Annotated in this window: 86 protein-coding genes (1 of these 86 running past the window's edge); 32 read left to right on the top strand and 54 right to left on the bottom strand. The window is 70.5% G+C overall.

Annotated elements, in window-relative coordinates; translation table 11 throughout:
- Positions 1-185: 185 nt before the first annotated feature.
- Together ACFOYY_RS38115 and ACFOYY_RS38110 are read right to left on the bottom strand one after the other, a co-directional pair.
- Complete coding sequence (locus ACFOYY_RS38115; protein WP_352016271.1) at positions 186-803, bottom strand: MarC family protein; 618 nt, start codon at positions 801-803, stop codon at positions 186-188.
- Positions 804-1,509: 706 nt separating this feature from the next.
- Complete coding sequence (locus tag ACFOYY_RS38110) at positions 1,510-2,139, bottom strand: DUF6758 family protein (protein ID WP_352016561.1); 630 nt, start codon at positions 2,137-2,139, stop codon at positions 1,510-1,512.
- A gap of 89 nt (positions 2,140-2,228) precedes the next feature.
- On the opposite strand from ACFOYY_RS38110, the gene ACFOYY_RS38105 reads away from it, so the two are divergent.
- A complete protein-coding gene (locus ACFOYY_RS38105; RefSeq protein ID WP_352016560.1) occupies positions 2,229-2,633 on the top strand; it encodes an NUDIX hydrolase in 405 nt (134 codons plus the stop codon).
- On the opposite strand, the gene ACFOYY_RS38100 is transcribed toward ACFOYY_RS38105, so the two are convergent.
- A complete protein-coding gene (locus ACFOYY_RS38100) occupies positions 2,596-5,883 on the bottom strand; it encodes a hypothetical protein (protein WP_386196113.1) in 3,288 nt (1,095 codons plus the stop codon). The two genes, ACFOYY_RS38105 and ACFOYY_RS38100, sit on opposite strands and share 38 nt — an antisense overlap.
- A gap of 316 nt (positions 5,884-6,199) precedes the next feature.
- Positions 6,200-7,141, bottom strand: a complete 942-nt coding sequence (locus tag ACFOYY_RS38095; RefSeq protein ID WP_352016558.1) for an HpcH/HpaI aldolase/citrate lyase family protein — start codon at positions 7,139-7,141, stop codon at positions 6,200-6,202.
- 63 nt (positions 7,142-7,204) lie between these two features.
- Between ACFOYY_RS38095 and ACFOYY_RS38090 the strand changes: the two genes are divergently transcribed.
- Complete coding sequence (locus ACFOYY_RS38090; RefSeq protein WP_352016557.1) at positions 7,205-7,567, top strand: hypothetical protein; 363 nt, start codon at positions 7,205-7,207, stop codon at positions 7,565-7,567.
- A 22-nt stretch (positions 7,568-7,589) separates the two neighbouring features.
- Here the strand turns inward: ACFOYY_RS38090 and ACFOYY_RS38085 are convergent, their stop codons facing one another.
- Entirely contained in the window at positions 7,590-8,546 is a 957-nt protein-coding gene (locus ACFOYY_RS38085) for an EamA family transporter (protein WP_386196110.1), read from the bottom strand.
- A 118-nt stretch (positions 8,547-8,664) separates the two neighbouring features.
- Between ACFOYY_RS38085 and ACFOYY_RS38080 the strand changes: the two genes are divergently transcribed.
- Positions 8,665-9,906: a magnesium transporter MgtE N-terminal domain-containing protein gene (locus ACFOYY_RS38080; protein WP_386196108.1), complete on the top strand. Its 1,242-nt coding sequence runs from the start codon at positions 8,665-8,667 to the stop codon at positions 9,904-9,906.
- Complete coding sequence (locus tag ACFOYY_RS38075) at positions 9,899-10,384, top strand: DUF1003 domain-containing protein (protein WP_352016554.1); 486 nt, start codon at positions 9,899-9,901, stop codon at positions 10,382-10,384. The genes ACFOYY_RS38080 and ACFOYY_RS38075 overlap by 8 nt, the downstream gene beginning before the upstream one ends.
- Positions 10,385-10,388: 4 nt before the next feature.
- On the opposite strand, the gene ACFOYY_RS38070 is transcribed toward ACFOYY_RS38075, so the two are convergent.
- Complete coding sequence (locus ACFOYY_RS38070) at positions 10,389-10,856, bottom strand: MarR family winged helix-turn-helix transcriptional regulator (RefSeq protein WP_352016553.1); 468 nt, start codon at positions 10,854-10,856, stop codon at positions 10,389-10,391.
- A gap of 222 nt (positions 10,857-11,078) precedes the next feature.
- Here ACFOYY_RS38070 and ACFOYY_RS38065 point away from each other — a divergent pair, with 222 nt between their 5' ends.
- A complete protein-coding gene (locus tag ACFOYY_RS38065; protein WP_352016552.1) occupies positions 11,079-12,221 on the top strand; it encodes an Mrp/NBP35 family ATP-binding protein in 1,143 nt (380 codons plus the stop codon).
- Between the two features lie 50 nt (positions 12,222-12,271).
- Here ACFOYY_RS38065 and ACFOYY_RS38060 read toward each other — a convergent pair whose 3' ends face one another.
- The 5 genes from ACFOYY_RS38060 to sigE form a co-directional block, all read right to left on the bottom strand.
- Positions 12,272-12,649 (bottom strand): sec-independent translocase, encoded by a 378-nt coding sequence (locus ACFOYY_RS38060; RefSeq protein ID WP_362914241.1) that lies wholly within the window; start codon positions 12,647-12,649, stop codon positions 12,272-12,274.
- A gap of 106 nt (positions 12,650-12,755) precedes the next feature.
- Positions 12,756-14,387, bottom strand: coding sequence for a S1C family serine protease (locus ACFOYY_RS38055; protein ID WP_362776505.1), 1,632 nt, complete (start codon positions 14,385-14,387; stop codon positions 12,756-12,758).
- Positions 14,388-14,483: 96 nt separating this feature from the next.
- Positions 14,484-15,509, bottom strand: coding sequence for a sigma-E factor regulatory protein RseB domain-containing protein (locus tag ACFOYY_RS38050; RefSeq protein WP_386196105.1), 1,026 nt, complete (start codon positions 15,507-15,509; stop codon positions 14,484-14,486).
- The gene (locus ACFOYY_RS38045; RefSeq protein ID WP_352016548.1) at positions 15,506-16,036 is read right to left on the bottom strand and encodes an anti-sigma factor family protein; all 531 of its coding nucleotides are present in this window, start codon (positions 16,034-16,036) and stop codon (positions 15,506-15,508) included. Before ACFOYY_RS38045 ends, ACFOYY_RS38050 begins: the two co-directional genes overlap by 4 nt.
- 52 nt (positions 16,037-16,088) lie before the next feature.
- Entirely contained in the window at positions 16,089-16,721 is a 633-nt protein-coding gene (gene sigE, locus ACFOYY_RS38040) for an RNA polymerase sigma factor SigE (RefSeq protein WP_352016547.1), read from the bottom strand.
- A gap of 172 nt (positions 16,722-16,893) precedes the next feature.
- Between sigE and ACFOYY_RS38035 the strand changes: the two genes are divergently transcribed.
- Positions 16,894-17,544, top strand: a complete 651-nt coding sequence (locus tag ACFOYY_RS38035; protein WP_362776510.1) for an O-methyltransferase — start codon at positions 16,894-16,896, stop codon at positions 17,542-17,544.
- Between the two features lie 9 nt (positions 17,545-17,553).
- Here ACFOYY_RS38035 and ACFOYY_RS38030 read toward each other — a convergent pair whose 3' ends face one another.
- From ACFOYY_RS38030 to ACFOYY_RS38015, 4 genes are all read right to left on the bottom strand, one after another.
- Positions 17,554-19,011, bottom strand: a complete 1,458-nt coding sequence (locus tag ACFOYY_RS38030) for a leucyl aminopeptidase (protein WP_386196102.1) — start codon at positions 19,009-19,011, stop codon at positions 17,554-17,556.
- A 175-nt stretch (positions 19,012-19,186) separates the two neighbouring features.
- A complete protein-coding gene (locus tag ACFOYY_RS38025; RefSeq protein ID WP_012894793.1) occupies positions 19,187-19,354 on the bottom strand; it encodes a DUF3117 domain-containing protein in 168 nt (55 codons plus the stop codon).
- A gap of 378 nt (positions 19,355-19,732) precedes the next feature.
- A complete protein-coding gene (locus ACFOYY_RS38020; RefSeq protein WP_386196100.1) occupies positions 19,733-20,278 on the bottom strand; it encodes a DNA-3-methyladenine glycosylase I in 546 nt (181 codons plus the stop codon).
- A complete protein-coding gene (locus tag ACFOYY_RS38015; RefSeq protein ID WP_386196098.1) occupies positions 20,275-21,078 on the bottom strand; it encodes a hypothetical protein in 804 nt (267 codons plus the stop codon). Before ACFOYY_RS38015 ends, ACFOYY_RS38020 begins: the two co-directional genes overlap by 4 nt.
- A gap of 42 nt (positions 21,079-21,120) precedes the next feature.
- Between ACFOYY_RS38015 and ACFOYY_RS38010 the strand changes: the two genes are divergently transcribed.
- Complete coding sequence (locus ACFOYY_RS38010) at positions 21,121-21,420, top strand: hypothetical protein (RefSeq protein WP_352016542.1); 300 nt, start codon at positions 21,121-21,123, stop codon at positions 21,418-21,420.
- Here the strand turns inward: ACFOYY_RS38010 and ACFOYY_RS38005 are convergent.
- The 3 genes from ACFOYY_RS38005 to dapE all read right to left on the bottom strand — a co-directional run bounded on the left by ACFOYY_RS38005 (position 21,397) and on the right by dapE (position 24,066).
- Positions 21,397-21,984: an LOG family protein gene (locus tag ACFOYY_RS38005; RefSeq protein WP_386196096.1), complete on the bottom strand. Its 588-nt coding sequence runs from the start codon at positions 21,982-21,984 to the stop codon at positions 21,397-21,399. The genes ACFOYY_RS38010 and ACFOYY_RS38005 overlap by 24 nt on opposite strands.
- A 40-nt stretch (positions 21,985-22,024) precedes the next feature.
- A complete protein-coding gene (locus tag ACFOYY_RS38000) occupies positions 22,025-22,819 on the bottom strand; it encodes an LOG family protein (protein WP_352016540.1) in 795 nt (264 codons plus the stop codon).
- A gap of 182 nt (positions 22,820-23,001) precedes the next feature.
- Positions 23,002-24,066 carry a succinyl-diaminopimelate desuccinylase gene (gene dapE / locus ACFOYY_RS37995; protein ID WP_362776521.1) on the bottom strand — a complete coding sequence of 355 codons (1,065 nt, stop codon included), beginning with the start codon at positions 24,064-24,066 and terminating at the stop codon, positions 23,002-23,004.
- A 176-nt stretch (positions 24,067-24,242) separates the two neighbouring features.
- Here dapE and ACFOYY_RS37990 point away from each other — a divergent pair, with 176 nt between their 5' ends.
- Positions 24,243-25,094, top strand: a complete 852-nt coding sequence (locus tag ACFOYY_RS37990; RefSeq protein WP_352016538.1) for a hypothetical protein — start codon at positions 24,243-24,245, stop codon at positions 25,092-25,094.
- On the opposite strand, the gene ACFOYY_RS37985 is transcribed toward ACFOYY_RS37990, so the two are convergent.
- From ACFOYY_RS37985 to fdxA, 3 genes are all read right to left on the bottom strand, one after another.
- The gene (locus tag ACFOYY_RS37985) at positions 25,091-25,756 is read right to left on the bottom strand and encodes a DUF4178 domain-containing protein (RefSeq protein WP_352016537.1); all 666 of its coding nucleotides are present in this window, start codon (positions 25,754-25,756) and stop codon (positions 25,091-25,093) included. The two genes, ACFOYY_RS37990 and ACFOYY_RS37985, sit on opposite strands and share 4 nt — an antisense overlap.
- Before the next feature lie 11 nt (positions 25,757-25,767).
- Entirely contained in the window at positions 25,768-26,847 is a 1,080-nt protein-coding gene (gene dapC, locus ACFOYY_RS37980; protein ID WP_386196094.1) for a succinyldiaminopimelate transaminase, read from the bottom strand.
- A gap of 126 nt (positions 26,848-26,973) precedes the next feature.
- Positions 26,974-27,300 carry a ferredoxin gene (gene fdxA / locus ACFOYY_RS37975; protein ID WP_352016535.1) on the bottom strand — a complete coding sequence of 109 codons (327 nt, stop codon included), beginning with the start codon at positions 27,298-27,300 and terminating at the stop codon, positions 26,974-26,976.
- Positions 27,301-27,460: 160 nt separating this feature from the next.
- On the opposite strand from fdxA, the gene ACFOYY_RS37970 reads away from it, so the two are divergent.
- The 9 genes from ACFOYY_RS37970 (at position 27,461) to ACFOYY_RS37930 (ending at position 40,724) form a co-directional block, all read left to right on the top strand.
- A complete protein-coding gene (locus tag ACFOYY_RS37970; protein ID WP_362776525.1) occupies positions 27,461-27,646 on the top strand; it encodes a putative acetyltransferase in 186 nt (61 codons plus the stop codon).
- A 75-nt stretch (positions 27,647-27,721) separates the two neighbouring features.
- Positions 27,722-28,786, top strand: a complete 1,065-nt coding sequence (locus ACFOYY_RS37965) for an ABC transporter substrate-binding protein (RefSeq protein ID WP_352016533.1) — start codon at positions 27,722-27,724, stop codon at positions 28,784-28,786.
- 129 nt (positions 28,787-28,915) lie between these two features.
- The gene (locus ACFOYY_RS37960) at positions 28,916-29,668 is read left to right on the top strand and encodes a class I SAM-dependent methyltransferase (RefSeq protein ID WP_352016532.1); all 753 of its coding nucleotides are present in this window, start codon (positions 28,916-28,918) and stop codon (positions 29,666-29,668) included.
- A gap of 177 nt (positions 29,669-29,845) precedes the next feature.
- On the top strand, positions 29,846-32,152 hold the full coding sequence (locus ACFOYY_RS37955) for a hypothetical protein (protein ID WP_386196091.1): 2,307 nt from the start codon (positions 29,846-29,848) through the stop codon (positions 32,150-32,152).
- A 3-nt stretch (positions 32,153-32,155) separates the two neighbouring features.
- Positions 32,156-34,213 (top strand): UvrD-helicase domain-containing protein, encoded by a 2,058-nt coding sequence (locus ACFOYY_RS37950; protein WP_352016530.1) that lies wholly within the window; start codon positions 32,156-32,158, stop codon positions 34,211-34,213.
- A gap of 49 nt (positions 34,214-34,262) precedes the next feature.
- On the top strand, positions 34,263-36,110 hold the full coding sequence (locus ACFOYY_RS37945) for a sigma factor-like helix-turn-helix DNA-binding protein (protein WP_352016529.1): 1,848 nt from the start codon (positions 34,263-34,265) through the stop codon (positions 36,108-36,110).
- 21 nt (positions 36,111-36,131) lie between these two features.
- Entirely contained in the window at positions 36,132-37,454 is a 1,323-nt protein-coding gene (locus ACFOYY_RS37940; RefSeq protein WP_386196088.1) for a CysS/YqeB C-terminal domain-containing protein, read from the top strand.
- 37 nt (positions 37,455-37,491) lie between these two features.
- Positions 37,492-37,968: a GNAT family N-acetyltransferase gene (locus tag ACFOYY_RS37935; RefSeq protein ID WP_352016527.1), complete on the top strand. Its 477-nt coding sequence runs from the start codon at positions 37,492-37,494 to the stop codon at positions 37,966-37,968.
- Between the two features lie 221 nt (positions 37,969-38,189).
- Positions 38,190-40,724, top strand: a complete 2,535-nt coding sequence (locus tag ACFOYY_RS37930) for a penicillin acylase family protein (RefSeq protein WP_352016526.1) — start codon at positions 38,190-38,192, stop codon at positions 40,722-40,724.
- A 6-nt stretch (positions 40,725-40,730) separates the two neighbouring features.
- Here ACFOYY_RS37930 and ACFOYY_RS37925 read toward each other — a convergent pair whose 3' ends face one another.
- The 6 genes from ACFOYY_RS37925 to ACFOYY_RS37900 form a co-directional block, all read right to left on the bottom strand.
- Positions 40,731-41,699 carry an MBL fold metallo-hydrolase gene (locus ACFOYY_RS37925; RefSeq protein ID WP_352016525.1) on the bottom strand — a complete coding sequence of 323 codons (969 nt, stop codon included), beginning with the start codon at positions 41,697-41,699 and terminating at the stop codon, positions 40,731-40,733.
- Positions 41,700-42,115: 416 nt separating this feature from the next.
- Positions 42,116-42,274 carry a DUF6355 family natural product biosynthesis protein gene (locus ACFOYY_RS37920; RefSeq protein WP_386196085.1) on the bottom strand — a complete coding sequence of 53 codons (159 nt, stop codon included), beginning with the start codon at positions 42,272-42,274 and terminating at the stop codon, positions 42,116-42,118.
- A 123-nt stretch (positions 42,275-42,397) separates the two neighbouring features.
- Positions 42,398-42,820, bottom strand: a complete 423-nt coding sequence (locus tag ACFOYY_RS37915; protein ID WP_352013731.1) for a hypothetical protein — start codon at positions 42,818-42,820, stop codon at positions 42,398-42,400.
- 153 nt (positions 42,821-42,973) lie between these two features.
- Positions 42,974-43,396 (bottom strand): DUF6113 family protein, encoded by a 423-nt coding sequence (locus ACFOYY_RS37910; protein WP_352013732.1) that lies wholly within the window; start codon positions 43,394-43,396, stop codon positions 42,974-42,976.
- 5 nt (positions 43,397-43,401) lie between these two features.
- Positions 43,402-44,307 carry an N-acetyl-1-D-myo-inositol-2-amino-2-deoxy-alpha-D-glucopyranoside deacetylase gene (gene mshB, locus ACFOYY_RS37905; RefSeq protein ID WP_386196082.1) on the bottom strand — a complete coding sequence of 302 codons (906 nt, stop codon included), beginning with the start codon at positions 44,305-44,307 and terminating at the stop codon, positions 43,402-43,404.
- Entirely contained in the window at positions 44,264-45,676 is a 1,413-nt protein-coding gene (locus ACFOYY_RS37900) for a hypothetical protein (protein ID WP_386196080.1), read from the bottom strand. Before ACFOYY_RS37900 ends, mshB begins: the two co-directional genes overlap by 44 nt.
- Before the next feature lie 84 nt (positions 45,677-45,760).
- Here ACFOYY_RS37900 and ACFOYY_RS37895 point away from each other — a divergent pair, with 84 nt between their 5' ends.
- Complete coding sequence (locus tag ACFOYY_RS37895; RefSeq protein WP_386196078.1) at positions 45,761-47,821, top strand: S9 family peptidase; 2,061 nt, start codon at positions 45,761-45,763, stop codon at positions 47,819-47,821.
- A gap of 62 nt (positions 47,822-47,883) precedes the next feature.
- Here ACFOYY_RS37895 and ACFOYY_RS37890 read toward each other — a convergent pair whose 3' ends face one another.
- From ACFOYY_RS37890 to ACFOYY_RS37880, 3 genes are read right to left on the bottom strand one after another with little or no spacing between them, the layout of a single operon-like run.
- Positions 47,884-48,360 carry a hypothetical protein gene (locus ACFOYY_RS37890; RefSeq protein WP_362776548.1) on the bottom strand — a complete coding sequence of 159 codons (477 nt, stop codon included), beginning with the start codon at positions 48,358-48,360 and terminating at the stop codon, positions 47,884-47,886.
- A 45-nt stretch (positions 48,361-48,405) separates the two neighbouring features.
- Entirely contained in the window at positions 48,406-50,247 is a 1,842-nt protein-coding gene (locus ACFOYY_RS37885) for an ABC transporter ATP-binding protein (RefSeq protein WP_362776550.1), read from the bottom strand.
- Complete coding sequence (locus ACFOYY_RS37880; RefSeq protein WP_362776552.1) at positions 50,244-51,995, bottom strand: ABC transporter ATP-binding protein; 1,752 nt, start codon at positions 51,993-51,995, stop codon at positions 50,244-50,246. Before ACFOYY_RS37880 ends, ACFOYY_RS37885 begins: the two co-directional genes overlap by 4 nt.
- Before the next feature lie 114 nt (positions 51,996-52,109).
- On the opposite strand from ACFOYY_RS37880, the gene ACFOYY_RS37875 reads away from it, so the two are divergent.
- Together ACFOYY_RS37875 and ACFOYY_RS37870 are read left to right on the top strand one after the other, a co-directional pair.
- Entirely contained in the window at positions 52,110-52,343 is a 234-nt protein-coding gene (locus tag ACFOYY_RS37875; protein WP_352013739.1) for an RNA polymerase subunit sigma-70, read from the top strand.
- Between the two features lie 2 nt (positions 52,344-52,345).
- The gene (locus ACFOYY_RS37870) at positions 52,346-52,930 is read left to right on the top strand and encodes a Clp protease N-terminal domain-containing protein (protein WP_386196076.1); all 585 of its coding nucleotides are present in this window, start codon (positions 52,346-52,348) and stop codon (positions 52,928-52,930) included.
- A gap of 36 nt (positions 52,931-52,966) precedes the next feature.
- Here ACFOYY_RS37870 and ACFOYY_RS37865 read toward each other — a convergent pair whose 3' ends face one another.
- The 5 genes from ACFOYY_RS37865 to ACFOYY_RS37845 all read right to left on the bottom strand — a co-directional run bounded on the left by ACFOYY_RS37865 (position 52,967) and on the right by ACFOYY_RS37845 (position 58,609).
- Positions 52,967-54,259, bottom strand: coding sequence for a phospholipid carrier-dependent glycosyltransferase (locus ACFOYY_RS37865; protein ID WP_362776557.1), 1,293 nt, complete (start codon positions 54,257-54,259; stop codon positions 52,967-52,969).
- Between the two features lie 603 nt (positions 54,260-54,862).
- A complete protein-coding gene (locus ACFOYY_RS37860) occupies positions 54,863-55,567 on the bottom strand; it encodes a S26 family signal peptidase (RefSeq protein ID WP_362776559.1) in 705 nt (234 codons plus the stop codon).
- Entirely contained in the window at positions 55,564-57,483 is a 1,920-nt protein-coding gene (locus tag ACFOYY_RS37855; protein ID WP_386196073.1) for an ABC transporter ATP-binding protein, read from the bottom strand. Before ACFOYY_RS37855 ends, ACFOYY_RS37860 begins: the two co-directional genes overlap by 4 nt.
- A complete protein-coding gene (locus ACFOYY_RS37850; protein WP_362776563.1) occupies positions 57,480-58,028 on the bottom strand; it encodes a TlpA family protein disulfide reductase in 549 nt (182 codons plus the stop codon). Before ACFOYY_RS37850 ends, ACFOYY_RS37855 begins: the two co-directional genes overlap by 4 nt.
- A gap of 11 nt (positions 58,029-58,039) precedes the next feature.
- Entirely contained in the window at positions 58,040-58,609 is a 570-nt protein-coding gene (locus ACFOYY_RS37845) for a MauE/DoxX family redox-associated membrane protein (protein ID WP_386196071.1), read from the bottom strand.
- Between the two features lie 211 nt (positions 58,610-58,820).
- On the opposite strand from ACFOYY_RS37845, the gene ACFOYY_RS37840 reads away from it, so the two are divergent.
- Positions 58,821-59,009 carry a hypothetical protein gene (locus ACFOYY_RS37840; protein ID WP_362776567.1) on the top strand — a complete coding sequence of 63 codons (189 nt, stop codon included), beginning with the start codon at positions 58,821-58,823 and terminating at the stop codon, positions 59,007-59,009.
- A 458-nt stretch (positions 59,010-59,467) separates the two neighbouring features.
- Here ACFOYY_RS37840 and ACFOYY_RS37835 read toward each other — a convergent pair whose 3' ends face one another.
- From ACFOYY_RS37835 to ACFOYY_RS37805, 7 genes are all read right to left on the bottom strand, one after another.
- Positions 59,468-61,069: an MFS transporter gene (locus tag ACFOYY_RS37835; protein ID WP_352013746.1), complete on the bottom strand. Its 1,602-nt coding sequence runs from the start codon at positions 61,067-61,069 to the stop codon at positions 59,468-59,470.
- 160 nt (positions 61,070-61,229) lie between these two features.
- Complete coding sequence (locus tag ACFOYY_RS37830) at positions 61,230-61,670, bottom strand: hypothetical protein (RefSeq protein WP_362776570.1); 441 nt, start codon at positions 61,668-61,670, stop codon at positions 61,230-61,232.
- 12 nt (positions 61,671-61,682) lie between these two features.
- Positions 61,683-63,209: a hypothetical protein gene (locus tag ACFOYY_RS37825; protein WP_362776573.1), complete on the bottom strand. Its 1,527-nt coding sequence runs from the start codon at positions 63,207-63,209 to the stop codon at positions 61,683-61,685.
- Between the two features lie 90 nt (positions 63,210-63,299).
- Positions 63,300-63,989: a DUF4097 family beta strand repeat-containing protein gene (locus ACFOYY_RS37820; RefSeq protein WP_386196068.1), complete on the bottom strand. Its 690-nt coding sequence runs from the start codon at positions 63,987-63,989 to the stop codon at positions 63,300-63,302.
- Between the two features lie 165 nt (positions 63,990-64,154).
- Positions 64,155-64,892: a succinate dehydrogenase/fumarate reductase iron-sulfur subunit gene (locus tag ACFOYY_RS37815; protein WP_352013750.1), complete on the bottom strand. Its 738-nt coding sequence runs from the start codon at positions 64,890-64,892 to the stop codon at positions 64,155-64,157.
- Positions 64,893-64,964: 72 nt separating this feature from the next.
- Positions 64,965-66,890 (bottom strand): fumarate reductase/succinate dehydrogenase flavoprotein subunit, encoded by a 1,926-nt coding sequence (locus ACFOYY_RS37810; RefSeq protein ID WP_352013751.1) that lies wholly within the window; start codon positions 66,888-66,890, stop codon positions 64,965-64,967.
- The gene (locus ACFOYY_RS37805) at positions 66,887-67,645 is read right to left on the bottom strand and encodes a succinate dehydrogenase cytochrome b subunit (protein WP_352013752.1); all 759 of its coding nucleotides are present in this window, start codon (positions 67,643-67,645) and stop codon (positions 66,887-66,889) included. The genes ACFOYY_RS37810 and ACFOYY_RS37805 overlap by 4 nt, the downstream gene beginning before the upstream one ends.
- Positions 67,646-67,854: 209 nt before the next feature.
- Between ACFOYY_RS37805 and ACFOYY_RS37800 the strand changes: the two genes are divergently transcribed.
- From ACFOYY_RS37800 to ACFOYY_RS37770, 7 genes are all read left to right on the top strand, one after another.
- Positions 67,855-68,787, top strand: a complete 933-nt coding sequence (locus ACFOYY_RS37800) for a LysR family transcriptional regulator (protein WP_352013753.1) — start codon at positions 67,855-67,857, stop codon at positions 68,785-68,787.
- 114 nt (positions 68,788-68,901) lie between these two features.
- Complete coding sequence (locus tag ACFOYY_RS37795; protein WP_386196065.1) at positions 68,902-70,068, top strand: PP2C family protein-serine/threonine phosphatase; 1,167 nt, start codon at positions 68,902-68,904, stop codon at positions 70,066-70,068.
- Positions 70,065-71,648 carry a sensor histidine kinase gene (locus ACFOYY_RS37790; protein WP_352013755.1) on the top strand — a complete coding sequence of 528 codons (1,584 nt, stop codon included), beginning with the start codon at positions 70,065-70,067 and terminating at the stop codon, positions 71,646-71,648. Before ACFOYY_RS37795 ends, ACFOYY_RS37790 begins: the two co-directional genes overlap by 4 nt.
- On the top strand, positions 71,641-72,090 hold the full coding sequence (locus tag ACFOYY_RS37785) for a response regulator (RefSeq protein WP_352013756.1): 450 nt from the start codon (positions 71,641-71,643) through the stop codon (positions 72,088-72,090). The genes ACFOYY_RS37790 and ACFOYY_RS37785 overlap by 8 nt, the downstream gene beginning before the upstream one ends.
- 294 nt (positions 72,091-72,384) lie before the next feature.
- On the top strand, positions 72,385-73,170 hold the full coding sequence (locus ACFOYY_RS37780) for a hypothetical protein (protein WP_352013757.1): 786 nt from the start codon (positions 72,385-72,387) through the stop codon (positions 73,168-73,170).
- A 9-nt stretch (positions 73,171-73,179) separates the two neighbouring features.
- Positions 73,180-75,072 carry a fumarate reductase/succinate dehydrogenase flavoprotein subunit gene (locus ACFOYY_RS37775; protein WP_386196062.1) on the top strand — a complete coding sequence of 631 codons (1,893 nt, stop codon included), beginning with the start codon at positions 73,180-73,182 and terminating at the stop codon, positions 75,070-75,072.
- A 2-nt stretch (positions 75,073-75,074) separates the two neighbouring features.
- Complete coding sequence (locus ACFOYY_RS37770) at positions 75,075-75,836, top strand: succinate dehydrogenase/fumarate reductase iron-sulfur subunit (RefSeq protein WP_352013759.1); 762 nt, start codon at positions 75,075-75,077, stop codon at positions 75,834-75,836.
- Positions 75,837-76,233: 397 nt separating this feature from the next.
- Here the strand turns inward: ACFOYY_RS37770 and ACFOYY_RS37765 are convergent, their stop codons facing one another.
- Positions 76,234-77,901, bottom strand: a complete 1,668-nt coding sequence (locus tag ACFOYY_RS37765; protein ID WP_386196061.1) for a hypothetical protein — start codon at positions 77,899-77,901, stop codon at positions 76,234-76,236.
- A 92-nt stretch (positions 77,902-77,993) separates the two neighbouring features.
- The gene (locus ACFOYY_RS37760) at positions 77,994-78,539 is read right to left on the bottom strand and encodes a hypothetical protein (protein ID WP_386196059.1); all 546 of its coding nucleotides are present in this window, start codon (positions 78,537-78,539) and stop codon (positions 77,994-77,996) included.
- A gap of 475 nt (positions 78,540-79,014) precedes the next feature.
- Between ACFOYY_RS37760 and ACFOYY_RS37755 the strand changes: the two genes are divergently transcribed.
- A complete protein-coding gene (locus ACFOYY_RS37755) occupies positions 79,015-79,737 on the top strand; it encodes a hypothetical protein (RefSeq protein ID WP_386196057.1) in 723 nt (240 codons plus the stop codon).
- Between the two features lie 8 nt (positions 79,738-79,745).
- Here ACFOYY_RS37755 and ACFOYY_RS37750 read toward each other — a convergent pair whose 3' ends face one another.
- From ACFOYY_RS37750 to ychF, 9 genes are all read right to left on the bottom strand, one after another.
- A complete protein-coding gene (locus ACFOYY_RS37750; RefSeq protein WP_386196055.1) occupies positions 79,746-80,138 on the bottom strand; it encodes a (deoxy)nucleoside triphosphate pyrophosphohydrolase in 393 nt (130 codons plus the stop codon).
- Positions 80,139-80,151: 13 nt separating this feature from the next.
- Positions 80,152-81,240, bottom strand: a complete 1,089-nt coding sequence (locus ACFOYY_RS37745; RefSeq protein WP_352013764.1) for a C40 family peptidase — start codon at positions 81,238-81,240, stop codon at positions 80,152-80,154.
- A 58-nt stretch (positions 81,241-81,298) separates the two neighbouring features.
- A complete protein-coding gene (locus ACFOYY_RS37740) occupies positions 81,299-81,946 on the bottom strand; it encodes a conjugal transfer protein (protein WP_352013765.1) in 648 nt (215 codons plus the stop codon).
- Between the two features lie 2 nt (positions 81,947-81,948).
- Positions 81,949-84,330, bottom strand: a complete 2,382-nt coding sequence (locus ACFOYY_RS37735) for a type IV secretion system protein (protein WP_386196052.1) — start codon at positions 84,328-84,330, stop codon at positions 81,949-81,951.
- On the bottom strand, positions 84,327-86,819 hold the full coding sequence (locus ACFOYY_RS37730; protein ID WP_386196050.1) for an ATP-binding protein: 2,493 nt from the start codon (positions 86,817-86,819) through the stop codon (positions 84,327-84,329). The genes ACFOYY_RS37735 and ACFOYY_RS37730 overlap by 4 nt, the downstream gene beginning before the upstream one ends.
- 72 nt (positions 86,820-86,891) lie before the next feature.
- Complete coding sequence (locus tag ACFOYY_RS37725) at positions 86,892-89,702, bottom strand: TcpE family conjugal transfer membrane protein (RefSeq protein WP_386196048.1); 2,811 nt, start codon at positions 89,700-89,702, stop codon at positions 86,892-86,894.
- 47 nt (positions 89,703-89,749) lie between these two features.
- The gene (locus ACFOYY_RS37720; RefSeq protein WP_352013769.1) at positions 89,750-90,040 is read right to left on the bottom strand and encodes a hypothetical protein; all 291 of its coding nucleotides are present in this window, start codon (positions 90,038-90,040) and stop codon (positions 89,750-89,752) included.
- A 134-nt stretch (positions 90,041-90,174) separates the two neighbouring features.
- Positions 90,175-90,999 carry a conjugal transfer protein gene (locus ACFOYY_RS37715; RefSeq protein WP_362914170.1) on the bottom strand — a complete coding sequence of 275 codons (825 nt, stop codon included), beginning with the start codon at positions 90,997-90,999 and terminating at the stop codon, positions 90,175-90,177.
- Between the two features lie 1,084 nt (positions 91,000-92,083).
- Positions 92,084-93,172, bottom strand: a complete 1,089-nt coding sequence (gene ychF, locus ACFOYY_RS37710) for a redox-regulated ATPase YchF (RefSeq protein WP_352013771.1) — start codon at positions 93,170-93,172, stop codon at positions 92,084-92,086.
- Between the two features lie 98 nt (positions 93,173-93,270).
- Here ychF and ACFOYY_RS37705 point away from each other — a divergent pair, with 98 nt between their 5' ends.
- A complete protein-coding gene (locus ACFOYY_RS37705) occupies positions 93,271-94,575 on the top strand; it encodes a DNA recombination protein RmuC (RefSeq protein WP_352013935.1) in 1,305 nt (434 codons plus the stop codon).
- An 88-nt stretch (positions 94,576-94,663) separates the two neighbouring features.
- The gene (locus tag ACFOYY_RS37700) at positions 94,664-95,371 is read left to right on the top strand and encodes a DUF6542 domain-containing protein (RefSeq protein ID WP_352013772.1); all 708 of its coding nucleotides are present in this window, start codon (positions 94,664-94,666) and stop codon (positions 95,369-95,371) included.
- A 46-nt stretch (positions 95,372-95,417) separates the two neighbouring features.
- Here the strand turns inward: ACFOYY_RS37700 and ACFOYY_RS37695 are convergent, their stop codons facing one another.
- Positions 95,418-96,386 (bottom strand): 4-hydroxy-3-methylbut-2-enyl diphosphate reductase, encoded by a 969-nt coding sequence (locus ACFOYY_RS37695; RefSeq protein WP_352013773.1) that lies wholly within the window; start codon positions 96,384-96,386, stop codon positions 95,418-95,420.
- 108 nt (positions 96,387-96,494) lie between these two features.
- Between ACFOYY_RS37695 and ACFOYY_RS37690 the strand changes: the two genes are divergently transcribed.
- Positions 96,495-96,573 carry the 5' end (the start) of a hypothetical protein gene (locus ACFOYY_RS37690; protein ID WP_386196044.1) on the top strand. 980 nt of this gene lie beyond the right edge of the window, so only the first 79 of its 1,059 coding nucleotides appear in the window; its start codon is at positions 96,495-96,497; its stop codon lies beyond the right edge, outside the window.

Genomic DNA, 96,573 nt, shown 5'->3' with positions numbered 1-96,573 from the left:
CTTCGAGCCGACGCTTTCCCTCGTCGCTCATCCGCTTCGCTCCTTCGCTCCTCAGTCCAAGCGTCGGCGCGCCCGAACCGAAACCCCTCACACACGACACCGGTAAGACACCGGTAAGGCAAAGACCAAGCCCTCACACGTGGCGCCGGAAGACCTGGGCCGAAAAGGCGAAGAGAAGAAGGGTCTCAGGTGGGGGTGTTCAGGAGGGTGCGGATGGCGGTGATGATCAGTTGTACGGCCAGGGCGGACAGGAGGAGGCCGGAGACCCGGGTGATGAGTTCCACGCCGTTCTCCTTGATCACCCTTATGACGGTGACCGAGAAACGCATGAACACCCACAGCAGGATGTGCACGACGGCGATGGCCAGGGCCAGGGCCAGGATGCCGCCGTCCTTGTGGCCGGCCTGCTGGGCGAAGACGATCGTGGCGACGATCGCGCCCGGCCCGGCGAGCAGTGGGGTGCCGAGCGGGACGAGCGCCACGTTGACGTTGGACCGTACGGCGTTGGCGGGAGGCTCGGTGTCTCCGGTGAGCAGTTGCAGGGCGACCAGCAGAAGCAGGAGGCCACCGGCGATCTGCATGGCCGCCACCTCGACGTGCAGGTATCCCAGGATGGCCTGACCGAAAACGGCGAAGATCACGATGAGGCAGAACGCGACGATGGGGGCCTGCCAGGCGATCCTGCGACGTTCGAGGGCCGTACGACCACCCGTGTAGGCGAGGAAGAGCGGGATGATCCCGGGCGGGTCCATGATCACGAACATCGTGACGAACGCCTCGACGAAGAACTGGACGTCGAACACCCGTTTCCCCTGACCCTCGGTAAGGAACACGCCATGACAGACCAGACGTTCCCGACCCGCAGGGTAGCAAGCATCCCCGTTCCCCTCACTCCAAGTAGCCCTCCCGGAATTCATTCCCCTCAGACCACCCGGTAACGGCCCCACCGCCCTCGGGCGGACACGCCTCACCACCTGCCCGAAGAACGACGAGGAGTTCTCCCGGCTCACACAGACGAGCCGCACCGGCCCTCAGCCCCCCGGCCCCCACACGGAAAGAAGAGCGCACGGCCAACCACAAGCCCGAAGCGAAGACTTTAATCTTGGCCCTACCGGTGCCGTGCGCGAGGGGTTTCGGCTTGGGCGCGTCGGTGCTTGGACTGAGGAACGCAGGAGCGAAGCGACGGAGTGACGAGGGAAAGCACCGACCCGAAGCGCACAAGCCCGCGACGCCGAAGGCGGAGCAAAGAGACACAGCGACGAGGGAAGACACCGACCCGAAGCGCACAAGCCCGCGACGCCGAAGGCGGAGCAAAGAGACACAGCGACGAGGGAAGACACCGACCCGAAGCGCCCAAGCCCGCGACGCCGCCAGGCGGAGCAAAGAGACACAGCGACGAGGGAAGACACCGACCCGAAGCGCCCAAGCCCGCGACGCCGCCAGGCGGAGCAAGGAGACACAGCAAAGGGACACAACCCGCGACGCCGAAGGCGTCGCAGAAAGACACAACTAGTTTTCCAGGCGCGGAGAGAAAGCTCCCAGAGGGAGGTCGAGGGTTTGGTCGTGTTCCCTGAGGTCTCTCAGGGAGAGTTCGGCGAGGGTCACCAGGTAGCCCGCCTCACCTGGCCAGACGACCGCCCACAGCCAGTTTCCCAGGGCCTCGCCCGCGTAGACCGCCCGGTCGGGGGCCGCTTCGACGCACCACATGGGCGTGGGATGGCCCATGATCTCGACCTTGGCGTGCGGCGGCCCTTCGCCGAAGCCCTCTCCCGGGTCGGTTCCCGCGATTCCGGCGAACCCGGCGCCGAGTCCCACTCCGGGTTCCTCGGCGATGATCAGCATGTCGGCGGGGCCGTGGGTCAGTGAGGGGCCGGAGATCGCGACCACGGTGCCTCTGACGCCGCTGCGTTCGTCGCCCGCCTCCGCGAAGCCCGTCACCAGCCATCCCTGCGGCAGCGGCCACGGAAGCCAGGCCGGGACCCTGGAGTTTCCGAGGACCTCGATCGCAGCCTGAGAGGGGCGTTTCGGCGACTGCAACGGCAGGACGTCACCGTGCGGTCCACACCGCCAGGCGCTCGACCAGGCACTGGGCGGGCGGAGGGGGCCGAAACAACGCGGACAAATGGGCTCGGCTCTCACGCCTACCCACGGTGCTTTGTCCACACCCGGTTCGTCAAGGGCGCTTCTCGTTGCGCAGCCGTAATCTTGTTCATGTGCGCGTAAATTGTGTGGGAGCGATCATCCGTGACGCGGAGGACCGGTTGCTCCTCGTACGGCGAGGCCGTCCCCCGGGGAAGGGCCTGTGGTCCATCCCCGGAGGGCGAGTCGAGCCGGGCGAGTCCGACGCCGAGGCGCTGGCCCGTGAGCTGCGTGAGGAGACGGGCCTGACGGTCAGGGCCGTCGGCCTGGCGGGCACGGTCGACCGTCCGGGCCCCGGCGGCGTCGTCTACGAGATCCACGACTATCTCGCCGAGGCCTCCGGCGGCACGCTCCGCGCCGGGGACGACGCGGAGGACGTCGGCTGGTTCACCGAGGACGACCTGGCCCGGCTGCCTCTCTCGCCGGGCCTGCTCGACGACCTCATCGGCTGGAAGATCATCGAGAGGCCGTCAGGGTCGAGCGCCACAGGGTGAGGTGGTCGCTGTCGTAGGTGGTCGAACGCCCCAGGGCGACGACCTGGTCGCCGGCGACGGTGACGGCACCGAGCCGTTGCGCGCCCTCCCCGGCGAGGCCGTCCTCCGTCTGGGTGTGCGGCTGCCACTTCAGGCCGTCCTCCGAGGTCCACGCGACGCCGTCCCCCTCGCCCGGCGCTCCCTGCCAGCCGACCGCGACCACGCCGTCGGCCGTCGCCGCCATGTCCAGTACGGCGGCCGCCCCTTCGGCGGGCAGCCAGGAGAACTCCCATGAGATGCCGTTGTCCTCCGACATCGCCCCGAAGGCCCGTTGCCCGTCGCCCGTGACGGCGGTTCCGGTGGCGACGATGGTCGTGCCGTGCTGGACCACGTGTCTCAGGCCCGCCGCCGTCGCGCCCTCGGGCAGCACGGGTTTACGCGCGACCCAGTTGATCCCGTCGGCGGACACCCAGACCACACCGGTCTCGTGGCCGTCGGTTCCCATGCCGCCGACGGCGACGTACCCGGAGGAGGTGACGGAGACGTCGTACAGGCGCACGCCGACACCGCCTGCGGGCAGACGCGCCGCCCGGGTGAAGCGTTTGAGGTCGGCGGTGAACCACAGCACCGGGACGGTCGCGGACGGCCCCCGGTCCTCTCCGGCCAGCACGTAGCCCGAGGGACCCGCGGCCACCGCGTGGGGGGCGAGGAAGTCGTGTTCCGCGGCGGGGGCGAGGGGGCCGGTCGCGGGAAGCCTGCGCCAGGTCGCGCCGTCGGCCGAGGCGACCAGGAGCGGCCCCGTCGAGGAGGCGTCGGTCATCGTGCCGCCGACGGCGAGCCAGCCCTGCCTGCCCCGGGTGACGTCGCTGAGGGCCTGGCGCCACGAGCCGCCGAGAGCCTGTGCCGGGCCCGCGCCCTTCCAGGTGTGGCCGTCCCTGCTGGTCCATATGCCCGCGTCTCCGGCGACCGCGCCGACGGCGACGAATGCGCCGTTCCCGGCGGCGATCCTGGCGGTGTCGCGGGAGGCCCTGGTCAGGCCGTCGATCCGGTCGAGGGCGACGGGACGCGCCTGGCCTCCCTCGGGGGCCGTGATGAGGACCAGGCGGTTGTCCACGTCGGCGGCGCGTTCGTCTCCGCCGACGACGAGGGTGCCCTCCTCCGAGATGGCCAGGGCCCGTAGCGAGCCGGGCACGTCGCCCAGGTCGGTGGACCTGCGCCAGTCACGGCCGTCCCTGCTGGTGTAGACGGCGTACCGTTCGAAGCCGGATTCGGCGACCGCGGCGATTCCGGCGTCCGAGGAGGCAAGGCGCCTGACCCCGGAGCCCTCCCGGGCCAGGCCGGTGATGCCGCCGCACCGCTCCCAGTCGTCGCCCCTCGCCGAGCAGTAGACGACGACGTCGCCCTTCGCGTCGCGCCGCTGGATCGGGACGAGTACGAACCCCGAGGAGGAGGCCGCGAGCGCGCCCGCCTCAGGGGTGACGCCCGAGGGCGCGGAACCGGCCCGCGTCCAGGTCTTCCCTCCGTCCGCCGAGCGCAGGACGGCCGGGGAGCCGCTCCGTCCCGGGTCGCCGAGCGCGACCACCGAGTCGCCTCTGGCCACGACCGCCTTGAGTCCTCTGACCCGGTCCGGGGTGCCGAGTTCACCGGCTTCGACCCTGCTCCACCCCTGCCCGTCGGGGGAGGTCCAGGCCACGGCCCCCGATGAGCCGTCCTGGAGCACTCTCGTGCCGACCGCGACGAACCCGGAGGAGGTCCTGGCCAGGTCCATGATCTTGTCGCCGGTCATGAACGCGCCCAGTTTCGCCGAGGCCACGGCGGTCCAGGTGGTGCCGTCCTCGCTGGTCCACAGGCCCCGGCCCGCACCCAAGAGGTCGTTGCCCGCGGCCAGCCAGAGGCCGTCGCCGCCCGCGACCCTGCCCACGGTCGTGGGGCCGTTCTCGTAACCGGCCGGGCCGGTCACCTTGCCCAGCTGCCAGGTCACCCCTCCGTCGGGGGAGACGAGGAACAGCGGCCTGGGCACGGGGCTGGTCGTGTCGCTGCCCACGGCGACCATGACGGAGCCCGCCGAGGCCACGGCGTTGAGCACCTGGCTCGATCCGGTGCCGCCCGCGTCCGCTGGCGGGGCGAAGTCGGTGTCACCGGGACTCACCTCGGCTCCGACGAGTTGCAGGCCGGTGGTGAACGGCCCGCCGTTCCAGCTCCACAGCACCGCTCCCCCGCCGACCGCGGCGGCCAGTACGGCGGCGACCACGACGGGCACGACCAGGCCTCTGCGCCCGCGTCCGGCCGGGCTCGAACGGCGCAGCGCGGAGGGGGCGGTCGTGGAGCGGTGGTGCCGTCCGCCGGACCCTCTCCTGCCCGGCGGCCCCTCGGCGACCAGCAGGTCGGGCCTGGCGGGCCTGCCTCCGGGGGGACGTCCGAGCCGGTGCACCGGCTCAAGGTCGTCGTCCTCCCCCGGTACGGCGGGCTCGTCCTCGTCCGGTTCCCACGGCTGGGCCGGCGCCTCCTCCTGGAGGTCGTGCCACACGTCGTACGGGCCGGTCCGGTCCTCCTGGGCGGGCTCGGCGGGTCTGCGCGGCGGCCCCGAGGCCACCAGCAGGTCGGGCCGGTCGCCACGGCGGCGTCTGACCGGTTCACGAGGGACGTCCGGCTCCTCGGTCTCCTCCCAGGACGCGTCGGGACCGGGGGCCGAGAAGACCGCGTGGGCGTCGTCGCGCCCCGAGTGGCCGAGAAGGTCCCCGTAGTCGCCCTCTCCGGTCCTCCTGGGCGTCTCGGCCGCCGGGCCGAGAGGGTCGGAGTCGTCGAACCAGGAGGGGCTCAGGAGGTCTCCGTAGTCGCCGTCACCGGGGGCGTCGTCCCGCTCGCGGGACGGCCCGGAGGCCACCAGCAGGTCGGGGCGTTCGCCGTCCCGCCTGCCGTGCCTGCGCTCGGGCGGGCGGTCCGGCCACAGCTCGGGGCCGGAACGCTGGTCGGGGTCCGGCGGGCTGCCCGCCGGGGAGGCGTACGGCTGGGTGTGGGCGCGACGGCGCTCACCGCCCAGGCCCTCGGGGCGGGCCCTGGGGGGCTCGTCCTCCGGGGTGGGCGCGGCGAACGGCGGCAGCCTCCACGGGGAGGCGAGCGGAAGTCCTCGGGGGTCGTCGTCAGAGGGGCCTGGGGGGGAGTGCTGGATCGTCGGAGGCGAGTCCGGATGCCGCCGGCGTCCGCCTCCGTGCGTCCCTTCGTCGTCCGCCGGCCACTCTCGTGAGCGCGGTTCGTGGGGGCCCGGGGCCACGCTCAGCACCTCCTCGCAGGAAGCCCGTCCAGCCCGGGGTTGGGCACTCCGGACCGTTCCATTCATCTCCGTGACACTCCGTCGCGTCACCGTACGGCCACGGCGAAGCGCAGGAGACCTTACTACTACCCCGTTCCGCGGAAACGATCACCTCCGTGGGGCGGCGGGGGTTCCAACCGTGCACATCAAGAGCAACACGCCGGAGCCCCGATGACGAGACCTCTCTAGTCAGATTTATCGGCGCGGCGCCGGAATTATCACTATCTGTGGCTTTAATTCCGAGATTTCATGACGGGAAAAACCCTCGGGCCGGGAGTCAGGGGGCCGGTGGGGTGAAGGCGGTGGTCCGGGTCATCCCCGCCGCCCTCCCCTTGGCCGTCACGACCAACGCCATCTTGCGGGACGCCTCGTCGATCATCTCGTCACCGAGCATGACCGCGCCGCGCCCCTCGACCGTCGTGTAGTGGTCGTAGGCGTCCAGGATCAATTCGGCCCGGTCGTAGTCCTCCTGGGACGGCGAGAACACCTCGTTCGCCGCCTCGATCTGCGTGGGGTGGAGCACCCACTTTCCGTCGAAGCCGAGGGCCGCGGAGCGCCCCGCGACCCGGCGGAAGCCGTCCAGGTCCCTGATCGCCAGGTAGGGGCCGTCGACGGCCTGCAGGCCGTGCGTGCGGGCGGCCATCAGGATGCGCATCAGGATGTAGTGGTAGGCGTCGCCCTCGGTGTAGCCGGGAGGCTGTTCCCCCACGACCAGCGTCCGCATGTTGATCGAGGCCATGAAGTCGGCGGGGCCGAAGACCAGCGTCTCAAGCCGCCTGGAGGCTCCGCCGACCGCGTCCACGTTGACCAGGCCCCTGGCGCTCTCGATCTGGGCCTCGATGCCGATCCGGCCGACCGGCAGGCCGTTGGCCTTCTCGATCTGGGTCAGCAGCGTGTCGAGCCAGACCACCTGGGCCGGGTCCTCGACCTTGGGCAGCATCAGGCAGTCGAGGAACTCCCCGGCACCCTCGACGACCTCGATGACGTCCCGGTAGGTCCACTGCGTGCTCAGGTCGTTGACCCGCACGACCCGGGTCCTGCCCGACCAGTCGCCCTCCCGCAGGGCCGCCACGACGTTCTTGCGCGCGCCCTCCTTGGCCGACGGCGCCACGGAGTCCTCAAGGTCGAGGAAGACCTCGTCCGCGGGCAGCCCCTGGGCCTTCTCCAGGAAGCGGGGATTGCTGCCGGGCACCGCCAGGCACGAACGTCGTGAGCGCATGACCCAACGCTAGCGGCAGCCCGCCCCGCCGGGGACGACGGGCGAAGGCCGTACATTCGTGCCATGGGAGTGATCGAGGAGGGCGCCAGGAAGTCCGGGGTCCTGTGGCTGTCGCTGGACCGGCAGCGGCTCGCCTGGCACGTGTGGCACGACGGCGCGATCTATCTCGTCACCGGCGGGGACGAGCAGGACCTGCCCCGCCTCGCCGAGGCGGAGCGGGTCCAGGTGACGCTCAGGAGCAAGGACAACGGGGCCCGCCTGGTCGTCTTCGACGCGGCCGTCGAGGTGGTCGACCAGGCCGCCTCCCCCGAGGCGGTCGCCGTGCTGGCCAAGGAGCGGCTCAACGCCCCCGACGCCGCGGGTCTGCCCGAGCGCTGGGCCGCCGCCTGCACGGTGGTACGGCTGACGCCCCAGGAACCCGCCTGAGGCCTGCCTGGGACCCGCGGCCTCAGCCGACCCTGGCCGGTTCCCCGGCCTCGACGGGGACGGGCAGGGCCGCGGTGGCGCGCTGGGCCAGGTAGGCGCCGAACAGGACGATGAGACCGCCGACGATCTGGAAGTGGCCGAGCGCCTCGCCGACCAGCACCCAGGCGATGATCGCCCCGGCGATGACCTCAAGCGAGGCGACCGTCGAACCGACGGCGGCCGACAGGCGGCGTACCGCGGTGACACCGAGGATGTAGGCGGCGACGGTCGCGATGAGGATCATCCACAGCGCCGCGGCCAGCACGGGCAGGGGATGGCCTCCTGCGGGGGCGACGACCTGGCCGAAGGCCCGCCACGGGATGTTCCACGGCTGGGAGACCGGCACGAGCACGATCGCCGCGCCGACCAGGCCCCAGGCGATCAGGCCGAGCGGGTCGACGTCCCCGCCGAAGCCGTCGCTGAGCAGGAAGTAGCCCGTGCAGCAGGCGGCGGCGCCGAAGGCGAGCAGCAGTCCGAACGGGTCCAGGGCCATGCCCGACCACACCTCGACCACGATGCCGAGACCGACGACCGCGACCACGGCGCCGACGAAGGCGGCGCGCGGCAGCCGTACCCGGCGGACGAAGCGCACCCAGAGCACGACCAGCACCGGGGCGGTGAACTCGATGAGCAGGGTGACGCCGACCGGCAGCCTGGTGATCGCCGCGAAGTACAGCGCCTGCACCCCGGCCACCGCGACGACCGCGTAGGCCACGAAGAGCGGCAGCCGGGAGCGCGGGATGCGCAGCGCGGCGGGCCGCAGGAGCGCCAGTACCCCGGTGAGCAGCAGCCCGGCCCCGGCCATCCGCACCCAGACGGCCTCAAGAGGGGACAGCCCGGCCGCGCCGAGATATTTGGCCATCGGCCCGGAGAACGCGAAACACCAGGACGACGCGAAGGCGATCAGCAGACCGTCACGCCGCACGGATTCACCACCCATGTAACTACCGTTCGCATGCTTTGATGCTGACATATCGGATATGCGCACAGCAAGGGGACGTCCGAAATGTGAGCGAGCCTTGAACCGCCCCGGCGAGAAGGCGACCTACCCTGCAAATGTGAAGATCTTCATCGCGCGACTCGCGGGAACCCCGGTCTTCGACCCGGTGGGTGACCAGATCGGGCGGGTGAGGGACGTCGTGGTGGCGTTCGCGGGCGCCGCTCCCCCACGCGTGCACGGCCTCGTCGTCGAGGTGCAGCCCAGGCGGCGGGTCTTCCTGCCGATCACCAGGGTCCGCGGCATCGAGGCGGGCTCCGTCGTCTTCAGCGGCCAGATCAACGTGCGGCGCTTCGAGCAGCGGGCCACGGAGAGCCTGGTCATCGGCCAGATGCTCGACCTGGAGGTGCAGGTCGAGGGCGAACGCGTGACCGTCCTGGACCTGGCCATGGAGCAGGTCAGACGCGCCGAGTGGCTCATCACCAAGGTCGCCGTCGTCAGGGTGGGCCAGGGCCTCGGCCTGCGGCGGCGCGGCCCGGCCAGGATCGTCGATTGGGCCGAGGTCAGCGGTTTCAGCGCGGTGCAGAAGGACCAGGGCGCGGCCGGCCTGCTGGTCGCCTTCGAGACGATGCGCGCCGCCGACCTGGCCGGCGCGCTGCACGAGCTGCCCGCCAAACGCCGCACCGAGGTCGCCACCGCCCTCGACGACGTACGGCTCGCCGACGTGCTCGAAGAGCTCCCGGAACGGGACCAGATCGGCATCCTGGGCAGGCTCACCCCCCGGCGCGCCGCGGACGTCCTTGAGGAGATGAACCCCGACGACGCGGCCGACCTGCTCCAGGACCTCCCGGCCGAACAGGCCGAGGCCCTGATGGCGCTGATGGAGCCCGAGGAGGCCGCCCCCATCCGGCGGCTGCTGATCTACCCGGAGGACACCGCGGGCGGCATGATGACCAGCGAACCCGTGGTGCTCCCGCCGAGCGCGACCGTCGCCGAGGCGCTCGCCCACATCCGCCAGCGGGAGGTCACACCCTCCGTGGCCGCGCAGGTCTACGTGGCCAGGCCGCCCATCGAGACCCCGACCGGCCGCTTCCTCGGGCTGGCGCACTTCCAGCGGCTGCTGCGCGAGCCTCCCTCGACGCTGCTCGGCGGGGTCGTGGACAGCTCGCTCGACCCGATCAGGCCCGAGTTCACGCTCAACCAGGTGGCCTCCTACATGGCCACCTACAACCTGATGGCGGTGCCCGTGGTCGACGAGCTCGGCCGTCTGGTCGGCGCCGTCACCGTGGACGACGTTCTCGACCACCTGCTGCCCGAGGACTGGCGGGAGCGCAACCACGAACCGGGAGCCGAACATGGTTGACCGTCTCGACCAGCCGAGACAGCAGGGCCTGCGTCTGCGCGCGCACTACGACCCCGAGGCCTTCGGGAAGCTGTCCGAACGCATCGCGCGTTTCCTCGGCACCGCCAGGTTCCTCGTCTACATGACCGTCTTCGTCGGGGTCTGGGTGGTGTGGAACGCCCTGGTGCCGGGCGAGGGGAGGTTCGACCCCTACCCGTTCATCTTCCTCACCCTGATGCTCTCGCTCCAGGCCTCCTACGCGGCGCCGCTGATCCTGCTCGCCCAGAACCGGCAGGACGACCGGGACCGCGTCCAGACCGACATAGACCGGGCCGCGGCCGAACGCAACCAGGCAGACCTGGAGTACCTGACCCGGGAGATCGCGGCTCTGAGGATCGCCCTTGGCGACGTGGCCACCCGCGACTACGTCCGCTCCGAACTCCAGCGCCTGCTGGAGGACCTCCAGCAGCCCCGGCCCCCGGCGAACGACCTCCTCTGAGGGGTCAGTCGTCCGCGGGGAAGAGCTCGGTCAGGATCGAGGCGCACCGGCGCAGTTCCTCAGGGCCCAGGGTGTCGAGGAGCTGGGCGCGGATGCCCCGCAGATAGGTGGGCCGTGCCTGCGCCAGCCGTACGGCACCGGCCTCGGTGAGCACCGCGAACAGGCCACGCGCGTCGCTGGGACAGGCCTCGCGGTCGACCAGGCCGTCACGCTGGAGGCGGTCGATCAGCCGGGTCAGGCCGCTGCGGGAGAGCAGGACCCGCTCGGCCAGGTCGTTCATGCGCAGTCTGCCCTCCGGCGCCTCCGCCAGATGGGAGAGCACGTCGTAGGAGGCCAGGGCGAGGTCGTGACCGACGAGCAGGTCGGTCTCCAGTGCCCGGGTGACACGCGCCTGGACGCGTTGCAGCACCCTCCAGACCACCAGCTCCTCTGAACTGACGGCCTCCTTCGGCTCGTCTGCCGTAACGGTCACGCAGTAACCTTAGACTGTTGCACGCGCACCTACATAGGGGATCACCCGGGTGCGGGAGCCCGGAATTCCCGGCGTCAACTCCCGGTTCATACCATGGGTCCGTGACCCCTCCCACTCTCAGCCGGGAGCGGCACGAACTGTCCGTGAAACGCCTGGACGACAATAGACAAGGAGGGACGGCAGCCCCGCCGCCTCATCGCGACGCCCGTTGCCGACACTTCGATGGCACCTACCCCGGAACTGGTCACGGCCGCGCTGGCGACCGTCAACGACCCTGAGATCCGTCGGCCGATCACCGAACTCGACATGGTCAAGAGCGTCGACATCTCCCCCGAGGGGGTGGTGCGCGTCGGAATCTACCTCACCGTGTCCGGCTGTCCCATGCGTGACACCATCACACGCGACGTCACCACGGCCGTCTCCAAGGTCGAAGGGGTGACCGGCGTCCAGGTCGAGATGGACGTCATGAGCACCGAGCAGCGCAAGTCGCTCCAGACGAAGCTGCGCGGCAACCGGGGGCCGGAGAAGGAGATCCCCTTCGCCCAGGCCGGTTCCCTGACCCGGGTGTTCGCGGTCGCCTCGGGCAAGGGCGGAGTCGGCAAGTCCTCGGTGACCGTCAACCTCGCCGCCGCGATGGCCGCCGGCGGCCTGAAGGTCGGTGTCGTGGACGCCGACATCTACGGCCACAGCGTGCCCCGCATGCTCGGCGTCTCCGACCGTCCGACCAAGGTCGAAGACATGATCATGCCGCCGGTCGCGCATGACATCAAGGTCATCTCGGTCGGCATGTTCAAGCCGGAGGGCAACACCCCGGTGGTGTGGCGCGGCCCGATGCTGGACAGGGCGCTGCACCAGTTCCTCGCCGACGTCTTCTGGGGCGACCTCGACGTCCTGCTGATGGACCTGCCCCCCGGCACCGGTGACATCGCGATCTCGGTGGCGCAGCGGATGCCCTCTGCCGAGATCCTCGTGGTGACGACCCCGCAGCAGGCCGCCGCCGAGGTGGCCGAGCGCGCCGGTTCGATCGCCGTGCAGACCCACCAGCAGATCGCGGGCGTCATCGAGAACATGGCCTGGCTGCCGTGCCCGCACTGTGACGAGCGGATCGCCGTCTTCGGCGAGGGCGGTGGCCAGACGGTCGCCGACGCGCTCACCCGCACCCTCGGCGCCCGTGTGCCGCTGCTCGGCCAGGTGCCGATCGACATGCGGCTTCGCGAGGGCGGCGACGAGGGCAAGCCGCTCGTGCTGACCGACCCCGACGCCCCGGCCGCCGCCGAGCTGATCAAGATCGCCTCGGGCCTGAGCAGGAGGTCGAACAGCCTCAAGGGCATGCAGCTCGGCATCTCCCCGACCAGGGGCCGCTAGAGCGGGACGTACGGCGGGCCCCAAGAGGCCACTGCGGGGTCACCGAGAGGTCAGGTGGCCTCGGAGTCGTAGGGCGGGAGCTCGCCGTACCCCAGTTCGTCGAAGTCGTCCAGGACGTCGGTCCCCGTGCGGCCGGAGACGGCGGCCCCTCCGGCGACGCCCGCCGTGGCGCTGCGCCACTCGTCCTCCAGGTCACCGGTGAGGTGCTTGCGGACGAAGTTCTTCGGGTTCAGGTCGGTCGGGTCGAAGTTGGCGAACTCCGGCCCGAGACCGTCCTGCAGATCCTGCTTGGCGTTGTTGGCCATCTGCCGCAGGGAACGCAGCGTCTTGCCCGCCTGCGCGGCCGCCTGGGGCAGCTTGTCCGGCCCGAAGACGAGGAGCGCGATGACCACAAGCGCCAAGATCTCAGGCCAGCCGAGTCCGAACACCGTGATCTCCTAGCGGGATGACACCAAGGCGGCGCTCCGGGCACACGCCCGGAGCCTTTTCCAGACTAATGCCCACGACCCGTGCCCGCACCAGCCCCTCCATCGATCATGAGGGACTGGGCGTGGGCTGCGGGGACGCGGCACCGACGGTCACGACGACCGTCTTCTCCTGGCCGCCGCGCTGGAACTTCACCGTCAGCCTCTCCCCCGGCGCCTTGTTGCGGATCAGCGCGATCAGCTCGTAGCCGTCCTGCAGCACGATGCCGTTGACCTCGGTGATGATGTCCCCGGGCTTGAGTCCGGCCTTGTCGGCCGGCCCCTCGGGCTCGACGGGCTTGGTGGCACCTCTGACCTCGGTGTCGATGCGGACGCCCGCGCCCTGGTAGGACTGGTCGATGGTGACGCCGATCCGGGACTTCTTCGCGGTGCCGGTGGTGATCAGCTCCTCGGCGACCCTGCGGGCGTGGTTGACCGGGATGGCGAAGCCGAGGCCGATGCTGCCGCTCTGGCCGCCGACCGACCTGCCGAGGGTGGCGATCGCCGAGTTGACGCCGACCACCTCACCCGCCGAGTTGACCAGCGGGCCGCCCGAGTTACCGGGGTTGATGGCCGCGTCGGTCTGGATGGCGCTCAGCCAGGTCGTGTCGGTGCTGTTCTCCTCACCGGCCTGGACGGGACGGTTGAGGGCGCTGACGATGCCCGAGGTGACGGTCCCGGTCAGGCCGAGCGGGGAGCCGATGGCGACGACCGGGTCGCCCACGACCACGTTGTCGGAGTTGCCGAGGGCGATCTCCGGGGCGCCGAAGGTCTCGTCCGGCTTGACCACCGCGAGGTCGGACTCCGGGTCACGGCCCACGACGTGGGCGGAGGTCGACTTGCGGTTGCTGAACTGGATCTGGATCTGGCTGTTGTTCGGCTCGGCCCCGGCGACCACGTGGTTGTTGGTCACCACGTAACCGCCCTTGATCAGGAAGCCGGAGCCGGTGCTCGCGCTCGTGCCCGCGTTGACCGACAGCGAGACCACGCTGGGCAGGACCTTGGAGGCCACGCCCGCGATCGACTCGGGGGCCCTGGAGTTGGAGCCGCTCGGCGCCGTCCCCAGCCGGTAGGACGGGTCGAGGTCGGAGTTGGCCGGGCGGGTGAGCAGGTAGGTGCCGAAGCTGCCCGCCGCGGAGGCCAGCAGCGCGATCACCACGGCCAGTACGGCCAGCGTGCCGGTGCGCGGGCCACGCCGCTCGGTGACGGCCGACCCGCCGAAGGTCCCGTCGTACGGCCCCGGCCCACCGGGGACCGGAGGCGCGGGCGGCGGTGCCCAGCCCAGCCCGAGGCCGTGCGCCCGCGACGGCGGGGGCGGCTGGTTCCCCGGAAAGCCCCCGGGGGCGGCGAAGACCGCGGTGTCGCGGTAGGTCCTGCCCGACGGGTCTCCCCAGCCGCCGTTGGCGGGAGGCGCGGCCTGACGCCCGGTCCAGTCCTCGTATCCGGGCCCCTCGGGCTCCCGGGCGCCCCAGCGGGCACGCCCCGGGGGCTCACCGAGCTGGCTCCAGCCCTCGCCGTACCCCTGGGAGCCCTGGACTCCGTGGGACCGGTCCACCGGCGAGGGAGGCGTCTGCCCTGCGGGCAGGAACTCCGGCCTGGAGAACTCCGAGGTCGCGCCTGCACCGCCTCTGTCGTCGGTGAGGCCCGACTGCGTACGCCCCTCGGCGTCGTCCGCCTCGTGGGTACGGTTCTCGTCGGTCATCGAATGTTCACCACTCCTCGCCTCGCATGAGGCAACTCACCGGGGGGCACCCGGCAATCTTCCCCTGAACGGCATACGAGAGACGTAAAACGCGCCCTATCCGAAGGGATTGACCCAGGAAAGCAGGCGGTGGGCTCCTCTGCCCAGCCGGTTCCACAGGTTCGGGGCGGGTTCGTGGGGCAGTGCCGCGACCGCGGCGTCGACCGTGTCGGCCGGAGCGTCCGCGAAGACGGTGTAGACATGGTCCCCACTGGCCCAGATCGTCCCCTGCTCGGCTGAGTTCCGCATCCAGATCGTATGCCCGTCATGACGCTGGGCATGCCACCCACGGAGCTTTTCCCCATCAAGCACACCAGAGTCCACGAAAACCGACACGACCGACAACCCATCCGAATATCCCAGATACAAGTATCCGGCAGGTGCGGTGTGCGCCGCGAACAGCTCAAGGCGACCGGGCAACTCGGCGGGGAAACGCCACCCCCGGTCCAGGAGCTCGGGCACCTCGCCCAGGTCGAGCCCGCCCGGAGGCGGCACGGGGACGACGCTCCCACGCGCAACCGGATCGAGGGTCAGGTCGAGGAAGCCGCCCACGTGGACGGTCCGGCCCCGGCCGTCGAACAACTCACGGCGCAGCGCCAGGCCCCCCGACTCGTCCAGCCAGTAACGCGCCACGGGCGTGCCGTCCGTGCGCAGGACGTCCACCAGGTGAGCGGCACGTCCGCCGGTACGGGTCCTGCCCGCGTCGACCACCCGGTAGTTGCGGGCCAGCACCTCAAGCATCGTCTCCGAGGGGGCGGCCATGCTCCCCGCGGGGGTGCCGGGGTCGACCCAGCCCGCCGTACCCGAGGGGCGTGAGCTCACCGACAGGCCGCGCCCGGGGACGTTGCGGACCTCGACCATGGAGGAGAAGGACCCGGAACGGCCCCAGGTCGTGACGTACTGGGTGCCCGAGTAACCGCGCCCCCTGGCCGCGGCGGCCGCCTCACGCAGCAGCCGCAGGCCCGTGTCCTCGTCGCGCTCGCCCTGCTGCACAGACTGCTGTACGGCTCGCGCCGGGCTGCCCGCCACCAGGCCCAGCACCATGGCGACCACCACGGCCAGGCAGGCGGGCAGCCGGATCACGGAGTCGGCGAGAAGCTCGGAGTCGCCGAGCCTCCGTACGGGGCGGTGTTCCTGTGCTGGTTGGCGAACATGTCGACCGGAGGCACACGCGGGCCGGGGTCGGGACCGCCGACGACGAACAGCGTGCCGATGGCGACCGCCGCGGAGGCGACGCCGACCGCGACGTAGCCGACCCTGCGGGCACGGCGCGTCGACGCGGCCCGCCCGCGCGGCCGGTTGTCCGGCGGCGCGACGGTGTGCATGCCGGGGATCGGCGCCCCGCCGAAGGTCCGCGAACCGCTGGGAAAAGGCCGCTCACGCGGCGGTAGCGGGTCGCCGGGGTCGGCCATCCGCAGCAGGGACATCGTCAGGTCGGCGGGCATCGCGGGCCCGTCGAGCGACCTCAGGCGGCTCTTCAGCGCCCGCATGGCCTCCACCTCGGCCCTGCAGGAGGCGCAGAAGGCGAGGTGGGACAGCGCCCGGTCACGCTCGTGGTGGTTCAGCTCGCCGTCGACCAGCGCGGAAACACGTTCTCCAAGATGACTCATGACCACTCCTTGCCAAGCGGCTCGTCGTGACATTCGTCATAACTGCGGCTTCTCATGCGAGTTCCTCCCCGCGGGTGATGGTCGGGGGGAGTTGATCTCCGCGGGGCGCGCGGTGTTCCAGCGCGTCACGCAGCTGAGCCCGGCCACGGTGGATACGACTGCGGACCGTGCCGAGCTTCACGCCGAGTGTCGCGGCGATCTCCTCGTAGGACAGCCCCTCGATGTCACACAGAACGACGGCCGCGCGGAACTCGGGCGCGAGCGCGTCGAGTGCCGCCTGGATGTCGGGTTCGAGATGGGTGTCGTCGTACACCTGGGCGGGGGACGGCTCACGGCCACGCAGCCGTTCCGCCGCGTCGTCCGCCAGGCCCTCGAACCTGATGCGCTGCTTGCGCCGCGCCATGTCGAGGAACAGGTTGGTGGTGATGCGGTGCAGCCAGCCCTCGAAGGTCCCCGGAGTGTAGTTCGACAGGGACCTGAAGACCCGGACGAAGACCTCCTGTGTGAGGTCCTCGGCGTCGTGGACGTTACCGGTCAGCCGATAGGCCAGCCTGTAGACACGCGCCGAATGGGTCCGAACCACCTCCTCCCAGGTGGGAGGTGTCCATTCAGACACGGGAGTATCCGTCTGGTGGTCGAACTCGTCCACCAGCACTCCTCTCTCCGGGACCACCGCTATCGCCATAGTGCCTGGTTTCGTCCCTTCGTGCGCACTCACTACCCTCAGGACCGGCAAAGGCCGCTTAAACCGTGCAACGCACCAGGCATGACATGAGTTCCCGATCGGGCTTGGCTCCCCTAGGCTGCGACCCAGTCCCTATATGGCTCTGTACGGAGAAAGCGGGAAGGAGAGGCCGATGGCAGAGACGCCGACAAGTCCGTTGGAGGCCGCTCTGGCCTATGCCGAGGAATTCCACCGGGAGGACGAGATCCTCTGGGAGGCGCGCCGACGCGCCGCGGAGGTCGGGGTCACCCCCATCCCGCCCGGCACCGGCGCCGCGCTCTGTTTCCTCGCCTCGGCCACCAACGCCAAGGCCGTCGTGGAGGTCGGCACGGGATGCGGTGTGTCCGGGCTGTGGCTGCTGCGCGGCATGCGCCAGGACGGCACGCTGACCAGCGTGGACGTCGAGCCGGAGTACCAGCGCCTCGCCCGGCAGGGTTTCGCCCAGGCGGGCTTCCCCGGCGGCAGGACCCGCCTCATCACGGGACGGGCCCTGGACGTGCTGCCTCGTCTGTCCGACGGCGGCTACGACCTGGTCTTCTGCGACGGAGCCAAGCAGGAGTACGCCGACTACCTGGCCGAGGCGGTCCGCCTGCTGCGTGTCGGCGGCATCGTGATCTTCGACAGCGCGCTGTGGCAGCACAGGGCGACCGACCCCACCCGGCGTGACCCGGACGTCGTCGCCCTGCGGGAGCTGGGCAAGCTGGTCCGCGGTGACGAACGACTGCGCCCCCTGATGATCCCTCTCGGCGACGGCGTCCTGGCCGCCGTCAAACTCGGCTCCTAGCCGCCCGGCTCAGCTCCTGGTCAGCCAGTCGAGCAGCAGGCGCACGCCGTAGCCGGTGGCGCCCTTGCTGAGGAAGCCCTCGTCCGCGGTGCTCCTGCCGACGCCCGCGATGTCCAGGTGCGCCCACGGCCGCCCGCCGGTGAACTCGCGCAGGAACAGCGCCGCCGTGATGGAACCGGCGCCGTAGGTCGATCCGGCCTCGATGTTGGCCAGGTCCGCCACGCTCGACTCCAGCGCCGGAGAGTAGTCCTCGATGAGCGGCATCCGCCACAGCCGCTCCCCCGCCTGCGTGCCCGCCTCGGTCAGCTCGGCCGCCAGGGCGTCGTCGGAGGCGAAGACGGCCCCCACGTCCTTGCCCAGGGCCACACTGATCGCGCCGGTGAGCGTCGCGACGTCCACCATGACGTCCGGGTCGAGCTCGGCGTCGGCGTAGGCCAGCGCGTCGGCCATCACCAGCCGGCCCTCCGCGTCGGTGTTGAGCACCTCGACGGTCCGCCCGCCGTACTGGGTGATCACGTCGGAGGGGCGCTGGGCCGTACCGGAGAAGGCGTTCTCCGCGGCGGCGACCAGGGCGGTGACCCGCACCCGCGCGCCCAGCGCGGCGAGCGCGGCGACGGCCGCGATGACGGTCGCGGCGCCCGCCATGTCGGTCTTCATGAACTTCATGCCGTCGCTCGGCTTCAGGGACAGGCCGCCGGTGTCGAAGGTGATGCCCTTGCCGACCAGGACGACGTGCCTGGTGGCGCCCTGCGGGCTGTAGGAGAGCCGGACCAGGCGCGGCGGGCTGACCGAACCCTGACCGACCGCCAGGATGCCGCCGAAGCCCTCGGCGCGCAGCTCGCGCTCGTCCCACACCTTCACGTCGACGCCTCCGGCCGCCTCGGCGCGCTCCGTCGCGCGCTCGGCGAGCCACTGCGGCGTCTTGATCGAGGCCGGGGTGTTGGCCAGGTCCCTGGCGAACGAGACGGCCTCGGCGACCACGGCGCCCCTGGCGACCTCGGCCTCGACGCCGTCACCGACGAGCTCGACCAGGGCCGCGGGGGCGGACCTGGTCTCGCCGATCCTGAAGGTGTAGGTGGCCAGCAGCGCGCCCTCGACGAACGCTGCCACCGGCCCCTCCGGCAGCACGACCCTGATGGAGGACCTGCCCCTGCCCCGCCGTACGACCGTGGCGCCGGCCTTGCGCAGCGCGCCCGCCGAGCCGTCGCCGACCCCGTAGAGCAGCACCCGGCCGACGCCGTCGCCGTTGGCCACCGGGACCTCGACGACCTCACCGGCCTCGCCCTTGGCCTCGTAGTGCGCCAGCAGGGCCTCGACGGGCAGTGGCAGCTCCACCTCGGGCGCGCGGTCGGCGGAGAAGGGTACGGCGAGCAGCCCTGCCTCCCCGAGCGGCGGCACCCCCGCCGGGACGGCGGCCCCGGGTTCCGAAGGGGCACCGGTGAGCAGGGTGTACGGAGAGATGGGCATGTGGAACTCCAGTCATCAGCCGGGGGACACCGCGGCCCTGGCACGAGCCGCGCTCCGGCGGTCCGGTGGCCAGGGCCGTGTTCGTCGATCGGGGGCGCACGGGCCGCAGTGGCTGTCGTGCTCCGCGAACGAGATCGAGTCGGGGCCCGGCGTCACCGCTGGTCTCAGGCCGGGATCAGACGACGACCTTCTTCAACTCTTCGCCAAGGGCGCTGGCCTCGTCCGCCGAGAGCTCGACGACGAGCCGGCCGCCACCCTCAAGGGGAACCCGCATGACGATGCCCCTGCCTTCCTTGACGACCTCCAGCGGACCATCACCGGTCCTCGGCTTCATAGCCGCCATGCGTGTATCCCTTCCTGCTTCGGGCTCCGGATCTCCGACTGACCCGAGGGTGGCCGACGCATTCACGTCTTCTGTGATGTCCTATTATCCCGTCTCCGCGCTCGGAATGGGAACGATCAGCCCCAGCATCGACTCATCGGGCAATCAAGACCGTCCTTCGCGCTCGGGGACGGCCCCGCGGACATCCGGGCCGTCGCGGTCCGCGGGACCTCTCACTTCCCTGACCAGGCCACAGAGGTGGCAGGTTACGAAGCGGTCCCGGAGCGGGCGGGACGGGCGCGCGTGGCGGCGCGGAGAATTTACCGGACCGAGACGATCAACTGAACGGCCCGGGGGTCGCCGGGAAGGCGTTCCGGCTCGGCGGGGTCAGGTCCGAGGTCAGTAGGTGCCCCGCACCCAGCAGTCCTCCAGATGGTCGTTGACCAGTCCGATGGCCTGCATCAGGGCGTAGGCGGTCGTCGGGCCGACGAAGCGGAAGCCGTTCGCCTTGAGCTCCTTGGCGAGGGCCTTCGACCCGGGCGTCTGGGGAGGCACGTCCGCCAGTGTCCTGGGGACGGGCGCGCCGGGATCGGCGTGCTTCCAGATCAGGTCGGACAGGTCGACGTCGAGCGCGGCCCGCGCGTTCGCGACGACCGCCTCGATCTTGGCCCGGTTGCGGACGATGCCGGTGTCGGCGAGCAGCCGCTCGACGTCGGCCGCGCCGAACGCCGCGACGGCGGGGATGGAGAAATCGGCGAAGGCCGACCGGAAGTTCTCCCGCTTGCGAAGGATCGTGATCCACGACAGGCCCGACTGGAAGGCCTCAAGGCACAGGCGCTCGAACACCAGGTCGTCACCGGTGACCGGACGGCCCCACTCTTCGTCGTGGTAGGCGATGTACTCGGGCGCGGAGCTCACCCAGCCGCAACGTGTCGGTTCCGTCACCGGCCCTCCTTCACGCCCTGCTTCTCCCGCTTCTTGTCCTTCTCATCTTGCTCGTCCGGGTCCTTGTCGGCGCTCTCGGCGGGCTCGACGGCGCCCGCGGCGGACTCCTCAGGGGACCGTACGGTTTCCAGGGGCTCCTCGGGTTTGGCGGCTTCCTCGGCCGCGGGCTTCCCGGTTTCCTGAGGCTCCGAGGCTTTCCGGGGCGCTGCGGCCTCCCCGGGTTCTTCGGCCTCCTGAACTTCCCGAACGGCCTGGGGCTCGTCCGGCTCCTGAACCTTCTCGGGCGCGTTCGCCTCACCGGTCTCCACCGGTTCGCCGGCTTCGGAAGCCTTCTGAGCTTCCTGAACCTTCCCGGGCTCCACGACCTCGTCCGTGTCCGTCTCTCCGGCCGCCGGCGGCTCCTCGGACTCGGGGTCCGCGCGCCGTACCGTGTCCGTGGGCCCGGGGAGGGCCTCGCGCATGACCGGCGGGGCCGTGAGGGCGGCGTCGTGGCGGGCCTGGAGCCTGCCCGCGAGCAGTTCGGCGATCTGCTGTTCGAGGACCGCGATCCTGGTGTCACGCTCGCTCAGCGCGTTCACCACGCGGTTGAGGGTCTCGTCGACGCTCTGCGTGTTGTAGCCGATCACGCTCACCGGCAGCTGCAGGGCCATGAAGTCGGCGGCCCCGAGTCTCTTCGGCTCGGGCAGCTCAAGCGGGGGGACATCGGGGACGAATCTGGCCAGTTCACCACCCCGCCCCATGGAGACCGCCACGACTGCGGCGATGACGGCTAAGGCGGCGAGGGCGAGTACGACCAGCACATACGAATCGTGCCACAACTCCCACTGATCTAGGATCGCCTCATGACCGCTCTCACGGTGCTCACCCCCGGCGACCAGGGCGATTCCTCCTGGGCCGAGGCGAGATCGATCGCCGAGATCGAGAAGTTCGTCCGGGCCGGGCACACCGTCGTCGTCACGCCCGCCGACCTCGCGGGGCACGACGGAGAGGCCGCCGAACTCGCGGCGGCCTCCGTCTGCGCGTGGGCCGGAGCCAGGGTGTTCCGCACCAACCGTCCCGAGCAGGTACGGCTCGCGGTCGAGATGACCGAGTCGCTGGCCGGGCGGCGCCCCCCCGCGCTAACCCGCCGTGGCCTCGCCTAGCTCCTCGATGCCCGGCTCCAGGTGCCTGGTCCGCTTCTCCAGGTGCTCGAAGGCCTCCTCGACCGTGGTGGTCCAGGAGATCGCGTCGAAGACGTTGGGCCGGGTGAAGCCCTCCGCGTGCATGCCCTCGACCAGGCTCCGCAGCGGCGCGTAGAGCGCCCACGGGTCGAGGAGCACCAGCGGCCTGTCGTGGAGACCCAGAGTCCTGGTCGTCCAGATCTCGAACAGCTCCTCCAGTGTCCCGATGCCGCCGGGCAGCACGAGGAAGGCGTCCGAGCGGGCGTCCATGACCCCCTTGCGCTCACGCATGTCGGTGGTGACGACCAGTTCGTCGGAGTCGTGGTCGGCGACCTCGACGTCCACCAGGGCCTGCGGGATCACCCCGACCGTACGGCCGCCGCCCGCCCTGACCGCTCTGGCGACCGCCCCCATGCACGAGACCGTCGCCCCGCCGCTGACCAGGGTGTGCCCGCGCCGGGCCAGTTCGGCCCCGACCTCCTCCGCCAGCGTCAGGTACTTCCTGTCGATCTTCCGGTGTGATGCCAGGAAAACGCATATGAACACATCGGAACCATAGTCGTGGCCCGGGATCGCGGGGAAACCCTTATTCGGCGTCGGCGACCGTGCTCCGCGCGGCCTGCTGTCCCTTCCCGAGACCGCTCGCCCGGTCCCTGTCTGCCTCGACGATGATCCGTACGGCCTCGTCCACGTCGTCGGTCACCTGGATGAGGTCGAGGTCGGCCGGGGAGATCTTGCCGGTGTCCACAAGGGTCGTCCTGATCCACTCGTACAGGCCGCCCCAGAACTCCGTGCCGAGCAGCACGACGGGGAAGGAGGTGACCTTGCGCGTCTGGACCAGCGTCAGCGCCTCGAACAGCTCGTCCAGCGTGCCGAAGCCGCCGGGCAGCGCGACGAAGCCGCGGGAGTACTTCACGAACATGGTCTTGCGTACGAAGAAGTAGCGGAACTCGATGCCGAGGTCCACATATTCGTTCATGTGCTGTTCGAAGGGCAGCTCGATGCCCAGGCCGACGGAGACGCCGCCCGCCTCCCTGGCACCGCGGTTTGCGGCCTCCATGCAGCCGGGACCACCACCGGTGATCACGGCGTAGCCCGCCTCGGAAAGCCTGCGGCCGAGCTCCACGCCCAGTTTGTAGTCCGACGACTCCTGCGGGGTGCGCGCGGACCCGAAGACGGTCACCGCCTCGGGCAGTTCGGCGAGCTGACCGAATCCCTCGACGAACTCCGCCTGGATGCGCATAACCCGCCACGGGTCCATGTGCAGCCAGTCGGCGGGGCCCCTGCGGTCGAGAAGGCGCTGGTCGTGGGTGGAGTCGGAGACCAGGTCACCGCGGACGACCGCGGCTCCCTGACGGCGTTCGGGGCGTGTCTTCTTCATGCCGAACACGCTAGCGCCGCTTCTGGAAAAATCTTGAAAATTCTGGGGGAAAACCGGGAACCGGATTTCTCCGGAGCCACGTCTAACTGCCGAGGGTGCTGCTCGGGACTGAAAGTGGCTTTCCCCGCCAAATGGCCGGCGAGGAAAGCCACTTTCATTTGTGCCCGTGTACCGTGCGGCGCTCAGCCGCGGAGCCAGCCGATCATCCTGCGTTCACAGTCGGCGATCTTCTCCAGCGAGACGTACTCCCCCCGCTGGTGCGCCAGATTGGGGTCGCCGGGACCGTAGTTGACCGCGGGAATCCCGAGCCCGGAGAACAGCGAGACGTCGGTCCAGCCGAGCTTGGCCCTGGGCGTGCCGCCGACCGCGGCGACGAAGGCCCCGGCGACCGGGTCGGTCAGCCCGGGACGCGCGGCCGGGGCGAGGTCGGTGAAACGGAGCTCGAACCCGTCGAAGACCTCGCGCACGTGCTCCTGCGCGGCGTCGAGGGAGAGATCGGGGGCGAAGCGGTAGTTGACGGTCACCACGCACTCGTCGGGGATCACGTTGCCCGCGACGCCGCCGCGGATCGCCACCGCGTTGAGCCCCTCGTGGTATTCGAGCCCGTCCACGACCGGCTGCCTGGCCTGGTAGGCGTTGAGGATCTCCAGCACCGGCATGGCCCGGTGCACGGCGTTGACGCCGAGCCACGACCTGGCGCTGTGCGCCCTCCTGCCCCGCACGGTGATCTCGGCCCTGAGCGTGCCCTGGCAGCCGCCCTCGATCTCGCCGTCGGTCGGCTCCATGAGGACGGCGAAGTCGCCGGTGAGCCAGTCGGGGTGGTCGAGGCTGAGCCTGCGCAGGCCGTTGCGCTCCGCCTCGATCTCCTCGCAGTCGTAGAAGACGTAGGTGACGTCCCTGGCGGGCTCGTCGAGCGCGGCGGCGAGTTTCAGCGCGACCGCGACGCCCGCCTTCATGTCCGAGGTGCCGCAGCCGTACAGCAGGCCGTCCTCGACGTGGCTGGGCAGGTTGTCCGCGACCGGGACGGTGTCGATGTGGCCCGCGATCACCACCCGCTCGCTCCGGCCAAGCCCGGTCCTGGCCACGATCGACTCGCCGTCACGGTCGACACGAAGGTGCGGCAGTGCCCGCAGTGCCTCCTCGACCGCGTCCGCCAGGACCTTCTCGTCTCCGCTGACCGACTCGATGTCCACGATTCGCGCGGTCAGCGCGCCGACGTCCTGTGTGAGGTCCAGCCGCGTACTCATGCGGCGACCCTATCCTCAGCCGGTCCTCGGCCGCCCCGGACCCGGCCGTCCGCCGTCACGAAGGGCGATCCCGTTCGCAAAACCTGTGAAACGATAACAGAGCGCGACGGCTCCTCCGGGGGTTCGCAGGAAGTGCCGTCGCCTTCCCGCTGTCTGCGATCGGTAGGTTCTTCAGCGTGCGTCGGCGCTTCTCCAAAGGGGTCATCGCGATCGTCGCGATCGTGACCGTGCTCGCCGCGGCCATCACCGTGGGGGTCTTCACCCTGATCAACCGGGTGACGCCGTTCCGGGAGACCGGTGAGGGGTGCAAGATCACAACGCCCGGCGGCACGCTCGAACTGGAGATCGACCAGGCCCAGGTCGCCTCGGTCATCGCGGCGGTCGCCGCCCGCAGGAAACTGCCCGAACGGGCGGTGGTGATCGCCTACGCCACCGGCATCCAGGAGTCCAAGCTGCTGAACCTGCCCTTCGGTGACCGTGACTCCGTCGGGGTCTTCCAGCAGCGGCCCTCACAGGGCTGGGGCACCCCCAAGCAGCTGATCGACCCGGTCTACGCGTCGGGGAAGTTCTTCTCCGCGCTGGTCAAGGTGAAGGGCTACCTCAAGCTGCCGCTCCACGAGGCGGCGCAGCGGGTGCAGCGCTCCGCCGACGGGTCGGCCTACGCCCAGCACGAGGACGAGGGCAAGATCCTGGCGGCGGCCTTCACCGGGCGGGTGCCCAAGGCCGTGCACTGCTGGTTCCCCGAGCCGACCTCGACCCCCCGCACGTCGGGCACGGCCACCACGACACCGCGTCCCCCTGCGGACAGGGCGATGCGCGGGCTCGTGCACGCGCTCGGCGCCAATGCCACGTTCGAGGCGGCGTCCTCACGTGACGGCTGGCTGATGGCGAGCTGGTCGGTCGCCCACGCGCAGAAGTTCGGGCTGCGGCGGGTCCGCTACAGCGGCCAGGCGTGGACGTCCGCCGACGGCGAGAACGGCTGGCGGCCCGACACGACCACCCCCAAGGGCAAGGTCGACATCTCCTAGGCCCGTTTCTGGATGGTGATGGAGCCCGGGGCCAGGGGCTGGGCGTAGGAGGAGGTCCAGGGCTCGTCCTGGGGACGGTCGAAGGAGAGCAGGCGGCCGTCGGAGGCCCGGTAGTCGGCGAAGTCGAGCAGGCCGCGTTCGGGCATGAAGGTGACGCCCTCCGAGCGGAAGGCCGCGGTGCCGCGGCCGACGGGGAAGAACTCGACGCCCTCGACGCTCAGCGTGGTCCTGGCCGGGACCATGCCCTGTGTCGGCACCGGCGTCCACAGCAGCACCTCCAGGTGCGGCGCGTCGGAGTCGGAACCGGTCCGCGTCTCGATCGACAGCCACTGGTAGCGGCGGCTGCCGTCGTCGAGGAGGTACTCGGTCCACTCGACGCCCTGCGACGACAGGTACAGGGCGCCCAGGACACGGGTCCGCACGCCCTGGCAGTCGATCGTGTCACCGACCTTGATCGTGCGAGGGTCGGGGTAGTCGATGCCGACATGGCCCGCGCTCGGCCTGGCAGGCTCCGCGGCCTGTGCCGCCTGGACGGGGGACTCGCCGGGGGCCCCGGACCCGCGTGGCCTCCTGTCCTGGCGCGTGGTCGCGAACAGCGCGCCCAGCAGCAGAACGAGCGTGACCGCGCTCAGTCCCAGTATCGCGGCGACCTCAGGGGTCATGGCGCGCGATCCTACTGGAGGCGGCTCACCGCCGCACTTATGCGCTCGTCACTCGCGGTCACGGCGATCCGGACGTGTTCCGCGCCGGCCCTGCCGTAGAAGTCTCCGGGCGCGACCAGGATGCCCTTGTCCGCCAGCGAGCGCACCTGCTTCCAGCAGTCGGTGCCGTTGGTCGCCCACAGGTACAGGCCCGCCTCGGAGTGCTCGATCCGCCAGCCGGCCGCCTCAAGGGCGGGGCGCAGGAGCGCTCGACGGGCCGCGTAGCGCGCGTGCTGCTCGTCGGCGTGCGCGTCGTCGTCGAACGCCACGGCCATCGCCGCCTGGACCGGCCCCGGCATGATCATCCCGGCGTGCTTGCGGACTTCGAGCAGCCGCCCGACCAGCGCCGGGTCTCCGGCCACGAAGCCCGCCCGGTAACCGGCCATGTTGGAGCGCTTCGACAGCGAGTGCACCGCGAGCAGGCCCTCGTGCGAGCCGCCGCAGACATCGGGGTGCAGGATCGAGATCGGCTGTTCCTCCCAGCCCAGCTCGATGTAGCACTCGTCGGAGGCCACGACGGCGCCGCGCTCACGGGCCCACGCGACCACCTTGCGCAGGTGCTCGGCGGGCAGGACCTTGCCGCTCGGGTTCGAGGGGGAGTTCACCCAGACGAGCGGCACCCGCTCGGGACCGAGGGAGAACAACCCGTCCGTCGCGTACGGCTCCGCCCCCGCCAGGCGCGCTCCGACGTCGTAGGTGGGGTAGGCCAGCGCGGGGAAGACCACCCGCTGCCCCGGCCCGACACCGAGCAGGGTCGGCAGCCAGGCGACGAACTCCTTCGAGCCGATCAGCGGCAGCACGTCGGCCTGGTCCAGGTTCACCCCGTGACGGCGGGAGAGCCAGCCCGCGGCCGCGGAGCGCAGCCGTTCGGTGCCGTAGGTCAGCGGGTAGCCGGGGCTGTCGGAGGCGTCGGCGAGCGCCTGCCGTACGAGAGGGGGCACCGGGTCGACGGGGGTGCCGACGGAGAGGTCGACGATCCCGTCGGGATGCTCCTGCGCCAGCGTCTTGAGCGGCGTGAGCCGATCCCACGGAAAATCTGGCAGGCCGATCACAGCTCTCCCCGCTGATGACTGTCCCCCCGCCTCACCGGCCGGGAGAAGGGACCTCTTCGCCCGGGACGTCCGGGTGACTGACTCTCGCGGGCGGACGGCGTCGCCCCCCGCCCGCGGGGATGTTTTCTAGTGCTCCTCGGCCTGCGGGGGCAGCGCCGAGACGACGGAGTGGTCCTTGGCGATCTTACCGATCTTGGAGGCGCCACCCGGGGAGCCCAGGTCGTCGAAGAACTCGACGTTGGCCTTGTAGAAGTCCTTCCACTGGTCGGGAAGGTCGTCCTCGTAGAAGATCGCCTCAACCGGGCAGACGGGTTCGCACGCGCCGCAGTCCACGCACTCGTCGGGGTGGATGTAAAGCATGCGCTCGCCCTCGTAGATGCAATCGACGGGGCATTCCTCGATGCACGCCTTGTCCAGGACGTCCACGCAAGGCTGCGCGATGACGTAGGTCACCTCGGGCTCCTTCTTTTATCCGCACCTAGGCACGACTTCGACCGCGGGTTGCTACGCCCTAGTATTGCCGTGCCCACCAGATGTCTGAAACGGGAGGGGGCAAAAGACGATGATCCTCGGTATCAGCGCTGCCCTCAAAATCACCCTAACCCCTTCCGACGTGGGCAAAAGGGTAACTACCCGGCGTCGTGTTCCCGAGGGCTTCCGTGACGCCGTCGGCGAACTTGAGTTCTGGCGTGACGATCTTCTCGGGGTGCGCAAACGCGACGGCACGCTCGTTGAGATCCGCCGTTCCGAACTCGTCGCGGCGAAGGTCGTCCAGGGCGGACGGCCCGGCCGGACGTAAGTCGTTCCCCAGTCGTTTCCCAAAAAAGGCCGCGCCTCCTCGACCCACCGCGCGATCACCGAGAGTATTCGATGAGTGACCGTACGCATCAGCGCCGCCGCCATGCTCCTCATCGCCACGACCGCCGGATGCGGCGGCACACAGGCACAGGACGACGGGAAGCTCCCGCCGATCAAGCCACAGGCCGCCTCCCTGAAGGACGGCTTCTCGACGATGGACCGCCTCGTCGAGGCCGCCAGGAAAGAGGGTTCGCTCACCGTCATCGGGCTGCCGCGTGACTGGGTGAACTACGGCGAGATCATCGACACCTTCTCCGACGAGTACGGAATCAAGGTCAACCAGGTGGAGCCCGCGGCCAGCAGCCGCCGGGAGATCGAGGCCGCCGCGCAGCTCAAGCCGGACGTGTTCGACCTGAGCCTGGAGGTCGCGGTCGCCAACGCCCCGATGTTCGCCCCCTACCGGGTGCAGCAGTGGCCGGACGTGCCCGACAACCTGAAGGACTACGGCGGGCGCTGGTACGCCGGATACGGCGGCTACATGTCCATCGGTTACGACCCGCGCAAGGTCGCGACGCCCGCCTCCTACCAGGACCTGCTCAAGCCCGGCTACAGCGTCTCGCTGCCCGGCGACCCCCGGCAGACGGCCGCCGCCTTCAACGGGGTGATGGCCGCCTCGCTCAGCGCGGGCAAGGCCGAGGCCGCCAGGGGAGTCGCCTTCTTCGGCCGCCTGAAGAAGGCGGGCAACCTCGCGGCGAACGAGCGGGCGGCCACCGTGGTGGTCGACTGGGACTACCACAACGCCGAGCGGGCGGCCCACGAGGCGAACGGCTGGAAGGTCGCCATCCCCGGCGACAGCGTGCTCAGCGCCTACTACGTCCAGGCCGTCAACAAGGACGCCCCGCACCCGGCGGCGGCCCGCCTCTGGCAGGAGTTCCTCTTCTCCGACCGGGGTCAGAACCTCTTCCTCAAGGGGTACGCCAGACCTGTCAGAATGGAGGCCCTGCAGATGCGTGGCACCCTGGACACCGAGGCCGCCGCCAGACTCCCGGTGACCGGCGCGAAGCCGGTGATCCTGACGATCCCCGAGACCGACACGGCCAAGACCTACCTCAAGAAGGAGTGGGGGGAGAGGGTCGGTTAAGCCGGAGGCTGATGCGACTGATATGTCGGGACATCTTTGAGGCTCTAAAGTGTCTGGGGAGGACCGATAAGAGGCCGTGGCGTCTCGGAATGTGAGCTGATCGTCTTGCGATACGACACCCCGAGTCAGATGAGGTGGAACGCTCGCGCCTACGACAGCAGCTTCGGATACGTCTCGGCCCACGGCGCGCCCCTGGTCGACCTGCTCGACCCCCAGCCGGGGGAGCGTGTCCTCGACCTCGGCTGCGGCACCGGGCTGCTGACCGCCGAGATCAGCTCACGGGGGGCACGGGTGCTCGGCATCGACGGCTCCTCCGCGATGATCGAGAAGGCGCTCTCCCTGCATCCCGGGCTTGAGTTCATCGTGGGGGACGGGCGCGACTTCACGGTCGCGGAGCCGTACAACGCGGTCTTCTCCAACGCGGCCCTGCACTGGATGGGGCGGGAGCCCGACACGGTGATCTCCAACGTGTGGCAGGCGCTGACGCCGGGCGGGCGGTTCGTCGCGGAGATGGGCGGCGCCGGCAACTGCGCCGCGCTGACGGCGGCGCTGTCCACCGCCTGGCGGGAACACGGGCTCCCCGAACCCGATCTTCCGTGGTACTTCCCCAGTCCGGCCGAATACGCCACACGGCTGGAGAAGGGCGGTTTCACCCTCCGCCTGCTTGAGTACTTCGACCGGCCGACCCCGCTCGACGAGTGCCCGGGGGGAGCCGCCGACTGGGTGCGAACGTTCGCCGGTTCCCTGATCCAGGGAAAGCCGGTGGAGCTGGTCGAATCCCTGCTGCTTCGGGTGAACGAACTGGCCGCTCCCGCCCTGCGGCGGGAGACCGGTTGGATGGCCGACTACGTGCGGCTCCGCTTCGCGGCCGTACGACGCTGACCAGACCCGATGCGCTGGGGCGATTTGCCAGACTATGGTCTGTTCCATGAGTCTCGTTCCCCGGCGACGAGGAGTGACTCGGGCGGCTTGAGGGGCTGGTGAAGGGAACGGATGAACTTCTGTCTGAGTGACCTCGTGCCGCCGCTCCGCTGGAGCGACGCGGCCACGATTCCACTCTTGCGCGACCAGTCTGAACTGCCCGGCGCGTGGTGGCGCAGCCTGCCCGTCTCCCGGGTGCTGGCCCTGCTCGGCCCCGAGCGGTTAGCCGGGATCCTCGCCGGGATCACCCTGGAGCACTGGCCCGCCGCCGCCGTCGGCGACGTGTTGCCCGCCCTGTACGTCCTGGACCCCGAGGACGCCGACGAACCCTGTACGGCCATCGCCCTCGACCGCGCGGGCTCGTGGGCGGGGCTGCTGGCCCTGACCGGTCACGAGCTGCGCGAACAGCCCTTCATTCAGCCGCTCCCCGTGCTGAACGCGCTGTTCGGCGCGGTCTTCGCCCGTCTGGCCGCCCCCGGCGTCACACCCGCCCGTACCGGGACCGACGTACCCGCCCGTACCGGTGGGACCGTCGAGGACGTCGCGGAGAACGCCGAGGCCGCCGGAAACGTCAAGGACGCCAAGGCCACCGAGGCCGCCCAGGACGCCGCGAGCGCCGAAGGTACCGGGAAGACCGAGGACGTCGCGAGCGCCGAGGGCATCGAGGATGCCGGGGGCATCGGGGGCTCCGAGGATTCCGGGGGCTCCGAGGACTCCGGGGAGGAGGCCGCGCCACAGGACGCCCCTGAGGCTCCTCAGGAAGCCCCCCAGGAGGCCCCGCAGGACGACGCCGAGGCCGTACCCGAAACCACGCCCGAAGCCACGCCTGAGGCCGTGTCCGAGGGCATGCCTGAGGCTTCCGAGGCCGAGAAGGAGGACGCGGAGAGGGCCACGGACAAGGCCGGGGAGGAGCCCGTGGAGGCTCCGGCTCCCCCGGACGTCCCGTTGGCCGTCTCCCCTGCCGCTCCCCCGGCCCCGCCCGAGCCCAAGCCGATCCCCCTTCCCGTACGGCCGAAGAGGACCCCCGGGTCCACGCTCCCCAAGCCGCCGCCCCAGGTGGGTTCCACTCCCGAGCGCGGGCTCTTCGAGCCGATGACCGCCGTGAGCCCGGAGACCGGACCCGAGCCGAAGCCCGAACCGGAACCTCAGCCCGAGCCTGAGGCCGCACCGGAACCGGAGGCCCTGCGGGAGCCGGAACCGGAGCCCGTTGAATCCGCCGAGCCTGTTGAGCCCGCCGAGCCCGTTGAGCCCGTCGCCGAGCGGGCCCCTCAGCCGGACGACCTGTACGCGCTGCTCGACGGCGCCTTCGCCGACCTCGACGACAGGAGCTGGGCCGTCGCGCAGAACAGGGTGTTCACCGACGCGCCCGCGGCCGTCGAGGCCCTGTCCAAGCTCTTCGCGGTGCCGCCCGAGGTCATCGACGAGGTCGAGGCCGCCCTGCGGCACCGGCTCGGCGAGTGGCTCGCCTCAGCGGAGGCGGAGCCGTACCGGGAGCATCTGGCGGAGGTCGGCAGGGCGCTCGGCAAGGCCGCGCCCAAGGCCCGTCTGGCCACGGTCGCGCCCTGGCACGCCCGTGAGCTGCGCTCGCTGGACGTGCCCGCCTGGCAGTTCGTGCTGGCCACCCTGCCCCACCACCGGCTGGCCGAGGACTGGCTCGTCGAGGGGGACATCACCGAGCTGCGTCACCTCACCCGCGACGTGATCAGCGGCGCCAAGCCCCCGCTGACCATGTCCAAGGCCCTCGACCTGGTCGCCTCCCTGGGCATCCACCACGAGGTGGCCAAGGATTGGCTCGCGGGCGTCCCGCAGCTGCGCATCCTCGGCGCCGGGCAGCGTCCTGCGCAGCAGGGGCCCCCACAGCAGGGATCCCCGCCTCCGCGGCAGGAGCAACCCGTCCAGGAGGACGAGGAGCGCAGGGAGGGCCCGTTCCGCCCGCTGAAGGACGTCTCGCTGACCCGGCGCTGCTTCAGGCAGCCCGACGGCCGCTGGTGGCTCAGGATCGACGTCACCGCCGAGCACCTCCAGGGCGTCGAGTGTCCTCTGCCCAGCGGGTTCGCCGCCTATCTCGGCCTGTCGCCGGGGAGCGCCCGCAGGGTGCAGAGCGCGGTCGGCGAGCTGGGCCTGAGCTGGCAGGAGCGTCCCGTCCTCGAATCGCTCAGGACACTCCTTGAGGACGCGGGGGCCAAGCCCGGCGGCCACCTGTTCGTGACGCTGTCCGACGAGGGGGTCCTGCGGGCCAGGCACCTGCCCGCGGCGGGCGGTGACACGGAGCCGGTCGCGCGGGCGCTGCGGCTGGTCGGCTACACGGCACCCGGCGGTACGGCGGAGCAGGCGGCCAGGGTCATCGCCACCCGGGTCGGCATGACCGGGCAGGTCGGCCTGCCGGACCTGCTCGCCCGGTTGAGAGAGCGTGGGGACCGCGACCTGTTGTCCCTGCTGGCCTAGCCCATGCCCCGACTCGCGATCTCCCCGGACTTCCCCGCCGAACTCGGCGCGCTGGCCCAGCCCGCGCGCCGGGACGCCGTCGTCGCGGTACGCCGCTTCATGCAGAACGTGGCGGGGGCTCCGCACCCGGAACGGGTCAGGGGGGCCAGGGACCCCAGGGTCGTCACCCTCAGGCTGGCCGAGGGCCATCGCGGCGTCATGGTCAGGCACCGGGACGTCCACTGGCTGCTGACCGTCCTGCCGGAGACGGAGGCCTGGGCCTACGCGAGACGCCACCGCTTCAGCGTCAACACCGCGCTCGGCGTGGTCGAGATGTGGGACGCCGAGGCGCTCGAACGGATCGAGCCCGCCGTGCTCAGGGCGGCCGGGGCGACCTCGGTCCGGCTGTTCGCCGACACCTGCGACACCGACATGGCCGAGCTCGGCGTCGAACGCGGGCTGCTCGGCCTCGTCAGGCAGATCACCGACGAGCTGACCCTGGAGGCGCTCGAACCCCTGCTGCCCGCCACGCAGTACGCCCCGCTGGCCGCGCTGGCCAGGGGTGAGTCGATGGCCGGGGCCTGGCGGGAGCTTGAGACCTGCCGGGCGACCGCGCCCCCCTCCGGGCCGATCGACCCCGACGACCTGACCGCCGCGCTGCTGCGCAGCCCCGACCGTGCGATCTTCGTGGGCAGCCCGCGTGAGCTGAACCACGTCCTCGACGCGCCCGCCTGGTGCGTGTTCCTCCAGCCGACGCTGCACCGCCTGGCCCGCTGGGAGACCCACGAGCAGCCGACCCTGGTCACCGGCGGGGCCGGGACGGGCAAGACCCTGCTGGCCCTGCACCGGTCGGCCTTCCTGGCCAGGCGTGGCGCGGGTCAGATCCTGCTGGTCACCTTCTCCCAGCGGCTGAGCGCCGACCTCGCCTCCCGTCTCGACCTGCTGATCGAGGACGAGGTGACCCGTAAGCGGATCGAGGTCGGCAACGTGGACCGGCTGGCCCACCGCATCGTCGCCGAGGCCGAGGGACGGGCGCCCGCGCTGGCCGGGGCCGCCGAGGTGAACGCGCTCTGGCTGGAGACCGACACCGGCCACAGCCCGGCCTTCCTGCTGCGCGAGTGGGAACAGGTCGTGCTGGCGCAGAACCTCAAGACTCTGCAGGAGTATCTCGACGCCCCCAGGTCGGGCCGTGGCGTCGGGCTCTCCGCCGAGGAGCGGACCGAGGTGTGGCGGGCCGTCGAGCACGTCACCCTGCGGCTCAGGGAGCGCGGCAAGCGCACCCTGCTCCAGCTCGCGGGCGACGCCTGTCAGCTGCTCGGCCGTACGACCGGGGACCTGCTGGCCGACAGCGCGCCGCGGCGGGAGCCGTACCGGCACATCGTGGTCGACGAGGCGCAGGACCTGCATCCGGCGCAGTGGCGGCTGCTGCGGGCGGCGGTGCCGTACGGGCGGGACGACCTGTTCATCGTGGGAGACCCGCACCAACGGATCTTCGACACCCGGGTGACACTCGGTTCGGTGGGAATCGACGCGATCAGACGGCGTCTGCAGGTGTCGTACCGGCTTCCACAGGAGATCCTCACCTGGGGCGTGCGGTTGCGCGGCGGCGGCCCCGCGGACGGCCTGGTCGACGGAGTGCAGGAGCTGTACGGCTTCCGCGCGACGCGGAACGGGGCACGTCCGATGGTCCGTGCCTACGATTCACCGGAGGAAGAGCTGACCGGTCTGGCCACACAGGTGGGACAGTGGGTCCAGGAGGGCGTGCCACCCCAGGAGATCGGGGTGGCCGCCAGGACGGCGGGCCTCGTGCGCGACGCCCGTGACGCCCTGCGCGAGGTGGGGGTGAGGGTGACGACGTTGCACGGCATGAAGGGCCTGGAGTTCCGCCGGGTCGCCGTGATCGGAGTCGCCGACGGTGTCGTGCCCGCTCCCGACTCCCTCACCCCGGCCGAGGAGGACCCGACCGCGCGGGCGCACGACCTCCAACGGGAGCGTGGCCTGCTCTATGTCGCGTGTACCCGAGCCAGGGAGCTTCTTTACGTGTCCCACTCCGGACGAGCAAGCCCCTTTCTCCCGACCTAACGACATACTCTGAACTGCGGATATATTCCCCTTTGCCGGTTGGACCTCAATGAACCTCAGCCTGAGCGACATCGCGCCCCCCCTGCGCTGGACCTCTCCCGGCCAGGTAGCGCCGATCGCAACCGACCCCCGTCTTCCCGAGGCGTGGTGGCAGGCGCTCCCGCTCGACCGGGCCTGCTCGACCATCGGGACGTCCGAGGTCGCCGGACGCCTGGCCGACCTCGCCCTGACGTGCTGGGGCCACCTGATGCTCGGCGACGTCCTGCCCCTGCTCAGGTTCTCCGACCCGGCTTCGAGCGTCAGCACGCCGGAGGGCCTGGGACGCGAGGTGGTGCACCGGATGTTCACCGGGGTCATCGAACGCCTCCTGGAGCCCGTCACCGAGGAGAGCGTCGGCCAGACCCGTCCCACCCGCCCTGACCGGCCGCTGCCCGAGCTGATCGACGAGGTCTTCGCGACCCTGGACGAGCGGCAGCGGGCCATCGCCAGGGACCGCCTCTACGCCTCGCAGCGGGCCACGCTGGACGACCTGGCCCAGCGTTTCTCCGTGACCAGGGAGCGCATCAGGCAGATCGAACGCGACCTGCGCGACCACGTCGAGGCCTGGCTGACGAGCGAGGACGCCGCCCCGCTGGTCGGGCACGTCTCCTGGCTGCGCGGCAGGCTCGGCTCCGCGGTCCCCGCCGACGACCTGGCCGCCGCCGTCCCGTGGCACCGCAGCGACCTGGCCACGCTGGGCATCCCGTCCTGGCGGTTCGTGCGGACCCTGCTCACCGGCTACGACCAGGTGGACGGCTGGCTCGTCGCGGGCGGCGCCGACGAGCTGCGGGAGAAGACCAGGCAGCTGTTCACCGACGGGCCGCGCCCCCTTGAGGAGGCCGTCTCGCTGGTCAGCCAGCTCGGCATCCGCGAGGACGTGGCCGAACGCTGGCTCATCGCCGTACCCCAGTTGCGGGTGCTCGACGGGCACGTGGTGCCCTGGCCGCGCAGCGTCAACGACAAGGCCGAGGCGGTGCTCGCGGTCGCGGGCACCGCGCTGACGCCGGAGGAGATCCAGGAGCGCATCGGCGAGGACTACAGCCTGGTCGGCATCCGCAACCAGCTGACCGCCGACGACCGCTTCCTGCGCCTCGACCGCAACAAGTACGGCCTGGCCAGGTGGGGCGGCGAGGAGTATCTCGGCATCCGGGAGATGATCGCCAGGGAGATCGAGCGGGCCAACGGAGAGGCCTCGGTCAACACCATCGTGACGAACCTGACCTCGCGCTACGACGTGAGTGAGAGCTCGGTGCGCGCCTACGCGGGCGGCCCCGGGTTCGAGCGCACCCAGCGCGGCTGGATCAGGGTCGCGGGCTCGGAGCAGTCGGACTACCAGCCCCGCAGGGACGTCTCCTCGACCAGGCGGTGCTTCCGCAGCCGTGACGGGCGCTGGTGGCACCGGGTCGACGTCAACGCCGAGCACCTGCGCGGTTCCGGCTCCCCGCTGCCCACCGGGTTCGCCGCCTACCTGGGCATGGCCCCCGGAGGCCAGCTGACCGCCTCGACCCCGTCCGGCGACGTGGTGATCAGCTGGCACAACCAGCCGACCATGGGCTCCATCCGTCCCATCCTGGTGGCCGCGAACGCGGCGGAGGGCGACCACGTCTTCCTCACGGTCTCCGACGGGGGTGAGCTGCTGACCCGCTACCTGCCCTCGGCGGCGGCGACCCTGCCCCCACTGAACCGGGCCCTGCACCTGATCGGCTACACCGCGCCCGTCGCCTCGGAGGCCGAGGGCATACGTCTCATCGGCGCCCGCATCGGCCTGCCGGACGGCTCTCCGAAGGAGGATGTCGGCGCCCGGCTGCGTGACCGGGGCGATCGCGACATTCTCGTCCTTCTTGAGGGGGCCGTCTGAGGCTTCCCGTAGGCTCGAAGAATGCTACGGCTGTATGACACGCGGCACCGCCGCGTCGAACCGGTCCTCCCGCAGGGCGCCCGTTCGATGCGCGTCTACGGCTGTGGCCCGGCCGCCGGGCGTGTGACGAGCCTGGGCGACCTGCGCGCCGGTCTGCTGGCCGACCTGGTCAGGCGGGTGGTGGAACGGCGGGGCGTCCGGGTCGTCCGCTGCCTGGGCCTCACCGACCTGGGCCGCCCTCCCGCGGGCCACGGGGCCGAGGGGCGTGGCCGGCGTGACGCGTTCGAGGCCGAGGCTCTCGCGCTGAACATCCATCCGCCCCAGCACTCCCCCGAGGTCTCCGAGACCGTCGGCCCGGTGATCGAGATGATCGCCAGGCTGGTCGAGCGGGGGCACGCCTATCCGGCCTCCGACGGGTCCGTCCTCTTCGACGCCACCTCCTTCCCCTCCTACGGCGAGCTGTCCGGCAACCGCCTCGAGCGGCTGCGGCCCCGCGCCGGGGAGGCCGGCCCGCGCAAGCGGCATCCCGCCGACTGGGTGCTGTGGCGTCCCACCGAGGAGGAACCCGCCTGGCGGGCGCCGTGGGGGCGGGGGGTGCCCGGCCGTCACATCGGGTGCTCGGCCATGGCCCTGCGTTCTCTCGGCGAACGGATCGATCTGCACGTGGGCGGGATCGACCTGTGCTTCCCGCACCACGAGAACGAACGCGCCCAGTCGGACGCGGTCACCGGGCACGAGGTGGTCGCCCACTGGGCCCACTCCGGTCACCTGCTGTTCGACGGGCACGAACTGGACGGACGCGCGGGCGGGGCGCCGGCGCTCGGGGAGGTCACCCGGGCCGGTCTCGACCCGCTGGCCGTACGGCTGGCGCTGCTCGAACACCGCCACCGCGGGCGGCTGGACCTCACCTGGCAGGCCCTGCGCGTCGCCGACGCCACGCTGCGGCGCTGGCGTTCGCGGGTGGCCGGGTGGGCGGAGGCGCCGAGCCGCCCGATGCCCTCGGGGCCGGTCTCCGCGATCGAGGACGCCTTCGACGACGACCTCGACACACCGCTGGCGCTGCGCCTGCTGCGCGGGCTCGAACGCGACGAGGCGGTCGCGCCCGGCGCCAGGCTTGAGGCGTTCCTGCATCTGGACCGTGTCCTGGGCCTCGACCTGTCCTGCGGGATCGGCCGCTCCGAGAACCTGCCGCCGGGCGCGGCCGAGCTGCTCCAGCGGCGCCCGAGGGCGCGGGAGGCCGGAGACTGGGCCGCCGCCGACCGTCTCCGCGCGGAGCTGGCCGGTCTCGGGGTGCTCGTCCGTGACACACCCGAGGGGCAGGACTGGTCGGTGCGGCCCTCCTGAAAGCCGTTTGTCGGTGGCGACCGGTAGCGTCCCGATCATGAGTGACAATGGCGTTGTCGTACGGCCGGCCACGGCCGCCGACCTCGACGGGGTCGTGGCGTGCAGTTCGGCCCTCTTCGCCGAGGACGCCGGCAGGCGTGACCCCTCTCTCGACGTGAACTGGCCGAAGGAGCACGGCCCGGTCCACTTCGCCGCCGCGCTGGGCGACCCGGCGCGCCTGGTGATGGTCGCCGACGACGGGGGCAGGGTCGTCGGCCACATGACCGGCTCGCTGTCGGGGCCGACCCCGATGCGGCCGGTCGCGGTCGCGACGCTGGGCAGCATCTACGTGCAGCCCGCCTACCGGGGGCAGAAGATCGGCAGCAGGCTGGTCGCCGAGTTCAGGACGTGGGCCGGGGGCAACGGGGCGCAGTACGCCGGGGTGACGGCCTACGCGGGCAACGAGGGGGCGGTCCGCTTCTACCAGCGCAACGGATTCGCCACGCGCTCCGTCGTCCTGGAGACACCGCTGTGACCCATCGTCGTCGCCGATAACCGGCTGTCACCGTCCTCCTTGAGCCGTTCCACCGTCTTTTCCCGTCTCACCGCGGGTTTTCCCCTGTTGTACACGGGGCCGCCACGCGGTTCCCCGGGGGTCGCGGAGGTGGAAGCGGCGTTCTGACGTGCGAAGAGCTGCCAAACTTGTTCGAGCACGCCGCCTAGGAGGTGTTTGTGAAGTTCCGGCCATATGCCCGGATGCCCCGACCGCTCATGTGGCTCGCGCGGGTGGTGACCACCCTCGTGGTGCTCTGCCTGGCTCTGGCCGGAGCGGGGGTGCTGGCCGTACGAGCGTCGTTCCCGCAGGTGTCGGGCGACCTCAAGGTGAAGGGCCTGACCGGAAAAGTCACCGTATATCGCGATAAAACAGGGGTGCCGCATATCTATGCGGACTCCTCGGAGGACCTGTTCCTCGCCCAGGGCTACGTGCACGCCCAGGACCGGTTCTTCGAGATGGACTTCCGCAGGCACGTGACGGCCGGACGCCTGTCCGAGATGTTCGGTCCCTCGACGCTCCCCGAGGACAAGGCCATCAGGACCATGGGCTGGCGGCGGATCGCCGAGCGGGAGCTGCCGATGCTCTCCGAGCAGACCCGCCGCTATCTCGACGCCTACGCCAGGGGCGTCAACTCCTGGATGGAGCAGCACGAGGGCGCCCTCGGCAAGAGCCTGGAGTACGGCCTGCTCAGGCTCACCAACTCCGGCTACCAGCCGGAGCCGTGGACCCCCGTCGACTCGGTCGCCTGGCTCAAGGCCATGGCCTGGGACCTGCGCTCCAACCTCTCCGACGAGATCGGCAGAGCGGTGGCGGCGAGCAAGCTGCCCCGTGAACGGGTCGAGCAGCTCTGGCCCGGCTACCCCTTCGGCACGCACCGGCCGATCGTCACCAAGGGCTCGGTCACCGACCACGGCTTCGACCAGGCCCAGGAGCCGCGTGGCGCCTCGCCCGGCCCCGAGGAGAGCGCCGACCCCACGGCGCTGACCGGGGCCGCCGCGACCGTCGCCGCGGTACCGAGCCTGATGGGCGACCCCAAGGGGGGCAACGGCATCGGCTCGAACTCCTGGGTCGTCGGCGGCGCGCACACCGCCTCGGGCAAGCCGCTGCTGGCCAACGACCCGCACCTGGCGCCGGGGATGCCCTCGATCTGGTACCAGGCCGGGCTGCACTGCCGTACCAAGAGTGAGCGGTGTTCCTTCGACGTCACCGGGTTCACCTTCTCCGGGCTGCCCGGCGTGATCATCGGGCACAACGACCGGGTCGCCTGGGGGTTCACCAACCTCGGCCCCGACGTCGCCGACCTGTATCTCGAACGGGTGAGGGACGACTCCTACCTGTTCATGGGCGAGTGGCGGCCGCTCACCACGAGGGCCGAGAAGATCGAGGTCGCGGGTGGCGATCCGGTCACGCTCACGGTGCGCGAGACCCTGCACGGGCCGATCATCTCCGACGTCATGGGCGACGCGAAGGACGCCCTGCCCGGTGCGGCCGCGGTCTTCAGGGAACCGGCGGACGCGGTCGCCCTCAAGTGGACCGCGCTGGAACCCGGCAGGACCGCGGACGCGATCTTCGACCTCAACACGGCACGTGACTGGCCGAGTTTCAGGGCGGCGGCGAGCAAGTTCGAGGTTCCCTCGCAGAACATGGTCTACGCCGACGTGGACGGCAACATCGGCTACCAGGCACCCGGCCGCATCCCCGTCAGGACCAGGGGCGACGGCACCTGGCCCGTCCCCGGCTGGACCGGCGAGTACTCCTGGCAGTCGACCATCCCCTTCCAGGACCTGCCCAGCGCCTACAACCCGCCGGAGGGCTACGTCGTGACCGCGAACAACGCGGTCGTCGATCCCGGGCGCTACCCGCACATGCTGACCAAGGACTGGGCGTACGGCTACCGCTCCCAGCGCATCCTCGACCGCCTTGGGGCCGAGATCGCCAAGGGCAAGGTGGACGTCGAGACCATGGGCGCGGTCCAGCAGGACACCGGCAACGGCCTCGCGCCCTTCCTGGTGCCCCGCCTGACGGCCCTGAAGGTGGCCGGGGACCCGGCACGCGCCCTCGACCTGCTGCGTTCCTGGGACGGCTCGCAGGGTGTCGACTCGGCCCCCGCGGCGTACTTCAACGCCGTCTGGCGGCACCTGCTCATCGAGACCTTCAACGACGACCTGCCGGAGGTGGCCTGGCCGACCGGCGGCGACCGGTGGTTCGAGGTGGTCCGCGTCATGCTCGACCGGCCGGAGGACCCGTTCTGGGACGACACGCGGACGCCGCAGCGGGAGACCCGCGACGACATGCTGCGCCGGGCCATGGCGCTCGGCTACGACGAGCTGCGGCGGCTCCTGGGCGAGGACGTCAAGGCGTGGCGCTGGGGTGAGGTGCACACGCTCACCCTGACCAGCCAGACCTTCGGCTCCTCGGGGATCTCTCTGGTCGAACGGCTGTTCAACCGTGGCCCGTTCCCGGTGCCGGGCAACGACGACGCGGTCGACGCCGCGGGCTGGGACGTCCAGGAGGGGTACGAGGTCAGCTGGCTGCCGTCGATGCGGATGGTCGTCGACCTCGCCGACCTGGACAGGTCACGATGGATCAACCTGACGGGCGCCTCGGGACACGCCTTCCACGCCAACTACTGGGACCAGGCGCCCCTGTGGGCCGACGGCGGGACGACGCCGATGCTCTCCCGCGAGGAGTCCGTCAGGAAGGCCGCCGTCGACACCCTGACCCTCACGCCGTGACCCGTCTCACGGCAGGACGCGGGACTCGCCGACGGCCAGGTCCCACAGGTCGGCGCGGTCTCTGCCCGCCGCGGCCCATGCCGCGCGGGCCTGTTCGACCGGGGCCAGCAGCGGCTCGCCGGACAGCAGGAAGGTGCCCCAGTGCATCGTCGCCATCCGCCGCGCCCCGACGTCCGCGCACGCCTGTACGGCCTGCGCCGGATCGACGTGCGAGTTCTTCATGAACCAGCGGGGCTCGAACGCGCCGACCGGCATCAGGGCCAGGTCGACGCCCGCCGGATAGCGCTCCCCGATCTGGGCGAAGCGCTCGCCGTACCCGCTGTCCCCGGCGAAGTAGACCGTCTGGTCCACGGTCCTGATGACCCAGCCGCCCCACAGCGTCCTGCAGGTGTCGCTGATCGACCTGCGGCTCCAGTGGTGGGCGGGGACGAAGTCGAAGGACACCTCGCCGATCTCGGTGCTCTCCCACCAGTCGAGTTCGACGACGTCGGTGAAGCCCCGCCGGGTGAACCAGGGCCTCAGTCTGGCCGGGACGAGGACGGGGGTGTCCCTGGGCAGGCGCCGTACGGTCGGGGCGTCCAGATGGTCGTAGTGGTTGTGGCTGATCACCACGGCGTCGATCCTGGGCAGGTCCGTCCAGGCGACGCCGGGCGGGGTGAGCCTGGGCCTGCCCCCGGGGATGCGCCTGGCCCAGACGGGGTCGGTGAGGATCGTCAGGCCGCCCATCTGCAGGACGTAGGTCGCGTGCCCGACCCAGGTGACCACGGTCTCGGTCGCCACCGGCCTGGGCAGCCCGTTCCTGGTCACCGGGATCAGGTCGGCGTCCCCGGTCTCCGGCCGGAACCCGCCGTGCCACATGGCGGCGAGCAGTTCCTGGAAGGCGGGCAACGGAGAGGTCAGCCGGTCTCTGAAGCTACGTGGCCACGCCCGTTCCGGTGCGCGCGGCGAGATCTCAGGCTGGATCGTCTGAGACATGGGTGACCCCCTTGGCAACCACCGGTCCGGGCGATGATCCCTATATGAGGTGATTTATTCCCATTAAGGTGACTTAAGCCGAAACCGCCAGGGCGATTTACGGGTCCAGTTCCCGTCTTCCAGGTTCGCGAGGCGCTCGGGCACGCGCGGGGCCCATGCCGGAGGGGCCGGACCGCGCACGCGGCCCGGCCCCTCCACTGTGGATCACCACAGTGTTTCCGCTCCGTCACGGGGAACCGCGGAGTCCGGTCCCACGCCGTTCATCGACGAACGAATCAATGCCGACGGAGATGTTCACCGAATCATCTGCGACCGATCACACCCCAGAGGACCGGACGTGGAACAACCCGGCGACCGTCTCCCCGGAAAACGGCGTCGTCCCGATGTTCCTCGGTCTCCACCGCCACGGAGTCGGTTCAGCGGGGACCCTTCGCCCAGGCGTACTCGATGTCGTACGGCATGCCGGGCAGGGTCATCCCGGGCCTGACGCACCGGTCGTGTCCGGGCCGGTCGAAGGTCCGCCCGACACGGATGAGAACCCGGCCGGAGGAGCCACAGTGGTGGTAGCAGGCCACGGCACCCCTTCGTGTTCTGGCTGGAATTTCGTCAAAACTATCCGCCGGACGGACACCGGCTCCACCGTGATCCCTGCCAAATGACGAAGGTTTGCCGCCAACCTCCTCCGCCGTCACAAAATCCTAAAACCGCGTCCTGAACCACCACGGTGATTTACGGATGTAGTTTCCGTCCTCCAGGTTCGCGAGGCGTTCGAAGACGTTCCACGAGGAGGGGTCACCGCAGACGAGCACCGAGACGACCACCGCCACGACGTACAGCGGAAGCATCGGCAGTCCCGCGCAGAACATGTACTGCGAGGCGTGCCTGCCCTCGTGCCTGACCAGGGACTCGGTCAGACTCCCCTCCTGCGACCTGGTCAGCACCACGTTGCCGACGGTGAACGCCCCGGCGACGGGGAACGGGATGCGGTAGCCGTAGGCGAGGATCAGCCCGTCCGGCCCCGCCCTCCTCCTGGCGCCGCCCAGCCGTACCAGCAACAGTCCGAGCGGGGTGGACAGGTTGAGGTAGTTGAGCGTGCGCCGTACGCGATGCAACCGCCGCATACCAGGATTGTGCGCCGCCGTGCCGCGGGGAGCCAACGGCTCTCCGGTACGGGAGATGACCAGATCGTCTGCCTCGTGACCGTTCGCGAGTCCGAGGTTACGCCTGGCGGCTGCGACGCGGTGGCGCGATCGTCACCGCCAACGTGGACATCCTCAGTGGCGGGTCAGCAGCCAGGAGCCGCCGTGTGAGGTCGGGGTGATCAGGACGGCCACCAGGGCGGCGATCATGCCCCCGTAGAGGTAGACGTAGCCCGACAGGTCGGCGGCGATGATCACGTCGCCCTCCTGCCTGCCGGAGAGCCACATCATCGTCATCACCAGCCAGCCGCTCGCAGCGGCCAGGGCCGCCAGCTTGCCGCGCATCATCCGCCCGGCCCCGTAGCAGACGGCGAACAGCGCCAGGACGCAGCCGAAGGAGGAGATCGGGACCGTGGTCGGCCTGAGGTACCACGAATGCTGGAAGGCGCCCAGAAGGCCCATGAGAAGGCCGAGAACGAAGAGGACGGCGTACGCCGCCACGGCGACCGCCCTGCCCGAGGACCGCTCGGCCGTGGGGACCTGCTCCATCACAACCATGGAGGCTAGTCGATCCCGGCGAAGAGATCGTCCTCCGGCTTGTACGGCTCGCCGAGGCCGCCGACCTCGACCGGTGCCGCCGGAGCGCCGGAGCCGGGGAGGCCGGAGCGCAGGATGTAGTGCTCGACCGCCAGCACCTCCTGGCCGACGTCGTTCGACAGGGCGTACCACGGGGCCTCGACGCTGATCTGGGTGGCGTGCGCCCGCATCGCCGCGAACTTGGCCTCGATGTGCGCGCGGGCGTCGATCTCGGTGGTGACGTCCTCGTCGGCGCAGCCGTACGGCAGGTCCTCGACCCGCTCGGGGAGGAAGCGCGTCCCGGCCTCGACCAGCGCCTGGGCGGTCCTGCGCATCGTGGCCCTGGCCACCGCGGTGACGTAGAACTTGGCGATCCGCCACGGCTCGCCCTCGCCGAACGCCGGGTCCGCGGCCAGTTCGAAGGCCCGTGCCGAGACGCGGTGCGCCTGGATGTGGTCGGGGTGGCCGTAGAAGCCGTTCTCGTCGTAGGTGACGAGGACCTGGGGACGCGTCTCGCGGATGACCTTGACCAGTTCTCCGGCCGCCTCGTCCAGGTCGGCCCGCCAGAAGGCGGCGGGGTGGTCGTTCGAGGCCACGCCCATCATGCCGGAGTCGCGCCAGCGCCCCGGGCCGCCGAGGAAGCGGTGGTCGGTGACGCCGAGGGCCGCGCAGGCGGCGGCCAGCTCGCCGATCCGGTGCCCGCCGAGGGCGTCGTCACGGTCGGACGTCAGATGGGCCAGGCCGGGCGGGATGACCTCGCCCTCGTCGCCGAGGGTGCAGGTCACCAGGGTCACCCCGGCCCCCTCGGCGGCGTACTTCGCCATGGTGGCGCCGGTGCCGATCGTCTCGTCATCGGGATGGGCGTGCACGAGCAGCAGACGGCGGTCGTTCATGGTTCGAGGGTAGCCGCCGGGTGTAGAGCGTGACACGGACCGCACCGGATATCCGGGTGGGCCCGGCCTTGGTGAAGCCCCGCTTCAGGGCGGCCAGCCGGGGGTCGCTCTGCCACTCGGTCCCCGGGAGCCGCCGGGAGACCAGCCACACCCGCTCCGCGCCGGGGTCGAAGGGCACCAGCTTCCCGTACGGCCCGCCGTACACGGAGACGAACAGCCAGAAGCGTTCCGGCGCGTAGAGCACGGCGTCGCCGGGGCGTTCGGCGGCGCCGAGCTCGGCCGCCAGGGTGCGCAGGTCGTCGGGGCGGTTGGCGGGGCCCCTGACGGTCAGCTGGGCGCTCATGGACAGCGCCGCGAGGGCGGCCAGGGCCGCCAGGCCGATCGGCGCCCGCCCGGAGAACGGCCGGGGCAGTCCCGCCAGACCGGCCCCGGCCAGCAGCGCCAGGGCGGGCAGGACGAACATGACGTAGCGCGGGTTGTAGACCGGGTACACCTGGGAGATCGCGTAGGACAGCGCGACCGGGACGAGGGCCCACGGCAGGGCGACCTCCGTGAGCGACGCCCTGCCGTACCAGACGCCGAGCAGGGCGAGCAGCCCCAGGAGGGCGAGGAACAGCGGCGGGGTGCCCGAGTCCTGCCAGGAGACGGGTCCTCCGGAGATCTCCACACCGAGCTGCGCCAGGGCCGCCAGGTCGGGCGTCTTCAGCCAGAAGAGCTGTTCGTCCCGCTGCCCGGAGGCCATGAGGACCAGGGGAACCAGCAGCACCGCCGCCCCGGCGAGCGCCGCGAGCCAGGGCAGGATCTCCCGGCGCCCGCGGCGGAGCACGATGAGGGCGTGCGCGGGCAGCAGGAGCAGCGCGTAGAGGTGGAACCAGCCGAGCAGGGCGACCAGCAGGCCGTAACCGGCGTGGCGGGAGCGCCGTTCGCCGAGCAGGACCAGGGTCGAGGCCACCGCGACCGCGCTGACCAGGGCGTAGCTGCGTGTCTCCTGGCCGTAGCGGCTGACCATGGGGATGAGCGCGTAGGCCAGGCCCGCGTAGGTCCCGGTCCAGGAGCCGGGGGCGGAGAGCCTGCGGCCCAGGGCCGTGATCCCGGCCGCCGCCCCGGCGACCGCGAGCGCGGAGGGCAGCCTGACCGCGACCTCCCCGCCGAGGGCGGCGAAGGGGCGTAGCAGCAGGTAGTACAGCGCGTGGACGGTGTCGATGTGGGAGAGCAGCTCGCGCAGCTCGTCGAAGGACATCCTGGCCGCCAGGACGCTGACCGACTCGTCACGCCAGAACGAGGGGACGCCGATCCCCCACATCACGAACGCGAAGGCCAGAACGGCGGGCGTCCCGGGGGAGCGAGCGATTCGCGCGGTAAGCGTCACTCGCCCAAGTTTCTCCCATGATCACATTCATTTGGACCATCCTGGGAGATCCCTTCCCGGGACCGTACTGGCAAGATGACTGGTATGAGTGAGAGTTTTCCTCGGCTGCACGCAAGGACCCGCCGCTTCACCCTCGGCGTTCCCCGTGCGTTCACGGTCGCGCCCGACGGTGCGCGGATTGTCTTCCTGCGGACCAAGGGCGGCTGTGACCCGGTCACCTGTCTGTGGGAGTTCGACGTGGCCAGCGGCACGGAACGGCTGATCGCCGATCCCCGGGTCATCGCCGCCGACGAGGAGAACCTCCCGCCGGAGGAACGGGCACGCCGCGAGCGCGCCAGGGAGTCGGCGGGCGGCATCGTCGCCTACAGCACCGACGCCGCGGTGACCACGGCCGCCTTCGCCCTCTCCGGCGGCCTGTACGTCGTGGACCTGCGGACCAGGAGCGTGCGCCATCTGCGCACCCCGGGCCCGGTCATCGACCCCCGGCTCTCCCCGACCGGTGTGCACGTCGGATACGTGACCGGTGGCGCCTTCCACGTCCAGGACCTTGAGGACGAGGTCGACCACGCGCTCGCCGGCCCCGAGGCGCCCGAGGTGACCTACGGCCTGGCCGAGTTCATCGCCGCCGAGGAGATGGACCGGATGCGCGGCTACTGGTGGTCCCCGTCCGGCGAGGCCGTACTGGTCGAGCGGGCCGACGACTCACCGGTCGAGAAGTGGCACATCGCCGACCCGGCCAACCCCGCCAGGCCCGCGACCGAGCAGCGCTACCCCGCGGCGGGGTCCCCCAACGCCAAGGTCGAGCTGTTCGTGCTGTCCCTGGCCGGTGGCCGCGTCCCGGTGCCCTTCACCGACGAGTACCTCGTCAACGCCGCCTGGGACGACCACGGCCTGTCCATCGTCACCATGACGCGTGACCAGCGGACCATGCGCCTGTTCGACGTCGACCCCGAGACCGGCGCCTCCTCCCTCGTCCGCGAGGACACCGACGCCGCCTGGGTCGACGTCGTCACCGGCGTCCCCGGCCACCTGTCGGACGGCTCCCTCGTCTGGGTGACGAACCTCGACGGGGGCCGCCGCCTGGTCGTCGGCGACCAGCCCGTCACCCCGGCCTCCCTCCAGGTCCGCGACGTCGCGGGCGTCAGCGGCGACACGGTGCTGTTCCGCGCCAGCGGCGAGCCGTCCGAGATCGCGCTGTGGGCCTACAAGGACGGGCGGATCACCCTGGTCAGCCCGCAGGACAGCGGCGTCTACAGCGGCCAGGCCGCGGGCGGGACCCTCGTGGTCACCGGCCAGACCCTCGACGGAGAGGGACCGGTCACCCGCGTCTCCCACCACGGCCGCCACGTCGGGCACATCACCTCCCACGCCGAACGCCACGGCCTCGACCTGCGGGTCTCCCTGATCCGTACGGGCGAGCGCGAGCTGTCGACCGCCGTGATCTTCCCGTCAGGGCACGTACCCGGCTCGGCGAGGCTCCCGGTCCTCATGGACCCGTACGGCGGCCCGCACGCCCAGCGTGTCCTGTCCGCCTCGGGCGCCTACCTGACCAGCCAGTGGTTCGCCGACCAGGGCTTCGCGGTCGTGGTCGCCGACGGCCGGGGCACCCCGGGACGCGGCCCCGAGTTCGAGCGGGAGATCCTGCACGACCTGGCGACCCCGGTCCTCGACGACCAGGTGGACGCCCTGCACGGCGCGGCGGAGCGCTTCCCCGACGACCTGGACCTGTCCAGGGTCGGCATCAGGGGCTGGTCGTTCGGCGGCTACCTCGCGGCGCTGGCCGTGCTGCGGCGGCCCGACGTCTTCCACGCCGCCATCGCCGGAGCCCCGGTGACCGACTGGCGGCTCTACGACACCTGCTACACCGAGCGCTATCTCGGCCAGCCCGCCGAGGGGCACTACGACGCCTCGTCGCTGTTCGCGGACGCCGAGAAGCTCGAACGCCCGCTCCTGCTGATCCACGGCCTGGCCGACGACAACGTGGTGGCCGCGCACACGCTGCGCCTGTCGTCCGCGCTGCTGGCCGCCGGGCGCCCGCACAACGTGCTGCCGCTGTCCGGCGTCACCCACATGACGCCGCAGGAGGTCGTGGCCGAGAACCTCCTGCTGCTGCAGGTGGACTTCCTCAACAAGGCCCTGTCCTGACGAGGAGCGGCCGCCGTACCCTCCCCGGGGTACGGCGGCCGCTTCCGTTCAGTCCTGGGGCGTCACTTGAAACGCTGCCACTTGCCCGCCGACCGCTTGATGCCGTTGCGGCCGTGGCCGGTAGCGGGGCCCGTGTTGGAGCCGGGGCCCGCACCCGCGCTGCGGCCCCCGGGGGCGGCGTCGTCGGCACTGGCCTCGGGGTCGTAGGTGTCCCCGCCCTGCGGGCCGGTGGCGCCCCCGTTCCTGCCACCGCCCCTGCCGCCGACCTTGCCGCCGCTGTGGCCGCCGGTCATCGAGCGGACGTCCTGGCCTGCGTCCTCGGTGGCCCTGTTCCGCTTGGCGGGCCGCCCGGTCTTCGTCGGGCCGGGCGAGGGGGTCGCCACGGGGGCCGGGTCCGCGGTGACGGTGTGACCGACGGCGGGCACGGCGGCCTCGGCCGGCCCCCCGCAGATCATGAAGGCGGGGACAAGGAGGGCGGCTCCCGCCAGGAGCCTGCCCAGCGTCGAGCTCGTGACGGATGCGATCGATTCAGGTGACACGGGGGCACCCCTTTCCTGCGACTTTTCGCACTCGACTGACCACTGTCAGTGACGATCACTGTAGTCGCGCGGAGCCGTTTCCCCCGGAAGGTGCACCCGGAGGTTCCCCTCCTTTCCCCACCGGACAGGACGGTTTTCCTTCACTCCGCCGTTGGCGTGCCAGCTGCTCCACAGGGCGGCGTAGGAGCCACCCGCGGCGACCAGCTCGTCGTGGGAGCCGAGTTCGCTGATCCGCCCGTCCTCGACCACCGCGACCCGGTCGGCGTCGTGCGCCGTGTAGAGGCGGTGGGCGATGGCGATCACCGTACGGCCGTCGAGCACCGCGGCCAGCGAACGCTCAAGGGAACGGGCCGCCCTGGGGTCGATCAGCGAGGTCGCCTCGTCCAGGACGAGGGTGTGCGGGTCGGCCAGGACCAGCCGGGCCAGGGCGAGCTGCTGGGCCTGGGCGGGCGGGACCGGCTCACCGCCGGAACCGACCATCGTGTCCAGACCGTCGGGCAGACCGGCGGCCCACTCCCAGGCGTCCACCGCCTCAAGCGCCGCCCTGACCTGGTCCGCGTCGGCGTCCGGACGGGCGATCAGCACGTTCTCCCGCAGCGTGCCCCGGAACACGTGGTGTTCCTGGGTCACCAGCGCGACGTGGCCGCGCAGGTCGTCGAGCGGGAGCTCGACCAGCGGGGCGCCGCCGACCGTGACCGAGCCGGTCCGCGGCCCGTGGACGCCCGCGAGCAGGCGGCCGAGCGTCGACTTGCCCGCCCCGGAGGGACCGACCATGGCCAGCCGCTCCCCCGGCCTGACCACCAGGTCGACGCCGTGCAGCACGTCGTGCCCCTCGCGGTAGGCGTAGCGGACGTCCTCGGCCCGCAACTCCTCCCCCTCGGGAGCCTCGGAACCGGCCTCCCGGTCGTCGGGCACCTCGGCGACGCCGAGCAGCCGGGCCATGGAGGCGCCGCCCACCTGGAGTTCGTCCACCCACGACATCAGCCGGTCGAGCGGGTCGGCCAGTTGCTGCACGTACAGCGTGGCCGCCGTCACCTGGGCGATCGTGACCCAGCCCTGGATGTAGAAGACACCCCCGGCCAGCAGCGTCGTCACGATCGGGAGCACGTAACCGAACTCGACGGCCGGGAACCACACCATGCGCAGCCCGAGGGTGTAACGTTCGGCCGCCCACGACCTGGCGATGTCGACGTCCGTACGGCGCCGCCTGCGCTCCTGGAGTCCCAGGGCCTCGACGGTACGGGCGCCACCGACCGTCTCGGCCAGCCCCTCGGTCATGTCCGCGTAGGCGGCGTTCTCCCGCAGGTAGCCGTCCCGCGCCCGCCTGAGGTACCACCGCGTCGAGATCCACAGCAGCGGTACGACCAGCAGCGCGGGCAGCACGAGCAACGGCCCGGTCAGTATCAGCGCCCCCGCGGTGATCACGAAGGCCACCAGGGCGATCACCGTCTCCGGTACGGCGTGCCGCACGCTGCGGGAGAGGGTGTCCACGTCCCGCGAGGTGCGGGTGATCAGGTCGCCGGACCCCGCGCGCTCGACCGTGGACAGCGGCAGGGCGAGGACCCGGCCGACGAACTCCTCGCGCAGTTCGGCCAGGACCTTCTCCCCGAGCCGTGAGGAGACGTAGACCGCGAACCTGACGAGCACCCCCTGCGCGGCGAGGAAGCCCGCGATGGCCAGCGCGACCACGGTGACGTCGATCCCCGTGCCGCTCTTGATGCCGTGGACGAGGTCGCCGAGCATCCACGGCACGACCAGGCCCGCCGCCGCGGCCAGGCCGTGCAGGCCGAGGGCCGCCGACAGCGTGCCGGGATACTTCAGGGTGAGTCTGCGGGCGTAGGCCCGTACCTGTGCCCGGTCGGCGACCGGGAGGATCTGCCCGCTCACGCGGCCTCCTTTCCTGGGTTCCCGCGTCCGGCGCCGGCGGGTTCCGGGGGCCGCGTGGACTCCTCCTCTCCCCTGGTGACGACGGCGCGGTAGTCCGCGCTGACGGCCAGCAGTTCCCTGTGGGTGCCCTGGGCCCGCGCGACGCCCTCCTCCACGTAGACCACGTGATCGGCGTGGTCGAGCACCAACGGGCTCGTGGTGCAGACGAGGGTGGTTCTGCCCGCCCTGGCCTCCGCCAGCCGTACGGCGATGCGCGCCTCGCTGTGCGCGTCGACCGCGCTGGTCGGCTCGATGAGGATGAGCACCTCGGGGTCGGCGGCCAGCGCCCTGGCCAGCCGCAGCCGCTGCCGCTGGCCGCCGGAGAACTCCCGGCCCGCCTCGGCGACGGCCGCGTCGAGACCACCGGGCAGCGCCTCGACGACGTCCTCGGCGCACGCGGCGCGCAGGGCGCGGTTGATCGTCTCCTCGGAGGCGGTCCCGGTCACGTCCAGCTCGTCCCTGAGCACCCCGGCGAACATCCCGGCCTCGTTGTCGGCGACCAGGATCCGGCGGCGGACCTCGGCGACCGGCAGACTGTCCAGCGGTACGTCGCCGAAGTCCACGTCGCCGTCGGCGTACCGGCCGAGCCGGTCGGCGATCGTCGCGCTCTCCTCGGGAACGGCCGAGACGACGGCTGTGAGGGCACCCGGGCGTACGGCGACGCCGGAGGCGACGTCACGCAGCAGGCCGCCGGGCGAGGTCCCGGTGCCGCCGGTGATCTCGGGCCGCAGGTTGAGGATCCGCACCACCCTGCGGGCGGCCACGTGTCCCTTGGTCAGCTTGTCCGCGGTCTCGGTGAGCGTGCGCAGCGGGGAGATCAGGAAGGCGGCGTAGCCGTAGAAGGCCACGAGCTGGCCCACGGTGATCTCCCCGCTGAGCGCGAACCTGGCGCCGAGCCAGGTCACGCCCGCGATCAGCAGGCCGGGCAGCAGGACCTGGGCTCCCTCAAGGGTCGCCTCGATCGCGGCGACCCGCACGCCCGCCCGCCGTACCTTCTGGGACTCCTCCGCGTAGCGCTCGGCGAAGATCTGCTCGCCGCCGACGCCGCGCAGCACACGCAGGCCGGCGACGATGTCGGCGGCCCTGGTCGAGAGCTCCCCCTGGAGGTCACGGTGGGCGTGCTGGCGCCGGTGCAGCGGCCTGAGCAGGGGGCCGACCGCGACGGCCATGATCGGAACACCGACGAGCACGGTCAGTCCGAGCGCGGGCGAGGTGCTGATGAGGATGACGGTGACCGTGACGACGGCGACGACCGCCCCCGTGCCCCGCAGCAGGATGTCCATCGCGTTGCCGATGTGGGCGATGTCGGAGTTGCCGACGCTGACCACCTCGCCGGTCGACACCCGCTTGGGCAGGGTCGCCCCCAGCCTGGTGGCCTGCCTGACGGTGACCTGGACCGTGCGGTAGGCGGCGGACAGCCAGTTGAAGACGGCCATCCGGTGACGAAGGGTGCTCGTCACCGCCTGCGCCACTCCCAGGCCGAACACGACCGCCGTCCAGATGAGCAGGCTCCGCATGTCCTGGTTCCAGATGGCGTCCACGCTGCGACCGATCGCGGCGGGGATCAGGGCCATCGAGGTCCACCACAGGATGGCGTAGCCGATGCCGATGAGCAGGGGACCGGCCTGCGAGCGGGCGGTCCAGAGGAGATATCGGAAGGGACTTCGGGAATCGGGATCGCCGGGATCAGCGGCAGGCAGGGAACGCATAGCCCTACCAGGCTGACAAACCCCACGATCACCCGGCAAACCGTTTTCTGACCGTGAGACGGGCCTCGTCAATCAAGGTTGACATCTCGATGACGTCAACTTACATTGACATACATGAGCGACACGGCACAGCTGGCCTCGGACGCGGGCAGCCGCGACCCGGCCGTCGGCCTGCGGGCCGTACGGGCGTTGCGGATCCTCGTCGATCGGCTGGAGGCCCTCCAGGTCGAGAACGCCAGACAACAGGGCTGGTCCTGGCAGGAGATCGCCCACTGCCTTGAGGTGACGAGGCAGGCGGTCCACAAGAAGTACGCCGGTGGCCGCGGGCTGCTGAGACGGGAGAGGTAGCGATGTTCGAACGGTTCCACCAGGAGAGCCGCCAGGCGGTCACCCTCGCCCAGGAGAACGCCAGGCGACTGCGCCACGACCGCTGCGGCACCGAGCACATCCTGCTCGGCCTGCTCGACCAGCGTTCCTGCATGGTCACCCGGGTGCTGGCCGGGCACGGCCTCGACTACGAACGCGCCTACCGGGCCGTCGTACGGCTCACCCCCGTCAGACGCGCCACCGCCCTCGACGCCGAGGCCCTCGAAACGATCGGCATCGACCTGTCGGCCATCAGGGAGAGGGTCGAGGCCGCCTTCGGGCCCGGCTCCCTCGACCGCGACCCCGTCACGACCAGGAACGGGCTCCGCAGCGGACGGCACATCCCCTTCACCCCACAGGCCAAGAAGGCCCTGGAGCTGTCCCTGCGCGAGACGCTGGCGCTCAAGCAGAAGGGCATCCGCGACGGCCACCTGCTGCTCGGCATCCTCCGCGAGGGCAGAGGGCTGGGCTCCCGCGTCATCACCGACGCCGGCATCGACACGGGGGCGCTGCGCCGGGAGATCGTCGCGGAGCTCGGCCAGGATCAGGGCGGCGCCTCCCGGGCATAGGCCGGGCCGGGGACCGGGCCTCTCTCCGGCCCGGTCCTAACCGGCCCGGAAGCGCGCGGAAACCGCAAGGGCCGCGGCGAGGCACGCGAACGGCACGACGGGAAGCACGTAACGGTGATCGAAATCGAGCACGGCGACGGGCAGCACCAGCAGAACCACCGCCGTCCCCCACGGCAGCAGCACATCCTTACGGCGCAGGCCCGCCGCCCCCAGCAGAAGGATCACCCCGAGGAACGGCCCACGCAGGTAGGAGGGGTTCTGAAAGGCCTGCAGGAACCCGGCGTACGGCTGGACCGCCTCGTACTCCCCGGTGACGCCCGGCGCGTATCTCCGCAGGTACGAACGGGCCCAGTCGGGAACGGCCGGCGCCGCCACGCCTCCCCACAGGCTGAGCGGCCCGGACATCCGCATCGGATGGTCCGCCGGGGTCCAGTGGAAGGCCAGCGAGACGTCACCGGCGACGGTCCGCAGATAGTCCAGAGGCTGCGCGAGGACGGCGTGGACCGCGAATGACCGGGCGAGCGAGTCGTTCTCCTTCCGGCCTCCCGGCATGCGGTTGAGCGACGCCTCGGGCGCCCAGTAGTAGCCCTCCGCCGCGTCCCGCCACGTCCCGTTGGGACACAGCGGCGCCTCGGCGGGCGGCGGTTTGATCACGTCGCAGTCGGCGAAGGTCATGACACGCGCCCAGAGCGCCGCCCCGTCACCGCCGACCAGTTTGAAGCGTCCGTACTCGGCCTGGTACCAGGCGGCGTACGACAGCAGCGGAAGCGCGCCGGCGAGCGCCGTGACGACCAGCGGGCGCCACCCGACACGGCGTACGGCCAGCCAGCCGAGGGCGACCAGGAAGATCGGCAGCCCGACGGTCCTGGTGAGCGCGGCCCACGCCAGGAACACGCCCGCCGTCGCCCCCGCCCAGAGCGGCGGAGCGGACGACCAGGACAGCAGCACGGTCGCGGCGACCAGCAGGAAGACGAACAACGTGTCGCCGAGCACGGCGTGCTCAAGCCGCAGGAACGAGGTGTCGAACAGCACTGGGACGGCCGCGGCCGCCGCCCCCCAGGCGGGAACGCCCTTACGGCGAAGCAGGGCGTAGATCATCACGCCGACGCCCAGTCCCATCGCGTGCTGGACTCCCACGACCACCGGAATGCTGTGAAAGGGCATGAGCAACCGGAGCAGGAAGGGGTAGCCGTTCGGGTTCAGATCCTCCCTGGGCGTCAGCTCGTAGGCGAGCTGAAGGTATGTGTACGTGTCGTACCAGTAGATCCGTCCGGGCCGGAATCCCAGCATCGTCAGCGCCCTGAGCCCCAGGGCGAGGGTCACGACCACCGCGAACAAGCGATGCCGGAAAAGACTCCCGCGAATCCACCTATACCGGGAAAGGCGCTCCTGCCGGGATTCCAATGCCGTGACCACGCGAAATCCAACCGTCGCTCAGTAGGGGGACGCCGGCCTCCCGGCCACCGCGGATCGTGACGGCCCGGGGACGGCTCACCTCCGGTGCCCACCAAAGGTGATCATGCCGATGGAGTGACCATATACGAATAAGGGCACCCCAAGTCGACATTCAACATCATTTCCATTAGAACTGGCGATGAAAAGTGGTCATTTGTCGCCAGAGAGCCCCATACGTGCCGAGAATATATCTGACATGCCGCCATTCCCATCGGCTCGGCACACCTCTGCGTTCACGCGGCAAGACTTACCGTGACCACCCCCACGACCGGCGGCACACCATCCGTAACAGGGCGTGCGACACGTTCCGCTCGGGCGTGAAACCGGGCATTCGTAGCAGATATTGAAGTACTTCCAGCCGCCGCACACCCTCACCTCGATCCGAAGCAGAAACACGCCGGCAGGCCGTCCCCATGCCTTCGGACCTCCCGAGCGTTCCGCCCCTTTCCCAACCTTTCGGATGGCATGAAAAGCGAATTATCGGCCCGCACTTCGGATTCGAAAACCGCGCCGATGGAGTGGGCGCAGTACGACTCCGAGGACACGCTCCGCGGGAAAGTAACCCACGTGCCGGGAGTCGTAACTGGCCTCCTGGTTGTCACCCAGGAGAACCAGCCTGCCCGGCGGTACACGATCCTCCGGCGCGTCGGACAGCGCGGGAACCCGGGCGCGCGGGACGGCGTCGCCGGGAACCGCGACGATCCGTTTGATCATCCAGCGCCTTCCGGACATCGACGCCTCACCGGCCCCCGGCGGCACCGGCGGATCAGGCCATTCACGTTCGGGCGTCGGCTGCTCCACCACGACCACTTGTCCGGCCCTCAGGGGGCGGCCACGCCGCGCGACGACGCGGTCTCCGTCCCGGTAGGCGGGTTTCATGCTCGACCCCCGCACCGTCACCGCGACCAGCCCGCGGGCCATCACCGCGGAGGTGAGCAGGCCCAGACCGAGAACCGACGCCGACGCGCCGCAGGCCACCGCCCATCCCCACGCTCCCCTGACGAGGAACGCGACCGTCCCTCCCCACAGGAGGAGCACACCGATCACCGTCAGCGTCCGGGCACGCGGCGGCCGGGTGGAGACCGCCGGCGCGCGGCCCCGCCCCGGACCGCCGGCCGGCGCCCCGGTCTCCCCCATCACGCGCTCGCGACCGGGACGACGAGGGCCGGCGTCGGCGGTCATCCCGCGCCTCCCGCCGTCAGCGCCGGCCCTTCGGCGGCGGGATCCCGATAACCGGACGACTGAAGCGCGAACAACCGCGCGTACTCTCCGCCGTCGGCCATCAGCCGGGCATGGTCACCCTGCTCCACTATCCGCCCGTCGCGGAGCACGACGATGAGGTCGGCGTCACGCACCGCGCTGAGCCGATGTGAGATCAACAGACTGGTCCGCTCCGCGCGGTGCGCGGTGAGCGAGGCGTGGATCTCGTGCTCGGCCTCGGCGTCCAGCCCCGCCGAGGGCTCGTCGAGGATCATCAGGTCCCGCCCGTCGCGCAGGAGCGCGCGGGCCAGCGCGAGCCGCTGCCACTGTCCGCCGGACAGCATCGTGCCGACCTCCGAGTCGTTCTTCTCCGACTCAGAGAAGAAGATCCGCGTCAGCGGGGTGTCGTATCCGTGGGGCAGTCCGGCGAGCGTGTCGTGGACACCGGCCCGTTCCGCCGCGGACCGGACGCGTTCCCGGTCGTCCCAGACAGCGGGGTCCCCAAGGGCGATGTTCTCCGCGGCCGTCATGTCGTAGTGCATGTAGTCCTGGAAGACCGCACTGATCCTGTCCCGCAGTCCGGCCACGTCGACGTCACGGATGTCCTGCCCGTCCCACAGGATGGAGCCCCTGGTCGGGTCGTAGAACCGGCACAGCAGCTTCACCAGCGTGGACTTGCCCGAGCCGTTCAGCCCGACGAGCGCGACCGTCCTGCCGTGGGGGACGCGCAGACTGACCCCGCGCAGCACCCAGGGGTGCTCCTCGGAGTAGCGGAACCACACATCACGCAGTTCGATCCCGTACCGCATCCGTGGCGGCGCCGGGGCCCGCGGAACGAGCGGCAGATCCGGGGGCGCCGTGATCACCGCCGTGTAGTGGCCGAACATCGTCAGGGCGTGATGTGACCGTGCGATGTCCCTGGCCAGACCGGCGAGGGCCGCCTGCAGGCTCGTCACCGCCGCCACGAAGACGGTGACGTCACCGACCGAAAGTCCTCCCGATCGCGCCGCATCCACCGCCCAGAACAGGCCCCCGCCGAACACCAGCGCGGTGAGCAGGTTGAGCGCGGCCTGGACCGCGACCTCCCGCCTGTCCACCGTCCGTCTCGCGGCGTTGGCGGCACGCCGTTCGTCCGTCATGCGCCTGCGCAGCAGAGGACCGATGCCGAACAGCCGCACCTCCTTCGCGGCCTCCACGCTGGACAGCAACTCGGCGTAGAAGAACTCCCGCCGTTCGATCGGGCCGACCTTCCAGAACATCCGGGAACGCCGCCTCGACATCGCGATCTCCGCGAGCAGCGACGGCACTCCCGACAGCGGCACCAGGACGGCCATCAGCGGGCTGAGCACCGTCAGCGACACGAGGAAGCCCACGATAGTGATCGTCCCGCGGGCGATGCCCAGCGCTCCGTCCACCACCTGGTTCGGCATGTCGCTGGACTGCTGGGCGATGCGCAGCCTGTCCAGGAAACCCGGATTCTCGAACCGGCCCAACCCGGTGAAACCCTCCACCGCGGTGAAGAGCCGGTCCTGTGCGAGCAGCCCGACCCGGCGGTTCATCTCGGTCCGTAGATACTGGGTGGCCTGCGGCAGGGTCCCGGTGACGACGGCCGCCGCCGCGATCCCCGCGGTCAGCGCGACCAGTGCGCTCGCGGAGGCGCCGCCGACCAGGGCGTCCAGCACCAGTTTGGTCAGCCAGGCGGTCGCGACCGGCAGCGCACCGGTGACCAGCGTGACGAGGCAGTACAGGGTGAGGATTCCCGGTGCGGCCCTGGCCGTGAGCGCCCAGGAGCCGGCGATCCGGCGCGTCACGGTCAGAGCGTTCATGTGCTCCGGCTCGCCGTCCGTCCGGCTCTCACCGGAGGCCCGTGCCCGCCCGGAGGGTCGCGTACGGCTCATGCCACGGCGGTGGCCGTCTGCCCCAGGTCCACGGCCTCGTCGGTGACCACGAGTCTGCCTCCCCGTGCCGCCACCCGGAGCACGGTCGGGTAGGCCTTGATCTTGAAAGCCTTGCTGAGGGGGCCCGAGGAGGTCTCGACGACCACGGAGGCCACCGGCGCCAGATCGGCGACAAGGGCGTTCGCCTCGTCCGCGTCGTGGCTGAGCACGACCGCGACCACGCGGCCCCGCCCGCCGGGCAGCGCCCCGCTGTACTCCACGAACCTCGGCAGTTGTTCCCGGCAGGGACCGCAGTTCGGCGAGAAGAACCCGACCACCGTGTCGTCGGCCAGCGATTCCCTGCTCAACGTTCCACCGTCAACGGTCGAGGTGAGGAATTCGCCGACCTCCTCACCCACCCCGAGAGAGGGCATGACTTTTCCGTGGCCGGGCTTGGACAGCAGTTCCGTGTGTTCCCGGAGGCGTTTGATCACCCCTACCGAAAGGAGCAGATTCAGTACGCAGAGCGTCCCGACGAGCACCAGGGCCGCGATCACAAAAGGCATGACGTCCTCCTTCAACCGACTGCCGGAGGGGATGGGCGACGCCCAATACCCTTGTTCATTGGTTGGAAAAGCTCGAATATGTCGTCGAGTGCGGTGACCAGCACGCCGAGCATCGTCCCGCCGAGGACGGCGATCAGCACTCCAGCGGTCTCCAGGCCTTTCTGCGGTGTCAGGGTCCCGATCACGCCGACGACGGCGACCGCGGCGAGAATCACGTTCCTTACGGCCTGGCGCGGCCCCATCGGGACGGAGGACGCCCCGAAACACCGGCACGCCGCCCGCGTCCCTCTGCGCACCACAAGAACGACGACCACTGTGAACACGGCGAGCAGTCCCGCCGCGACCACGAATCCGGCGACGCCGGTGACGGGTGTGGGTGTCGCGAGCAACATCCATGTCGCGAGTTCGGCGCCCAGCACAATTCGAGCGAGGGAACGCACCGAGGCCGGCGGCACCAAATGCATATCACGTATGGAAGCAGCGAAGTCACCGAACGTGTCGCGCCCGATGAGCTTGCCCGTCGAAGATATTAGGAACACGGCGCCGATGACACAGCGGAGCCCGATCGCCAGATATTGCACCGGACGCCCTCCACATGATCAACAATTGAATTTCAGTATGGCATCCGAATACACGGCCATCAAGTGTTGACATCATCAGAAATCACTGTTACGACAAACTCGCAATAAAGCCCGTTGCAAACACAAAATTCGTTTGTAATCATCGGCATGACCGGCGCCATATGTGTAAACCCAGCCGAAAGGAAGTGCAGTGCTCAAGAAGCTCGAAGCAATGGGAAGCAGTCTCCTTGGCATGTTCGTGCCCCGGGTCGAGGCCTCGGCGGCCTGCGGCCCCGTCGTGATCAAAAGCTACTCCAGCTGCTGGGAGTGCAAGGACATCTTCGGATGCGGCTGGAACGCCCCCTGTGACGCGTACTGCCAGAGCGGATGCGGGTGCGACGTCAGGACCTGCTACTGCTAGATAAGAGGCGGCCGTTACCGCCGAATAAAAGGTAGCCGATAAACATCGTGACCGGCGGCGGGCGGGTTCCGCCGGAAATTCGGCATTCCTGTGCACACGCCGGACGGCCTCACGGACCGCCCTCGGACATGTGCTCCTCCGCCGCCGGTCATGCGCCCGAGAGCGCGAACGGCATTGACTCACATCGTTTTCACGACGCCGATACGGGTTATCCGGAAACCGGCCGCGCGGGTTTCCGGAAAGGGTTCGTCCGGCACGGGGCGCTTCGCCTTCCCGAGCCGACGTGAAAGACGGCGACCGGCGCGCCGCCGTGGACGGACGAAACGCAGAACGCGCCGCGGTCAGCCGGCACCGGCGGCGCATCTCGGCGCATCAGCGGCGCACCGGTGGCATGGGGCCATACCGAACGGCGAGCCGCGCGGCGGCTCGCAGAACGGTGTCACGACAGATGGGGGAGATTACGCGGTCGTTCCCAGCGGCTTCGCCTTACGGGTCTCGACGCCGAAGAGGGCGACCGCCAGGACCGCCAGGACCAGGGGAACCGCGCCCAGGAGGGCGGTGGCGCCGATGGAGGGGACCGTGACCCCGGCGACCAGGACGGCCGTGACCGCGACCCCGCCGAACTTGCCGACCCCGGCGGACAGGCCGGAGCCGCGCGAGCGGATCCGGGTCGGGTAGATCTCCGAACTGTAGGCCGCCACCACCGCGGCGATCGTGGCGGTGCCGACGATCGGGCCCGCGAGCAGCACGTACAGCCAGGTTTCGTCGTGCACCAGCGAATCCCCCGCCACGGAGAAGGCCAGCAGGGCGGCGGCCACCAGGGCGCTCAGCACGACGATGGTCTTCTTCGCGCTCCACAGCCCGTACATCGCGGCGGCGACGAAGACCAGCGGCAGACCCAGTAGCGCCGAGTCCCGCAGCGCGCGGTCGGCGGCCTGCTGGGCGAGGCCGAGCTTTTGCAGGTTGGAGGGGATCCAGAGCTGGAAACCGTAGGTGACCAGCCCGACGCTCAGCCCCAGAATCACCACCGCGACGCTGAGGCCGGTGAAGGGACGGTGGAACAGCGGCGTGTAACCGCCTTTGTCCGCGGCGCTCTCCTCGGTGACGGCCCGCTCGATCTTGGCCTCGGCCGCCTCCGTGGAACCGTACCTGACCATGATGGCCCGCGCCTCCTCCTCACGGCCGTGGGCCAGCAGGAACCGGGGCGACTCGGGGATCCAGCGGTTCAGCAGGATGAGCACCACTCCGGTGGGGATGCCCAGCAGCCACAGTGACCGCCACGAGTAGACGGGGATGAGCTCCGACGACAGCCAGCTCGTCATGGCGTAGGCCAGGGCCAGGTTGCCGCCGATGAGCACCATGACCCAGCCCCGGTGCCGTCCCGGGATCGTCTCGGCCAGCAGCGAGAAGGTGATGGGCAGCATGCCGCCCGCGGCGAGTCCCATGACCAGGCACATCACCAGGTTCCATCCGAAGGACGGCATCGCCCCGCAGATCGCGGTCGCCACGAACATCACCCCGGCCAGCAGGATGGCCGCCCGCCGTCCGATCCGGTCGCCGAGCCATCCCCACAGGAACGACCCCAGGACCGTTCCCGTCAGGCCGAACAGCGGAAGGAGCGCGACGGGCAGGTCGCCGCCCGGGTTGAGGGCCGACTTGAGGCCGTACTCCTTGCCCATGCCCGGGGCCACGAACGCCAGCGTGATCGGCTTCATCGCGTCGATGGTCACCGCGGCGGTCATCACGAGGATCAGGCCGATGTGCGCGGGACGGAGCCCGGCGTCGTCGGAGGTACGGATGCGCACCTCACCGGCCTGCCTCGCGGCCTTGAGGTCACGCGGGACGAGCCCGTACGTGGTCACCGCCAGCCCGACGACGATCAACGCCATGCCGACCGTCATCGGGATGTCCATCGGCATGCCCGCCATGTGGAAGCCCATGTCCGCGGCGTGCACGTACATCGGGATGTGCAGCGCCACCCCCGCCACGCAGGTGAGGAATCCGGTCCAGAAAGCCAGGGGGTGGGCGAAGTCGATGCCGCCCACGGGCCGTTTGCTCATGAGTTCCCTCGGGATCACGATCGTCAGGGGGGTGACACCCGGGAGATGGGCCCGATCGGGTTTCGGTCACTGCCGCGAGATGTCTGCTTGTTCGATGCGTTCCGCACCGCCTTGGTTCGTCGAACAGTGCATCATCCGTGACTTGTGAACCGCTTGTGGGTCAGATGATCCGGCCGCCGCGCAGCCGCCAGTGGACCGACAGCACCCGCATCGGGCCGTTGGCGAACAGCCACTGGCCGATCCAGACGACCGTGAACATGGTCGCGAACGTCGAGAAGGCCACCGGGCGGGTGATGCCGGGGATCAGCCTCTGGTCCAGCAGGACCCACATGAGCAGGCCCTCGGGGACGATCGTGAGCAGCCCGAAGAGCGTCGGCCAGTCCTTGTCCCAGCGGAACTGCATCAGCAGGTGGTAGAGCAGCTCCCAGAGCAGGCCGACGACGGCGACCGCGAGCAGGATGAGGTAGGCGACGCCGTACGTCCTGGACATGGGGCCTCTCGTGCCCGGCAGCACCGGCACGACCAGCGCCGTGAGGACCACGCCGACGGTGGCGAGCAGGAAGATCCGGGTCTGGAGACGACCGGCGAGGGTGGGGATCACGACGTGAACTCCTCAGATGGGACGGCCCGCGGCCCACTTGAACCACTGGCTGACCGAGCGCAGGGGGCCGAGGCCGGCGCAGAACCCGCGCCGGGAGAGGTCGGCGGCGATGTCGAGGGCGGCGGTCTGCATGCCGAGGAAGCTGTCCACCGCCGGGAAGTGGTTGCCCGCGACGGCGGCACCGGAGGCGTACAGCATGCCGTCCCCGCTGCCCGCGCCGCTCACCTCGAAGTTCCTGCCGACGGCCAGGCGACCGGCGCCGTTGCGCTGGGCTCCGCCGTGTTCGAGCAGGTCCGCCAGGACCCGGTGCTCGGGCATGTCGGCCTCAAGCCCGGTGCAGTCGACGATGAAGTCCGAGACGACCTGCCCGGCCCTGCCGTCGTCGCTGCCGGTGAAGCTGACCAGCCGTCCGTCCGGGGTCGGTTCGACCCGGTGGACCACCGCCTGGATCGCGTGGTACCAGTTGCCCTCCCGGCCCCGGCGCATCTGCTCCTGCCAGCGGCGCAGCTTCGGCGTGGTCGTGCCTCCCACGAGCTTGGCCAGCGCCGCGCGTTCGGCGCCCTCCGCCCGGCGGAACCGCGCCTTCAGCTGGCCGCCGAAGGCCGACTTGGGCAGGGTGAACGCCTGGTAGGCCCAGCCGTCCCCGCCGGGGCGCCGCATCCACGGGCTCGGGCCGTGGGGTCCGGTCACGTACGTGCGCAGCAGGTGCACGATCTGGGTGTGCAGGCCGTAGCGCTCCCGGTCGTCCATCAGCCGCTGGAGCACCCGGGAGGCGACGATCCCGGAGCCGCGCACCACCACCGTGCCCGGCCTGGTCTTGAGGAACTCGTAGACGTGCTCGTGCGGCTCGTAGGCGTTGACGACGTGGTGGTAGTCGTTGTAGGTCTCCCGGAAGCACTGGAGGTCCTCAAGGAACTTCAGGCCGGGGTAACCGACCGCCAGGTGCACATACCGGGAGCGGATCGCCACCCGCTTGGTCGGCGTCATGCCCGCCGGAGGGGTGAGGAGCGTGAAGTAGCCGCCCCCGAACCTGCGGCGGACCATCCGTACCTGCCCCTTGAGCAGCATCTCCCAGTACGAGACGCGGTCGGCCTCGCGTTTGACGGTGGAGAAGACCGTCGAGGCCCTGGGACTGAAGAAGTCGGTCAGGAGCGGCTCGACCAGGACCTGCCAGAGCAGTTTGGGCGACCTGTCCCGCCAGGCCTCGTGCACGGCGTAGGACGGGAAGCCCCAGATGTTGTCGGGTCTGGCCCCCGCGTCGGAGCGGATGCGCTCCTCAGGCGGCAGCTGGGAGACGCGGGTGAGGTACTCCCAGCTCTGCCACGGGGTGTCGCTGTTGGACAGCACGCGTATGGACGAGGTGGGCACCCCGCAGATCCTCAACACGTCGACGAGGGTGAAGGAGCCGAGTCCCCCGCCCACCGAGACCAGCGGCACGTCGTGGAACGGGATGCCCGCTTCCTGGACCATCTGGTCGTGCCAGATCGGTGAGTCGATCAGCTGGGGAGTGAGGTCGTCATGGCGCCGGGCATCTAACACGTGACGTCCCCCGTGGTCTGACTCCGAGCGAGTTGCGGGTCCCCTTATTTCAGATAAAAGGGATCACGCGCAACTCGCCCGCGAAGAGCGTCAGCCGGCCAGCACCTTGATGTCGCCGGAGCCGGTGGACATCACGACCTTGTGCGCGGAGGCCGGATCCTGCGGCACGGAGACCTCCCTGTCACCCGATCCCGCCCTGGTCGACACGTTGTACGGCCCGCCGGGGAGGCGGACGGTCACGTCGCCGGAACCGCCCCGCATCTCGACCTCGTCGGGGACGGCGGTGTATCCCAGCTCGGCGGTTCCCGAGCCGACCTTGGTGAAGACCTTCCTGCCCGACAGCCCCGTGCCGGTGATGTCGCCCGACCCCGTGACGGCGGTGATCGCCCCGGTCAGGGAGGTGAGTTTGACGTGCCCCGAGCCCGTCTGCAGATCGACGGTCGTCCCCTTGGGGATCTCGATCCGGTAGTCGACGCCGCAGTTGTCCATGCTCGACGGGCAGTTGTAGCTCACGAACAGGGTCTCCCCCTGGACCCTGCGCGTGGTCTCCGGCTTCTCGTCGTTCCACCGGGCCGTCTCGACGACCTTGACGCCGCCCCCGGTGGCCTCGGTCACCGAGACGTCGCCCGACCTGCCCCTGACGTTCAGCTTTGTGACCTTCTCGGTGACCTGGTGGGTCGCGGTCTCATGATGGGAGGCGGAGCCGATGTTCGTCAGCCCACACCCCGTCAGGAGCACCGCGACGGTCAGCAGGCCCCCGCCTGCCACGATCTTCTTCACCCGATGATCCTCCCAACGGCCCCACGAACACGCATCAGGGATGTCCCTGGAAAACCTCGGGGATCCCTTAGGGGGCGATGGCCCTCATCCGGTCTTGTCGCCGCGCCGGACGGCAGGCCGAAGGCCCGGCCCCCACGGGGAACCGGGCCTTCTTGGCTGTGGGGCCTACCTGGAGGCCTTGAGGTAGTCGTGGTTCATCCTGGCGATGGTGTCCAGCGGGATGCCCTTGGGGCAGACCGCCGTGCACTCGCCGGTGTTGGTGCAGCCGCCGAAGCCCTCGGCGTCCATCTGCTCGACCATGGCCCTGGCGCGGGCGTCACGCTCGGGCTGGCCCTGCGGCAGCAGGCCCAGGTGTGTGATCTTGGCCGCGGTGAACAGCGACGCCGAGCCGTTCGGGCAGGCCGCGACGCAGGCGCCGCAGCCGATGCAGGTCGCCGCGTCGAAGGCCGCGTCGGCGTCGTCCTTCTTCACCGGGACGCTGTGCGCGTCGGGGGCCGACCCGGCGGGAACGGAGACGAAACCGCCCGCCTGGATGATCCGGTCGAACGCGGAGCGGTCCACGACCAGGTCCTTGACCACCGGGAACGGCGCCGCGCGCCACGGCTCGATGGTGATGACCGCGTTGTCCGCGAAGTGCCGCATGTGCAGCTGACAGGTGGTGGTCGCCACCTGCTCGCCGTGCGCCACGCCGTTGATGACCATGCCGCACATGCCGCAGATGCCCTCGCGGCAGTCGTGGTCGAAGGCGATCGGGTCGTCGCCCTCCAGGATGAGACGCTCGTTGAGCACGTCGAGCATCTCCAGGAAGGACATGTCCGGCGAGACGTCCTCGACACGGTAGGTGACCATCCGCCCCTCGTCCTGGGGGCCCTTCTGGCGCCAGACCTTGAGTGTCAGGTTCATACCCATGGCTCGCTTACCGCTCCTCGTTCGCTGTACGGACCACTCGTCGGTCTGGAGCCACGCGGGAGGCGCTCACTTGTAGCTCCGCTGGCTCATCTTGACGTACTCGTAGTCGAGCTCTTCCTTGTGCAGGACCGGGCCCTGCTCGCCGTACTCCCAGGCCGCGACGTAGGCGAAGTTCTCGTCGTCGCGCAGGGCCTCACCGTCGGCGTCCTGCGACTCGGCGCGGAAGTGTCCGCCGCACGACTCGGTGCGGTGCAGCGCGTCGAGACACATCAGCTCGGCCAGGTCGAAGAAGTCGGCGACCCGCCCGGCCCTTTCGAGCACCTGGTTGAGCTCCTCGGCCGTCCCGGAGACCTTGACGTTCCTCCAGAACTCCTCACGCAGCTCGGGGATGCGTTCGAGCGCCTTGCGCAGCGACTCCTCCGTGCGCTCCATGCCGCAGTAGTCCCACATGAGCTTGCCCAGCTCACGGTGGTAGGAGTCCGGGGTACGGTCGCCGTTGACAGCGAGCAGCTTCGCGATCTTCTCGCGCACCGCGGTCTCCGCGTCGGCGACGGCCTGCTCTTCGACCTCACCGTAGGGGCCGTTGGCGAGGTAGTCGCCGATGGTCGTCGGCAGCACGAAGTAACCGTCCGCCAGGCCCTGCATCAGCGCCGAGGCGCCGAGGCGGTTGGCGCCGTGGTCGGAGAAGTTGGCCTCACCGATCACGAACAGGCCGGGGATCGTGGACTGCAGGTCGTAGTCCACCCACAGGCCGCCCATGGTGTAGTGGACGGCCGGGTAGATGCGCATCGGCTGGGTGTAGGGGTCCTCGCCGGTGATGCGCTCGTACATCTCGAAGAGGTTGCCGTACTTCTTCTCGACCGCGTCACGGCCGAGGCGGCGGATCGCGTCGGCGAAGTCGAGGTAGACGCCCAGGCCGCCGGGGCCGACACCCCTGCCCTCGTCGCAGACGTTCTTCGCGGCGCGGGAGGCGATGTCACGCGGGACCAGGTTGCCGAACGCCGGGTAGATGCGCTCCAGGTAGTAGTCGCGCTCGTCCTCGGGGATCCGCGCCGCCGGGCGGTCGTCGCCCGCCTTGACCGGCACCCACACGCGGCCGTCGTTGCGCAGCGACTCCGACATCAGCGTCAGCTTGGACTGGTAGTCGCCGCTGACCGGGATGCAGGTCGGGTGGATCTGCGTGTAGCAGGGGTTGGCGAACATCGCGCCTCGCCGGTGCGCGCGCCAGATGGCCGTGGTGTTGCAGCCCTTGGCGTTGGTCGAAAGGAAGAAGACGTTCCCGTAGCCGCCGCTGGCCAGCACGACCGCGTCGGCCACGTGCCGCTCGATCTCCCCGGTGACCATGTCCCTGACGATGACGCCCCGCGCCCTGCCGTCGGAGACGATCAGGTCGAGCATCTCGTGACGGGTGTTCATCTTCACGGTCCCCGCGGCGATCTGCCGTTCGAGCGCCTGGTAGGCGCCCAGCAGCAGCTGCTGGCCCGTCTGGCCCCTGGCGTAGAAGGTGCGGGAGACCTGGGCGCCGCCGAAGGAGCGGGTGTCGAGCAGGCCGCCGTACTCACGGGCGAACGGCACGCCCTGGGCGACCGCCTGGTCGATGATGTTCACGCTGACCTGGGCGAGCCGGTAGACGTTCGACTCACGGGCCCGGAAGTCGCCGCCCTTGACCGTGTCGTAGAACAGCCGGTAGATCGAGTCGCCGTCACCCCGGTAGTTCTTGGCCGCGTTGATGCCGCCCTGGGCGGCGATCGAGTGGGCGCGCCTGGGCGAGTCCTGGTAGCAGAAGGAGGTGACGTTGTAGCCGAGTTCACCGAGGGTCGCGGCGGCCGAACCGCCCGCCAGGCCGGTGCCGACCACGATGACGTGCAGCTTGCGCTTGTTGGCCGGGTTGACGAGCTTGGCGCCGAACTTGCGCTTCTCCCAGCGATCCTCGATCGGCCCCTCGGGGGCCTTGGTGTCGCGGATCGGCTCACCGAGGGTGTACTTCGTCACTTGACAACTCCGATCATGACCGCGACGGGGACGGCGAGGAAGCCGAGCACCAGCACGGCGGAGACCACGGCCGCGACGGCCTTCAGCGGGCGGTAGCTGCGCGAGCCCGCGAGGCCGAGCGTCTGGAAGGCGCTCCACAGGCCGTGCCGCAGGTGCAGGCCGACCATGACAACGGCGAGCACGTAGAAGGCGGTCACCCACCAGCGCGACGTCGCGAACCCCTCGACCAGCCTGTCGTAGGGCGTGCCGTCCCAACCGGCCGGGTTGACCACGCCGAAGGTCAGGTCGAGCAGGTGCCAGACGACGAAGAGGAGGATGGTCAGGCCGCCCCAGCGCATGACGTGGGTGGCGTAGCCGCTGGCCTGGGACTTGCGCTTGGCCGCGTACTTGACCGGGCGGGCCTTGTTCGCCCTGCGGGCCAGGGACACGGCCGACCACATGTGCAGTACGACGGAGGCGAACAGCACGACCTCGACGAGGGTGAGCAGAACCCTGCGCGGCACGAGCGGCTCGCCCATCGTCCGCAGGAACTCGGCGTAGGTGTTGAACGCCTCGGCGCCGAAGAAGCTCTTGAGGTTGCCGGCCATGTGGCCGACCAGGAAGAGCACCAGGATGGCACCGGTGACGGCCATCACGGCCTTCTTACCGTTGGACGAGCCCAGGAAGCCGCCTGACCTCCTGGGGGATGGGGTCTTGGCGGACCCGGAGGGTTTGACCGGCGCTGTGGCGGCGCCGCGCTCAATCGTGGCAGTCACGTCTCGACGCTAGGTAGGGTGGTTTCCCCTCGTCCAAGTCATCGTGGATGTGGTTCCCATAGCCCCCGGCTATCAGGTCTGGGTTTATGCGGGTTTTACAACGACGACCCCCGCGCGGATGCGAGCAATCTCACACCGGGTCCGTCATTGTCCCGGGGTCGGGGGGCCGCCCCGAATCCGCCACCGGCCCATCCGTACGCTAGGGAAACGTGCAGCTCCAGCAACTGGCCTACTTCGTGGCTGTGGCCGACTCCCGGCACTTCACCCACGCGGCCGAGCGGATGCGGGTCGCGCAGCCCTCGCTGAGCAAGCAGATCAGGGCTCTTGAGGCCGATCTCGGCGCGCCGCTGTTCAGCCGGGCCCGGGGGAACGTCACCCTGACCGCCGCCGGGGAGGCGCTGCTGCCGCTGGCCCGCAGGATGCTGGCCGACGCCGAGACGGCCAGGCGTGAGGTCGCCGAGCTGGCCGGCCTGCGCCGCGGCAGGGTACGGCTCGGCGCCACCCCCTCGCTGTGCGCCGGGCTGATGGCCGACGCCCTGGCCAGGTTCCACCGTTCCTACCCCGGCATCGAGCTGCTCGTCGAGGAGGGCGGCTCCCGCGACCTGGTCCGCGCCCTCGCCCGTGGCCAGCTCGACATGGCGCTGATCATCATGCCGTTGCAGAACGACGACCCCTCCCTGGTCACCGAGGAGGTGCTGCGGGAGAACCTGGTCGTGGTCGCCCCGTCCATCTCGCACGCGCGCAGGCCGTACATGCGGATAGAGGACCTGCGCGGGCAGCCGATGGTGATGTTCCGGCGGGGCTACGACCTGCGGGAGGCGACGCTGGGCGCCTGCCGTCAGGCGGGGTTCGAACCGAGGCTGTCGGTCGAGGGCGGTGAGATGGACGCCGTGCTCCGCTTCGTCGAGGCCGGGCTCGGCATCGCCCTGGTGCCCTCGATGGTCCTGGACGGCCGCCCCGGGCTGACCGGGACGCCGCTGGCGCCTCCCGGGCTGCGCCGTACGATCGCCATCGCCCACCGCAAGGACGTCGAACCGACCAGGGCCGCCCAGGCGTTCCGTGACACGTTGCTGTTCTTCCTGGCCGAGGCCTCCCATGAGGGTAGCCTTCCCGAAGGCCTTGAGCTGATCGTCCAGGACTGAGCGAGCGCGCGTCCGGACGGCGCAGTCCGGGCGGTCGTTGTCCCGTACGTCCGGGTGCCGCACTATTCTTCATACCGTCAAGTAGGTTCCCCCTGAGACAGCGAAGAGGGGTCAGTGACCGCCCCGCCCAACGAAACGCTCACCGTCCTACTCATTGAGGACGACGCGGGCGACGCCTTTCTCGTGGAGGAACTGCTCGCCCAGGCCAACAACCCGCCGAAGATCATCTGGGTGCGCAGTCTGCAGGAGAGCCGGGAACGGCTGACCGACGACGTCCAGTGCGTCCTCGTCGATCTCTCCCTGCCCGACGCCACCGGTCTTGAGGCGCTCGAACAGGTGCTGGCGATGGTGCCCGACGCCGCCGTGCTCGTGCTGACCGGGCTGAACGACGCCCACGTGGGCGTGGAGGCCGTCGCGGCGGGCGCCCAGGACTTCCTGGTCAAGCAGGACGTGGAGGCCAGGCTGCTGGCGCGGGCCATCCGTTACGCGATGGAGCGCAAGCGCGCCGACCTGGCCCAGCGCAGGCTGGTCGAGGCCGAGCTGCTCACCAAGGAGAACTCCCGGCTCGAACGCGGCCTGCTGCCCGTCCCCCTGCTCGAACAGGGCGGCCTCGAACACCAGGCCCGCTACCTTCCCGGCCGCAGGCGCGCCCTGCTCGCCGGTGACTTCTGGGACACCGTGCAGAGCCAGGACGGCGCCGTGCACGTGGTCGTCGGCGACGTGTGCGGGCACGGGCCCGACGAGGCCGCGCTCGGCGTCGCGCTGCGCATCGCCTGGCGGGCCCTGGTGCTCGCCGGGCACACCGGCAACGAGCTGCTGAGCGTCCTCGACTCCGTGCTGCGTCTGGAGCGCAAGTCCGCGGAGATCTTCACGACGCTGTGCATCGCCACGATCGACCCCGCGCTCAGCCGGGCGCGGATGCACGTGGTCGGCCACCCGCCGCCGCTGCTGATCCGCGACGGCACGATCGGCGTGGTCCCCGGCACACCCTCGGGGCCGCCGCTGGGCATCTTCAAGGACGTCGTCTGGTCGGAGATCGAGGTCACGCTCGGTGACGACTGGTCGCTGCTGTTCTACACCGACGGCCTGATCGAGGCGACCGTCGGCGGAGGCCCCGATCTGCTCGGCACGGAGGGCCTGCTCGCCCTGGTGCACGAGCACGGCGGCATCCACCTCGACCGGTTGATCGAGCGGGTGATCGAGCTCAACGGTGACTCTCTCAGCGACGACCTCGCCACCGTGCTCATCTCCCGCGGCTCCTCCGGGAACGGCGGACGGTGAGCCGGCGAGCGGAGATCAGGCCGTTGCCCGCCGTCACCCCGGCGAGCGGCTTCGGCAGGCTGCGGGTCGGTCAGTGGTTCACGCTCACCGGGGTCGCCATCACCCTGCTGTTCGCGATCTCCGCCGCCTTCACCGTCTCCTCGATCGAGGAGACGAGGGCGGCCAGCGTGGCCGTGGCCGACGTCGTCGATCCCGCGGCGTTGCGCACCATGGACGTCGCCAACGCGCTGTCGGCGCAGGAGAGCGCGGCCAGGGCGTACGGCAGGACCAACGAGGCCGTCTCCCTTGAGGACTACCGGGAGGCCGTCGCCGCGGAGACCGACGCCCTGCGCGCGCTCGACGGCCTGCTGCCCAGGATGCCGGACGAGCAGCCGATCAGAGCCGACGTGGAGCGCCTGAGGACCGCGGCCCAGGCGTGGCGCCGCGACTACGTGGACAAGGTCATCGCCGAGATCCCCGTCCACAAGTCGGAGACGGCCTCGCGGAACGCTCCCATCAACGCCAGCCGGTTCGCCGACGTCCGCCGCTCGATCGTCGCCCTCCAGGAGAATCTCGACCGGCTGCACGTCGAGGGCAGCGCACGTCTCGACCGGGGCTGGCAGGCCCTGTACCTCGCGCTCGGCGGGGTGGTCGCGGCGCTGCTCCTGGCCGCGATCGGCGCCGCGCTCATCGTGCGCAACGCCGTACTGCGCCCGCTCGCCGAGTTGAGCGGGCAGGTCCGGGCGGTCGCGCAGGGCGACTTCGAGCACCGGCTGAAGGTCGACCACCCCTCCGAGTTGTCGGAGCTGTCCGGCCATGTGAACTCCATGCGGCGGCGCATCATCGCCGAGTGGCGCAGGGTCGAGGACGCCCAGGCCAAGCTTGAGGAGCAGGCGGCCGAACTGCGGCGCTCGAACGGCGAGCTTGAGCAGTTCGCCTACGTGGCCAGTCACGACCTGCAGGAACCGCTGCGCAAGGTGGCCAGCTTCACCCAGATGCTCGAACAGCGCTACGGCGACCAGCTCGACGACCGGGCCAAGCAGTACATCACCTTCGCGGTCGACGGCGCCAAGCGCATGCAGCTGCTGATCAACGACCTGCTCGACTTCTCCCGGGTCGGCAGGAAGGGCGGCGAACCGGCCCCGGTCGACGCCGACGTGCCGTTGCAGGCGGCGCTGAGGAACCTCGCCGCGCCGATCGAGGAGGCCGGGGCGACGATCACCTCCGACGACCTCCCCACGGTGCACGGCAACCGCACCCAGCTCGTCCAGCTCTTCCAGAACCTCATCGGCAACGCCGTCAAGTTCCGCTCCGAGGAGCCCCCCGTGATCCACATCGGCGTACGGCGCGCCGGGGACATGTGGGAGTTCTCCTGCTCGGACAACGGGATAGGCATCGAGAGCAAGTACACTGACCGGATCTTTCTGATATTCCAGCGGCTGCACGGCCGGGACGTCTACGCGGGCACCGGCATCGGTCTGGCCCTGTGCAAGAAGATCGTCGAGTACCACGGCGGCCGCATCTGGGTGGAGAGCGAGGCTCCCGAGCACCCGGGAACGACCTTCCGGTGGACCCTTCCCCCTGGAGAGAGCGATGAATGACCTGCGCTGGATCGACGTGCTCCTCGTCGAGGACGACCCGGGTGACGTCCTGCTGACGCGTGAGGCGTTCGAGCTGAACAAGGTCAGGAACAAACTGCACGTCGTCAACGACGGCGAGCAGGCCATGGCCTTCCTCCGCAAGGAGGGCGAGTACGCCGACGTGCCCCGGCCCGACCTGATCCTGCTGGACCTCAACCTGCCCCGCAAGGACGGCAGGGAGGTGCTCCAGGACATCAAGGGCGACGAGAAGCTGCGCGGCATCCCGGTGGTCGTGCTGACCACCTCGGAGTCGGAGGAGGACATCCTGCGCAGCTACCACCTGCACGCCAACGCCTACGTCTCCAAGCCCGTCGACTTCGACCAGTTCATCAGCGTGGTCCGCAGGATCGACGACTTCTTCGTGACCGTGGTCAAACTGCCCAGCTCCGACCAGCATTACTGACCCGGGCGGGCCCTGCGGGGCCCGTGACCGAGGATCTCCACTCGGCCCTCCCCAGCTCGCGGAATGTGACGTCCTTATTCCCTGCTCCTGACCAACGTGACAGGAATCACACCGGGTGACGGAAAATGTGAGTGACGCTTCTCACATGAGCGGGTAGCAGCGTCGTAACGTATCCCCACCAACAAGCGCGCGCACGGTGATCCGGCGCGACCACGGCGCGGTGCGCGGACAACTGAAACGACCCGGACCCCTCCGGCGAGCAGCGGGGGTCCGCGGGAGGTGGAGAGGTCTCCGATGACCCAGACAGCGGCCGAGAACCCGGCCAGAAGGCAGCGCGCGCAGATCAAGGAGCGCACGCTGCGCACCGACCAGTGGTGGCGTTATCCGCTGGTCACCTTCATCATCTTCGGGGGGTTCCTCGTCTACGCCACGTGGACGCTCTTCGACAACAGTTATTACGCGGCGCCGTACATCGCTCCGTTCTCTTCCCCGTGCCTGGCCACGAGCTGCCCCGAGGGGGCGCGCCTGTTCGGGTTCGCGCCCTTCGGCGACTGGTACACCCTGTCGCCCAGCCTGCTGATCCTGGCCCTGCCCGCGGGTTTCCGTTTCACCTGTTACTACTACCGCAAGGCCTACTACCGCGGGTTCTGGCTCTCGCCGCCCGCGTGCGCCGTCAGCGAGCCGCACGGCAAGTACACCGGTGAGTCCCGCTTCCCGCTGATCCTGCAGAACGCCCACCGTTACTTCTTCTACACGGCGATCGTGGTCGGCCTGATCCTCGCCTGGGACGCGGTGCTGGCCCTGGTGGAGAAGCCGTTCGCTCTCGGGACGCTGATCCTGGTGGTCAACGCCGTGTTCATCAACCTGTACACGCTGTCGTGCCACTCCTGCAGGCACATCACGGCCGGGCGGCTGAACCACTTCTCCAAGCACCCGGTCCGTTACCGGGCCTGGGGCTTCGTCTCCAAGCTCAACGCCAAGCACCAGGAACTCGCCCTCATCTCGATGTTCACCGTCATGGGAGCCGACCTCTACGTACGGCTGGTCGCCAAGGGCATCGTCAACTTCCCGTTCGCATAAGGATCACCAGTGGAAATCGAGCGTCACGAATACGACGTCGTCGTCATCGGCGCGGGCGGGGCGGGACTACGGGCGGCCATCGAGGCCCGCCAGCAGGGCAAGCGCACCGCGATCGTCTGCAAGTCACTGTTCGGCAAGGCCCACACCGTCATGGCCGAGGGCGGCGCCGCCGCGGCCATGGGCAACGTCAACAGCGACGACAACTGGATGGTGCACTTCCGCGACACCATGCGGGGCGGCAAGTTCCTCAACAACTGGCGGATGGCCGAGCTGCACGCCAAGGAGGCCCCCGACCGGGTCTGGGAGCTTGAGGCCTGGGGCGCGCTGTTCGACCGCACCAAGGACGGCAAGATCAGCCAGCGTAACTTCGGCGGCCACGAGTACCCCCGGCTGGCCCACGTCGGCGACCGTACCGGCCTTGAGCTGATCCGCACCCTCCAGCAGCGGGTGGTCGCGCTCCAGCAGGAGGACGAGCGGCTGCACGGCGACCCCGAGGCCTACATCAAGGTCTTCCAGGAGTGCACGATCACCCGGCTGCTGAAGGACGGCGACGCGATCGCCGGGGCCTTCGGCTACTGGCGGGAGAACGGCAAACTGATCGTCTTCGACGCCCCCGCGATCGTGCTGGCCACCGGCGGCATCGGCAAGTCCTACGTGGTGACCTCCAACTCCTGGGAGTACACCGGCGACGGCCACGCGCTGGCGCTGCTGGCCGGGGCGAAGCTGATCAACATGGAGTTCATCCAGTTCCACCCGACGGGGATGGTCTGGCCTCCCTCGGTCCGCGGCATCCTCGTCACCGAGTCGGTCCGCGGTGACGGCGGGGTGCTGCGCAACTCCGAGGGCAGGCGCTTCATGTTCGACTACATCCCCGACGTGTTCAAGGACAAGTACGCCACCACCGAGGAGGAGGGCGACCGCTGGTACACCGACCAGGCCAACAACCGGCGTCCTCCGGAGCTGCTGCCCCGTGACGAGGTCGCCAGGGCCATCAACGCCGAGGTGAAGGCCGGTCGCGGCTCACCCCAGGGCGGCGTCTTCCTCGACGTGTCCAGCAGGCTCCCGGCCGCGGAGATCATCAAGCGGCTGCCGTCGATGCACCACCAGTTCAAGGAGCTGGCCGACGTCGACATCACCGCCGAGCCCATGCAGGTCGGCCCGACCTGTCACTACATCATGGGCGGGGTCGAGGTGGACGCCGACACCGGCGCCGCGGACGTTCCCGGCCTCTTCGCCGCGGGTGAGGTCTCCGGCGGCATGCACGGCTCCAACCGGCTCGGCGGCAACTCGCTGTCGGACCTGCTGGTCTTCGGCCGCCGGGCGGGGGCGGGAGCGGCCGCGTACATCAACGGGCTCGCCGCCAGGCCGCAGGCCACCGAGGAGGCGGTCTCGGCCGCGCAGGCGGAGGCGCTGGCCCCGCTTGAGCGCACCGGGGAGAACCCGTACCAGGTCCACCAGGAGCTCCAGCGGACGATGAACGAGCTCGTCGGGATCATCCGCAACGCCCAGGAGGTCACCGAGGCGCTGGAGGCCGTGGGCAAGCTCAAGGAGCGGGCCCAGGGGGTCGGCGCCGCAGGCAGCAGGATCTACAACCCCGGCTGGCACCTCTGCCTGGACCTGCGCAACATGCTGCTGGTCTCCGAGTGCGTCGCCAAGGCGGCTCTCATCCGTGAGGAGAGCCGCGGCGGTCACACCCGGGACGACTTCCCCGGCATGTCGGCCGAGTGGCGGCGCAGGCTCCTGGTGTGCGCCCTGTCCTCCGACGGCTCCGGCGTGTCCGTCGAGGAGAAGGTGCAGCCCCCCATGCGCGACGACCTGATCACGCTTTTCGACCGGGCCGAGCTGAAGAAGTACATCACCGAGGATGAGCTGGCCGACTTCGACGCGTTGGTCAAGGAGTAGCCATGAGTTACAAGGCGAAGTTCCGCGTGTGGCGGGGCGAGGGCGGCGAGGGGAAGCTTGAGGACTTCACCGTCGAGGTGAACGAGGGCGAGGTCGTCCTCGACATCATCCACAGGCTCCAGGCCACCCAGGCCCCCGACCTCGCGGTCCGCTGGAACTGCAAGGCCGGCAAGTGCGGCTCGTGTTCCATGGAGATCAACGGCAAGCCGCGCCTGGGCTGCATGACCCGGATGTCCACCTTCACGGAGGACGAGACGATCACCGTGACGCCCATGCGGACGTTCCCGGTGATCAAGGACCTGGTCACGGACGTGTCCTTCAACTACCAGAAGGCACGCGAGATCCCGTCCTTCACCCCTCCCGCGGACGTACAGCCGGGCGAGTACCGCATGCAGCAGATCGACGTCGAGCGGTCCCAGGAGTTCCGCAAGTGCATCGAGTGCTTCATGTGCAACAACGTCTGCCACGTGATCCGTGACCACGAGGAGAACAAGCCCGCCTTCGCCGGTCCGCGTTTCCTGATGCGGATCGCCGAGCTGGACATGCACCCCTACGACGTGGCCGACCGCAAGGACTCCGCGCAGGAGGAGCACGGTCTGGGGTACTGCAACATCACCAAGTGCTGCACCGAGGTCTGCCCCGAGCACATCAAGATCACCGACAACGCGCTGATCCCGATGAAGGAACGGGTCGTCGACCGTAGGTACGACCCGCTGGTCTGGCTCGGCAACAAGATCTTCAAGCGGTCCGGCTCGAAGAGCTGACACCCCCGCCCCGGCGCCGGTCACCCCCCGTGACCGGCGCCTCGGCATGTCAGGGCTCATGACCCCGTACGGCTCGCGACCGGCCGCCCACGTAACGACTTCGCCGGTCCACGCCCTTCATGACGCGCCAGCCGTGGTCCGCCGGCCGTGATGCGCGGTCCGTGGCTCGCCACCCGCGTGACGGCGCCACCGCCCCGCGCCGGCTGTGACGCGTCGGCCGCGTGGCGGTGCCATACGGCTCGCTTCACCGCGTTGACCGGCCATTTCCTGTCAGGACATATCCGGAAAAATGCTGATGAATTATTAGGGCCGGAAATCTCACCCCCTGGCCGACATATCGCCTTTGACCAGGTATTTCATGCCAAATACCCCCGGGTGGCGACCCGGGGGTAGGTGACTACTTCTTGCGGAACAGGCCGCGCTTCTTCTTGCCGCCCTCCCCGGGGAGGGGGTAGACCGCGGTGCCCGAGGGGCCAGAACCGGGTGGCTCGAAGTTGGAGACCTCGGGGGCCGGCGCCTCAGGCTTGGGGGCCTTCGACCTGCCCCTCTTGGACTTGGCCGGGGGCAGCGGCTCAAGGCCGAAGGGACGGCGGGCGCCCTGCGGCTCCTGTGGGCCTCCCGAGGGTTCGGGCTTGGTGCCGGGCAACGGCTCAAGGCCGAAGGGACGCCGAGGCTGCTGTTCCCCTGCGGGCTTGGTGCCGGGCAGCGGTTCGAGACCGAAGGGACGCCTGTCGTCCTGCGGCTCCTGCGGGAACGGCGCCCCCGGGAACTCGCCCGGCCCCTGCGGCCCGTGGATCGGCCCGGTGAACTCCCCGGGTCCACCGGGGAACCCTCCCGCTCCGCCGGGGAGGCCGCCGGGGAACTCGCCGGTTCCGCCGGGGAGGTTACCGGGCGGAACCGGCGCCCCGGGGAACTCGTCCGGTCGCTGCGGGAACGGCGCTCCGGGGAAGTCCCCCTGCACGGCGCCGGGAACGCCCCTCTGGGGAACGCCGGGAGGATCCTGCGGGAGAGGGCCGTCGAAGCGCTCCGAGCCCTGGGGGAACGGCCTCGCGGCGTCCCCGGTGAACTCCTCCGGCCGCGCAGGCTCGCCGTACCCGGGATGCTGCTCCTGTCCGAAGGGCTGCTCCTGGCCGGGAACCGGCATGTAGCTCGTCGGCTGCTCGTACTGCTCCGGCGCGTAGCCCTCGGGAAGCACCGGGGCGTACATCTGCATGGGGACGAAGCTGATGATCGGGGCGTAGGCCGTACCGCCCTGATAGACCGTGGGCGGCATGCCCGGCGCGGGGGCGTAGGCGGCGCCCTGCGGGTAGAGCCTCGGGTCGAGCCCGGCACCCGGGCCACGCGGTCCGGCCCTGCGTACGGCGGAGGCGTGGGCCAGACGGCGCAGCCTGCCCTCGAAGATCAACACGGCGAACAGGACCAGCAGCGCCAGGACCAACGCCGGGATGCCGAGCCGCTGACTCAGCCCGGCGGCGTCGAAGTCGGAGCCCGCGTTACGGATCTCGTAGGGCACCGAGGCGGGCCCGTTGTCCTCGAACGTGGTGCTCTCGGTCGGCTCGGGCGTGGCGCCGGTCACGGGGGTCAGGGTCGGGGTCGGGGTCGGCTGCTGGGTCTCCTCCGTGGTGGGGAAGACCGGCGCCTGGTCGGAGGGCGTCGGATCGGCCGTCGGCGTCGGATCGGGGACCACCGGCGCGGTGGTCGGCGTCTCGACCGTCGCCGGGGTGGGGGTCGGCTCCGGAACCTGCGGCTTCTTGGGCTTCTTGGGCTTCGGGCTCGGCGTCACGGTGACCGTGGTGGTCACCGTCTTCTGCGGGGTCGGCGAAGGGGGAAGCGGGTCCGGGTCGCTGGTGACCGTGACGGTGACGACCGGCGTCGGCTCCTCCTCACACGGCCCGGCGGGATCGATGTCGCAGCCCGGGATCTCCGAGGGGTTGGCGGCCAGCAGCCGGGTGACCCCGACCGGGGTCCGGTTCGCGAACGGCGCGTTGGCGACCACCAGTCCCGCGCACACTCCCACCGACACCAGGACGGCTGAGACGGTCGCCGCACGCCGTGATCGCCTCACAGGTGCCCTCCGAGGATTCCCTATACAAGCCCAGTCAAGTCAAGGAAATACTAGTCGGATAAAAGGAATAACAAACCCCTGTTTCATGACACCTATCGCGTACCACGTCTGCGCTGAATACGCGCCTGCAGCCACAGCAGACCGAGCAGACCGCCGACCGAACCCCCCACCACGGGAAATCCATTCGCGCCAGTCAAGGACGGAGTCCACAGGGCCACCGGCTCGATCTCCTGACCGGGCCCGTCCACGTCCTGGGGCAACGGCGCACCCGGCGGCGGGACATCCGTGGCGATCGCGGGGGACACGGGGGGCCCTGCGCCGACGACCGTCGGCGCAGCCAGCGGCATCCTCAGGTTGGGGTCGTTCCACAGCGGAGGTACCTGCCCGGCCCCCGGCACGTTGACCGCCGCCCCTGCCCCCGGCACATTGGCCGCCGATCCGGTCTCCGGCACGTTGGCCACCTGCCCGGCCCCCAGCATGTTGGCCGTCTGCCCGGCCCCTGGGACACCGGCCGGGACCGGCGGCCCGGGAACCTCCGCCCGCCGCCCGGCGCCCGGCCCCTTCGGCGCTCTGACCGCCTTATGCGACGTGGGCGGCGTGACCGTCTCATACGGCTCAGGCCCAGGCTGGACACCCACCTCCGTGACCTCGCCCCGGTCCCGCCCGGGGTCCGCCCCCTGATCCACCTCCCCGGAACCGCCTTCCGGCGGCACGACCTCCGCCCCCGGAACCGGACGGACAACCCCTGGCCACCGAACCGGCGGCACAGCCTCCGCCCCCCGAACCGATGGGACGGCCTCCGCCCCCGGGACCGGACGGACGTTCCCCGACCCCTGAACCGGCGGCACAGCCTCCACGCCCAAGGCCGGAGGGACCCCTCCCGCTCCCTTCACCGGACGGACGGTCCCCGGTTTCCGGACCGGAGGCACGACCTCCACCCCCGGGACCGGATGGGCGGCCCCAGCCCCCTGCCCTGGAAGGGTCTCCCCTGGTTCCCGGACCGGCGGAGTCCCCTGGGCCGGCGGAACGGATCCCGGCCCCTGGATCGCCGGGGCCCACGCGCTCCCCCGCTCCCCCGCCCCCGCTTCTCCCGGCGAGCCAGGAACACCCCGGGTGTCCGGGCCCGGTGCCGACGAACCGCTTCCCTCGGGCCGTTCCCAGGCGATCGGCTCGATCTCGATCCCCTCGGGGCGCCGCCGCGGCAGGGAGTCCGCCTCCCCGGGGCCGCCCGTGGGCCGTGCCCCCCGCAGGCCGGTGGCCGTACGGGTCACCCACTCGCCCTCCGGGGTGCGCATCCGCAGCAGCGCGGCCAGCCCGACGGGCCAGGCCCCGGCCGTGGGCGCGTCGACCAGCACGTCAACGGACGTGCGCGCGCTCACCTCCCCCAGGAGGCACTCCCGCCATACCTGCACAGCTCCTGACGACCCCAAGCCCTCCGAGGATCCCGACGCGGCCCCCGGCTCAGGCTCCGACCCGCGTCCCGGCTCAGGCTCTGACGCGGACCCCGACCTGGACCCCGGTGTGAGTCCCGGCACGGGACAGCCGACGAACCGGATCTCCGTACCCGGCGTCGCCACGACCGTGAGCCGCGCCTCACTGCCCGGCCCGCTCAGCCACACCCGGAACCCCGCCGTCCCGTCGGCACGGACCACGTCCGGTGGTACGGCGTCGCCCGCCCCGGCCGCGTGGACCACCGGCCCCCCGCCGAGGACGAACGTCCCCGCTCCGACCGCCGACATGATCCGGGCACCCCGCCACCATCCGGTCACCGCATCTCTCCGATCCCCCGATTCGGACACGCGACAACAAACGTTCAGTGGTGTTATGTCACAGTGAGTAGCCGATCAACCCCCGCCGAGCCGACCTTGTACGGCCCGCACGATCGGCAGGTCCGCCGGAAGCCACGGCACGTCGTAGAGTTCGTGACCGGCCAGCCAGCGCAGGTCCAGGTGTTCCTTGGCCTCCGGCTCGCCCTCGACGATCCGCGCCAGCCAGACCCGCAGCACGTATCCACCCGCCAGCGGCCAGTCACCGCCGATCTGCTGCCCCACCTCGATCAGGACGCCGAGTTCCTCCTCGCACTCCCGGACCAGCGCGGTGCGGTCGTCCTCCCCCGGATCGACCTTCCCTCCGGGGAACTCCCAACCGCCCGCCAGCTCAGGGGGGTCGGCGCGCTGTGCGGTGAGCAGTCTCCCGTTGCCGTCGACGATCGCGGCTCCCACAACGACCTTGTCCATGGGCCCGATTGTGTCAGCCCTGTTCCCTCAACCTGAGCTGCTCGACGACCTGGGGGTTGGCCAGCGGCCGGGTGAACCCGACGATGCCGGTACGGTCCTTGTAGGTCGTGACCTTGATCGGCCCGCACAGACGGCACCTGGCCTCGACCATCTTGCCCGGTGAGACCACCATTCCGACGTGCCCCGGCCGGTCGGCCGAGGTGCCAGGTCCGGCGTTGAAGAAGACCAGGTCTCCCGCCTGCTCCTGCCCCTCCGGCACCTTGACGCCGAACGGCCACTGGCCGAAGGTCGTGCGCGGAATCGTCAGGCCGACGCTGCGGTAGGCCATGTAGATGATCCCCGAGCAGTCGAAGGCGTCGGGCCCCGTGCCACCCCACAGGTACGGCTTGCCGCGCTGGTTCAGGGCGTACTCCAGGATCCCGGCCACCGTGCCGGAGGGGGCCGCCGCGATCAGCGGCTCGTCGCAGAGTTCCTCCGCCTGTGACGGCACGCCGACCGCGCCGTCCTTGGCGTACCGCTCGGCGATCTCCATGACCTGGTCGACGTACCACCAGGCCCGGTTGTAGACGAACAGCGACCTGCGCACGTTCTCGGGCGCCCCGTTGTGCTTGAGCATCTTGGCCGCGCCCAGGATGGCGTCGGCCGGGTTGTAGACGTCCGCCCAGCCGTCGCCGTCGCCGTCCGAGGCGTAGCCGTTGAACGTCGACGGGATCTTGATCTTGGCCTTGCCGCCCCAGGTGCTGATCAGGAACTGCATCGGCCCCGCGGCACCCGCGTAGTTGGTGCCACTGCTGACCCCCGGCAGTGTCGAGCGTCCGTGGTCGGTCTCCCGCTTGCCGACCCCGGCGAGCACGTTCCACTGCACGCCGATCTTCTTGGCGCTGGCGCGGTACTGCTTGAGGTACTCGGAGGGGATGTCGGAGGCCGCGGTCTCCGACTCGTCTCCGACCGGCTGCGCCCTGTCGTTGCAGTCGGGCAGGTCACCGCCGGTGAAGGACGGGAAGGAGCCGATCATCAGCACCGGCGCCATGCTCAGCGTGAACAGGCACAGCGCCCCGACGGCCAGGATCAGCGCGAGACGGATCCTCTTGTTGTCCCTCATCCAGCCGCTCCGGAGGGCACGCCGTACGGGATCAGACGGACGAGCATCGCTTTCCCTCTCATCCGGCCGCGCCCGAGGACTGGTCGTCTCCGTCCTGTCCCTCGTCGGCGGGCTGCAGGTCGTGGATCCGCCACTCGGTGCCCATCTCGACGACCGTCACGGCGTAGTCGGCGGTGCGTTCCTTGGCGCCGCTCTTGGCGGTGACGGTCTGGGTCCCGGTGACCACGAAGATCACCGAGGACCGCTGGATCTGCCTGATCTCCTTCACCTTCGCCGATCCGACGGAGACCACCTCGTCGGCGGTGTTGGCCGCGATGGTGCCCGGCGAGGTGACCGTGCGCAGCAGCACGTCGGCGAAGTCCGACGTGGTGTAGCTCCTGAGCCGGTCACCGTAGGCGGAGGGCTGTTCGTCGTAGCTGAACGTGCCGTACTCGACGGTGAACCGCCGGGCGTAGTCGGCGGCTGCCGCCAGCTCCTGCTTGGTCATCGGCAGGTAGGAGTAGACGTCGAAGGGCGCGTTGCTCGCCGTCGCCTCGGCGTGCGGCGGCTCGGCCTCCCCCCGTGTCGTACGGCTCACGCCCGCCGGTTCGGCGGCGGGCTCCTGCCCGCCGCCGTCCGGACCGGACCACATGGTCAGGTAGAGCCCGACCAGCGCGAGCACCGCCACCAGCACCGCGAAGACGACGCCCCGCCTGCCTTCGACCATCGTCAGTCCTTATCGGGGTTCGAGGCACGCAGCCAGAACGGCGCCGCCTCCCCTGCCTGCCTGTCGCGCTCCGGTCTACTGGCCAGCCAGAGCGGCGGCGCCTCTGAGGACCGGCCGCGCCCCGCGTCGTCCCGGGAACCGGAGGAGCTGAAGATGCTGCTGCCGGACCTGGAGGAACCGCCCGAGGAGCCGGAGCCCCGCGGGCTCGACTCGGCACGCCGGGAACCGCCGCCGTTGTTGCCGCCACCGCCGCCGAAGAGACCGCCGCCCGACCGGCCACCGCCGGAGGAACCGGACGACCTGCCACCGCCGGAGGACGGCCTGCTGCCCGAGGACGGCGCGGAGGACCGGCCACCGCCCGACGACCTGCCCGTGGACGACCCGCCAGAGGAGCCTCGCGGAGCCCAGCCCCCCGAGGACCCGCCGAACCAGCCACCGCCGGAACCCGAACCGCCCGAACCAGCCGAGCCGCCCGAGCCGGTGCCACGACCGGCTGAGCCCGTCCTGGCCGGGGCGGAGCCACCCGCGCCACCGGACAGGTTCAGCGGCGGGGCCGCGCCCGTACGGGTCGCGGTGACGGGACGCCCCACGCCCTTGCGCCGGTTGCCCGACTGGGCCTCGGTGTCCAGCGGCGCGGGCTGCGCGCCCGCCGGGACCCGAGTGCCCGCTCCCGCGCCCCGGTCGCCCTCCTCGCCCCTGACCTTGCCCTGGGCGACCGCCGCCGCGGCCGTCGCGACGGAGGCGCCGCCCGCCATGGCCGCCGCCTGCAGCACGGGCTCGGCCTTGCGCATACCCCACCGGCCCGCCCTGGCCGCCGCGACCGGGGGCAGCACCCCCGCCGCGCGCTGCAGGGTCGGCGCGGAGGCCGCCTCACCCAGCATGCGCGTGGTGAACGTGTGGCCGTCCATCGAGGAGAACAGGTGCTGGAACGGCCGCCGGTAGAAGAACACCGCGATCGTCATCAGCGCCATGAACATGACCTGCATGCCCCACGGCAGCTCGGTGGCGATGATCAGGGCGTAGCCGTACACCAGGACGCCCAGGACCAGTGCCAGCACCGCCTGTCTGAGCAGGGTGCCGATCAGCATCTCCACCCAGCGCATCGCGATGATCCGCCCCGACCCCGGATGGACGCCGATCAGCAGGAAGACCGGCGCGAGGATCAGCAGCAGCAGGAACCCGATCTTCAGGACCAGCAGCGAGACCGCGACCAGGAAGATCAACAACCCCGCGACCATCGCGGCCATCAGGGCGCCGATCGCGATGCCGAGCCTGCTCGTCCAATCCTTTCCCTGGAAGAGGAAGAAAATGGGGGTGTTCTGCAGCTTGCTCGCGACCTCTTCCTCGTATCTTGCCTGGTGGGCATTGGTGTTGGGCGTCTGGTTCGCCTTCAGCTCGGCCGCGTCCAGTGCCTGGATGTCCAGCAGCTTCGCACCGAAGACCTTCACCACCGGCGCGTTGGGGTCGGCGGTACCGAACACACCCATGAGCCACGGCTTGCACACCAGGGTCGACCAGAGCGCCTCGGCGTTCTGGTCGACGCCGGGGACGCCGGTCTGGCCGTAACCACCGGGCTTCGCCTGGGGATTGGCGACGTCCTTGGGAGCGAGGCAGGAGGCACCGCCCGCGTTGGGCAGGTTGGAGAAGGCCGAGTTGACGACCTCTCCGGTCTTGTCCGTCACGGTCTTGCCGAGACCGGTGAAGTCGCCCGGCCTGCTGAAGAACCAGACGGCGACGGTGACGGCCAGGACCATCCAGATGATGCCCTCGGCGGTCGTGGTCGCGCGTTTGCGGATGAGGCCGTACCACGCCAGCCAGATGGCGCCGAGGATGACGATGGGCCGCAGGTACGGCCAGTACATCGCCTCGGCCAGGTTGCCCACGATGTCGTCGACGACGCCCTTGATCGACTCAAGGGGCCCCTCGGTCGCCGCCGCCTGGTAGGTCGTGATGGTCAGCCGGTCGAGCGCCTTGGCCCAGGAGAAGACGGTGTTGGCGGTCATGTTGCCCATGACCGCCGCGACGTCGCCGCAGCCGAGCCCGTAGGTGTGCCAGAACTGGCCGCCGGTGCCGTACCGGGCGTAGTTGCTCTGCGGGGCGGCGCCGGGCGCGGTCGGCGCCGGGGTGGGTGCCGCGGTGGGTGTGCCCGCCGCGGGCGTGTCCGGAGGCGGCGCCTTGACCAGACCGTCCACGCCCGAGCCCACGATCTCGGGGGCCAGGTCCGGGGAGAGGTCGCAGGGGCCGGCGGCGACGGCGGTCGAGTCCCCCGTCGGCACCAGCATCGGTAAGGCGAAGAAGGCGGCCAGGGCCACCAGGGTGATGGCTATCCGCCTGCGTAGTCGTCTCTTGCGGGAGTTTCTGCTGCCCTCGCGGGAGCCCTTCATGACCGTACCTCCAGCGCCGTGGCCCCCGGCCTACTGACTCTGTCGCCCCCGGAAAGATCATGCACGTTCTCGGCGGGTTTGTCGTGGGTCGGATTCGTGTCCAGCCAACGGAGCAGCTCATCGGAGATGAGGTCCACCCCTATCCGCCCCGCGCGCCCGTCCAGATCCCGGAAAACACACTCGCCGTTGCCCAGCGAGCGCAGCACCGCCTTGTGCTCCTCGGAGGGTTCGACCCCGAGCAGCGCCATGACATGGTCCACCTCCACCCGTTCGGTGGACCTGAAGGCGAACACCGACGACAGGCAGTTGGTCACCTGTTCGTTCAGCAGGTCGCCCGCGTTCTGTGAGACCAGCACCAGCGCGGTGTTGCGCGAACGCCCCATCCGGCTGACCTCGGGCACCAGCTTGGCGCCCTCCGGGGTCGAGGTGATGGCCCACGCCTCGTCCAGGAAGATCGCCTTCGGCGTCCTGCGGTCGAGGCCGTTCATGAGTCCCCTGGCGAACTGCGCGACCAGGTAGAGCAGCGCGACGGACAGGCGCTGTTCGTAGGAGTAGTCGTCGCGGCCCGTCGAGGCGTCGGGAAGCGTCAGGCCCCCCAGCGTGAAGACCGTCGTCCAGCCCTCGGTGTCTATCTGGTCGCCGCCCGACGGGTCGAAGCACAACCGCGCCAGGTGCATCTCCGACATCGAGCGCAGCACGGCGCCCAGGTTCTTCGAGGCCGCGTCCTCGGCCTGTTCGAGGAAGTCGACGACCTTGCCCAGCGACGGATCCGGCCTGGCGGAGACCGCCGCGACGGCCTGGATCATCGCCGACTCGCGTTCCTCCGACATCCGGGGAAGCAGCAGCCGCAGCGTCTCGCTGGCCATGGTCTTCTTGGCCGCGATGTCGTCGCCGAAGGAGAACGGGTCGAGCAGGCCCGGCGCCGCGGAACCGAGCGGGATGACCCGTGCCTTCCTGCCCCGCGCCTGCAACAGCTGGACCAGGGAGTCGGCGTCGCCCTTGGGGTCGATCACCGCGACCGTCACCCCGCGCAGCGCCATCTGATAGATCATCAGCAGGGCCAGCGTGGTCTTGCCGCCGCCCGGCTCACCGGTGATCGCGATGGCCGTCGGCCGGTTACGGGTCGCCGCCACCAGCGGGTCGAAGTGCACGATGCTGCGGGCCCTGCCCAGGGTCTCCCCGATGTACGGTCCCATCCAGCCCGCGTTGCCCTCGTCGACCCGGTCGCCGAGATCGACGGTGGCGCCGGCCATGCCGCCCGCGATCGTGCGCAGCGGCTGCCGCTGGGCGTAGGCGTTGACCCTGACCTTCTCCCCGGGAAGCGCCTCACAGAACAGCGAGAACTGGTCGCCGGTCGAGTTGACGATGTCGATGCCGATGTCCCGGTAGTGCTCGACGACCGCCTCGACCCGCTGCACGCAGATCTCCTCGGTCGGGGCGGACACCATCAGCCGGTGCCAGCCGTACACGAAGGGCAGGCGTTCCTTGGTGATGCCGTGTTCGAGCATCCGGGCCGCGTCGATCTGCTCGGCGAGCGCCAGTGGCGCCTCCGCCCCGGCCTCGCGGATGTGGATGTCCATGTCACGGGCGTGCGCGAGCTTGCGCGCCACGTCCTTGCTCGCCTTGATCGGCGAGATCAGCCGCATCCTGGAGCTGATCTCGACGGGGAAGGGCAGCTGGTCGGCGAAGTGCATCCACGGTTCGCCGTCGGGGAAGGGCATCAGATCGGGGAAGCGGGCGAAGGACAGGTGCGCGACGTAGGAGTCACCGTCCGGCTGCTCGATCCGCAGCAGGGACCTGCCGTTGTGGATCTGCCCCTCCACGAGGGACTCGATCTCGCCCCTCCCCCACTGCCGCCTCGGGCTGGCCGAGGGGGGCGGATCGCCCAGGGAACCGGTCGCGGCGTGCTGGAACAGCCAGGCGATCTCGGTCGAGGTCGCGTGCCTGGCGTACAGCGCGCTCGACGACAGGGCCCGTCCCAGACGCTCGGCCTGCTCACTCCACCGGGTGATCTCCACCTTGGGGACGTGGTCGTCCTCGATGCCCAGGACCTTCTCACCGCGCTGGTAGAAGCCGAACAGCTGGGACAGCACCCCGGTGCCGAGTTGCCTGCCTCGCGCGCCGAGCCGTACGCCGAGGTAGACCTCCTTGGTCCAGAAATCCTTGGCCCAGACGTGCCGGTACATCTCCTCCAGGTAGTCGCGCCAGCCCGGCCCCTCGTCGGAGGTGGCGTCCAGCGCCATCGCCCATTCGGCCGCCGGGTAGGTGCGGTGCGCGACCCGCAGGTGCACCTCGGCGTCCGGCATCCTGATCGCCGCGAGCGCGATCGTGATGTTGGTGGCCAGCGCCTCCCGTTCGTCGGGGGTGATGAACTCGTAGCTGACGGTCGGCAGCCGGAAGTACGCCCAGACCGACGTGTCGGTCAGCAGAATCCTGTCGTCGAAGTAGCGGACGGCCAGACGGTTGCGCGCCCGCGAAGAGCGGCTCACCCGTGCCCCCCAACCGGCACGACCTTTCGGGGGTTCACCTGAGCACCTCGCTGTCTCCTCGCGCCCGGGGGATCACTGGGCCACTTCCTCCTCGCTCGGTCGAACCGCCTGCGCCGTCCCGAAGCCCGCGACCACGACCCCGGCCAGCGCGAGGTAGGCCCGGCGGCCGGGGGCACGCAGGTGGGACGGCTCGACACGCTCCGACCTTCCCGGAGCCAGCTCGTCCTCCCAGGGCACCCGCACGATCGCCCTGCACCGCCCTCTGGCGACGGCCTCGGCCTGCTCGACGTCGCCCATGCTGCGGCGGCTCACTCCGTTGACCACCATGATCGCGCGCTTGCGCAGGTCCGCGCAGCCGTGTCCGTCAAGCCACTCATAGGTCATGGCGACCGCGTCGGGGCCGTCCTCGCTGGCCGGGACGACCAGGACCAGCTGGTCGGCGTAGGGCAGCACCCTCGCCGCCAGCGCGGCGGCCGGGTCGACCACGACCAGCTTGTAGTGCCGGTCCAGGAGGTCCATGGTCCTGCCGAGCCGCCGGTCGGAGAAGAGCGTCCGGTCGGAGAGCCGCTGCTCGGCGCCCGAGTCGGCGTCGCCCGCCAGGACTTCGAGGCCGGAGGCGCACCTGCTGGTGTAGGCCCGCATGCCGAGGTAGCCGTTGACGCCGTCCAGGCCCGCGAGCAGGGAGGTCAGCGTCTCCGGCGACTCGGCCTGGATCCGGCCGGACAGGGCGTTCGCCCCGGTGTTGGCGTCCACCGCGAGCACCCGGTCCTCACGGTGCCTGGCCAGGGTGTGACCCAGCATGAGCGCGGTCGTCGTCTGGCCCGCGCCGCCGGTGCACCCGAGCACGACCACCCTGCGGCTGCCGGTGAACATGGCCTTGGCCCGCGCCTCGTCGATCTCCGACCCGTCGGTACGGCCCGCGCCCGGCCCGATCACGACCTGCGCGAGACGCCGCCAGCCGCCGGCCGAGTCTCTGCCGACGACCGACTCGACCCGGCGGACCTTGGGCTCGGCCTGCCCCGGCCTCGACACCGGGACCGGGGGCACGACCGGTGCCGGACCCGCCGTCGGCCCGCTGGGGACCGCCCTGATCGAGACGCCCTGCGGGGGCCCCTGCCGCTGGGCGGGGCGCTGGGTGGGGCGCTGCGCCGGTCTCTGCACCGGGTGTTCCCCGGTGGCCTGCTGGTCCTGGCTCCGCCGTACCTGGGGGATCTGCTCGGCGCGCGGCGCTCTGGCGACCAGCCGGTCCTGCCCTCTGCCCGCCTGGGCGGCCCGCTGCTCCTCGGCGAGGCGGCGTCGCTCGGCGAACTGCTCCGCGGGGACGGGCTGCCCCCTGCGGTGCTGGGCGCGAACCCCCTCGTCGGCTCCGGCGGGGGCACCCACGGGCGGGACGTTCCTGTACGGCGCCGCCTCCGGCCGCTTCACGGGCTCCTGGTCCGGGAGGCCGACGGGCGCCTCGGGAGCCGGGGCTTCGGTCGCCGGGGTGCCGGGTGCCGCGATCTCGGGGGCCGAGGTGCCAGGGGCCTCGGTCTTGGGCGCCTCGGTCGTGGGGGCCGGGGTGCCGGGTGCCGCGGCCTGGACCGGGGCCTGCGCGGCGGGCTTCTCGGGGGCCTTCGGCACCTCGGGCGCCGGGGCGGTCACGGCCTCGACGGGGGTGGCCCGCTCGGACGGACCGGGAAGCACGGCCTGCCGTTCCGGCCTGTCGTCGCGCGTGACGGTCGTGGGTTGTTCGGTCGCGGGCGGGCCGGCGCGGAAGGCGGCGGCGCGCTCGGCCTCGGTGGCGGCGGCGAGCCTGCGCAGCCGGCGCAGCGCCTCCGGACCGATCGGGGCCTCCTGGGCCACCGGGGCGGACTCCTCGGGAGCGGACTCCTCGGAGGCGGGGTTCACCGGTACGGAGTCCGCGGGCGTGGACGCCGCGACCGCCGACGCCGTGGGGGCCACGGGCTCGGAGGCCGCCGGTTCCGAGACCGTTTCCGAGACCGTGGGGACGGCCTGGGGAGCGGGGGCCGGAGCCTGGGAGAGCGCGATCTCGGGGCTCCGCGCAGTGGGGCTCTGGGCCGTGGGGCCCTGCGCGGCGGGGGTCCGGGGCGCCGCGGCCTGGGGCGTGGCCGTCTCGGCGCGGGATGCCGGAGCCGGGGTTCGCGCGTTCTCGGACGCCGTGAAGGGCTGAGCCTGAACCACAGGCTCGACCCGCGCCACCGGTACGGCGGGCGCCGCCTCGGCCTCCCGGACCGGGGCCTGCTCGGGAAGGGCGCGTGCGGAAGGGGCGAAGACCCGCTCGACCGGGCTCGGCGTCTCGGTCCCGAGGGCCGGGGCCGTACCCCTGCGTGGGACAGCAGGCGTGCCCTTGACCGGACGTTCGCGGACCGCGGGAGCGGTGGTCGCCGCCGCCGCGGCGGCCACGGCGGGACGGACCTCACGGGCCGGGGCCGAGGGGGCGATCTCCGGGGCCGTGGCGCCCTTCGCCTTGCGCCCGGCCTTGCCCTTCACACGGTCCTTCACCCGCGCGGGACTGGGATCGGCCCGCCACACCCGGCCGGTCAGCGCGATCTCGCCGGGCTCGGAGGTCGGCGCCATCCGGCACCAGGAGCGTGGCTCCCCCATGTAGCGGACCTGTGACTGCAGCAGTTCGGTGAGCCGCTTGCTCTCGATCACCGGTCTGGTCGAGAGCCAGGTCACCACCCCGGGCGGCACGAGGTAGACCACGTGCCAGGGGGCGTCGAAGGGCAGACCGAGAAGCGCGAGCAGCAACGACCAGGGGGCCGCCACACCCACGAAGACACCGATCCAGACGATCGGCAGCGGCGTCGGCAGCCGTAGGTCGTACAGCTTGTAGAGCCGCTTTTCGATCCGCCAGATATTGGTATACGTGGGTAGATCCACACGCTCCTCCTCTCCGCCACTCGTTCTTTGACCGCAAACACGCGGTCTCAACCCGCCGAGATGCCCAGTGCTCCCGCGATCGCCTTGGCGGTCACCTCGATGATGTTGGGCACGTAGAAGATCACTCCGATGGCTATCGCGAGAATGATGAACTGGACGAACCTGGTGATCTCACGCGTGAAGAGGAAGAAGAGCGCCACCACGGAGACGATGACGAGGAAGAGCGGCGCGAAGAAGCTCCTGAGGAAGGTGGCCAGCCCCTGGGTGTTCACACCCTGTGGAGGGGACGTCGGCTGGGCGAGATCGACCGCGTGCAGCAGGATCGTCTTCAGGATCATTTCTCGTCCTCCGTGCTCATGATCACGGCCCGGGGGATAACGGGCCCGCGACGCGCATATGGGAACCCGCTCACTGCCGACTCACCGATCAGGGGGGGTTTGTTCACTGTGGACCGGCACCATTCGATCATGTGTTACCCCACAGACCGTTTCGCGCCTCGGATGTCCTTGACGAACCACTTGTCGCCCTGCTTCACCACGGTGAGCCGGTAGGCCTGCTCCAACTTCCCGCTCGCCTCGCCGGGATCGACGTTGGTGGTCGAGTCGAGGGACGTGGTGGTCCGCGCGGGCACCCCCCACACGACCGTCGCGGTCACCTCCCGGGTGGCCCCGCTCCCCGCGGGAACGACGAGGTCCTTGAGGCTCACGAAGGTGAAGGCGCCGCCGAAGCCCTCCAGGGTCACCCCGGCGGCGGCATAACGCTGCAACGACACGTTGTTGCCCGCGGCGTACGCCTTGAAGAAGTCGGCCAGGGGTGTGCGCAGCTCGGTCTCCGCGGCCGCGTCCCTGTCTCCCGCCGGGATCGCGGGCAGGTTCGCCGAGGAGGGCGCGGGCAGGACGGCCGGGCGGCCGGAGACCACGAACCTCCCGGTCTCCGTGTCGTAGAACACCGGCACGGACAGCAGCTGACGGCGGTCGTCCGACTGGAAGGCCAGCGTCACGACGGCGTTCTGCCTGTCGATGATCTCCGAACCGTACGGCTGCACCGCCCCGGCGGCCATCCGGCCCAGGCCGTCCCAGCCGAACTGCGGCTCGGCGCCGTCGGGGAGATAGGGGGCCAGCCGCGACGCCCTTTCCTGGAGGCGGACGGCGTCGAAATTCAGATAGACCGCCGCGAACTGGCTGGCGAAAGAGGTCGCCCTGCTGACGGGGAATTCGGCGTCGGGGGAAATCTGCGGGGTTCCACTGGTCGTGTTCTGCTGGGTGAAGCGTTCAAAAGGTGCACGGACCCCGTTCACCACGATGACCACTATTAGCGCCCAAAGTATGGCGCGACCTGCCCATACGAGCCAACGACCACCGCCACCGGACCAACGACCCCTGGACGGCGCACCACGTCCCCGCGCCGGAGCACGGTCGAACTCGGGGTCGTGCGGCGCCCCCGGGTATGCCGACAGCTCAGGGTCGTCGGTGATCCGAGGATCACGGACGGTTGACCTTCGAGCCATCTTGCCTCCGCTCGCGCCAAACCCCCGGCTGACGCGGTCTCGTATTACTCCCGACCCCGTAAACCATGGTCAAGCACTTACTCTAACCGCCTTGACGATTGTTCCAGGAAAGCCACGCCTATGCTGCAGGCATCACGGTTACCGAGCAAACCGGGTCTGGAACCCGGCTGACGACCCATCCGTGGACAACAAGACGAAGAAAGCACATTCCACCTGGCCAGCCCCTACGTCGATTACTCAAACGCCACGCATTGCTATCCAAACGGTCCCCACACTGTCCCGACCTGCCCTTTCCTCCCCGAACCGGTCACTCACCGTGACCGCTCACGCAGGCCCGCTCCCCTCGCACGGGAGGCGCACGGGGAGGGGCGTCGCGAGGGACGTCGCGAAGGGCGCCGGGAGGGACAGAGCCGCCATGCGGGCCGGAACCAACACGTCAGAGGCGCTCGCGTCCATGATCACGAAGGCCGGGCCGGGAGCCGCCGCGCCGTTCGTCGCGGAAACGGCCGGGGAACGGATACGGCGAGCGGAAAGTCTCGTCCCGCCCGCCGTACCTCTGAAACCAGCACGCCTGTGGCGCTCCCCGACCTGGGACCAGGGCACGCGCTTCCTCGACCCGGCAGGCCCGTGGCGGCGCGGTTCCGACGGGAACGCCGACGGCCCGCCACGCCGATACTTCCGCAAGGACGCATATCCGGCGGGTCCACACCGTCAAGGACCTGAACCGAACCCGACGGCCGCCCCACGCGAGACGCTCGGCGGGGAAACCCCTGCCGAGCGTCTCGCCAAGCCTCCGGCGGCAGCCGGTTGATCGACCTGTGTTACGACGACCCCTGGAATCGGGCCTTCGGGCGTCGCGGATCTGCGGGGGCCGTCAGACGTTGAACCTGAACTCGACGACGTCGCCGTCGCGCATCACGTAGTCCTTGCCCTCGATGCGGGCCTTGCCCGCCTGGCGGGCGGCGGCGATGGAGCCCGCCTCGACCAGTTCGTCGAAGGAGACGATCTCGGCCTTGATGAAGCCACGCTGGAAGTCGGTGTGGATGACCCCGGCGGCCTCGGGGGCGGTCGCGCCCTTGCGGATCGTCCAGGCCCTGGTCTCCTTGGGACCCGCGGTCAGGTAGGTCTGCAGGCCGAGCGTCTCGAAGCCGACGCGGGCGAGCTGGGCCAGGCCCGACTCCTGCTGGCCCACGGACTGCAGCAGCTCAAGGGCCTCCTCCTCGGACAGCTCGACCAGCTCGGACTCGATCTTGGCGTCGAGGAAGACCGCCTCGGCGGGGGCGACGAGCGCGGACAGACGCGCCCTGAGGTCGTCGTCGGTCAGCTCGTCGGCGTCGAGGTTGAAGGCGTACAGGAACGGCTTGGCGGTCAGCAGGTGCAGCTCACGCAGGTCGGCGAGGTCGATGCCCGCGCCCTTGGCCCCGGCGTACAGGGTGGTGCCGCCGTCGAGGAGCTTGACGGCCGCCTCGACCGCGTCGAGGGCCGACTTGCGGTCCTTGTTGGTCCTGGCCTCCTTCTGGAGGCGGGGCAGCGCCTTCTCCAGGGTCTGCAGGTCGGCGAGGATCAGCTCGGTGTTGATCGTCTCGATGTCACGGCCCGGCTCGACGGCGCCGTCCACGTGGGTCACGTCGGGGTCGGCGAAGACACGGATGACCTGGCAGATGGCGTCGGTCTCCCGGATGTTGGCGAGGAACTGGTTGCCCCGCCCCTGCCCCTCGGAGGCGCCCTTGACCAGTCCGGCGATGTCCACGAACTCGACCTTCGCCGGGAGGATCTTCGCGGAGCCGAAGATCTCGGCCAGTTTCTCCAGACGGGGGTCGGGAACACCGACGATGCCCACGTTGGGTTCGATGGTGGCGAAGGGGTAGTTCGCCGCCAGGGCGTTAGCGGTCTTCGTCAGCGCGTTGAAAAGCGTTGACTTGCCGACGTTGGGCAATCCGACGATGCCGATGCTCAGGCTCACGTCAGCCGAGTTTACGGCGAATCACCCGGTGCTGACCGCCGCTGCGGGCCGGAGGCGCCCGGAACCGGCGGTGCTGACATCATTCCGTGGTGGATGTCATGGCGCTCGCCTTCCAACTCGCCGTAGGACTCGCCGCCGGGCTCGCCATCGGGTTCCTGCTCGGCAGATCCCGTGCCTCCACGGGTGCGGACGACGTCGTGGCGCGCATGGCGGACGCCGAGGCGAGGGCGAAGGCCGCCGAGGAGAAGCTCGCCTACGTCGAAGGGCAGCTCACCGACCGGTTCCAGGCGCTGTCGGCCAAGGCGCTCGACGTCAACAACCTGCGTTTCCTCGAACTGGCCGAGGCCAGGCTCGCGGCGGGCCGGGCGGAGGCCGCGGGCGAGCTCGAACAGCGCAAGCAGGCCGTCGAACACCTGATCGAGCCGCTGAAGGACACCCTGGCGCGGGTCGAGACGCAGCTGCGTGACACCCAGGCCGGTCAGCGGGCCGCCCACGCCGAGCTGGCCAAGCACATCGACGTGGTCAGGGAGAGCAACGAGCAGCTGCGGCTGCAGACGACGGCGCTGGTGCGGGCGTTGCAGCGGCCCGAGGCCAGGGGCAGGTGGGGCGAGCTGCAGCTGCGCAGGGTCGCCGAGATCGCCGGGATGCAGCGGTTCTGCGACTTCGACGAGCAGGCGAGCGTGACCACCGCCGACGGCGCCCTCAGGCCCGACATGGTCGTACGGCTCGCGGGCGGCAAGAACATCGTGGTCGACTCCAAGGTCTCCCTGGCCGCCTACCTGGAGGCGGCGGAGTCGGCCGACCCCGAGCGCCAGTCGGTCAGGCTGGACGCCCACGCCCGGCATGTGCGCGAGCATGTGGACCGGCTGGCGGGCAAGGCCTACTGGCAGGCGTTCAGCCCGGCGCCCGAGTTCATGGTGCTTTTCATCCCCGGTGAGGCCTTCCTGGCGCCCGCGCTCGAACGTGACCCGGGGCTGCTCGAATACGCCATGCGGCGGCGGGTCCACATCGCGACGCCGACCACGTTGATCACGATGCTCCGTACCGCGCACTACGCCTGGCAGCAGGAGGCGCTCAGCGAGAACGCGCGGGCCGTCTTCGAGCTGGGCAAGGAGCTCTACGAACGGCTCGGCACCCTCGGGCAGCACATGGAGACGATGGGCCGTTCCCTGGGCAGGGCGGTCGAGGCGTACAACAAGACCGTCGGTTCCCTGGAGAGCCGGGTCCTGGTGAGCGCGCGCAAACTGAACGATCTGGGCCTCGTGGACGGCGAGCTGGACGGCCCCGGCAGCGTCGAGAACCTGCCGCGGGCGTTGACCTCGCCCGAACTGCTGGCAGAAGAGGAGTCAAGCCCGTCTCCCATCTCCCGCCTGAACGGTAAGTTGGCGGGCGACCTGCCCTAGAGATGCTGTTCCCCGCGAAGCGCAGGCGGCCGGAGACCGCAGGCGGACAGGGGGGTCGACGCGGGCCGAGGTCGAGGGGGGCACAGTGGTGAACGAGCGAGGCGACGGGCAGCCGCTTGATGAGGCCGCCCGTGTGGGCGGAGCCGACCGGCCGGGCGGGACCGGCCAGTCGAACGGGGCGGGCCGTACGGGTGGGGCCGCAGGCCGTACGGGCGGGACGGGGCGTAAGGACGAACGCGGGCGGCCGGGCGGCGGTGTCCGGCTGACCGCGAGGGGCGCGATCGCGCTGGTGCTGGTCTCGACGCTGGCGGGCAGGGTGCTCCAGGCGGTGGTCGGGCCGTCGGCGCTGCTCGGCCTGACGTTCGTGGCCGGCTGCGCGGGCGCGGTCGTGCTGGTGAACCGGCGGGACCTGCTCTCGCTGGTGGTCAGCCCACCACTGGTCTTCTTCGTCGCGGCGCTGGTCACCGAGGCCGTGAGCGCGATGGGGGCCAAGGTGCCGGTCCAGGCGTTCGGGCTCGGCATGTTCGCGCTGCTGTCGGCCAGTGCCCCGTGGTTGTTCGCGGGGTCGCTGCTGGTCCTGCTCGTCGCCTGGCGGCGCGGCCTGGCCACGTGCGTGCGCGAGCTGCGTGAGGAGCTGCGGGCGGCGGGACCGGCCCCCGCACGGCAGAAGGCGACCGGCGCGGCCTTCGCCCCGGAGCCCGAGGGCTACTTCGAACCCAAGGTGTACGGCACGCCGCGCGAGGAGCAGCCCACCGAGGAGCGGCCCACCCAGGAGCAGGCGGCGGACGGCCGGTAGGGCGCGGGTGCCGTACGACACCCGCGCGGCCCGGTGGCGGGGCGGGTCAGACGGTCGCGCGCAGGTCCTTGCGCAGCTCGTGCGGCAGGGCGAAGCGGACGCTCTCCTCGACCGACTCGACCTCCTCGACGTGGTCGAAGCCGTGCCCGGCGAGGCGGGCCAGGACCCCGGCGACCAGTTCGTCGGGGACGGAGGCGCCGCTGGTCACGCCGACCGTCGTGACGCCGTCGAGCCACTCGTCCCTGATGAAGGAGGAGTCGTCGACCAGGTGGGCGGCGTCGGCCCCGTGGTCGAGGGCGACCTCGACCAGGCGCTTGGAGTTCGAGGAGTTCTCCGAGCCGACGACGATGACGAGCTGGGCCTGGGCGGCGATCTCCTTGACCGCGACCTGGCGGTTCTGGGTGGCGTAGCAGATGTCGTCGCTGGGCGGGTCGATGAGGTTGGGGAAGCGCGCCTTGAGCCGGGAGACCGTCTCGGTGGTCTCGTCGACCGACAGCGTGGTCTGTGACAGCCACACCAACCGCTCGGGGTCGCGCACCTTGACCGTTTCGACCGAGTCGAGGCCGTCGACGAGCTGGATGTGCTCGGGTGCCTCGCCCGCGGTGCCCTCGACCTCCTCGTGGCCTTCGTGGCCGATGAGGAGGATGTCGTAGTCCTGGGAGGCGAAGCGCCTGGCTTCGTTGTGCACCTTGGTCACCAGCGGGCAGGTGGCGTCGATGGTCTTCAGGCGGCGCTGCGCGGCCTCCTCGTGGACGGCTGGGGAGACCCCGTGCGCGGAGAAGACGACGATGGCGCCCTCAGGCACCTCCTCGGTCTCCTCGACGAAGATCGCGCCGCGCTGTTCGAGCGTCCGGACCACATGGGTGTTGTGGACGATCTGCTTGCGGACGTAGATCGGCGCGCCGTACCGCTCCAGGGCCTTCTCCACAGCCTGGACCGCGCGGTCCACTCCGGCACAGTAACCACGAGGCTTGGCCACTAGGACGCGCCGGATCGTGGGGGTCTCTGACGTCATGTTCTTATGCTACGTGGAGCGCCCACTCGTCCTGTGGCCACATGAGGCATCGTCTTGCCCGACACTTGCCATACGGAACGACCCAAACAGATCCATCAGGGAGACGACATGTCAGTCCCCGACATCATTCGCAATGTCACCAGAAACGTGCGCGAGGCGCTTTCCAGCCGTGAGGAGTTCAAGGAGA

The sequence above is a fragment of the Streptosporangium jomthongense genome (genome assembly GCF_042650425.1).
GTDB lineage: Bacteria > Actinomycetota > Actinomycetes > Streptosporangiales > Streptosporangiaceae > Streptosporangium.
This window is presented reverse-complemented; position numbering and strand designations above follow the sequence as displayed.

Bases quoted from the DNA above. Each gene is read 5' to 3' on its own strand.
- ACFOYY_RS37780 (WP_352013757.1), top strand. From the start codon at position 72,385: ATGACCCAGACAGCGGCCGAGAACCCGGCCAGAAGGCAGCGCGCGCAG.
- ACFOYY_RS38000 (WP_352016540.1), bottom strand. From the start codon at position 22,819: ATGAAGAAGACACGCCCCGAACGCCGTCAGGGAGCCGCGGTCGTCCGC.
- ACFOYY_RS37695 (WP_352013773.1), bottom strand. From the start codon at position 96,386: ATGACGTCAGAGACCCCCACGATCCGGCGCGTCCTAGTGGCCAAGCCT.
- ACFOYY_RS37940 (WP_386196088.1), top strand. From the start codon at position 36,132: ATGCTACGGCTGTATGACACGCGGCACCGCCGCGTCGAACCGGTCCTC.
- ACFOYY_RS37915 (WP_352013731.1), bottom strand. From the start codon at position 42,820: ATGCGGCGGTTGCATCGCGTACGGCGCACGCTCAACTACCTCAACCTG.
- ACFOYY_RS38090 (WP_352016557.1), top strand. From the start codon at position 7,205: ATGGGAGTGATCGAGGAGGGCGCCAGGAAGTCCGGGGTCCTGTGGCTG.
- ACFOYY_RS38030 (WP_386196102.1), bottom strand. From the start codon at position 19,011: ATGCCCATCTCTCCGTACACCCTGCTCACCGGTGCCCCTTCGGAACCC.
- ACFOYY_RS37855 (WP_386196073.1), bottom strand. From the start codon at position 57,483: ATGAGCCGTACGCGACCCTCCGGGCGGGCACGGGCCTCCGGTGAGAGC.
- ACFOYY_RS37935 (WP_352016527.1), top strand. From the start codon at position 37,492: ATGAGTGACAATGGCGTTGTCGTACGGCCGGCCACGGCCGCCGACCTC.
- ACFOYY_RS37880 (WP_362776552.1), bottom strand. From the start codon at position 51,995: ATGCGTTCCCTGCCTGCCGCTGATCCCGGCGATCCCGATTCCCGAAGT.
- ACFOYY_RS38095 (WP_352016558.1), bottom strand. From the start codon at position 7,141: ATGCGCTCACGACGTTCGTGCCTGGCGGTGCCCGGCAGCAATCCCCGC.
- ACFOYY_RS37840 (WP_362776567.1), top strand. From the start codon at position 58,821: ATGGGAAGCAGTCTCCTTGGCATGTTCGTGCCCCGGGTCGAGGCCTCG.
- ACFOYY_RS38075 (WP_352016554.1), top strand. From the start codon at position 9,899: ATGGTTGACCGTCTCGACCAGCCGAGACAGCAGGGCCTGCGTCTGCGC.
- ACFOYY_RS37835 (WP_352013746.1), bottom strand. From the start codon at position 61,069: ATGAGCAAACGGCCCGTGGGCGGCATCGACTTCGCCCACCCCCTGGCT.
- ACFOYY_RS37740 (WP_352013765.1), bottom strand. From the start codon at position 81,946: ATGGTCGAAGGCAGGCGGGGCGTCGTCTTCGCGGTGCTGGTGGCGGTG.
- ACFOYY_RS38045 (WP_352016548.1), bottom strand. From the start codon at position 16,036: ATGAGTCATCTTGGAGAACGTGTTTCCGCGCTGGTCGACGGCGAGCTG.
- ACFOYY_RS37705 (WP_352013935.1), top strand. From the start codon at position 93,271: ATGGCGCTCGCCTTCCAACTCGCCGTAGGACTCGCCGCCGGGCTCGCC.
- ACFOYY_RS37785 (WP_352013756.1), top strand. From the start codon at position 71,641: ATGAATGACCTGCGCTGGATCGACGTGCTCCTCGTCGAGGACGACCCG.
- ACFOYY_RS38025 (WP_012894793.1), bottom strand. From the start codon at position 19,354: ATGGCGGCTATGAAGCCGAGGACCGGTGATGGTCCGCTGGAGGTCGTC.
- ACFOYY_RS37925 (WP_352016525.1), bottom strand. From the start codon at position 41,699: ATGTCTCAGACGATCCAGCCTGAGATCTCGCCGCGCGCACCGGAACGG.
- ACFOYY_RS37750 (WP_386196055.1), bottom strand. From the start codon at position 80,138: ATGGACAAGGTCGTTGTGGGAGCCGCGATCGTCGACGGCAACGGGAGA.
- ACFOYY_RS37720 (WP_352013769.1), bottom strand. From the start codon at position 90,040: ATGATCCTGAAGACGATCCTGCTGCACGCGGTCGATCTCGCCCAGCCG.
- sigE (WP_352016547.1), bottom strand. From the start codon at position 16,721: ATGGCGATAGCGGTGGTCCCGGAGAGAGGAGTGCTGGTGGACGAGTTC.
- ACFOYY_RS38065 (WP_352016552.1), top strand. From the start codon at position 11,079: ATGGCACCTACCCCGGAACTGGTCACGGCCGCGCTGGCGACCGTCAAC.
- ACFOYY_RS37815 (WP_352013750.1), bottom strand. From the start codon at position 64,892: ATGAACCTGACACTCAAGGTCTGGCGCCAGAAGGGCCCCCAGGACGAG.
- ACFOYY_RS37960 (WP_352016532.1), top strand. From the start codon at position 28,916: ATGAGGTGGAACGCTCGCGCCTACGACAGCAGCTTCGGATACGTCTCG.
- ACFOYY_RS37895 (WP_386196078.1), top strand. From the start codon at position 45,761: ATGAGTGAGAGTTTTCCTCGGCTGCACGCAAGGACCCGCCGCTTCACC.
- ACFOYY_RS37950 (WP_352016530.1), top strand. From the start codon at position 32,156: ATGCCCCGACTCGCGATCTCCCCGGACTTCCCCGCCGAACTCGGCGCG.
- ACFOYY_RS37860 (WP_362776559.1), bottom strand. From the start codon at position 55,567: ATGACCGCCGACGCCGGCCCTCGTCGTCCCGGTCGCGAGCGCGTGATG.
- dapE (WP_362776521.1), bottom strand. From the start codon at position 24,066: ATGAGTACGCGGCTGGACCTCACACAGGACGTCGGCGCGCTGACCGCG.
- ACFOYY_RS38055 (WP_362776505.1), bottom strand. From the start codon at position 14,387: ATGACCGACGAGAACCGTACCCACGAGGCGGACGACGCCGAGGGGCGT.
- ACFOYY_RS37745 (WP_352013764.1), bottom strand. From the start codon at position 81,240: ATGAGGGACAACAAGAGGATCCGTCTCGCGCTGATCCTGGCCGTCGGG.
- mshB (WP_386196082.1), bottom strand. From the start codon at position 44,307: ATGAACGACCGCCGTCTGCTGCTCGTGCACGCCCATCCCGATGACGAG.
- ACFOYY_RS37850 (WP_362776563.1), bottom strand. From the start codon at position 58,028: ATGCCTTTTGTGATCGCGGCCCTGGTGCTCGTCGGGACGCTCTGCGTA.
- ACFOYY_RS37735 (WP_386196052.1), bottom strand. From the start codon at position 84,330: ATGAAGGGCTCCCGCGAGGGCAGCAGAAACTCCCGCAAGAGACGACTA.
- ACFOYY_RS37910 (WP_352013732.1), bottom strand. From the start codon at position 43,396: ATGGTTGTGATGGAGCAGGTCCCCACGGCCGAGCGGTCCTCGGGCAGG.
- ACFOYY_RS38010 (WP_352016542.1), top strand. From the start codon at position 21,121: ATGACCGCTCTCACGGTGCTCACCCCCGGCGACCAGGGCGATTCCTCC.
- ACFOYY_RS37875 (WP_352013739.1), top strand. From the start codon at position 52,110: ATGAGCGACACGGCACAGCTGGCCTCGGACGCGGGCAGCCGCGACCCG.
- ACFOYY_RS37770 (WP_352013759.1), top strand. From the start codon at position 75,075: ATGAGTTACAAGGCGAAGTTCCGCGTGTGGCGGGGCGAGGGCGGCGAG.
- ACFOYY_RS37870 (WP_386196076.1), top strand. From the start codon at position 52,346: ATGTTCGAACGGTTCCACCAGGAGAGCCGCCAGGCGGTCACCCTCGCC.
- ACFOYY_RS37930 (WP_352016526.1), top strand. From the start codon at position 38,190: ATGCCCCGACCGCTCATGTGGCTCGCGCGGGTGGTGACCACCCTCGTG.
- ACFOYY_RS38035 (WP_362776510.1), top strand. From the start codon at position 16,894: ATGGCAGAGACGCCGACAAGTCCGTTGGAGGCCGCTCTGGCCTATGCC.
- ACFOYY_RS38085 (WP_386196110.1), bottom strand. From the start codon at position 8,546: ATGGGTGGTGAATCCGTGCGGCGTGACGGTCTGCTGATCGCCTTCGCG.
- ACFOYY_RS37945 (WP_352016529.1), top strand. From the start codon at position 34,263: ATGAACCTCAGCCTGAGCGACATCGCGCCCCCCCTGCGCTGGACCTCT.
- ACFOYY_RS37985 (WP_352016537.1), bottom strand. From the start codon at position 25,756: ATGACCCCTGAGGTCGCCGCGATACTGGGACTGAGCGCGGTCACGCTC.